The sequence below is a fragment of the Microcoleus sp. B5-D4 genome (genome assembly GCF_036705145.1).
In the GTDB taxonomy this organism is placed as follows: Bacteria; Cyanobacteriota; Cyanobacteriia; order Cyanobacteriales; family Microcoleaceae; genus Microcoleus.
In genome coordinates, this window is sequence record NZ_JAUBTV010000003.1 from 35,226 (window position 1) to 150,568 (window position 115,343).

General features: G+C 44.5%; 98 protein-coding genes and 2 pseudogenes (1 of these 100 only partly in view). 53 read left to right on the top strand and 47 right to left on the bottom strand.

Annotated elements, in window-relative coordinates; genetic code table 11:
- Positions 1-401: 401 nt before the first annotated feature.
- Positions 402-791, bottom strand: coding sequence for a type II toxin-antitoxin system death-on-curing family toxin (locus tag QUB10_RS02095; protein ID WP_333199066.1), 390 nt, complete (start codon positions 789-791; stop codon positions 402-404).
- The gene (locus QUB10_RS02100; RefSeq protein ID WP_333199067.1) at positions 791-988 is read right to left on the bottom strand and encodes a DNA-binding protein; all 198 of its coding nucleotides are present in this window, start codon (positions 986-988) and stop codon (positions 791-793) included. The genes QUB10_RS02095 and QUB10_RS02100 overlap by 1 nt, the downstream gene beginning before the upstream one ends.
- Between QUB10_RS02100 and QUB10_RS02105 the strand changes: the two genes are divergently transcribed.
- From QUB10_RS02105 to QUB10_RS02115, 3 genes are read left to right on the top strand one after another with little or no spacing between them, the layout of a single operon-like run.
- Entirely contained in the window at positions 983-1,123 is a 141-nt protein-coding gene (locus QUB10_RS02105; protein WP_333199070.1) for a hypothetical protein, read from the top strand. The two genes, QUB10_RS02100 and QUB10_RS02105, sit on opposite strands and share 6 nt — an antisense overlap.
- 31 nt (positions 1,124-1,154) lie before the next feature.
- Positions 1,155-1,454: a type II toxin-antitoxin system HigB family toxin gene (locus QUB10_RS02110; protein ID WP_333199072.1), complete on the top strand. Its 300-nt coding sequence runs from the start codon at positions 1,155-1,157 to the stop codon at positions 1,452-1,454.
- On the top strand, positions 1,438-1,842 hold the full coding sequence (locus QUB10_RS02115) for a transcriptional regulator (RefSeq protein WP_333199075.1): 405 nt from the start codon (positions 1,438-1,440) through the stop codon (positions 1,840-1,842). Before QUB10_RS02110 ends, QUB10_RS02115 begins: the two co-directional genes overlap by 17 nt.
- Positions 1,843-1,948: 106 nt before the next feature.
- On the opposite strand, the gene QUB10_RS02120 is transcribed toward QUB10_RS02115, so the two are convergent.
- The 5 genes from QUB10_RS02120 to QUB10_RS02140 form a co-directional block, all read right to left on the bottom strand.
- The gene (locus QUB10_RS02120) at positions 1,949-2,497 is read right to left on the bottom strand and encodes a hypothetical protein (RefSeq protein ID WP_333199077.1); all 549 of its coding nucleotides are present in this window, start codon (positions 2,495-2,497) and stop codon (positions 1,949-1,951) included.
- A gap of 111 nt (positions 2,498-2,608) precedes the next feature.
- Positions 2,609-2,962, bottom strand: coding sequence for a hypothetical protein (locus QUB10_RS02125; protein WP_333199080.1), 354 nt, complete (start codon positions 2,960-2,962; stop codon positions 2,609-2,611).
- A gap of 235 nt (positions 2,963-3,197) precedes the next feature.
- Positions 3,198-3,659 carry an Imm30 family immunity protein gene (locus tag QUB10_RS02130; RefSeq protein ID WP_333199083.1) on the bottom strand — a complete coding sequence of 154 codons (462 nt, stop codon included), beginning with the start codon at positions 3,657-3,659 and terminating at the stop codon, positions 3,198-3,200.
- Between the two features lie 24 nt (positions 3,660-3,683).
- Positions 3,684-4,073, bottom strand: coding sequence for a hypothetical protein (locus QUB10_RS02135; RefSeq protein ID WP_333199086.1), 390 nt, complete (start codon positions 4,071-4,073; stop codon positions 3,684-3,686).
- 152 nt (positions 4,074-4,225) lie between these two features.
- Positions 4,226-6,859: a calcium-binding protein gene (locus QUB10_RS02140; protein WP_333199088.1), complete on the bottom strand. Its 2,634-nt coding sequence runs from the start codon at positions 6,857-6,859 to the stop codon at positions 4,226-4,228.
- 534 nt (positions 6,860-7,393) lie between these two features.
- Here QUB10_RS02140 and QUB10_RS02145 point away from each other — a divergent pair.
- The 9 genes from QUB10_RS02145 (at position 7,394) to QUB10_RS02185 (ending at position 13,156) form a co-directional block, all read left to right on the top strand.
- Complete coding sequence (locus QUB10_RS02145) at positions 7,394-7,882, top strand: helix-turn-helix domain-containing protein (protein ID WP_333199090.1); 489 nt, start codon at positions 7,394-7,396, stop codon at positions 7,880-7,882.
- A gap of 338 nt (positions 7,883-8,220) precedes the next feature.
- The gene (locus QUB10_RS02150; protein WP_333199092.1) at positions 8,221-8,478 is read left to right on the top strand and encodes a type II toxin-antitoxin system ParD family antitoxin; all 258 of its coding nucleotides are present in this window, start codon (positions 8,221-8,223) and stop codon (positions 8,476-8,478) included.
- 6 nt (positions 8,479-8,484) lie between these two features.
- Positions 8,485-8,775, top strand: a complete 291-nt coding sequence (locus QUB10_RS02155; protein ID WP_333199094.1) for a type II toxin-antitoxin system RelE/ParE family toxin — start codon at positions 8,485-8,487, stop codon at positions 8,773-8,775.
- Between the two features lie 24 nt (positions 8,776-8,799).
- Complete coding sequence (locus QUB10_RS02160; protein ID WP_333199096.1) at positions 8,800-8,982, top strand: hypothetical protein; 183 nt, start codon at positions 8,800-8,802, stop codon at positions 8,980-8,982.
- Between the two features lie 58 nt (positions 8,983-9,040).
- The gene (locus QUB10_RS02165; protein ID WP_333199098.1) at positions 9,041-9,400 is read left to right on the top strand and encodes a hypothetical protein; all 360 of its coding nucleotides are present in this window, start codon (positions 9,041-9,043) and stop codon (positions 9,398-9,400) included.
- Entirely contained in the window at positions 9,397-9,825 is a 429-nt protein-coding gene (locus QUB10_RS02170; protein WP_333199100.1) for an HNH endonuclease signature motif containing protein, read from the top strand. The genes QUB10_RS02165 and QUB10_RS02170 overlap by 4 nt, the downstream gene beginning before the upstream one ends.
- A gap of 73 nt (positions 9,826-9,898) precedes the next feature.
- A complete protein-coding gene (locus QUB10_RS02175) occupies positions 9,899-10,183 on the top strand; it encodes a hypothetical protein (protein ID WP_333199102.1) in 285 nt (94 codons plus the stop codon).
- Positions 10,184-10,672: 489 nt separating this feature from the next.
- A complete protein-coding gene (locus tag QUB10_RS02180; RefSeq protein WP_333199104.1) occupies positions 10,673-11,611 on the top strand; it encodes a UDP-glucuronic acid decarboxylase family protein in 939 nt (312 codons plus the stop codon).
- A gap of 156 nt (positions 11,612-11,767) precedes the next feature.
- Entirely contained in the window at positions 11,768-13,156 is a 1,389-nt protein-coding gene (locus QUB10_RS02185; protein WP_333199107.1) for a UDP-glucose/GDP-mannose dehydrogenase family protein, read from the top strand.
- Between the two features lie 248 nt (positions 13,157-13,404).
- On the opposite strand, the gene QUB10_RS02190 is transcribed toward QUB10_RS02185, so the two are convergent.
- Positions 13,405-13,875, bottom strand: a complete 471-nt coding sequence (locus tag QUB10_RS02190) for a hypothetical protein (protein ID WP_333199109.1) — start codon at positions 13,873-13,875, stop codon at positions 13,405-13,407.
- Between the two features lie 290 nt (positions 13,876-14,165).
- Here QUB10_RS02190 and QUB10_RS02195 point away from each other — a divergent pair, with 290 nt between their 5' ends.
- The 3 genes from QUB10_RS02195 (at position 14,166) to ppk1 (ending at position 20,345) form a co-directional block, all read left to right on the top strand.
- The gene (locus QUB10_RS02195) at positions 14,166-14,384 is read left to right on the top strand and encodes a helix-turn-helix domain-containing protein (RefSeq protein ID WP_006632503.1); all 219 of its coding nucleotides are present in this window, start codon (positions 14,166-14,168) and stop codon (positions 14,382-14,384) included.
- A gap of 159 nt (positions 14,385-14,543) precedes the next feature.
- Complete coding sequence (locus tag QUB10_RS02200) at positions 14,544-18,014, top strand: NACHT C-terminal alpha/beta 1 domain-containing protein (RefSeq protein WP_333199111.1); 3,471 nt, start codon at positions 14,544-14,546, stop codon at positions 18,012-18,014.
- A gap of 147 nt (positions 18,015-18,161) precedes the next feature.
- Positions 18,162-20,345 carry a polyphosphate kinase 1 gene (gene ppk1 / locus QUB10_RS02205; protein ID WP_333199113.1) on the top strand — a complete coding sequence of 728 codons (2,184 nt, stop codon included), beginning with the start codon at positions 18,162-18,164 and terminating at the stop codon, positions 20,343-20,345.
- Positions 20,346-20,690: 345 nt separating this feature from the next.
- Here ppk1 and QUB10_RS02210 read toward each other — a convergent pair whose 3' ends face one another.
- On the bottom strand, positions 20,691-20,861 hold the full coding sequence (locus tag QUB10_RS02210) for a hypothetical protein (RefSeq protein WP_333199116.1): 171 nt from the start codon (positions 20,859-20,861) through the stop codon (positions 20,691-20,693).
- A gap of 202 nt (positions 20,862-21,063) precedes the next feature.
- The gene (locus tag QUB10_RS02215; protein WP_333154785.1) at positions 21,064-21,564 is read right to left on the bottom strand and encodes a hypothetical protein; all 501 of its coding nucleotides are present in this window, start codon (positions 21,562-21,564) and stop codon (positions 21,064-21,066) included.
- A gap of 80 nt (positions 21,565-21,644) precedes the next feature.
- Between QUB10_RS02215 and QUB10_RS02220 the strand changes: the two genes are divergently transcribed.
- A complete protein-coding gene (locus tag QUB10_RS02220) occupies positions 21,645-22,196 on the top strand; it encodes a DUF2854 domain-containing protein (protein WP_333199119.1) in 552 nt (183 codons plus the stop codon).
- Positions 22,197-22,728: 532 nt separating this feature from the next.
- Here QUB10_RS02220 and QUB10_RS02225 read toward each other — a convergent pair.
- The 3 genes from QUB10_RS02225 to QUB10_RS02235 all read right to left on the bottom strand — a co-directional run bounded on the left by QUB10_RS02225 (position 22,729) and on the right by QUB10_RS02235 (position 25,252).
- The gene (locus tag QUB10_RS02225; RefSeq protein WP_333199121.1) at positions 22,729-23,073 is read right to left on the bottom strand and encodes a DUF779 domain-containing protein; all 345 of its coding nucleotides are present in this window, start codon (positions 23,071-23,073) and stop codon (positions 22,729-22,731) included.
- Positions 23,074-23,239: 166 nt separating this feature from the next.
- On the bottom strand, positions 23,240-24,760 hold the full coding sequence (gene exaC / locus QUB10_RS02230; RefSeq protein ID WP_333199123.1) for an acetaldehyde dehydrogenase ExaC: 1,521 nt from the start codon (positions 24,758-24,760) through the stop codon (positions 23,240-23,242).
- Positions 24,761-25,015: 255 nt separating this feature from the next.
- Complete coding sequence (locus QUB10_RS02235; protein ID WP_333199124.1) at positions 25,016-25,252, bottom strand: hypothetical protein; 237 nt, start codon at positions 25,250-25,252, stop codon at positions 25,016-25,018.
- Positions 25,253-26,021: 769 nt separating this feature from the next.
- Between QUB10_RS02235 and QUB10_RS02245 the strand changes: the two genes are divergently transcribed.
- The 6 genes and pseudogenes from QUB10_RS02245 (at position 26,022) to QUB10_RS02270 (ending at position 33,395) form a co-directional block, all read left to right on the top strand.
- Positions 26,022-28,280 carry a heavy metal translocating P-type ATPase gene (locus QUB10_RS02245; RefSeq protein WP_333199126.1) on the top strand — a complete coding sequence of 753 codons (2,259 nt, stop codon included), beginning with the start codon at positions 26,022-26,024 and terminating at the stop codon, positions 28,278-28,280.
- Positions 28,281-28,539: 259 nt separating this feature from the next.
- Positions 28,540-29,514: a cupredoxin domain-containing protein gene (locus QUB10_RS02250; protein ID WP_333199128.1), complete on the top strand. Its 975-nt coding sequence runs from the start codon at positions 28,540-28,542 to the stop codon at positions 29,512-29,514.
- Positions 29,515-29,692: 178 nt separating this feature from the next.
- Positions 29,693-30,106, top strand: a complete 414-nt coding sequence (locus tag QUB10_RS02255; RefSeq protein ID WP_333199130.1) for a heavy metal-responsive transcriptional regulator — start codon at positions 29,693-29,695, stop codon at positions 30,104-30,106.
- Between the two features lie 315 nt (positions 30,107-30,421).
- The gene (locus tag QUB10_RS02260) at positions 30,422-31,321 is read left to right on the top strand and encodes a hypothetical protein (RefSeq protein WP_333199132.1); all 900 of its coding nucleotides are present in this window, start codon (positions 30,422-30,424) and stop codon (positions 31,319-31,321) included.
- A 165-nt stretch (positions 31,322-31,486) separates the two neighbouring features.
- The gene (locus QUB10_RS02265; RefSeq protein ID WP_333199133.1) at positions 31,487-32,107 is read left to right on the top strand and encodes a phytochelatin synthase family protein; all 621 of its coding nucleotides are present in this window, start codon (positions 31,487-31,489) and stop codon (positions 32,105-32,107) included.
- Between the two features lie 86 nt (positions 32,108-32,193).
- Positions 32,194-33,395, top strand: a pseudogene (locus tag QUB10_RS02270) (ISAs1 family transposase).
- A gap of 179 nt (positions 33,396-33,574) precedes the next feature.
- Here QUB10_RS02270 and QUB10_RS02275 read toward each other — a convergent pair.
- Positions 33,575-33,697, bottom strand: a complete 123-nt coding sequence (locus tag QUB10_RS02275; protein ID WP_333199136.1) for a lysozyme inhibitor LprI family protein — start codon at positions 33,695-33,697, stop codon at positions 33,575-33,577.
- Positions 33,698-33,785: 88 nt separating this feature from the next.
- Positions 33,786-34,193, bottom strand: a pseudogene (tnpA, locus tag QUB10_RS02280) (IS200/IS605 family transposase).
- Between the two features lie 79 nt (positions 34,194-34,272).
- On the opposite strand from tnpA, the gene QUB10_RS02285 reads away from it, so the two are divergent.
- Positions 34,273-35,550, top strand: coding sequence for a transposase (locus QUB10_RS02285; protein WP_333199139.1), 1,278 nt, complete (start codon positions 34,273-34,275; stop codon positions 35,548-35,550).
- Positions 35,551-35,561: 11 nt separating this feature from the next.
- Here the strand turns inward: QUB10_RS02285 and QUB10_RS02290 are convergent, their stop codons facing one another.
- Positions 35,562-35,753, bottom strand: a complete 192-nt coding sequence (locus QUB10_RS02290) for a hypothetical protein (RefSeq protein ID WP_333199142.1) — start codon at positions 35,751-35,753, stop codon at positions 35,562-35,564.
- Between the two features lie 17 nt (positions 35,754-35,770).
- Positions 35,771-36,085 (bottom strand): DUF2499 domain-containing protein, encoded by a 315-nt coding sequence (locus QUB10_RS02295; RefSeq protein ID WP_242715849.1) that lies wholly within the window; start codon positions 36,083-36,085, stop codon positions 35,771-35,773.
- 399 nt (positions 36,086-36,484) lie between these two features.
- Here QUB10_RS02295 and csaB point away from each other — a divergent pair, with 399 nt between their 5' ends.
- The 4 genes from csaB to QUB10_RS02315 all read left to right on the top strand — a co-directional run bounded on the left by csaB (position 36,485) and on the right by QUB10_RS02315 (position 39,263).
- Positions 36,485-37,522, top strand: coding sequence for a polysaccharide pyruvyl transferase CsaB (gene csaB, locus QUB10_RS02300; protein ID WP_333199144.1), 1,038 nt, complete (start codon positions 36,485-36,487; stop codon positions 37,520-37,522).
- Positions 37,523-37,544: 22 nt separating this feature from the next.
- Positions 37,545-38,255: a Uma2 family endonuclease gene (locus tag QUB10_RS02305; protein ID WP_333199147.1), complete on the top strand. Its 711-nt coding sequence runs from the start codon at positions 37,545-37,547 to the stop codon at positions 38,253-38,255.
- 159 nt (positions 38,256-38,414) lie between these two features.
- Complete coding sequence (gene trmB, locus QUB10_RS02310; RefSeq protein WP_333199149.1) at positions 38,415-39,047, top strand: tRNA (guanosine(46)-N7)-methyltransferase TrmB; 633 nt, start codon at positions 38,415-38,417, stop codon at positions 39,045-39,047.
- Between the two features lie 75 nt (positions 39,048-39,122).
- Positions 39,123-39,263, top strand: coding sequence for a hypothetical protein (locus tag QUB10_RS02315; RefSeq protein ID WP_333199151.1), 141 nt, complete (start codon positions 39,123-39,125; stop codon positions 39,261-39,263).
- 1 nt (position 39,264) lies between these two features.
- Here the strand turns inward: QUB10_RS02315 and QUB10_RS02320 are convergent, their stop codons facing one another.
- Positions 39,265-40,779 (bottom strand): phospholipid carrier-dependent glycosyltransferase, encoded by a 1,515-nt coding sequence (locus tag QUB10_RS02320; RefSeq protein WP_333199152.1) that lies wholly within the window; start codon positions 40,777-40,779, stop codon positions 39,265-39,267.
- A 308-nt stretch (positions 40,780-41,087) separates the two neighbouring features.
- Between QUB10_RS02320 and QUB10_RS02325 the strand changes: the two genes are divergently transcribed.
- Positions 41,088-44,648, top strand: a complete 3,561-nt coding sequence (locus QUB10_RS02325) for a CHAT domain-containing protein (protein WP_333199154.1) — start codon at positions 41,088-41,090, stop codon at positions 44,646-44,648.
- Between the two features lie 121 nt (positions 44,649-44,769).
- Here the strand turns inward: QUB10_RS02325 and QUB10_RS02330 are convergent, their stop codons facing one another.
- The 3 genes from QUB10_RS02330 to acsF all read right to left on the bottom strand — a co-directional run bounded on the left by QUB10_RS02330 (position 44,770) and on the right by acsF (position 48,284).
- Positions 44,770-46,149 carry a site-specific DNA-methyltransferase gene (locus QUB10_RS02330; protein WP_333199157.1) on the bottom strand — a complete coding sequence of 460 codons (1,380 nt, stop codon included), beginning with the start codon at positions 46,147-46,149 and terminating at the stop codon, positions 44,770-44,772.
- 14 nt (positions 46,150-46,163) lie between these two features.
- A complete protein-coding gene (locus QUB10_RS02335) occupies positions 46,164-47,045 on the bottom strand; it encodes a hypothetical protein (RefSeq protein WP_333199159.1) in 882 nt (293 codons plus the stop codon).
- Between the two features lie 162 nt (positions 47,046-47,207).
- Positions 47,208-48,284 carry a magnesium-protoporphyrin IX monomethyl ester (oxidative) cyclase gene (gene acsF / locus QUB10_RS02340; protein ID WP_333199376.1) on the bottom strand — a complete coding sequence of 359 codons (1,077 nt, stop codon included), beginning with the start codon at positions 48,282-48,284 and terminating at the stop codon, positions 47,208-47,210.
- A 403-nt stretch (positions 48,285-48,687) separates the two neighbouring features.
- On the opposite strand from acsF, the gene QUB10_RS02345 reads away from it, so the two are divergent.
- Together QUB10_RS02345 and rpmF are read left to right on the top strand one after the other, a co-directional pair.
- Positions 48,688-49,164, top strand: a complete 477-nt coding sequence (locus tag QUB10_RS02345) for a TM2 domain-containing protein (RefSeq protein WP_333199162.1) — start codon at positions 48,688-48,690, stop codon at positions 49,162-49,164.
- Positions 49,165-49,340: 176 nt separating this feature from the next.
- Positions 49,341-49,514, top strand: a complete 174-nt coding sequence (rpmF, locus tag QUB10_RS02350; RefSeq protein WP_006632406.1) for a 50S ribosomal protein L32 — start codon at positions 49,341-49,343, stop codon at positions 49,512-49,514.
- A 42-nt stretch (positions 49,515-49,556) separates the two neighbouring features.
- Here the strand turns inward: rpmF and queA are convergent, their stop codons facing one another.
- Positions 49,557-50,696 (bottom strand): tRNA preQ1(34) S-adenosylmethionine ribosyltransferase-isomerase QueA, encoded by a 1,140-nt coding sequence (gene queA, locus QUB10_RS02355; RefSeq protein WP_333199165.1) that lies wholly within the window; start codon positions 50,694-50,696, stop codon positions 49,557-49,559.
- A 157-nt stretch (positions 50,697-50,853) separates the two neighbouring features.
- Here queA and QUB10_RS02360 point away from each other — a divergent pair, with 157 nt between their 5' ends.
- Complete coding sequence (locus tag QUB10_RS02360) at positions 50,854-51,243, top strand: hypothetical protein (protein WP_333057186.1); 390 nt, start codon at positions 50,854-50,856, stop codon at positions 51,241-51,243.
- Between the two features lie 198 nt (positions 51,244-51,441).
- Here the strand turns inward: QUB10_RS02360 and QUB10_RS02365 are convergent, their stop codons facing one another.
- Positions 51,442-52,071 carry a YraN family protein gene (locus QUB10_RS02365; protein WP_333199168.1) on the bottom strand — a complete coding sequence of 210 codons (630 nt, stop codon included), beginning with the start codon at positions 52,069-52,071 and terminating at the stop codon, positions 51,442-51,444.
- A gap of 14 nt (positions 52,072-52,085) precedes the next feature.
- On the opposite strand from QUB10_RS02365, the gene QUB10_RS02370 reads away from it, so the two are divergent.
- Both QUB10_RS02370 and QUB10_RS02375 read left to right on the top strand, forming a co-directional pair.
- Positions 52,086-52,601 carry a pentapeptide repeat-containing protein gene (locus tag QUB10_RS02370; RefSeq protein WP_333199170.1) on the top strand — a complete coding sequence of 172 codons (516 nt, stop codon included), beginning with the start codon at positions 52,086-52,088 and terminating at the stop codon, positions 52,599-52,601.
- A 298-nt stretch (positions 52,602-52,899) separates the two neighbouring features.
- Entirely contained in the window at positions 52,900-53,904 is a 1,005-nt protein-coding gene (locus tag QUB10_RS02375; protein WP_333199172.1) for a DMT family transporter, read from the top strand.
- Between the two features lie 6 nt (positions 53,905-53,910).
- Here the strand turns inward: QUB10_RS02375 and QUB10_RS02380 are convergent, their stop codons facing one another.
- Positions 53,911-54,081, bottom strand: a complete 171-nt coding sequence (locus QUB10_RS02380) for a hypothetical protein (protein WP_333199175.1) — start codon at positions 54,079-54,081, stop codon at positions 53,911-53,913.
- Here QUB10_RS02380 and QUB10_RS34180 point away from each other — a divergent pair.
- Positions 54,010-54,444 carry an SET domain-containing protein-lysine N-methyltransferase gene (locus QUB10_RS34180; RefSeq protein WP_445300821.1) on the top strand — a complete coding sequence of 145 codons (435 nt, stop codon included), beginning with the start codon at positions 54,010-54,012 and terminating at the stop codon, positions 54,442-54,444. The genes QUB10_RS02380 and QUB10_RS34180 overlap by 72 nt on opposite strands.
- 18 nt (positions 54,445-54,462) lie before the next feature.
- On the opposite strand, the gene QUB10_RS02385 is transcribed toward QUB10_RS34180, so the two are convergent.
- Positions 54,463-54,765, bottom strand: coding sequence for a hypothetical protein (locus QUB10_RS02385; protein ID WP_333199178.1), 303 nt, complete (start codon positions 54,763-54,765; stop codon positions 54,463-54,465).
- 90 nt (positions 54,766-54,855) lie between these two features.
- A complete protein-coding gene (dnaG, locus tag QUB10_RS02390) occupies positions 54,856-56,883 on the bottom strand; it encodes a DNA primase (RefSeq protein WP_333199180.1) in 2,028 nt (675 codons plus the stop codon).
- Between the two features lie 261 nt (positions 56,884-57,144).
- On the opposite strand from dnaG, the gene QUB10_RS02395 reads away from it, so the two are divergent.
- The 3 genes from QUB10_RS02395 to QUB10_RS02405 all read left to right on the top strand — a co-directional run bounded on the left by QUB10_RS02395 (position 57,145) and on the right by QUB10_RS02405 (position 61,428).
- Positions 57,145-58,080 (top strand): NAD-dependent epimerase/dehydratase family protein, encoded by a 936-nt coding sequence (locus QUB10_RS02395; RefSeq protein WP_333199182.1) that lies wholly within the window; start codon positions 57,145-57,147, stop codon positions 58,078-58,080.
- A 159-nt stretch (positions 58,081-58,239) separates the two neighbouring features.
- The gene (locus tag QUB10_RS02400) at positions 58,240-59,172 is read left to right on the top strand and encodes an Rpn family recombination-promoting nuclease/putative transposase (protein ID WP_333199184.1); all 933 of its coding nucleotides are present in this window, start codon (positions 58,240-58,242) and stop codon (positions 59,170-59,172) included.
- Between the two features lie 18 nt (positions 59,173-59,190).
- Positions 59,191-61,428 (top strand): tetratricopeptide repeat protein, encoded by a 2,238-nt coding sequence (locus QUB10_RS02405; RefSeq protein WP_333199187.1) that lies wholly within the window; start codon positions 59,191-59,193, stop codon positions 61,426-61,428.
- A gap of 67 nt (positions 61,429-61,495) precedes the next feature.
- Here QUB10_RS02405 and QUB10_RS02410 read toward each other — a convergent pair whose 3' ends face one another.
- Together QUB10_RS02410 and QUB10_RS02415 are read right to left on the bottom strand one after the other, a co-directional pair.
- The gene (locus tag QUB10_RS02410) at positions 61,496-62,233 is read right to left on the bottom strand and encodes a hypothetical protein (protein WP_333199190.1); all 738 of its coding nucleotides are present in this window, start codon (positions 62,231-62,233) and stop codon (positions 61,496-61,498) included.
- Positions 62,230-62,556 (bottom strand): MgPME-cyclase complex family protein, encoded by a 327-nt coding sequence (locus QUB10_RS02415; RefSeq protein WP_333121453.1) that lies wholly within the window; start codon positions 62,554-62,556, stop codon positions 62,230-62,232. The genes QUB10_RS02410 and QUB10_RS02415 overlap by 4 nt, the downstream gene beginning before the upstream one ends.
- A 285-nt stretch (positions 62,557-62,841) precedes the next feature.
- On the opposite strand from QUB10_RS02415, the gene QUB10_RS02420 reads away from it, so the two are divergent.
- Entirely contained in the window at positions 62,842-63,462 is a 621-nt protein-coding gene (locus QUB10_RS02420; RefSeq protein WP_333154641.1) for a hypothetical protein, read from the top strand.
- Between the two features lie 7 nt (positions 63,463-63,469).
- Here QUB10_RS02420 and QUB10_RS02425 read toward each other — a convergent pair whose 3' ends face one another.
- Positions 63,470-64,900, bottom strand: coding sequence for a hypothetical protein (locus tag QUB10_RS02425; protein ID WP_333199193.1), 1,431 nt, complete (start codon positions 64,898-64,900; stop codon positions 63,470-63,472).
- Positions 64,897-65,361 (bottom strand): hypothetical protein, encoded by a 465-nt coding sequence (locus QUB10_RS02430; RefSeq protein ID WP_333199197.1) that lies wholly within the window; start codon positions 65,359-65,361, stop codon positions 64,897-64,899. Before QUB10_RS02430 ends, QUB10_RS02425 begins: the two co-directional genes overlap by 4 nt.
- A 144-nt stretch (positions 65,362-65,505) precedes the next feature.
- On the opposite strand from QUB10_RS02430, the gene QUB10_RS02435 reads away from it, so the two are divergent.
- Entirely contained in the window at positions 65,506-70,347 is a 4,842-nt protein-coding gene (locus QUB10_RS02435) for an nSTAND1 domain-containing NTPase (protein WP_333199199.1), read from the top strand.
- 198 nt (positions 70,348-70,545) lie between these two features.
- The gene (locus QUB10_RS02440) at positions 70,546-71,745 is read left to right on the top strand and encodes a glycosyltransferase (RefSeq protein WP_333199202.1); all 1,200 of its coding nucleotides are present in this window, start codon (positions 70,546-70,548) and stop codon (positions 71,743-71,745) included.
- A gap of 364 nt (positions 71,746-72,109) precedes the next feature.
- Here the strand turns inward: QUB10_RS02440 and QUB10_RS02445 are convergent, their stop codons facing one another.
- From QUB10_RS02445 to QUB10_RS02455, 3 genes are all read right to left on the bottom strand, one after another.
- Positions 72,110-73,018 (bottom strand): MoxR family ATPase, encoded by a 909-nt coding sequence (locus QUB10_RS02445; RefSeq protein ID WP_333154646.1) that lies wholly within the window; start codon positions 73,016-73,018, stop codon positions 72,110-72,112.
- Between the two features lie 178 nt (positions 73,019-73,196).
- The gene (locus tag QUB10_RS02450) at positions 73,197-74,411 is read right to left on the bottom strand and encodes a bifunctional riboflavin kinase/FAD synthetase (protein WP_333154647.1); all 1,215 of its coding nucleotides are present in this window, start codon (positions 74,409-74,411) and stop codon (positions 73,197-73,199) included.
- 242 nt (positions 74,412-74,653) lie between these two features.
- Positions 74,654-75,556: an MBL fold metallo-hydrolase gene (locus tag QUB10_RS02455; RefSeq protein WP_333154648.1), complete on the bottom strand. Its 903-nt coding sequence runs from the start codon at positions 75,554-75,556 to the stop codon at positions 74,654-74,656.
- A 917-nt stretch (positions 75,557-76,473) separates the two neighbouring features.
- Here QUB10_RS02455 and QUB10_RS02460 point away from each other — a divergent pair.
- Positions 76,474-77,427 (top strand): hypothetical protein, encoded by a 954-nt coding sequence (locus tag QUB10_RS02460; protein WP_333154649.1) that lies wholly within the window; start codon positions 76,474-76,476, stop codon positions 77,425-77,427.
- Here QUB10_RS02460 and QUB10_RS02465 read toward each other — a convergent pair.
- Positions 77,395-78,009 carry a hypothetical protein gene (locus QUB10_RS02465; protein ID WP_333199205.1) on the bottom strand — a complete coding sequence of 205 codons (615 nt, stop codon included), beginning with the start codon at positions 78,007-78,009 and terminating at the stop codon, positions 77,395-77,397. The two genes, QUB10_RS02460 and QUB10_RS02465, sit on opposite strands and share 33 nt — an antisense overlap.
- Before the next feature lie 529 nt (positions 78,010-78,538).
- On the opposite strand from QUB10_RS02465, the gene QUB10_RS02470 reads away from it, so the two are divergent.
- The gene (locus QUB10_RS02470) at positions 78,539-79,444 is read left to right on the top strand and encodes an alpha/beta hydrolase (RefSeq protein ID WP_333199207.1); all 906 of its coding nucleotides are present in this window, start codon (positions 78,539-78,541) and stop codon (positions 79,442-79,444) included.
- A gap of 153 nt (positions 79,445-79,597) precedes the next feature.
- Here the strand turns inward: QUB10_RS02470 and QUB10_RS02475 are convergent, their stop codons facing one another.
- Entirely contained in the window at positions 79,598-80,122 is a 525-nt protein-coding gene (locus QUB10_RS02475; RefSeq protein WP_333154652.1) for a DUF4330 domain-containing protein, read from the bottom strand.
- Positions 80,123-80,495: 373 nt separating this feature from the next.
- On the opposite strand from QUB10_RS02475, the gene QUB10_RS02480 reads away from it, so the two are divergent.
- A complete protein-coding gene (locus QUB10_RS02480; protein WP_333199210.1) occupies positions 80,496-81,347 on the top strand; it encodes a M48 family metallopeptidase in 852 nt (283 codons plus the stop codon).
- Positions 81,348-81,663: 316 nt separating this feature from the next.
- Here QUB10_RS02480 and QUB10_RS02485 read toward each other — a convergent pair whose 3' ends face one another.
- The 6 genes from QUB10_RS02485 to rfbF all read right to left on the bottom strand — a co-directional run bounded on the left by QUB10_RS02485 (position 81,664) and on the right by rfbF (position 88,690).
- Positions 81,664-82,434 carry a metallophosphoesterase family protein gene (locus tag QUB10_RS02485; protein ID WP_333199212.1) on the bottom strand — a complete coding sequence of 257 codons (771 nt, stop codon included), beginning with the start codon at positions 82,432-82,434 and terminating at the stop codon, positions 81,664-81,666.
- A gap of 329 nt (positions 82,435-82,763) precedes the next feature.
- Positions 82,764-83,510 carry a DUF1995 family protein gene (locus QUB10_RS02490; protein WP_333199215.1) on the bottom strand — a complete coding sequence of 249 codons (747 nt, stop codon included), beginning with the start codon at positions 83,508-83,510 and terminating at the stop codon, positions 82,764-82,766.
- A gap of 109 nt (positions 83,511-83,619) precedes the next feature.
- A complete protein-coding gene (locus QUB10_RS02495) occupies positions 83,620-84,351 on the bottom strand; it encodes a cyclase family protein (protein WP_333199218.1) in 732 nt (243 codons plus the stop codon).
- 66 nt (positions 84,352-84,417) lie between these two features.
- Positions 84,418-86,535 (bottom strand): tetratricopeptide repeat protein, encoded by a 2,118-nt coding sequence (locus QUB10_RS02500; RefSeq protein ID WP_333199220.1) that lies wholly within the window; start codon positions 86,533-86,535, stop codon positions 84,418-84,420.
- 125 nt (positions 86,536-86,660) lie between these two features.
- Positions 86,661-87,728, bottom strand: a complete 1,068-nt coding sequence (locus QUB10_RS02505) for an acyl-CoA dehydrogenase family protein (protein ID WP_333199222.1) — start codon at positions 87,726-87,728, stop codon at positions 86,661-86,663.
- Positions 87,729-87,913: 185 nt separating this feature from the next.
- Positions 87,914-88,690: a glucose-1-phosphate cytidylyltransferase gene (gene rfbF / locus QUB10_RS02510; protein WP_333154658.1), complete on the bottom strand. Its 777-nt coding sequence runs from the start codon at positions 88,688-88,690 to the stop codon at positions 87,914-87,916.
- A gap of 417 nt (positions 88,691-89,107) precedes the next feature.
- On the opposite strand from rfbF, the gene QUB10_RS02515 reads away from it, so the two are divergent.
- Together QUB10_RS02515 and QUB10_RS02520 are read left to right on the top strand one after the other, a co-directional pair.
- Entirely contained in the window at positions 89,108-89,647 is a 540-nt protein-coding gene (locus tag QUB10_RS02515) for an RNase A-like domain-containing protein (protein WP_333199224.1), read from the top strand.
- Entirely contained in the window at positions 89,644-89,943 is a 300-nt protein-coding gene (locus QUB10_RS02520; protein WP_333199226.1) for a contact-dependent growth inhibition system immunity protein, read from the top strand. Before QUB10_RS02515 ends, QUB10_RS02520 begins: the two co-directional genes overlap by 4 nt.
- Before the next feature lie 125 nt (positions 89,944-90,068).
- Here QUB10_RS02520 and QUB10_RS02525 read toward each other — a convergent pair whose 3' ends face one another.
- The 3 genes from QUB10_RS02525 to QUB10_RS02535 form a co-directional block, all read right to left on the bottom strand.
- Positions 90,069-91,397, bottom strand: coding sequence for a GH39 family glycosyl hydrolase (locus QUB10_RS02525; RefSeq protein ID WP_333199228.1), 1,329 nt, complete (start codon positions 91,395-91,397; stop codon positions 90,069-90,071).
- 73 nt (positions 91,398-91,470) lie between these two features.
- Positions 91,471-94,977: a glycosyltransferase gene (locus QUB10_RS02530; protein WP_333199230.1), complete on the bottom strand. Its 3,507-nt coding sequence runs from the start codon at positions 94,975-94,977 to the stop codon at positions 91,471-91,473.
- Between the two features lie 150 nt (positions 94,978-95,127).
- Positions 95,128-97,695 carry a glycosyltransferase gene (locus tag QUB10_RS02535; RefSeq protein WP_333199232.1) on the bottom strand — a complete coding sequence of 856 codons (2,568 nt, stop codon included), beginning with the start codon at positions 97,693-97,695 and terminating at the stop codon, positions 95,128-95,130.
- A 160-nt stretch (positions 97,696-97,855) separates the two neighbouring features.
- Between QUB10_RS02535 and QUB10_RS02540 the strand changes: the two genes are divergently transcribed.
- The 3 genes from QUB10_RS02540 (at position 97,856) to QUB10_RS02550 (ending at position 107,252) form a co-directional block, all read left to right on the top strand.
- Positions 97,856-100,174, top strand: coding sequence for a tetratricopeptide repeat protein (locus tag QUB10_RS02540; RefSeq protein ID WP_333199235.1), 2,319 nt, complete (start codon positions 97,856-97,858; stop codon positions 100,172-100,174).
- A 183-nt stretch (positions 100,175-100,357) separates the two neighbouring features.
- On the top strand, positions 100,358-101,650 hold the full coding sequence (locus tag QUB10_RS02545; protein WP_333199237.1) for an ATP-binding protein: 1,293 nt from the start codon (positions 100,358-100,360) through the stop codon (positions 101,648-101,650).
- Positions 101,651-102,056: 406 nt separating this feature from the next.
- Positions 102,057-107,252, top strand: a complete 5,196-nt coding sequence (locus tag QUB10_RS02550; RefSeq protein WP_333199239.1) for a PAS domain S-box protein — start codon at positions 102,057-102,059, stop codon at positions 107,250-107,252.
- A gap of 249 nt (positions 107,253-107,501) precedes the next feature.
- On the opposite strand, the gene QUB10_RS02555 is transcribed toward QUB10_RS02550, so the two are convergent.
- The gene (locus tag QUB10_RS02555; RefSeq protein ID WP_333199242.1) at positions 107,502-108,065 is read right to left on the bottom strand and encodes a Uma2 family endonuclease; all 564 of its coding nucleotides are present in this window, start codon (positions 108,063-108,065) and stop codon (positions 107,502-107,504) included.
- A 208-nt stretch (positions 108,066-108,273) separates the two neighbouring features.
- Here QUB10_RS02555 and QUB10_RS02560 point away from each other — a divergent pair, with 208 nt between their 5' ends.
- Complete coding sequence (locus QUB10_RS02560) at positions 108,274-109,659, top strand: lipid-A-disaccharide synthase-related protein (RefSeq protein ID WP_333199243.1); 1,386 nt, start codon at positions 108,274-108,276, stop codon at positions 109,657-109,659.
- 351 nt (positions 109,660-110,010) lie between these two features.
- Here QUB10_RS02560 and QUB10_RS02565 read toward each other — a convergent pair whose 3' ends face one another.
- Positions 110,011-110,802, bottom strand: coding sequence for a 2-phosphosulfolactate phosphatase family protein (locus QUB10_RS02565; RefSeq protein ID WP_333199245.1), 792 nt, complete (start codon positions 110,800-110,802; stop codon positions 110,011-110,013).
- Between the two features lie 89 nt (positions 110,803-110,891).
- Between QUB10_RS02565 and QUB10_RS02570 the strand changes: the two genes are divergently transcribed.
- Entirely contained in the window at positions 110,892-111,785 is an 894-nt protein-coding gene (locus QUB10_RS02570) for an EI24 domain-containing protein (protein WP_333199248.1), read from the top strand.
- A 3-nt stretch (positions 111,786-111,788) separates the two neighbouring features.
- On the opposite strand, the gene QUB10_RS02575 is transcribed toward QUB10_RS02570, so the two are convergent.
- Positions 111,789-112,043: a hypothetical protein gene (locus QUB10_RS02575; RefSeq protein WP_333058797.1), complete on the bottom strand. Its 255-nt coding sequence runs from the start codon at positions 112,041-112,043 to the stop codon at positions 111,789-111,791.
- A 307-nt stretch (positions 112,044-112,350) separates the two neighbouring features.
- On the opposite strand from QUB10_RS02575, the gene QUB10_RS02580 reads away from it, so the two are divergent.
- From QUB10_RS02580 to QUB10_RS02590, 3 genes are all read left to right on the top strand, one after another.
- Positions 112,351-113,856 carry an MBOAT family O-acyltransferase gene (locus tag QUB10_RS02580; RefSeq protein ID WP_333199250.1) on the top strand — a complete coding sequence of 502 codons (1,506 nt, stop codon included), beginning with the start codon at positions 112,351-112,353 and terminating at the stop codon, positions 113,854-113,856.
- A gap of 10 nt (positions 113,857-113,866) precedes the next feature.
- A complete protein-coding gene (locus tag QUB10_RS02585; RefSeq protein WP_333199252.1) occupies positions 113,867-114,820 on the top strand; it encodes a hypothetical protein in 954 nt (317 codons plus the stop codon).
- A 171-nt stretch (positions 114,821-114,991) separates the two neighbouring features.
- On the top strand, positions 114,992-115,343 hold the 5' end (the start) of the coding sequence (locus tag QUB10_RS02590) for a DUF7873 family protein (RefSeq protein ID WP_333058793.1). Its footprint extends 380 nt past the window's final position; only the first 352 of its 732 coding nucleotides appear in the window; the start codon lies at positions 114,992-114,994; its stop codon lies off the right edge, out of view.

A 115,343-nucleotide genomic window follows, 5' to 3' on the forward strand; every position in this document is an offset into this window, starting at 1 on the left:
GTCTGTTTTTTGTAGTTGTTTGCAGTCATCTAGAACAGGCAAGATGCCTGTTCCACAAAGAGTCAGTTTGATTGTGGCATTTTGTCAGGAACAGGCAAGATGCCTGTTCCACAAAGAGTCTGTTTTTTGTAGTTGTTTGCAGTCATCTAGAACAGGCAAGATGCCTGTTCCACAAAGAGTCAGTTTGATTGTGGGATGGGCATCTTGCCCGTCCCTGTGGGGGTCCAGAAACTTTTTTTCGGAGTGCGTCTAGGACTGTTTAAATCCCGACAAATACAAAGAGTTAGGGAAGTTAGATTAAGAGCGATTCCCTACGGGATAACTACGCTTCACGCACTTTTGGGGATTAAGGGCGATCGCACTGTGGCATAATAAAGTTTACTTTTCAGAGCCAGAATTTATCAAATAGAATTAGGAACAATATGACAGCGCAGCCACTCAGTAAATTCATCGCGGGCGAGATCGCTTGATGTGACTTGTAATATAATTTGTTCTTGCTCTTCCACAGGTGCAGAAATCTCAAAGCCATTCAAAACTAGAAAGACTTCCATTGCTGCGTGACCGATGCGTTTGTTACCATCTAAGAAAGGATGATTTTTAATCAACGCAAATCCAAGGGCTGAAGCTTTTTCCACGATAGTTGGGTAAAGTTCCTCCCCGCCAAACGTCATGCGCGGCTGAGCTAAAGCTGACTCTAAGGCTCCTAAATTAGCGAGGCCAAAGGCTCCGCCAGACTGCTCGATAATGCGCCGATAAAGTTCTAAGATTTCTGTTAAAGTTAGATAGCGCATTACGCGAGCTTTTGGTAAAGTTCAGCATTCTTTTTGAGGACGTATTCCATAGCATTTTGGAAGGATGTTTCTGGTGGTGCGAGCAAGTTTTCAGCACCCGCAAGGAGTAATGCTTCTAGGGAAACGCCGAGGCGGTTGGCGGTTTCTTGGAGCTTGTGCAGGCGATCGTCTGGAATTGTGATGGTAATGGTTTGCATTCTGTTTGTGGCTGTGACGATACTCTGAGTGTAGCACGTCAACTGTCTGAGCAGGAGTTAGGGTTTTTGAAAGAGCGATCGCACTTTTGGACAGGTCGGGCGATCGTCCTTGACCAAAAAAATTGGTTGAGCTAAACTAAAATTTAGTTTAAATTGCGTATAGTAGATGCACATAATCAGCTACAAACGGGTGCGTGAATACAGCGAAACTCATGCTGATTGCGGGGAAGCTTTGGATAACTGGTTTAAAATTGCTAGCAAGGCTAAATGGTCTAATTTAATTGAGGTACAATCTGTTTTTCCTAAAGCCGAAGCTGTTGGAGGGTTTACAGTTTTTAATATCAAAGGTAATAATTATCGATTAATAGTTAGTATTGATTATGAAAGCCAATTAATTTCTATCAAATATATTCTCACCCATGCTGAGTATGATAAGGAGAAATGGAAAAATGACCCTTACTTTTAATCCAGATAAATACAAAGAGTTATTGTCTCTGTATCAGCCTAAAATAATTAGAAATGAAGCGGATAATGAGAAGGCTCTGGCTATGGTGGAAGAGTTAATGCACCGGGGCGATCGCACTCCAGAAGAAGATGAGTTATATGAATTGCTGATTGCATTGATTGAAAAGTTTGAGCAAGAATTCTATGCACCAGGAACCACAGCAACGCCTCATTCAATACTGCTGTTTTTGATGGAACAAAGAGAGTTACAACCTGCTGATTTGGTAGGAGTCATTGGATCTGAAAAAAGAGTGTATGAAGTGGTTAATGGCGATCGAGATATTGGTAAAGAGTTGGCCTTGATTCTGGGGAGTTTTTTTCATGTAGAGCCGAGTTTGTTTTGTAATTAAGGGAAGTGAGATTAAGGGCGATTCCCTACGCGATAGCTACGCTCGCGCGCACTTTTGGAGATTAAGGGCGATCGTACTTTTGGAGATTAAGGGCGATCGTACTTAATTAACAAATAGCCGAAGCAGGCGCAATTTCGCCGAGTGGCATCAGGAATTCTTGCTTTTCTTCGCGGGTGATATAGCCGCCATTTAGAGCCATTTCTATGAGTTGTTCGACAAATCCCTTTAACTCTGTTATAACTTGAGTTTTATTCAGTTCAAAGTGTTGATTTCTGGATTTTAGGGTAAACTGGTTTGGAGATAAATATCCAAATTCTTTGAAATTACAGCTAATTTTATCGTTGGTTAATGGCTGCAATTCAAGAGTAAGGCACACACTTTCAACAAATTCTATTTTGATAGGTTTCCCTTGGGATAACTCACTCAGTTTTTTGGGGAGTTCATCTTCTAGGAGCATACAGATATCGGGGTCTAAAAAAACTTTTAGTTTTTCTTCACCGATTTCTATGGATACTGGGCGATCGCATTCAAAGCAAAATAGTTTCAGACCTAATTCAAAATGCGAAAGTTCTCCTAATGAGTCATCGGGTGCGTCAGCATATTGTTCGCAATTAGGTTTTTCTAACTGGATTGTAAAATTGATATAGTTATTCATTTTCATCGCTCCTATCTAATGAGGACAGCGTAGCATCATTGAGAACAGGATAAGCAGATTTGAATGTTCCATCTGGTTTCCTTTTAATAAAAGCATGGGTAACATTTTCAATTATTTTCCCATCGGATAGTGAACTTTCCCAATAGAACGCTTAAAATTTATAATGTAACAACCGGGATATTTCGGTGTCACTTGTTCAGCTTTTACCCAGTCTCGATCGTTTAGCCACTGGCCTTGAGGCTGATTTTTAGATGCAGCCCTGCCTCTAAAATTAAGGGGTTTCAGTTTTGGGCCATGATGGCGATCGATATGATCGTAGGCTTTGATGGATTTTGGATTATGCCACTGAGGTTCTACTCCACTGCCTGTCCAGTCACAACCACTTCCTACTTCAATCGTTTGGTCTATTATATCCTGTTCTATAACTTCTGGAGTGTCTTCAGAAGTATCTCTGCCATTATTCAAAATAATTGGTTTAGTCCTAGATGGTATTTGATTGATGATTATACCATTAACTAATTTTAGGAGGGCGATCGCACTTTTGGACAGGTCGGGCGATCGCTCATCCTGAGAGCGGCTTGCATCTTATTTGATAGGTTTAATTTCGGCTATTGGCCGATCGTCTTGCAAGAGTACCAAGATATTCCCATCTTGGATGAGTTTAAGAAAGCTCGACAGATCCCTCTGAATTTCATCAATATTAATTCGCAGTTGCGCTGGAAATAACTGACTCAGCATGGGAAGATAAAGGAGGGGATTCATTAGCAGCTATTTCGCGCAGCAAATGCGTACCTAAATTCCGATTTTGAGAATCGGTAGAATGTAACATCTGGCTATATAAATTCCGGGCTAAATCCTGATTGAGGATTCCATAAATTAGAATCATTGTCCATTCTTTAGCATTAACAATCATCCGGTCTATGCTATCAATAAAAGCCTGCAACTGGTCTTTGAGTTCAAAAGACTCCAGAAAATGAATCAGACCATACATGACTTCATGTTGTTCGCATCTGTCATCTAAAACCAGATATAGTTCTGGCAAATATTCGCTGTTAAGATGTAGGGCAAGTTCGGCTAAAGCGTATTCAAAACTCATCACTTCCTCATCAGAGCGCATAAATTTATTAGCATTTAATGTTTCTATTAATTGAGTAACGTTCATCTTATTTCTCCCACTTTATCAAAATTACCCGACCATGCCAGTTTGTTTTTGTTTGATGACTTGTTGTAAATTCCGCCTAATTTGTGGTGTATACAGCCGATCTTGGCGATAAATCGATCGCACATCCCACACCGCACGAGCTAGAGCTTGCCGGGGTGATAGACTAAAGTCTGGTCTTTGTCCATAGGATTGTGTACGCCGATGACGACCACCCCTTCCCGGATATGGCTGTTCCATCAAGATAGCAATACCCTTGTTTCTAGTGTAACCAGAGATTCCTATTTGTTTCATATAAGCATCGGATGGAATATGGTGGGGTGTAAGGTTGTCTCCGGTGCGGCGACTTTTGTTCAAGTCGCCAAACTGTCCGACTGTGGTTTCACCTGCAAGTAATCTAGGTATGTTATTTGTCACTTATATTTTTGAGGATGCCTTTTATTTTATACTAAAAAATAGTTCGCTATTTTAATTAAATCATGGAAGATTACTTTTGGTGAATGGGAAGCGATCGCACTTTTGGACATTAAGGGCGATCGCTTTAATTCTAAACTTGTCTGACGACTAGACTAGAGGATCGTAAAATTCGCGGCAGTCAGAGGTTGGTCGTGGAAGACTCGGATTTTATTCCCAGCACTGATAGTGATGTCAGAAAACAGCCCTCCACCAGTAACCTGGGCATTAAAGAAGGTTCCAGGACGAGGGACTAAAACATCAGCTCCACTGCTAAAACCTAAACCAGCCGCTAGCTGAATTTTGTCGTCAGCCACTACAAAATCATTGATTTGATCTTGACCATTTGCTGCTCCAAAGAAAAACGTATCCTGACCTCCACCACCATAGAGCAGGTCATTCCCAGCACCTCCAATCAGGCTATCATTGCCAGCGACACCGTAAATGCGATCATTACCGCCTAAACCGTTGAGAGTATCAGGCAAATCTGTGCCAATGACGTTATCATCTCCCTCAGTTGCAGCGGTTGGCGTTGAATCTTGAACAGTAAATCCGTCAAATGTGTAGCCAATATCCGCCAACAGTGACAAGTCAACTTTAGTGGGGATTGATAACCCTGCACCGCCACCGTCACCCAAAAGAGAGGGCAATCCACCACTGCTCACAATACTTCTTAAATGAGATAAGTCAGGAGCGGGTTGAAGAGGCATAGGATTCCCCCCATTAGCAGCCCTGGCGTTGGGGCCGTCAAAAGAGCTTCCATTTATTCGCGCACTGAAAGCTGGTGCTCCATTAGTAAACCCGAGTGCGTGTTGTAACTCGTGCGCGGCACTAATGAAAAGGCTGTTAACACCACCGAAAGCATTAGGAGTGCCAGGTTCGCTCGGAGTGTCAGTAAAGTCAAATGGCGTTGAATCGACCAAATAGGAGATATTAGTATCGAAAGCAATACTCGCTACAAAAGGTTCGTAATTTACTCCGTCGATTCGATCGCGGAAAGCTTTTGGATCGGAATACCCGTAAGTTATCCCCGCAGCATTGATAGGACCAGCGCCTACAAAGATCAGGAGATCGTCAATTTCCCGATCTAAAACCACAGTCTCTATCTCTTGTGTAGAAGGATTCTGCACTGAAAGTTTAGTGCCAAGGGGAATGTTTTCAAATTCATCTTGAATGACAGATTCCCAGTAGGTAGCTGCGGATTCCAAAACAGCTTGACGGTTGGGGTTATTCTTGAAAAACCCAGTCGTATCAAACCGATAGTCGAATTCAATGTTAAAAGTGCTCACAAAAGAAGGGGCACTGGCGCGACCTTCAACTTTACCTACAGTTTCGTAGTGTTCCAAAGCATTTTTTACGCTCCTAGTAGAAATAGCCTTGGTTGCATCGTAATTCATCATTAGATAGAATTTTTCATCAAACGCTGTCGGTTTTACACGTGCAGGTGTCGGAGTCGTCACAGGTGTCGGAGTCGTCACAGGTGTCGGAGTCGTCACAGGCGTCGGAGTCGTCACAGGCGTCGGAGTCGTCACAGGCGTCGGAGTCGTCACAGGCGTCGGCGTCGTCACAGGCGTCGGAGTCGTCGTCACAGGCGTCGGCGTCGTCACAGGCGTCGGCGTCGTCACAGGCGTCGGAGTCGTCACAGGCGTCGGAGTTGTCACAGGCGTCGGCGTTGTCACCGCAGGTGTCGGAGTCGTCACAGGCGTCGGAGTCGTCACCGCAGGCGTCGGAGTTGTCACAGGCGTCGGCGTTGTCACCGCAGGCGTCGGAGTCGTCACCGCAGGCGTCGGCGTTGTCACCGCAGGTGTCGGCGTTGTCACCGCAGGTGTCGGCGCAGGCGTCGGACTCGTCACAGGCGTCGGAGTCGTCACAGGCGTCGGCGCAGGCGTCGGAGTCGTCACAGGCGTCGGCGCAGGCGTCGTTGCACTTGGGGTGATTGAAGGCTTCGGCTCCGGTGTCGGAGTCGTCACAGGTGTCGGCGCAGGCGTCGGAGTCGTCACAGGTGTCGGTGCAGGTGTCGGTGCAGGTGTCGGTGCAGGTGTCGGTGCAGGCGTCGGTGCAGGCGTCGGAGTCGGCAAAGGCGCAGGCGTCAGACTCACAATCCCGTTAGAATCAGCAATAGTCAATCTGGCGTCACCCTCCAAAACGGCCAAATATTGCCTTGTTAAGTCATCCTGAATAATTGTGTAGCCAGCATTAACCCCTGTGCCCACATAAATCTTGAGGTCATCAAAGGCAAGATCGTTCCTTAACTGAATTACATCCTCACCCTCTGTATAATCAACAATGAAATCGGCATCCGAAAGCTCAGTACCCCCAGTATTTTTACCAATAAAAAAAGTGTCGTTACCATTCCCCCCAGTTAATGTATCTGCTCCCTTATCTCCATAGAGAATGTCATTCCCGAAGTTGCCAAACAAGCTGTCATTACCTTTACCACCGTAAACTGTATCGTTATCTATTCCGCCATTAACTGTATCCTCGTCTTCGTTGCCGTATATCAAGTTATCTCCAGCATTAGCAAACAGCCGATCGTCACCTTTGCCACCGTAGACGCTATCATTACCTTTGCCACCGTAGACGGTATCATTACCTTCATTACCGTATAGCTTGTCATCTCCTTGCTTGCCGTAGATTAAGTCGTCTCCATCACGGCCCAACACTAAGTCAGAGCCTTGTTGTCCAAATATTAAATCTGCATCGGGGGTGCCATTGAGAGTATCGTCAGCCAACGTTCCATTAATGTTCATGTTGCAATCTCAGTGTGAATACTAGATTTATCCCTATTCGAGCTACAAGTCTTTCTCCATTTCTGAAAAAATGACTTGCTAGCCTGTATTTTTAGATCCTGCGATCGCCCTAAATTTATGCGAAGTCAGGTATTTGCTATGTAAGCAAAACTCTTGCATAGCAAAGCTTTCGTCGCGAGCGCACTCACAAAGAACTCAGTCCGCAGAAGGCGCATGGCTGCCTCCCATTTATTTATCAGGGGCAAATCCAGAAAATTATGCAAAAACCCAGAAAATAAATTAAAAAAATTACTGGCAGTGGCCGAAACTAGAGTCAAAGTGAGAAATTTACCAAAGTTCAGCCTTACTCCCCAGTCATGTCGCTAACTGTAGTCAGTGACGGCTAAAAAGCCCTCCCACAAAACTTTTGACTTGTAAATTGCATTACTTACGCTTCGGCATTCACTTATCATACAGTAGCTGAGCCTGGTAATAACCTGACATATATCAGGAATTATGTTAGGATTACATCAGGAATGTTTAACCATGTAACCGATGGCACTCACCAACGAGCAATTTAACCAAGCAGCAAACCACTGGGACTTAGAAACCCTCTACACAGACCTAGCCTCGGCAAAGGGAAAGCGCCTAACCCCTATGGAGAAGCTACACTTACGTGGATTACTGTGCTGTTTCAGCCCCACCGAAATCGCCGAAAAACTCCAAAAAACCCCCAAGGGAGTTGAAACTGACCTCTGTGCTACTCTGTACAAATATGTCAAAAGCCTTGTAAGTAAATCCACTGACAAAATAGATAACTGGAGAAATATTGCTGAATGGCTTGAGGATGCTGGATATAAAACTAAGCCACCTGCTAAATTACCTATTCAAAACGGTTTATCTGAAAATAGTAAAGTTAATGTAACTAATATAAGTTTTGAGAACAATCAAATAAAAATTGGTGTATACCTACAAATAACTGTACCGCTACCTTCAGAATTGTCAATACAAAATCTAGACATCAACGATAACAACTCAAACTAAAATTTTGCCGCTATTCAACTGATTGGTAGGGTGTAGCGACTAAAATCAGGAAGCGCGATCGCACCTTTACCCGATCGCGCGGGACGATCGCACACTGCATTTCTCACAAAAGGGCGATCGCGCTTCTATTGTGCTATGATTCGATCGGAGCATCAGTGACTAAAAACAATAGCAAGAATTACCATTCAAATTCGCGACGAACTAGCGATTGCGATCGATAAATAGTAGTAGGTATTGCTAGTGCAACGTAACGCATCAGTCATAGATTAGAATAGAATAGAGACAAACGTGCAATCCCCCCGAAGTGCAATAAAACAATAGCCAGCCGATCTTTACCTATGAGTATCACCCTCACCCCCGAACAAGAACAACTCATCCAAGCCCAACTCGCTAGCGGGCGCTATACCAACGTTACCGAAATCATTGCTGACGCGCTACGGCTGCTGGAAAAACGCGATCGATACAATCGCTGGGTAGAAGAAGTTTGCGCCAAAATCGACATCGCCGCCACACAACTCGATCGCGGTGAAGGGGTGGATGGTGAAACGGCGATCGCTCAAATTAGAGCCAAATTTCACAAAGCTCGATCGGTATAATCCCTGATGAGCCAATATATCATCTCACCTGAAGCGATTCGCGACCTTGACGAAATCGCAGACTATTTCGTCGCACGCAACGTTGAAGCAGGCGAACGATTCATCGATGAATTCACTAAAAAATGCCGCTACTTGACACAATTTCCTCTGATGGGACGCACTTATAGTCAACTTCGCCCCTACTTGCGCGGTATTCCTGTGCAAAACTACATTATCTTTTACCGCATCGCGAACGATGGAATTGAAATTATGAGAATTATCACAGGCGATCGGGATTTAGAAGCTTTTTTTGAATAGAATGGAGCATAGGTTAGGAATCAAATGACTGAAGAAGAACTCCTTAAGTTATATGAAAAAATTGATGCAGGTGTGACAGTAGTAATTGCCGAAGCATATGAAAAACACTGCAGACTAGGACAATCAATTAGTATCTGGCTTGATGGTAAAATCGTGACTATAACTGCTGCTGAGATTCCACCGCTATCCAATAACGACACTATATAATTATAATTCCCGTCGTCTATTGTGCTACCATTCAATGAGAGCGTCAGTGAGTAAAAAAATGGCAACAATTACCCTTCAAATTCCCGACGAACTAGCACTGCGGCTAGATACTCTCAAAGATGAGTTACCACAGATTTTGATGCTGGGATTGAGGGAAGTCGAAGCCAATCCTTCAAGCGGATTTTCGGGGCTAACGAAGATATTAGAATTTATAGCAAGTTTACCCTCGCCACAAGAAATATTAGCCCTGCGTTTATCCGACGATCTTCAAGCTGAAATCGATACTTTATTAGAGAAAAATCGCACAGAAGGACTCACGCCGATGGAGCAGCGTTTGTGGCAGCAATACGAATTTGTCGAACATTTAGTACGCATTGCCAAAGCGCAAGCCCTGCTGAAACTGAGCGAGGCTGCATGAGTAAAACCTACGTTTCAGCTAGTCTGCGACGAATGGTATGCGATCGCGCCAACGGATACTGCGAATATTGTTTAATCCCAGAAACACTCGCCCTCTCGTCTCATCAAATAGACCATATCATTGCAGAGAAACACAGTGGCGAAACAGTAGAAAATAATCTGGCTTTGTCTTGCTCAATTTGTAACAAAAATAAAGGCAGCGACATTGCCTCGATCGATCCAGAAACAGATGAAGTGGTTCGACTTTACAACCCTCGAAAAGATAGCTGGGAAGACCATTTTAAACTTCAAACTGAAAGTGGTACAATCCAACCTCTAACTGCGATCGGTCGAGTCACTGTGCGTTTATTGCAGGTTAATCGTGCAGAATATCTGGCCGAACGTAAGCTATCGATCAAAATTCGCTCGTTAAAAAAACCAGATTAATCGATCGTGTTCAAGCCACACCATAATTCGTATACGGATGCTTAATAGTATGAGTAAAATTTGAAGCGCAATTATGCCAAATATTTACATTATTGGCGGCCCTAACGGTTCAGGTAAAACTACAGTTTCCCTGAGATTATTACCCTATTTTTTAGAATATTTTGAATATGTAAATGCAGATTCGAGCGCGGCTGGAATTTCCCTATTCAATCCAGAGTCAGTCGCCATCCTCGCAGCACGCTTAATCATACAAAGACTGGGAACTTTATCAGACTCTGGCACCGATTTCGCCTTCGAGACAACTTTAGCCGATCGTAACTTTGGTCGATTATTGAGAAATTGTAAAAATAAAAGCTAGACAATCAACCTGATTTAGTTCTGGTTGCAATCTCCACAAATCCCGATTGAACGGGTGCAACCCAGGGTTGAAAGTGGCAGACATTCTCTTCCCGAAATCGACATAATTTCTCTCATATTGCTTTTCAGATAAATCGACCCCGGTTTTTTCAAATAAGCCCGTGAAGCGCAGCTATCCCCTAGGGCATCGCCCAACCTCAGACAGAAGTCATCAAATAACCAATAACCAGTAACAAATAACAGAACTAATGTCAAGAGTGTTTTTTCGGAAATATTGAAACTTCACTAAAAATTGCTAGCTGACATTTGCGAATTATAGCACTTTGTTCAAAGTATTGGCAAATGCTAAGTTAATTAAAGATTTGATGAAAGAGACGCAGAAGTGTTTACATCGTCGATCGCAATTTTGTTATTCTATTAGTAAGTTTCATTCGATCGACTGAATTTTTGTACCCCAGTCCTCCCCCTAAACAGAACGGCAGTTTCCACAATGAGAATTTTAGTCACAGGCGGTGCGGGTTTCCTCGGTTCCCACCTAATCGATCGCTTAATGGCCCAAGGACAGGAGGTAGTCTGCCTGGATAATTTTTACACCGGGACTAAACGCAATATCCTCAAATGGCTGGACAACCCGTATTTTGAGCTGATCCGCCACGACATCACGGAACCGATTCGGTTAGAGGTAGATCAGATTTACCATCTGGCTTGTCCCGCTTCCCCAATACACTATCAGTACAACCCTGTCAAGACCATTAAAACAAATGTCATCGGCACGATGAATATGTTGGGATTGGCCAAACGGGTAAAAGCAAGATTCTTTCTCGCTTCGACTTCCGAAGTGTACGGAGATCCTGACGTACATCCACAAACAGAAGATTATCGCGGCAACGTTAATTGTATCGGAATTCGGAGCTGTTATGATGAAGGCAAGCGAGTAGCTGAAACCCTATCTTTTGACTACCACCGTCAAAATGGGGTAGACATTCGAGTTGTACGAATCTTCAATACCTATGGCCCGCGGATGTTGGAAAATGACGGCAGAGTAGTGAGCAATTTTATTGCTCAAGCTTTGCGAAACGAACCGCTGACTGTATACGGCGACGGTTCCCAAACGCGGAGTTTCTGCTACGTTTCGGATTTGGTGGAAGGATTCATTCGTTTGATGAATAGCGACCAAATCGGGCCGATGAATTTGGGTAATCCCGGCGAATACACTATATTGGAACTGGCACAAAAAATTCAAAATACGATTAATCCAGGGGCAGAAATTATCTTTAAACCGCTGCCGGAAGACGATCCCAAACAGCGACAACCGGATATTACTCGTGCTAAAAATTGGTTGGGGTGGGAGCCAACTGTGCCGCTGGATCAAGGTTTAGAGTTGACTATAAAGGATTTTCGCGATCGCATTGAGGGAAACCAAAAGTAGAGACGGCCGATGGGTAGGGGCAAACCCCCCGTGGTTGCCCTCTAGGGGTAGGCACGGGGGCGCTACCCCTACAAGATATTTTTCCTTCTTCCTTCTTCGTTTTTCCTTCTTCCTTCGTTTTCATCGGATTTATTTACTAACTTTGAGGAGATTTCTATGCAGGTTTGCGTCATCGGTACAGGATACGTTGGTTTAGTCACCGGCACTTGTTTGGCCCACATCGGCCACCACGTGATTTGCGTAGACAACAACGAAGAAAAAGTTAAATTAATGAAGTCGGGACAGTCGCCTATTTTTGAACCTGGACTGTCTGAATTAATGTCCTCTGCATCTGCGTCTGGCAATCTAGAATTTACTTCGGATTTAGCAGCAGGAGTGTCTCACGGGGATATTTTGTTTATTGCGGTGGGGACGCCTCCTTTGCCTACTGGGGAAAGCGATACTCGCTACGTGGAAGCGGTTGCTCGTGGAATTGGAGCTCACCTCGACGGCGATTACAAAGTAATCGTAAACAAATCGACAGTGCCCATCGGTTCGGGAGATTGGGTGCGGAGGATTGTCCTCGACGGCTTAGCAGAACGTCAAAAACCTCACAGCGGTGACGGGGTTACTGGTGAGGAAGTAGCAGCAAAAAAAGGTGTTCAATTTGATGTGGTTAGCAACCCGGAGTTTTTGCGGGAGGGCTGTGCTGTTTTCGATACTTTTAATCCCGATCGCATTGTTCTCGGTAGCAACTCTCGGCGGGCTATGGATATGATGCTACAGTTATATCGGCCGATTGTCGATCGCAAGTTTGCAGAAAATCAGTCTTTGCCGGAAGTTCCTGTGGTGATGACTGATATCAGTTCAGCGGAGATGATTAAGTACGCAGCTAATGCTTTTTTGGCTACGAAGATCAGCTTTATTAATGAAGTTGCTAACATTTGCGATCGTGTCGGCGCAGATGTTACTCAAGTTGCCCGAGGTATCGGTTTAGATTCACGGATTGGCAACAAGTTTCTGCAAGCTGGCATTGGTTGGGGCGGTTCTTGTTTCCCCAAAGATGTCTCAGCTTTAGTTCACACTGCTGAGGATTACGGCTACGAGGCACATTTGCTGAAAGCGGCGGTGGAAGTTAACGAACGCCAGCGGTTGATTGCTATTGAAAAGTTGCAGCACGTTTTGAAGATTCTCAAAGGTAAAACCGTCGGACTTTTGGGTTTAACTTTCAAGCCGGATACTGACGATTTGCGAGATGCTCCAGCGCTGAATTTAATCGAGAATTTGAATCGATTGGGAGCGAAAGTTAAAGCTTACGATCCGATTGTTTCTCAAACTGGGATGCGTCACGGTTTGTCGGGAGTTTTGGTAGAAACCGATCCGGAAAGACTGGCAGACGGTTGCGATGCTTTGGTGTTGGTGACTGACTGGGAACAGTTTCGCAATTTAGATTACGAGAAAATGGCGAAGTTGATGAATCATCCCGTGATGATTGACGGCCGCAATTTCTTAGACAAGAAGGCTTTAGAAGCGGCTGGTTTCCAATATGTGGGGATTGGCAGATAAAGGGTGAGTTTTGATCAGAACCTCTATAGCAATCCTCGCATCATTTGTGCATTTCTTACGGACTCCCCTTGATAAGGGGAGGGTTGGGGTAAGGTAAAAAGTTTACGAATCCTGCAAGGATTGCTATATCTCGTAGGGTGCGCCGCAGCGCACCTTACAAACGATCATTTCTAAGCCGTAAGATGCGCCGAAACACACCTTACATTTGCTGGCTACCAACAATTGCAGGTTGAGCCGCTGCGCGTGCTTTAAAAATTCTCCATCAATGTTTTTTCTTGAGCGTAAACATCTCGTAGCTGTTGCAGCGCTGAGGCAGAAATTACCGATTTAACTGTAGCGACTAATTTACCCCACTCAAGTAAGCTGTCAACTGAAACAGCCGCTTTGAAGTTATACGTATAGAATTTAGTCCAAAATTCTGGTGCTTGTGTCCGTTTCCAGCGTTTGTACCATCCCACAAAATCTTGAGCACAGGGCGGTTTTACTTCTAAGATTGGGGGGAAATCGGCGTAGCTGACAAATCGACTCAGGCCTTTGGCATGAACGTACACCACGTTGTGGCAGCATTCGATCCGGTATATCTGTTCGGGTGATATGTTGAACAGGAGTGCGACTGTTTCTTCGGTGACAAATCTCGATCGCGGATTGACTCGAGACGATTTGTGAATAATTTTTGAGGCGCCGATCGTTGACGATCTTAACTGATTTTCTGATATCATTGTAGTTGCATCTGGTGGTGGTAGCTAAATCTATCTCTGCTAGTGCGATAGACAGAAATTATCGGTCGGGATTAATTATAACGGGCGATCGTCTTTAGTTTCGTTGACTCCGCCGCAAAACGGAGACAAGCCCCGACTTCTGCCATGAGAGGCGCAAAATTTTCGACCAACGTTCAAGCTCCCAGATTCATCTTTAGAGTCAATCTAAAATCTAAAATCTAAAATCGAATGGCCGGGGCGATCGCTTTTTGATATATTATACTAAATCCAAAATTTTGTAAATAGTGAATATGAGCAAAGGCTTAGTCAGATTGCGGGTTCGAGAGTTGGCTGCCGAGAAGGGATGGACGCTCAAGGAAGTTGCGGAGCGATCGGGCGTGGGCTACAGTACCATTAGCAATTATGCCCGTTCTCAGGGTATGGCAATGGTTGACTTTGCAGCAGTCCACAAGTTGGCTCGAACTTTTGATGTGATGATTGAGGATTTCGTGGTAATCCTCGAAAAATAGTTGAAGGTTTTGCTTAAATTCTAATGTGTGTGCGATCGACTTTTGATGTGACGATCGAAGTTTTGATGTAATGATTTCAGCAATTGTCGATCGCAACCAAACTCGATCGCCTATCATTAAAGTAACCCGCTTGGAGCCTGAAATTAGGAGAACCGTGAAATGCTAGAAGCTGCTATATTGGCAGGTCTTCTGAAGGTCGCTTTCGATGGGATAGTGGGCGCTCAAGCCAATGATGCACTCAAGCACCTCTGTTTGAAGGTAGTAAATAAGCTATCACGAAACGGTAAAATTGTCAATCACGATTTAGAAAAAGCGCTGAAACGTTCTTTCCTGAAAGCTCAGCAACAAATCGCCTCAGAATGTTATAAAGAATTGGTTGAGCCGTCTCGCAGGGCTTCTAGAGGTATAGTTATTTACTTGCCTCAAGACCGTCCTTATTTAGAATGGCTAGATAAGAAGAATAAGCAGTTAGAATCAGAATTAAAGCAGGTTAACAAAGAAACAGCCCCTTCTGGTATTCCAATAGAAGGTTTAGATGAGATAGAATTGCTGCTAAGTTCCCGCCACGACTTAAGCCCAAATAGATTTCAAGAAGTTGAAAATAAACTGCTGCAAATTGCCCTAAAAGATTGTGATGTCACACTTTATCAAGCTAAATTAAAGGAAAATTTGTTTAGCTTAGTATCTGCCTACTTTGCCGAGGAAATCAAGGACAATGAAAAGGTGTTCCCGATTTTTACAGCGCAAAGTTTAACACGAAATGATACCCAAACCGCCGAAACTCACGCTTTGATGGAACAGCTAAAGGCTTTGCTTGAGGAGATAGTTGAAAACAGCCGCCTTGCTTACCGGCCCATTGACTGGCAAGCTATTTGCCAGCAGATATTAGAGGAGAAAGAACAGCAGCGGCTTAGTAGCAATCAGCTAACTTTTGGCAACCATCAAATAGATGATGTTTATGTGCCGCTGGGATTGGTGGAACTGCAGAAAGTGACTCAGCGAGGCGAGGATGTTGCGGCTGAGGAAGGTTCGGATTTGTACCGGGAAAAGGAAGTTACCCAAAAATTTGAACACAGCGAGTTTCTTGAGCAAGTTATCCAGCAAGGAAGTAGCCCGAAAAGCAATGGTAAACGATTAGGAATTATTGGGGAACCGGGGGCGGGAAAAACAACGCTGTTGCGGCAGATTGCGAATTGGGTAGCGGCGGGCATTTCCGAGGCGATTGTAATTTGGGTATCCTTGGCGGATTTGCAGGGGAAGGAATTAGAAACCTATTTATTTGATAATTGGCTGTTGGCGGCTATTAAGAGAATTGGGAAGGCTGAGGCGACGGCGGAAATTAAGGATGATTTTTTAGCACAGTTTAATGCTGAGCGCGTGTGGTTGGTGTTGGATGGGGCGGATGAGATGGCGGTGGGGGATGGCAATCCTTTGGCGGAAATTGAGCGGCAAATTAGAACCGGCGGCTGTATTCAAAAGGCGCGAATTGTGCTAAGTTGTCGGCAGAATATCTGGGATGCGATCGGCTCTGCGTTGGATACTTTTGATACTTATCGCACTCTGGAGTTTTCCTATCCCGAACAAGTGGAAATGTTTATCGATAAATGGTTTGGAACCCCCCCTAACCCCCCCTTGGTAAGGGGGGGGACAAGAGAAGATGGGGAAAGTATTGATCGGTTTGGAACCCCCCCTAACCCCCCCTTGGTAAGGGGGGGGACAAGAGAAGATGGGGAGCAGACAAGAGAAGATGAAACTCTTGCTCCCCCCTTACCAAGGGGGGCTGGGGGGGTTCTTTCTCAACAGCTACGGGAAGCCGGAGAAACTCTTACTCCCCCCTTAGCAAGGGGGGCTGGGGGGGTGCTTTCTCAACAGCTACGCGAAGCATTAGCAGCACCGGGGAAAGAGCGAATTCGAGATTTAGTGAAAAATCCCCTGAGATGTTCGTTATTGTGCGGCACTTGGCAGTCGTTGGATGGGGATTTGCCGGATACTAAGGCTAAGCTTTATCGGCGGTTTGTGACTACTTTGTATCAGTGGAAAAAACCGCGCTTAAATTGGATTCAGCAGCAGGATTTGAATGCGGCTTTGGGGAAATTGGCACTTTCTGGGATGTTAAATGAAACTGCGCGGTTTCAGTTGCGAGAAAGTGTGGGATATCGGGTGATGGGTGCATCGCAGTTTGAGTTAGCTTGTCGTTTGGGTTGGCTGAATTTAGTGGCGAGGGATGCGGAGACGCTGGAGGGGATTTATGCTTTTTACCATCCGACGTTTCAGGAATATTTTGCGGCGTTGGCGGTTGAGGATTGGCACTTTTTCTTGAATCATATTCCTGAAAATCCGCAACATCCTGATGCTAGGTATCGCATTTTTGAGAAGCAGTGGAAGGAGGTTATTTTGCTGTGGTTGGGGCGTGAGGAGGTAGGGAAGGAGGAGAAGGAAGCGTTTATTAATGCGTTGGTTGAGTTTGATGATGGGTGTGATAATTTTTATGGATATCGTGCGTATTTTCTAGCGGCTGCGGGGATTGCTGAGTTTAAAGATAGTAGTCTTGCTGATGAGATTGTGTCGCAGATTGTTAATTGGGGATTTGGTTATTTTAATGAGGAAAAACAGGAGTGGCGGACATTTATCGAGCCACTTGCACCGGGTTCAAGGGAAATACTGAAAGAGACCGATCGAGAAAGGGCTATCTCAGCTTTAGTCAAGTTAATATGTATTTCTCAGATTGATGAAGATACCCGGAGGCAAGTGGCCGAAAATTTAGGGTTAGGGGAAATAGACAAAGATAACCGAGTTGCAATATCCGCTTTAGTTGAGTTAATGGGTACTTCTCTGGATAAAAATACTGGGAGGAGAGTGGCAGATAGCTTAGGTAACCCAGGCAAAGATAACTTAGTTGCGCTCGCCGCTTTAAAAGATAAGTTAGTTGTTGGGCTGGCCGCTTTAAAAAATACAGTGGTTCCCGCTTTAATCGAGTTTAACCCCAATCCAGGTGATGAAGATACCCGCTGGCGAGCGGTAGAAATCTTCGCAGAAACAGGCAAAAATAACTCACTGACTGCCTCCAGTATAGCCAAGTTACTCCTCTACAAATTAATCTTGGAAGATGCCCAAAATATGACTTACCCAGACTTTTATCAAGCATGGCACACTCAACCCACCAATTCCCCAATACCCGATCGCAACCACCGACAAAATACAGATATCCCCACACTCCTCAAACAACTCCAACCCACCGATAAAACCTGGGTCGTTCCCCTCAACATTCGCGCCCTAGAAGGCGAAACCGATACAAGCGCGATCGCCCAAGAAATCTGTACCCAACTATATCAAGCAATCTTCCCCGCAGATACAGACATTCCCGCAATTCGCAACGCCCCCGAATTCAAACGATTAATTCCGCAACTCAAAAATCGGCTGCAAAAACAGCACATCGCCTTAATTTTGCACTCCTGTCCCTGCGAAGATGCGCTTTCGTCTTTCTGCCGCAAACTCACCGACGCTCAAATGGGAATTCATATCGCCTGGATTACCGATACACCGCTGGAATTGCCCTTAACAGGTTTTCCGCCAAATCAAGAGGACTTGCCGAATGCGGTGCAAAATTGGATTGGGGAGATTGGTTCGTGATCCAGGCGCCGGACACGGCAATGCCGTTTCCCGAAAGGTATCACAAAAACGCGCGATCGACCAAAAGCAGATGCGAACCAATCCTTTAACCTACAATACTATTTCTAGAGATGCCATCACCGAGCCTCCCAAAGACTCCCTCAAACCATGCCCAAGCCAAAAAAGACCCCCGCCAAAACCTACACTGAAATCAACCTCAGCGACCCCCAATACTACTTCAACCGAGAACAAAGCTGGCTAGAATTCAACAACCGCGTGCTCCACGAAGCCCTCGACCCCCGCACGCCCCTCCTAGAAAGGCTCAAATTTCTCGCTATTTTTAGCTCCAACCTAGACGAATATTTTATGGTGCGCGTCGGCGCCCTCAAACAACAAGTACACGCAAAAGTCAGCAAATTAACCTCCGACGGCCGCACTCCCCAACAACAGCTAGATGCCTTGAACAAGCGGCTTTTGCCGATGGTTACTCAGCAGCACTCGTATTTTGAGCAAACCCTGCGGCCGAAACTAGCAGCAAGCGAAATCTACATTCTCGACTACATTGACCTCAATCAAGAACAGCGCAATTACTTGCACCGCTACTTCAAAGAACAAGTATTTCCCGTACTCACTCCCCTAGCAGTTGACCCCAGCCACCCATTCCCCTACCTTTCAAACCTCAGCCTCAATTTAGCAGTAGTAGTCAGGGACCCCGACACGCGGGAAGAATTGTTTGCCCGCGTCAAAGTACCGCAGGTTTTACCGAGGTTTGTGCCGCTACCGGGGGATTTGCAGTGGCAGCAGAGGGGCAAATCTCCGGTTTGGACTGGCGTGCCCCTAGAACAGGTGATTGCCCACAATTTAGAAGCTTTGTTTCCGGGGATGGACGTTGAGGAATATCACCCGTTCCGCATTACTCGCAATTCCGATTTGACGGTGGAGGAAGATGAGGCGGAGGATTTGCTGCTGGCAATAGAACAAGAACTCCGCAAGCGCCGGTTTGGAGGTTCTGCGGTGCGGATGGAAATTCAAGCGATTATGCCCCCTGCGCTGCGAGATATGCTGATGGAGGAGCTGGAGCTCGGTGAGCAAGATGTTTACGTCGTAGAGGGGCTGCTAGGCCTCAAGGATTTGATGTCTTTTGTGGGGCTGCCGGTGCCGGAACTGAAAGACCCGCCTTGGACTCCGGTTGTGCCACCACGCTTGCGGAACTGGGAATCGGCAAGGATTTTAGACAAATCGAGGTTGGATGCTGAGGAGGGCGAGGATATTTTCACCGCCATCCGCCAGGGGGATTTGATGCTACACCATCCTTATCACTCGTTTGCGGCGACGGTACAGCGGTTTATTACTGAGGCGGCGCACGATCGCTCCGTGTTAGCGATTAAGATGACTTTATACCGCACTTCTGGAGATTCGCCGATCGTCAGCGCCTTAATTGAAGCAGCAGAAAACGGCAAGCAGGTAGCCGTTTTAGTAGAGCTCAAAGCTAGGTTCGACGAAGAAAATAATATTAATTGGGCTCGCAAGTTAGAACAAGCGGGAGTCCACGTAGTTTACGGTTTGGTGGGACTCAAAACCCACACCAAAATTGTGATGGTAGTGCGTCGCGAGGACGATTACATCCGCCGCTATGTCCACATCGGCACCGGCAATTACAATCCCAAAACAGCCGGACTCTATACGGATGTGGGTTTGTTGAGTTGTCGCGAGGATTTGGGATCGGATTTGACGGATTTGTTTAATTATTTGACGGGTTATTCGCGACAGGTATCTTATCGCAAATTATTGGTGGCACCGGTCAATATGCGCGATCGATTTTTAGCTTTAATCCGCCGCGAGGCAGAATTCTGCCGCTTGCAGGCTGAAGGTGGCACCGGTAGCTGTGGCCGCATTGTCGCTAAAATGAATGCTTTAGTTGACCCTCAAATCATTGTTGCTTTGTACGAAGCTTCGCAAGCGGGAGTTAAAATTGATTTGATTATTCGGGGGATTTGCTGTTTGCGTCCCGGCGTTGAGGGTGTTAGCGAAAATATCAGAGTTATCAGTATTATCGGCCGCTTTTTAGAGCATTCTCGGATGTTTTATTTTTTCAACGGTGGCGACGAAGAGGTGTATATTGGTTCTGCTGACTGGATGCAGCGCAATCTCACAAGACGGGTTGAGGCCATAGTTCAAGTGGAAGACCCGACAATTGCTAAGGAATTGCAAGAAATTTTGGGTGTAATGCTGGCTGACAACCGCCAAGCTTGGGATTTGCAGCCCTCCGGACACTACTCTCAGCGGCGGCCGCCTGCTAATTGCCCGGAGGTGAGCTCTCAGCAAATTTTGATGGATATGGTTTTGAATTAATCATTAGTCATTAGTCATTAGTCATTAGTCATTAGTCATTAGTTGTCAGTTGTCAGTTGTCAGTTGTCAGTTGTCAAATTTGCAGTTAGCAGTGGTCGGTTCTTGTTAGCTATTAAGCTGTACTGCATTTAATTTTAACTTTTTGGGCGGGTTCTCCGGCCCACCCCACAAGATTTTTAGTAACATAACTATCCAAATTAAATGCGCGACAACTAATGACAACTACTGACTAATGACTAATGACTAATGACTAATGACTACTGACTAATGACTACTGACTAATGACTACTGACTACTGACTACTGACTACTGACTACTGACTACTGACTACTGACTACTGACTACTTAACTGTTAAAAGTACGCTTGAATTCTTCTAAGAGATCGTCAATTTCTTCGATCGCCTGACTCACATCTATTCTCATGGCTCCCAAGTCCGATCGATCTAACAGCCGCACGAGGGATTCCCGCTTGCTCTCGATCTGTGCTACGCGCTCTTTGATTGTTTGTGCATCCATTGTTTTTTTCCTTTGCTACTATTAACAAAAATATTTGACATTCCCCCCTGCGAACAGACGGGGATTCTTAATTCACCGACATACCTTTTTGGGCAAATCCTTCACTGTTTATATATGGGAAGTGATGAACCTGCTCAGGGTTTTTGGGTCTGTGTTATAGTTTGATTGTACATCAAAAGTGCAGCCCAACTTCAGCCACATTTTAGCGCAAAAAAGGCGGACGTTTGGTATCTGCGGGTTTATTTTTAATCATTCCAGCTAAAAATCGCTTCAGGGCCTTCTCCCGGTTTTTCATAAAAGCAGCCCAAAATCCCGGTTGATATTCATCCATTGTCTTGGCTAGGGCCCAGACATCGATCGCTAAGATATTATAAAGCCTTTCATCTTCGCGCTTGAGCGAGTTAATCTGCTCCAGAACCGCCTTGTTTGCTCCAGCAGTTTGTTTGTCTTCGTCTTTAATCATGTCCGAAAAATGGTTGAAAGGGCAAGAGTGTCGATCGCGATCGCCACTCTGTATACTTTGATGATACTGCCGATCTCGATTGCCTTCTGGAACCAAAGCCCCGCAATTAACACGGATATTTACCGATGGCGCGCCCGGACGAGTCCGGCTGGATAAGCTTCTGAAGCTAGAGACAAGACTGTGGATGCACACCGCTCCCGCGCTCATAGATGCTAGCAGTTTTTGCAGGTCTTTTGGCAAAAAAACTAAATTTATTCAAGACTTTTTGACAGATAATAATTAAAGTATATTATTTCTGTCCGACTACTTACCTCACTAATATGTTACGTAAAATTTCTTTAGCAAACCTAGCCTTAGTTGTTGGCGGTATTATAGCAGCAGTCGGGTTTGGAGCCTACTTCACAGACAGACCTACCCTGAACCTAGCCGGGTTTTTTTATGGAATTCCGCTGTTGCTGGGAGGTTTGGCTCTCAAAGCCGCCGAACTCGAACCAGTGGAGTTCACCGAACCTACCTCTGCTGAAGTTCTCCTCTTGCGAGAAAGTCAGGCCACAGATACTCAAAACCAAGTCCGCAAAGATATCACTCGATTTCGCTACGGCCAACCCGCGCACTTAGATGATGCTTTGGAGCGCTTGGGCCTGGCCCCGACAGACGAGGAACGGCCGCTTCTGCAAGGGTTGCGGGAAGTTGATGTTGATGGTGCTTATGGGTTAATTTTAGAGTTTTATTCACCGCTAATGCCGATCGACTTATGGGAAGAAAAGCAAGACAAAATAGCTACTTTTTTTGGGCCAGGTTTGCGCGCACAAGTGACTCAAAAGGCTGGTGACAAAATAGAATTGGCTTTAATTAAAAATACTCAAGCTTAAAGTAGTCTTAAGTTTTGAGTTCGTGAATTTTGAAGTCGCCCCTTAATAATTAATCCTGCATCAGGTCAGATACTGATAATAGCAGCAGGTTTCAAGCTGTCGCTATTATCAGCAAAATCTCAATCCGCAATTGAGCGATCGCGCAAATTAGATTTTCCTTAATTACAATAGTGCTTGAGAAGCGATCGGCAATCTTAAATCAGGAGAAGCACAAATGGTTTCGTCCCAAAGCAGGATAGGTATTATCGGCGCAGGAACATCAGGAGCTTATCTGGCAATTTTGCTGATTCAACAAGGGTTTGATTTTTGGCAACTAAACTCAAATAATGGCTGAAACTTTTGTCCAGTAAGTATTCTAAAATAAGATGCTTTGGCCCTCGTCAGAAAATTGGTCATCGTTAGCCCACGCGAGAAACTTAGATAAAAACTTAAATAAAATAGGTTTTTTCGCTCCCCTGAAAGAAACCGGGTTGCAGGCTTAAGCAAATTCATGTTTTTAGAGAAACTGGAGGCAAGTTAAGGATAAACAGAGTTAATCAGCCTTAACAAACAAGCGAGAACGAGTAATAAAACGCTCTCCATCCTGCCCTTCCAGGGAAAAATCGCTGCCTCCTGGCCCCGATGCCACGTCTATAATTAACTGCGTGTGCTGCCAATATTTGTATTGCTGCGCTGCAATATAAAAGGGACAACCGCCTATTTCGCCCAGCAATACGTCACCATCACCGATTATCAATTCGCCATCGGGAAAGCACATGGGGGAACTACCGTCGCAGCAGCCGCCGGATTGGTGAAACATCAATTCTCCGTGTTGAGTTTTGAGATGATTGATTAATTTTAAAGCGGCTTCTGTTGCGGTGACTTTTGCAGTTTCCATTGCAGTCTGTTTGTGTAGCAATTTTATTTAGTTTATGAATGAGATTTTTTTAATGAACCGCAGAGGGCGCAGAGGACGCAGAGAAAGAGAGGAAAGAGAGAAAGAAGGAGTTGACGAATCCTTGAAGTGTGTCTTTTTTCTTTCTTCCTTCCCAATGACTAAAACCTTAGAAAAAACCTAAAGCTTTGGGGCTGTAGCTGACCAACAAATTCTTGGTTTGCTGGTAGTGATCTAACATCATTTTGTGATTTTCGCGACCGATTCCAGATGATTTGTAGCCGCCGAATGCTGCGTGGGCCGGATATAGGTGATAGCAGTTTGTCCACACGCGGCCTGCTTGAACGGCGCGGCCCATGCGGTAGGCGGTGTTGATGTCGCGAGTCCAAACTCCGGCACCTAAACCGTAGAGAGTGTCGTTGGCAATTTCTAATGCTTCGGCTTCGTCTTTGAAGGTGGTGACTGCTAATACGGGGCCGAAGATTTCTTCTTGGAAAATTCGCATTTTGTTGTTTCCTTTGAAGACTGTCGGCTGGAAATAATAGCCGTCTTGCAAGTCGCCGGATAAGATGTTTCTTTCGCCACCAATCAGGCATTCTGCGCCTTCGGCGTGACCGATTTTGACGTATTCGGCGATTTTTTCCATCTGGTTGACGGAGACTTGGGCGCCGAGGGCGGTTGTCGGATCTAAGGGGTTGTCTTGTTTGATTTGACGGATGCGATCGATCGCCCTTTCCATGAATCGATCGTAGATTGACTCCTGAATTAAGGCGCGGGAGGGACAGGTGCACACTTCGCCCTGATTAAAGGCAAACATGACTAATCCTTCGACTGCTTTGTCGAGGAATTCGTCGTCTTGGGCGCAGATATCTTCAAAAAAAATGTTGGGGGATTTGCCGCCTAATTCTAGGGTGACGGGGATGACGTTTTGGGAGGCGTATTGCATGATTAGCCTGCCGGTGGTGGTTTCGCCGGTGAAGGCGACTTTGGCAATCCGGGGACTGGTGGCGAGGGTTTTGCCGATTTCGGCGCCGGGCCCGTTAATGACGTTGATTACGCCGTCTGGTACTAAGTCGGCGATGATTTCCATCAGTACCAAGATTGAGGCGGGGGTGGGGCCTGCTGGTTTGAGCACGACGCAGTTGCCGGCGGCGAGGGCTGGGGCGAGTTTCCAGGCAGCCATTAATATCGGGAAGTTCCACGGGATGATTTGTCCGATGACGCCTAGGGGTTCGTGGAAGTGGTAGGCGACTGTTGTTCCGTCGAGTTCGCCGATCGAGCCTTCTTGAGCTCGGATGCAGCTTGCGAAGTAGCGGAAATGGTCGATCGCCAGTGGTATGTCTGCGAGGCGGGTTTCGCGAATTGGTTTACCGTTGTCCCAGGTTTCGGCGATGGCGAGGCGATCGAGGTTTTCTTCGATGCGATCGGCTATTTTGTGTAAAACCCGCGCCCTATCGGCTGGGGAAGTCTTACCCCACTTGTCTTTCGCGGCGTGGGCGGCATCTAGTGCCAATTCTACATCCTCGGCGCTCGATCGGGGGATTTGACAAATTGATTTGCCTGTAATTGGAGACAGGTTTTCCGAGTATTTCCCTTTCACCGGTGGCACCCACTTGCCGCCGATAAAGTTGTCGTAGCGAGTTTGAAAAATCGACTGACTGCCGGATTGAACAGGTGCTGCTACTACCATTTTATTACCTGATTAAAATTTGTTTTCGCGGACGCTTAAAATCTCTTGCATATCAACTATCGTCTATTTTCCTGAACTTCGGTCAGTTCATATACAAATTTTTACATTCTTCCAATATTTTGCAGTCCCTGTAGGGGCGGGTTCACAAACAATCCCCGTCTAAAACCAACCATCTCAAAAACCCGCCCCCACCCAACGGTAAATACTATTAATTAACTGTGCCGCAGCGGAAGCTCTATCCGAAATTTAGTACCTTTACCAGGTTGCTAAAAACACTTTATCTCTCCTTTTTTCTGCTCTACAATTATCCGATAGCTGAGAGGAATTATTGACGACATGGCTGGTTCTGGCAACCAACAAGGGAGCCGAAACTGGCGCTGTGATATCTTTGCTAATTGCCCTGTCGTTATCAGCCACCTCAATATAAATCCCCTGAGTATCAACCACCTGAGTTCCCACCCAAATCACCAGTTTAAATTTGATTGATTGCAACTCTTACAACTGTTGAGCTGACTCTTTTAAAGCATCGGTCGTGTGATTGATAATATTCAGAAAAGCTTGATTGAGTAGACCTGCATCACACTCAATCTGTGGCAAATTGCCGACTTGTTTCATCAGCTTGATGTCTCGCCTTCCCTCGCCAGCCGTGTTGCAACAACAAAAGAGTATTTTCTAAACCGTCAGAAATATCGCATAACTGCCAGCCCGATCGCCCTTTCCATGAATCGACGATCGTAGATTGACTCCTGAATTAAGCCCTAGGAGGGACGGGTGCACACTTCAGCTTGATTGAAGGGAAGCATGACTCCCTGCGTGCGATCGTCCCAATCTAGGATACAACGGCTTTGAAAACACGCCCTAGGGATTCAAGAGACAGCGGATCATGGTGTCCTGGGTGTTGACTTCTCCTTTTTAGAGGTTCTCAAAAATTTCTTTTCATTCCCCCTTGACACTCCAGTGGACTGGATACTGCAAGATAGGATTAACCCCTCAAAGGAAAGGAGAAATACAACCACAACACTACAGCTAAAAGTCTCTAACATGGCGTGTTCAGCTTGCGGTGAAACCATTACCAAAGCCATCAACACAGTAGATGCCGCCGCAAATGTTCAGAGACATCCCAAGACCAAACTGGTCAATATCTAAACTCAAGCATCTGAAGCCACCATTACAGAGGAAATTACAGCGGCAGGTTATTCCGTTACCTGTCACTAAAGATTTCTCAGACCCATTTTAAGGATGAAAAATAAGGAGGTTTTGTATGGAAAACGCCACTCTGAAACTGCGGGGCATGAGTTGTGCCTCCTGTGCCAATACAATCGAAGATGCAATTAGTTCTGTTCCGGGTGTGGAGGCCTGTAACGTCAACTTTGGCACTGAACAAGCGACAGTCATCTATGACCCGCAACAAACCAATTTAGGTATCATTCAGGATGCAGTTGATGCAGCCGGATATGTTGCTAAACCGCTGAAAGCAGAAGATTTATCTACAAATAATGATGCCGAACAGCAGGAAAGACTTGCAGAAACTCAACAGTTACTCCAAAAACTTTGGTTTGGTGGCATAGTCAGCGCCATTCTATTAATTGGTTCTCTGCCAATGATGACAGGATTATCAATTCCTTTCATCCCGACATGGTTGCACAATTCCTGGCTGCAATTAATATTAACCTCACCCGTGCAACTTTGGTGTGGTCGTGCCTTTTATATTAATGCTTGGAAAGCTCTCAAGCGTCATGCAGCCACGATGGATACTTTAGTCACAGTGGGTACGGGTGCTGCATATTTCTACTCCATCTTTGCCACCCTATTTCCGACATTTTTTACCACTCAGCGGTTAACAGCCGATGTTTATTACGAAGCATCGGCGGTGATTATTACCCTGATTTTGTTGGGACGGCTACTAGAGAATCGCGCTAAAGGACAAACCTCAGAGGCGATGCGTAAACTGATGGGATTACAAGCAAAAACTGCCCGTGTAATTCGCAACGACCAAGAGATAGATATTCCCATCTCTGAAGTTATTTTAGAGGAAATAATCTTGGTGCGTCCTGGTGAAAAAATCCCGGTAGACGGCGAGATTGTTGATGGCTCCTCAACGATAGATGAAGCAATGGTGACAGGCGAAAGTTTACCTGTGAAAAAGCAAGTCGGTGATGAAGTGATTGGAGCTACTATTAATAAAACAGGTAGCTTTAAATTCCGGGCCACGCGAGTTGGTAAAGACACGTTTTTAGCACAAATTGTGCAGTTAGTCCAGCAAGCACAAGGCTCTAAAGCACCGATTCAACGATTAGCAGATCAAGTGACCGGATGGTTTGTGCCTGTGGTCGTTACCATTGCGATCGCCACCTTTATCCTCTGGTACAACCTCATGGGTAATGCCACGATGGCGTTAATTACCACCGTCGGTGTCTTGATTATCGCTTGTCCTTGTGCGTTGGGTTTAGCAACACCAACTTCTATCATGGTGGGTACTGGTAAAGGAGCAGAAAATGGCATTTTAATTAAAGGTGCAGAAAGCTTGGAATTAGCCCATAAATTGCAGGCTATCGTTCTTGACAAAACAGGCACTATTACCCAAGGAAAGCCAACTGTTACCCATTTTTTAACAGTCAATGGTACAGCCCACAGCAATGAGTTAAAACTTTTGCAGTTAGCCGCATCAGTTGAGCGAAATTCTGAACATCCTTTAGCCGAAGCCGTTGTGCAATATGCTAAATCTCAAGGCGTTGAGGTAACAGAGGCTCAGGAATTTGAGGCGATCGCAGGTAGTGGTGTACAAGCCTATGTTTCCCATCAATGGGTACAAATTGGTACGCATCGTTGGATGACAGAATTGGGAATTGATACCAAAGCTTTACAACAAGATTGGGAGCGCTTGGAATATCTCGGTAAAACCGTAGTTTGGCTGGCAATTGATGGCAACATAGAAGGAATTATCGCTATCTCGGATGCAGTCAAACCCTCTTCTGCTAATGCAATTCGCACTTTACAAAAGATGGGGTTAGAAGTGGTAATGCTAACAGGTGATAACCGTCGCACGGCGGAAGTCATAGCGCGGGAAGTCGGCATCAAACGAGTTATTGCAGAAGTTCGTCCCGATCAAAAAGCCGCTCAAATCGAAAATCTTCAGGCAGAGGGAAAAATTGTCGCAATGGTGGGGGATGGAATCAATGATGCACCTGCACTTGCTCAAGCTGACGTAGGCATGGCAATTGGCACAGGAACAGATGTCGCGATCGCAGCTAGCGATATCACTCTAATTTCTGGTGACTTACAAGGCATTGTTACTGCCATTCAACTGTCTCGCGCTACGATGCAAAACATCAAACAAAATCTGTTTTTTGCCTTTGTTTACAATGTGGCCGGCATTCCCATCGCTGCCGGAATTCTTTTCCCGGTGTTTGGATGGCTTCTCAGTCCAATTATTGCCGGAGCAGCAATGGCTTTTAGTTCCGTTTCTGTAGTAACAAATGCGTTGCGTCTCCGTAACTTTAGCCCAAAAACTGTTAGCTAATTTGATTCTTGCTTAAGAGGAAATAATGATGAACAACCAACTGACATTTCTAGGAACATTAGCAGGATTTGGATTTCTGCTTGGGGTAATTTCCGGTTCAATTTTTGGAGTGTTAACCTAGCCTATTTTTGCACTCTGATGAATGAAACATCGAACGATAGCGCGGGTTTAGTCAATCACGAAGGAAATTTACTAAATATCTTTGTTCAAAACCCGCTGTTACTCCCATAATCTTTTGTATTTATTAGGAGGTTTTCCAATGATCGGCAGAACAAGAATTATCGGTACTATTGCTAGTCTCGGTGTTGTAGTAGGAATGTTATCTGGTGAAGGAATAGCGCAAAATACCCATGAAACACACCCAACTCAAACACAGCAAAAAAGTCAGTTTCAGCGCATTGAACAACCCTTAAGTAACAAGATTTTAGTTACTCTGGCTGGAATCGGATTAATTAGTTTAGAACTTTGGTGGTTTCTCCTTAGCAAACCCAAATCTCAGAAAGCAGTTACAGCCAGTGGAGGAATTCAAGAAGTAACCATCACCGTTGATGGTGGCTATGAACCCAGCCGCCTTGTGGTGCAAGCGGGACAACCCGTGCGTCTTAACTTTCACCGCCAAGATCCTAGCAGTTGTTTGGAACAAGTCTTAATTCCCGATTTTCATATTGCAGCCGATTTGCATCTGAATCAAGTAACCTCTGTTGAATTCACACCTAAAAAAGCTGGCAGTTATGTCTTTAGCTGTGGCATGAATATGTTTCGAGGCGAAATTATCGCCGAAGACCAACAACTTGAATCAACGGGGTTAAATGAGCCTCAAACACTAACAGAATCGCAGTTCAATTCATCCCTGTCAACACATCCGCATGAAACAAAAATCGAACCTGAAGCGATGCAAATCAATCCACCTGTTGACCAGGGAATCCAGAAAGTAACTATCGTTGTTAACAAAGGCTACACGCCTAATCATCTGGTAGTTAAAGCAGGTAAACCCGTTCAACTCCACTTTTTACGCGAAACTTCCAGTGGTTGTTTAGCGAGAGTGCTGATTCCCGATTTTAACATTGCTACCGATTTGTCTTTGAATCAAGTAACAACCATTGAATTGACTCCCGAAGAGGTGGGAGAACACACTTTTAGTTGTGGCATGAATATGTTTCGCGGTATCATAGAAGTGCAAGCCGCTAATGTCTCTGACCCGGATGACATGGCTGCTCAAGCCTTAAATAACTGACCATCAACCAAGGGCGATCGCTCGAATGGCTTGTCCGAACGCCTACTGCTACCGAAAGTCGAGACATTCAGGCGATCGCCACTCAGTCATTCAAAAAAATGTCTAGCCCCTCTTGACTCTCCATCCCACTGGATAGTTTATCATAAGCTGAGAGTTGGATTCAGTAGAGGAAATCAGTATGTTAGTCCAAGAAAAGCAAAAACTCATTGGTTTAGTTGCGAAGGAAAGCGGCGTACCGATCAAAACCATTCGCTACTATGAGGAACTCGGTTTAATCAAGGCATCAGGCAGAACCGAAGGGAAATATAGATTATTTAATTCTGATATTTTGAATCGGCTAAGCTTTATTAAACGCGCCCAAACTTTGGGATTAACTTTAGCCGAGATTCAAGAATTATTGACGGTTCACGATGGGGGAGAGTTGCCTTGTGAACACATCAAAGTCCAGTTGCAAGATAAACTGATCGGTATCGATCTACAAATTCAGCAACTACTTATCCTCAAACTAGAGTTGGAAGGATTACTTTCAGGTTCGCCCAGCTTACTAGAAAAGGTTGATTCCATCATTTGTCCTCTGATTCAAAAACATTAGACTCTTCGACAATTGAATTATTTTAAGCAGTCTGTCAACGGAGGTTATAGAAGTTGACAGACTGTTTTTAACCAAAAAAATGAGATAGCTTTTATCGGGTCTAGGTAATTAGGTTATCATTAATTGCTGAAACCATTGTTGGGCTTGCTCTTCACCTTCTGCGATAAAAAATTTTGGGATTTTTATAATTTACCTCTTGACTCTCCAGTTGAATGGAGAATTTAAGATATTTTTAGTTGAAGTTCAATTAGTGATATTTGACATTCGTTAGTACAGTTACCTTACTTGTTTAGCCAGTTTTTAGGAGGAAGTCGAATGAACCGTTTTAACACTTTCAACACTGCGATTGCTGTTGTAACTACTTTCTTAATTGCCCAAAGTTGCTCGTTATCTACTAAAACCAGTCCAACAGCAGTAGAGGCTGTAACTAATCACCAAGAAGAACATGAAATGAAAGACACAAATCACCGACATGATGCACATTCAATAAATCACGCCAGTCATATAAACCAGAGTTTATTTGCCAAAGCAGAACTTACCACCCCAGGAAATATTGCTCCCAATACTGATGTGCCTCTAACAATTAACATTCAAGACTCAACGGGTAAGGCAATTAAAAATTTTGACATATTTCAAGAAAAACTCATGCACTTAATTATGGTGAGTGATGACCTTCACTTTTTCTCTCATCTTCACCCAAACTACAAAAATAATGGGCGCTTTGAAATTAAAGCTCAGTTTCCCAAAGCCGGAAATTATACCTTTTTCAGTGACTACAAACCGTCAGGAAAGTCCGAACAAATTTCTGTGCTTAAAGTTCAGGTTCCGGGAAATACTCTATCTCCCTCAGAAATAAACCTGAGTCACACCAAAACATTAGCCCATACTAAAGTTGACTTAATCCTCTCTTCTGATACAAAAGTCAAGGCAGGTGAGGAAGTAACAGTCATGTTTCACCTAGAAGATACTACGAATAATCAGCCTGTAACCGATTTACAACCTTACTTAGGAGAAGCAGGGCATTTGGTCATTTTACGTCAATCTCCGGTTCTCACAGAAGCGAATTACATTCATGCTCATGCCCTGAAAGGAACCCCTCCTGGGAAAATTCATTTTATGACTCGGTTTCCGCAACCAGGAATGTACAAACTTTGGGGGCAGTTCCAGCGCAATGGTGAAGTTGTGACGGCAGATTTTTGGGTGAATGTTATCTAATAACAATGGTCACGTTGTTTAAGTCTGCACCCCGAAAGTCAAACCTTCGGAGCCTTTTATTGCTAAAATTGAAAAAAATAGTAAATAAGTGCATTCATCATTATCAAGGTGACGATCTTGCATAATATTTATTAGCACCATAAGCAATCAGGGTTAAAACACTCAATGTCTGCTCAAGGGTTTTATCGTCGTTCACTTCCCGATTCTGCTATTGCCTTTTCCTCGGTAGAGGGAAAGCAAATATTTCGAGAAGCGTTGGCATTGGGAGGTATGGAAGGGTATTTTGCTCTAGCGGAACAGTTTCATACTCAAGCAGAACCCGCTTTTTGTGGATTGGGTAGTTTAGTTGTTGTTCTTAATGCCTTATCCATCGATCCGGGCCGCATTTGGAAAGGGGTGTGGAGATGGTATGGAGAGGAATTTTTAGACTGTTGCTTACCTCTTTCAGTCATTAAAGAAAACGGTATCACCTTTGATGAGTTTGTCTGTATAGCACGTTGCAACGGTGCTGTTGTAAAACCTAACCGTTACCACCAAAGCAGCTTGGAAAACTTTCGGCAAGCAGTTGAAAAGGTGACTACGGCGTCAGGTGATATTCATCTAGTTGTTTCCTATAGCCGAAAGGTATTGCGACAAACGGGTGATGGTCACTTTTCACCAATTGGTGGCTATCATCCACAGCGGGATCTAGTTCTTCTGCTGGATGTTGCCCGTTTCAAATATCCACCTCACTGGGTTTCTCTGCCTTTGTTATGGCAAGCATTTAAACCTGTCGATCCAGGGTAAACGCATCTTAACTTGAACCCAAAATATGCTACAGTTAAATCCGACTAAATTTCAATGTAGTTTATGGTAGTTTATTGGTGCTATCAATGGCAAGAGGTTTTAGTAAAGCTGTAACTTCGCAACAAAAACAAAAAGATTCATTGCCTTCCATGAATCTTTTAAATACCAGTTTTTTAGAGCATTTTGCCAACTTGAAAGACCCAAGAAGAGAAAGAAGTAAAGAACACTTACTTAAAGATATTAGATCGATTGCGATTCTAGCTGTCCTCAGCGGTGCCGACGGATGGGTGGCAATAGAAGCCTATGGTAACGCCAAACATGAATGGTTGAAAAGCTTTCTAGAATTACCGAATGGTATACCATCTCATGACACATTTAGTCGGGTATTTGCCCGAATTGAACCACAACAGTTTAAAGAATGTTTTTTGAGTTGGGTAAATGCGATAGTCGGGGAATTAGAACTAAACGTGATTGCCATTGATGGCAAAACGATGAAACAATCTTATGACCGAAATGACCAGCGAAAAGCGCTATATATAGTTACTGCTTGGTCTTCATCTCATCAATTAGTTTTAGGGCAAAAAAAAGTCGATAAAAACTCTAACGAGCTGACAGCAATTCCGGCATTAATAGAAATGTTATAAATTGCTGGAAGTGTAATAACCATCGATGCTATGGGATGTCAAAAAGACATAACATCTCTGATTATCAAGAAAAAAGGAGATTATGTTTTAGCCTTAAAAGGCAATCAAAAACTACTCTATAAAGCCGTAAAAGAGTGGTTTGAAGTAGCTAAAAAAGCCGATTATTTAGACAAAAAGTATGATTATTATGAACGAGTAGAATCCGGACATCATCGAGTGGAAAAAAGACAAGTCTGGACTGTGGATGTATCCGAGTTACCCCCTCTGCATAATCAAGAATTATGGACGGGATTAAAAACAGTTGTGATGATACTTAGTGAACGACGATTGTGGAATAAAACCACCACGGAAGCTCGTTTTTACGCTTAGTAGTTTAAGCAGTAATGCTGAGAGAATTGCTGGGGCGATCCGCAGTCATTGGGGCATTAAAAATAGCTTACATTGGACGCTTGATGTTACATTTTGTGAAGATGAAAGCCGGATTCGGAAACAGAACTCTCCCGAAAATTTTGCACTTCTACGTCGGCTAGCAATAAATTTACTGAAACAAGAAAAAACTTCCGGCACAAAGTATAAAAATGAAGCGATATCGAGCGGCAATGGACAATAATTATTTAGTTAAAATTTTAAACTCGGCCAGTTAATGCTCGAAATCTAATACCTATCTAAGAAGAAAGATTATCCGGCTTTAAGAAGTTTAGAAAATCTTAAGGTTCTGATGTAATCTGCTTAAGTGGGGTTAAAATTAATGATTTTAAGAAGGTGTTTTAAGTTATTTAGTAATGCACAAATTCAGGCTTTTGTCAAATTAATTTAGATGCGTTTACCCTGGAATCCTTACCAATCTCTGCTTTTGTCTACTGCTGATTTTTGCTTGCAGTTGGTGATAGACTTGATTGAGCTTTTTGTCTGGCACCTCAAACTCTTGACTGGAACAGACATTCATAAAAATTCATAGGGGATGCGGGAAACGAGCGTGGCTTTAGCCCGCTCGTGGGAAGCGGCTCGGGGGACTTCAGTCAAGAGTGTCTTTCTTAGTTAGCAGAATGGTGTGGATCTTCTATATATTTCTTAACAACTTCACTGCTAATATTGCCTGCGGTACTAACAAAATAGCTGCTCGTCCATAAAGACGGCAGTTTTTTTAATTCTGGAAATTCAGCTCTCAAATGATGGCTAGAACGTCCTTTGAATGCCTTAATTACTAGCGCAGGGGTGTCCATCGGCTTAACCGCTACAAATAGGTGTACGTGATCTGGTGCCACTTCCAAAGCTAGAATATCCCAATTTTTCTCAATTGCGAGTGCTAAGAATATTTATCGAAGTCTAGTTGCTACGTTACCGACTAGAACTTTTTTTCGTCGCTTGGGGATGAACACGAAATGGTAGTTGAGCAGGAACTTGACGTGGTTGTGGGTTTGATATTCTGGAAGGGGCAACATAAAGTTTTGTTGTTATGAGTTGACTTGTCCACTATAATCCCCTAAACTACATAAATCAATTTATTTTCAGGAAAAAGAGGTGGCTAGAATCAAAAAAACAATGGGAGTGCAGCAGGTATTGCTGTCTCCCACCAAAGAAGTTGAAGCCGTGTTGCAGTATCTCTGTCGGCAGTCTGGAAAGCTATACAATAGCGCCGTATATTTCGCTCGCCAGACATTTTTTAAAACTGGAAAACTGCTGACAGGAAAATTTGACTTGTCTTTGGAACCGTCAATTTCTAAGTCGATGGTTGCTAAGTCGTTGCCTTCAACACCCATGCAGCAAACTCTGATGTCAGTGACGGAGGCATTTAAAAGCTTCAAGGAATTGAAAAACTTGTACCTTCAAGGTAATTTACACTTTAAACCTAAACCGCCGAACTACCTAACGGGGTCTAAACTGTTTAAAGTAGCTTACCCAAATTCTGGAGGATTAAAGCCAGCCATTGTCGGTAATCAGTTGCGATTTTCTTTGGGCTTAACAATTCGGCGCTGGTTTGGGATTTCAGAATTTCTTCTACCTATGCCGTCAAACATTGATTGCTCAAAGGTTAAAGAGTTCACGATTCTCCAGAAAAACGGTGCTTTCTACTTGGAAGTGTCTTACGAAGTAGAATGCCAGCAGCATGATTTAGATCGTAGTCAAGCATTATCAATTGATTTGGGGACTGCCGACAATTTGGCAGCTTGTGTTGACACGCTGGGAAATTCTTTCTTGATTGACGCTCGCGCTATGAAGGCGATGAATCAACTCTGGAACAAAAAAGTAGCAACCAGGAAAGAAGGGAAGCCCACAGGCTATTGGGATAGCTGGTTAGACCGCGCAACCCGCAAGCGCAATCATCAAATGCGCGATGGTGTCAACAAAGTTGCAAAGTTAATCGTTGATCATTGTTTGAAACACGGTATTGGTAATCTAGTAATTGGATGGAACCAAGGGTTTAAATACAATGTTGATATGGGCCAACTGAGCAATCAAAAGTTTGTTCAGATGCCTTTAGGTAAATTAAAAGAGCGCTTAAAGCAACTTGGTAATTTGCACGGCATTAGGTTCACTGAAACAGAAGAAGCATACAGTTCCAAGGCTAGCTTTCTTGATGGAGATTCCCTACCCAGATACGGTGAAAAACCGCTTGGGTGGAAAGCATCTGGAAGGCGAATTAAACGTGGATTGTATCGTTCTGCTGACGGGACTGTAGTTAACGCGGATCTTCACGGTGCCGCCAATATTCAAAGAAAAGTAGCCAGTAAGTTAGGTGTAAAACTTGACCGACTGAGTAGACGGTGTTTGGCTACCGTAGCGAGAATCAGACTTTAGTAATAATCAAGTTATTCTGTCAGCAGAATGTCAGCGGCTTCAGCCCGCTTGAGTGTCAAATCTAGCGTGGTTTGAGGATTTTTGCAGTTAGGTTGTTGGGCGACTTGTACGGGAATGTTGCTGGCTTTGCTGGGAAGCAAAAACCCGGCTGTCAACAAAAGCAAACTGGCCGCCAATTTTACGCAAATAGTGCTATTTTTCAATTAGTTTCTCCCTTTTTTTAATCTTTAATTTTCTCTGCTGGCTGAGCCGATCGCCAAATCCACCAAGCCGCCGCCCACAAAGTAAAATTGCCGAAGAGAGTCATCGCCGCTTGCAGGGTAACGATCCATTCTAGGGCTGGGGAGTTGTCAAAATAGTGCCACGTACAGGCACACATAGCGCTGACAAGAGCGGGCAGCATTCCGGCGGAAAGGGCCCACCAAGCTCGGTTTTGAGTGACTTCGCCGTAAGTCCAAATTAACCAGATGGCGGCAATCCACTCGACGACGCTAGAGACGTGAATAATCCAGGTGGGAATTGACAAAGCGTGCATTTTTTGTATTGTGAACGAAGATGAAAGATTTATCGATCGGGACTTACGCAACTGTCATATAAAGTATGATGAGTCAGTCGATTTTAGATTTTAGATTTTAGATTTTAGATTTACTCCACAGATGAATCTTGGAGCTTGAGCTTTGGTCTAAAATTTTAGGAGCATCCACGACTTAAGTCGGGGCTTGTACCTGTTTTTGGGCTGGTCATACAATTTTAGATTAGCGATTCGAGATTTTATTAGATTTGCGATTTGAGCTGACTGATGACGTAAAGCCTTGAAGCTTGCTGACAGTAGCATTTTTTTGGTAGTAAAATCAAATCTCAAATATCAAAAGAATCTAAAATCTAAAATCTAAAATAGTTAGATCCTCCATCACAAACAAAGAAAAGAGTAGAAATGCGAGCAATTTTGTGCGGCTATTACGGTAAAGGCAACGGCGGCGACGAGGCGCTGTTGGCATCGCTACTGCAAATGTTACCAGATGGCGTGACGCCGATCGTCCTGTCTGGCAATCCTGTCGAGACAAATCAGCGGTACGGGGTAGCTGCGCGCGATCGCATGAATGCGTTCCAAGTTCTCGAAGCACTCCGCACCTCCGACGCCCTAATCTGGGGCGGCGGTAGTTTAATCCAAGACGCTACTAGCATTGCGAGCCCTTTCTATTATGGGGGTTTGATGGGGTTAGCGCAGCGGATGGGCTTAAAAACTGTTGCCTGGGCCCAGGGAATTGGGCCTTTGAAGCGCGAAATGACTCGCAAGTTATCTCAGCGCTGTTTTGCTGGATGCACCGCCGTCAGCGTGCGGGATAAAGGTTCAGCTACTTTACTTGCGGATTGGCAAATTCCCTTTACTTTAGCGCCCGATCCTGTGTGGGCTTTGGAGAATTCTCCCGTGTCGGGTTTGTGGGATTTACCTGCGCCCAGAGTTGCTGTTTGTTTGCGTTCTCATTATACACTAACTCCCGCGCGTTTGTCAATCTTAACTCAAGCTTTAGTTGACTTTCAAAAAGCAACTCGCACCTTAATTTTGCTGCTGCCTTTTCAAGCGTCTCACGACTTAGAAATTGCCCAACATTTGCACGAAGCCCTGCCAAAAAGGAGCCGCATCCTCAGTTTAGACGATCCGAGAAAATTGAAAGGAGTATTCCGGGGAGTCGAAATGGCGATCGGGATGCGCTACCACAGTTTAATTATGGCAGCATCGGAAGAATGCCGCTGTTTTGCCCTCAGCTACGATCCGAAAGTCAGCCAGTTAATGGAAGAGCTAGAAATGCCGGGATACTTATTATCAGAATTGCCAGACGATCCTTATTTAATCAGCAAAACCTGGATCGAACACTATGCCAACGGCGACGCATTATCGCCAGAAAGGATAAAATTTATTGTAGGGCGATCGCTCTTTCACCGCGAAGTATTGCAAACTGCACTCCAGTAATCTCATTTAGAGGTGAAATACAATGACAATCAGTACAGCCGAATTAAAAATTACCTGGGAAAAATTGCCAGACGACTTCATTTTAGACGAGGAACCTGTGGAAAATATCGACCAACCCTTGCTAGCCGCCGCCTTGCGCGAAATCCTAGAAATCGCAGGGCTAATTTTAACAGGAATATTAGTTGCCCCAAACATGGGAATTTGCGCTACATTAAACGGCAAGCTAGTTATCAAAGCTCCAGATTGGTTTTATGCCCGCAACGTCCAGCCGCTTTCTAGTCCAGAAATTCGCCGCAGTTACACCCCCAACTTAGAAGGAGAAGTCCCGGCGATTGTGATGGAATTTTTGTCAGCTAGTCCCAACGATGAATATTCGATAAAACCAACTTATCCGCCGGGAAAATGGTTTTTTTACGAGCAAGTATTGCGAGTGCCAAGCTATGCACTTTTTGAACCAGCCGCCGGAGTTATCGAAGTCTATCAGTTGAATTCATCAGGAAGATATCAAGTACAGCAGCCGGATTCAAACAATCGTTATTGGATTGGAGGAGTGGGGTTATTTTTGGGTGTTTGGCAGGGAACCAAGGCCGAAAGAACCGGATATTGGTTGCGGTGGTGGGATGAGAGCGGAGAGATGTTATTGTGGGGAGCAGAAATGGTAGAAAGGGAACGGCAGCGGGCCGATCGACTAGCTGCACAATTAAGAGCAGCAGGCATGGAACCAGAGGCCTAGTGCAATAATGAGCAATTTAAAATTGTCCCTTTGCAATTTAAGATTGCTCATTAATTAAAAAGTATTGAACAACATCGCAAAAATCAATATTTATCTGCGTTAATCCACGTTAATCAGCCTTCCTCAGCGGTTAAAAAATACATTCAGGAGACAGCAAAATTGGCAAGAGTAAGAGTGCGGGAACACGTCAATCCCCTATCAATTAGATATCAAGCATCTGCAAGTCCCCCGGATTGGACTAAAATCTATGCCGACTTAAATTTACCGCTGCATTTAGATATTGGCTGCGGCAGAGGACGGTTTTTGTGGCACATGGCGCAAATCCAAACAGACTGGAATTTTTTAGGATTAGAAATTCGGGAACCTCTAGTAGAGGAGGCGAATCTTTGGCGGGACGAAAAAGGCTTGACAAATTTGCATTATTTGTTTTGCAATGCGAATAGTTCCCTGAAGCCCATTTTAGAAACTTTTCCCGCTGGCACTTTGCAGCAAGTTAGCATTCAATTTCCCGATCCGTGGTTCAAGAAAAAGCACCACAAACGGCGCGTGGTGCAGCAGGAATTAGTGAATGAATTGGCAACTTATCTCGCAGTTGGCGGTGAAGTTTTCATTCAATCTGATATTGAGGAAGTAGAAAGGGAAATGTGCGATCGCTTTTCATCTCACCCTAGTTTTAAACGTCAAAATGGGGGCGAATGGTTAGCCGAAAATCCCCTACCTGTGGCTACTGAAAGAGAAATTGCTACTCTGAAACGGGGTGAACCAGTTTATCGAGCACTCTATCAAAAATAATGCTTGCTTTCGCTAACTCACCTTTGTCATAAATGTTATAACTTACATCTTGTACCTTGGTTAGGAACAGGCAAGATGCCTGTTCCACAAAACTTAATTTTCTTGTGGAACGGGCATCTTGCACCTTTGTTAGGAACAGGCAAGATGCCTGTTCCACAAAACTTAATTTTCTTGTGGAACGGGCATCTTGCCCGTTCACAAAGGAATTATTTCTAACTTAAACCCAAGATGGCAGCCACATCCTAATTTTCCATTCCATTTGCGACAAAGGCAGTCCCAAATAGATAGGCATCCAGAAAATAAAAGCACCCAAAACCAGAAAAATAATTGTTACCCCCATTCCTCGGAGTCGAGTTTGAGGGCTGTGCAGCCACCTGTCAACCCACCAAGCAAGTGCTAAAGCTGCAAACACAGAACAGCCCATATAATGGTACAAAAATATGCAGCGAGTCACCTTCACCCAAGGCAGCAAATTAGCGGCCCAATTAACTATTAAATATAACCCCAGCCACATTTCAGCAGTCGGCGGAAACAAAATCGGCCGCTGCTGTTCTATCGTGTCAACAGAAGCCTCGCTGCGCGTTTGCAGCCACACCAAAATCCGGTGAACTAAAACTCCTATTACTAGCAGTAAAGCTAAGGTTGACAGCCACCAAAGAAAGGGATTTCCCATTGCGTGAACGTCAAAAATTGCCTGAGTTGCACCTTCAGGTAAAGGTGGCAAAACCGGATCTGGTTGGGCATTGCTGCTAGCAGTTTTGTAGAAGTAAACTATGGGGCGCAGCATCAAAGGCCAACTGTACCACGTGGAACAGTAAGGATGTACATCAGGCCCGCTTTTAATCCGCTGGTGATAAGTCAAAATTTCCGTTTGCATCTGCCAGAAATTGGGAGTTGGATTAAAGTGCAGGTGAGGAATCCAAGAGATGCTATAAACTAAAATAGGAATAATAGCTAGACTTAAGCAGAGTTCTATAAAATTGAGTTTAGTCAGTTTTTGTACGGGACTTTCGGCAGGAATTAGAGGTGAATCTACCTCGCGGCTTTGTTCTTCATTTCCTCTGTTACCCTGGATAAAACGAACTGTCCAAGCACAGATTAAAATTAGATAAGTACCGAAAAGAAACCATAATCCGTTCCATTTGATAGCCGCAGATGCGCCGAAACCTATTCCGGCAATAACCAGCCAAAGCCAGCGCTTTTTGCCTTCTGCTTCTACGGATTTTAAAATAAATAACTGACCTAAAATTCCAAACAAAACTAGATAAATGTTGTTCAGCGCGTAGCGAGACTCAACTAAAAACAAACCGTCGCAGGCAATCAATAAAGCAGCAAGAAAAGCAAAGGTGCGGCGGGGAACTAGCTGATAAGCTAGTGCTCCCACAACTAGGGGAATAAAGGAACCTGTGAGAGCATTCAGCCAGCGGTAATCCCAAGGGGAAAGCAGGGAGCCAGCCATACTGTTGACGGCTGTTTTGCCGAAGGGAAGGTGAGTGCCGATCGCAATTCCGATCGCAATTATGTACTGGCTTAGAGGCGGGTGAGCGTTGAAAAACGGAGTTTTGGTGAGATAATCGTTGGCAAATTTAGCGTAATAAACCTCGTCAAATACTAAAGTGTTAAATCGCTCTAGTTCCCAAAAGCGTAGACTTAAGGAAAAGAGGAAGACACCGAGCATTGCTAGGGAAAAAATAACATTCGATTGGTTTAATTGTTTTTTCTTGATTTTCATAAAACAGCAGCCAATAATAGATACTAAATTTGAGGGCGATCGCTAATTAAAAATTCTTCACTTGAGAGTAACGTAAAATAGGACTTGTGCAGAAACCGAATTTTTCATGAGGAACCGGGTTTTTGGGAAACACCCGGTTTCTTAAACCCGGCTTCTAATAATCCTTGGAGAGTGCAGCGAGAACCAGGAGGGACTATTGTTTCACCAAATGCTCCCGATCTAATTGGCAAGCAGGAAGGAAAAGGGTGCATCACAAGGTGCGATAGATTATGATAGCAGCTAATTAGGTCTTTTTTGAGCGAGTGCTTATGAATCCCATACTTTCGATTTGGGGGCGTTGGGGGTTAGCTGTAGGTGCGACTATCCTGATGGGATCTGCCGCCGCGCCAAATCCCCAGACATTTGAAAGTTTTGCTGATTTCTGTACCAACAAAGAGAATTTGACCCCTGAAACCAGACATACGGTGGAGGTGTTGCTATCAAAAGCAAAAACACAAGAGTGCGATCGCGCTCAAACAGCACTGACTAATCTCACAGAACTTTCCCTGATTCGCAATCAAATAGTCGATATCAAACCATTATCAAAATTCACCAATCTGAGAGAGCTCAACCTCAGTACAAATCAAATAACAGATGTGCAACCCTTATCGGGACTGACTAATCTGAGATCTCTCGTCCTCACTTCAAATCAAATCTCAGACGTGAAACCATTATCGGGACTGACTAATCTCACACTACTTTACCTAGCTGACAATCAAATAGTCGATATCAAACCATTATCAAAATTCACCAATCTGAGAATGCTCAACCTCAGTGTAAATCAAATAACAGATGTGCAACCCTTATCGGGACTGACTAATCTGAGATCCCTCGTCCTCAAATTCAATCAAATCTCAGACGTGAAACCATTATCGGGACTGACTAATCTGACAGAGCTTTTCCTCGAAGCTAATCAAATCGTAGATGTAAAACCTTTAGCGGGATTGACTAATCTAACAGGGCTGTCCCTCGCATCTAATCAAATTGTAGATGTGACACCTTTATCGACAATGACGGAGTTGAATTTTCTTTATTTGAGTGGCAATAAAATTGCAGATGTGAAACCATTATCGGGATTTGCCAATCTGATACTGCTTTTCCTCGAATCCAATCAAATCGCAGATATCAAACCTTTAGCGGGATTGACAAATCTGACCGCCCTACACCTCAGTAGAAATCAAATCGCAGATATCAAACCTTTAGCGGGATTGGTATATCTGACCACCCTCGATGTCAGTAGGAATCAAATCCCGGATGGAGAAGCCGATCGATTAATTGAGAAAAACAAACAACGATTAAATCAAAAAACAGATGAAGCCGAGCGATTGCTTCAGGAAGCTAAGCGACTATTGGCTCAGGAAACAGCAGCATCTTACCAGGAGGCATTGCAAAAGTTTGATGCAGCGCGTTCGCTTTATCAAATGCTTAGAAATCGGGGCAAGGAAGCTGAGACGCTGAATATAATGGGCTTGATTAGTAATAGATTAGGAGAAAGACAGCAAGCCCTGAACTACTACAAGCAAGCCCTTTCTGGGTCTCAGACTGTAGGCGATCGCCAGATGCAAGCCCTCATCCTCAACAATATCGGCGCCTTCTACTATGCTTTGGGAGAGAAACAGCAAGCCATCGACTACTATAACCAAGTCCTTTCCTTAATTCGGGAAATGGGCGATCGCCCTGAAGCAAGTATCAACCTCAGCAACATCTCGAACCTACCCGCAAACAGCGACAAATCTTTGGTCAATCGCACTGCGGAAGCCACCACACTCAACAACATCGGCTTAGCCTACAACGATTTGGGAGAAAAACAGAAAGCAAAAGAGTATCTTAACCAAGCCCTTCCCTTATTCCGGGCTATGGGCGATCGGACTAAGGAAGCCACTATCCTCAACAATATTGGCATAGTCTACTATGATTTGGGAGAAAAACAAACAGCCCTCGACTACTACAAACAAGCCCTCGATTTGAGACAAAAAGCGGGCGATAGGCGTGGAGAAGCCAACAGCCTCAACAATGTAGGTAATACTTACTCAGAATTGGGAAAACTGGAGAAAGCAGAAGAATATTTCAACCAAGCCCTGCCGCTGTTTCGCACTGTGGGCGATCGTCCTGGGGAAGCCCTCACCCTCTACAATAGGGCTATTCTCAAAGGCGATCGAGGCAATTTAATCGCAGCCCTCACTGACATTGAAAGCTCCATCAAAATCATCGAAAACCTCCGCACCAAAATTACCAACCACGAACTCCGTATCTCATACTTTGCCACGGTACAACACTATTACCAGTTATACATTGATCTGTTAATGGAACTGCACAAAACCAATCCCAACTCTGGTTACGATCGCAAAGCCTTAGAAGCCAGCGAAAGTTCCCGTGCCCGCAGCCTCCTAGAACTTCTTCAAGAAGCAAACGCCGATATTCGCCAAGGTGTAGCCCCGGAATTATTGCAGCAAGAACGCAATTTACAACAGCAACTCGATGCCTTAGAAACACGCCGAATCGAAACTCTAAGCCGCCCCAATCATACCCCCGCAGAGAAAGTAGAATTAGACCAAAAACGGCAAACTTTACTAGGACAATATCAGGACATTCAAGCCCAAATCCGCTCCACCAGTCCCCGGTACGCCACTCTCACCCAACCGCAACCTTTAACGCTGGCACAGATTCAACAACAAATCCTCGATGACAATACCATTTTACTCCAGTATTCTTTAGGGAAACATCGTAGCTATCTCTGGGCTGTGACTAAAACCAGTATCACCAGTTATGAATTGCCCAAACAGGTTGACATCGAAAAAGTCGCCCGCAATTTCCGCAATGCTGTGACTAACCCGCGCTACCGAAACATTCCCGATCGAGTTGCTGAAGCTAACAACACGCTTAGTCAAATTATTTTACAACCTGTAGCAGCACAACTCGGTCAAAAACGCCTCCTGATAGTTGGCGATGGCATTCTCAATTACCTCCCCTTTGCCGCCCTCTCGCTCCCCGAAACACCCGGTAAAAATCGGAATTCGCCTTTAATTGTAGACCATGAAATTGTGCTGCTGCCTTCCGCTTCCACCTTGGGAATCTTAAGACAAAACTACAATGACAGACAACCCCCAACTCGGACTTTAGCAATGCTCGCCGATCCAGTTTTTAGCGGTGACGATGAACGAGTCAGAACCCAGTCTAATAGCGGCAATCCCCAAGCAATAGAATCAGTAAATCTCGGTTTAAGCCGCTCTAGCCGCGCCAATAACATACAGTTGAGCCGTTTAAAATTTACACGCCAAGAAGCTCAAATCATTCAAGCATTAGTACCAGCCAATTCTCGCACCGCATCTTTGGATTTTGCAGCCAGCCGCGCCGCAGCAACCAGTCAGAACTTAAGCCAATATAAAATCATTCATTTTGCAACTCATGGTTTAGCGAATAGCACTAACCCGGAACTATCGGGAATCATCTTGTCACTGGTAGATGAAAAGGGCAATCCCTTAAACGGATTCCTGAGACTTACTGATATTTTCAATCTCAAATTAGCAGCCGATTTAGTAGTGTTAAGTGCCTGTCAAACCGGAATGGGGCAGATCGTTCAAGGCGAGGGGATGGTAGGATTAACGCGGGGATTTATGTATGCAGGGGCTCAGCGAGTTGTGGTGAGTTTGTGGAATGTGGATGATGAAGGAACGGCTACGTTAATGTCGAGTTTCTATCAGGGAATGCTGCAAAAAGGGTTAACGCCAGCGGCGGCTTTAAGGGCGGCACAACTGGAAATGTTGAAGCAGGAAGAGTGGCGTTCTCCTTATTATTGGGCGGCTTTTACTCTTCAGGGGGAATGGCGATAAATTTTAGGGAAAACAGTTATGATATCAAGTTTAATTAATTGCTGATAAATCTTATATGGTAATTGTCTAGCAAATTTTTGCGATGTGGCAGAATGCTTTTTGTGATTTTTTTTGTACGCTGCTACTGCCATTCTATCCATTGCCTCACAATATTTTTTAGTTCCCCAGCAAACGAATCAGTTGCATAAAGATCAAAGTTATTAATCATCTCGCTTTTTTCTAAGGGAGACTCAGCTTGAAATATAGATTCATCTAAGTTAAAAAGCGATAATTGGCGAGACTCGTCATCCGATGGATTCTGGTGTAGGGATGTTTGCTGGCTGACAAAATCGCCCATCCGTTCGCAACCCTTAGCAAAACGGCGCAAAGTAGTTGCGATCGCCTCAGAACTATTATCAATTCCTATCCATCTCCTCCCAAACTCCGAAGCAACACTCAAAGTCGTACCCGAACCGGCAAAGCAATCGAACACTAAATCATCAGGATTTGATGAAGCTCGAATAATTCTACTAACTAGATCACGGTTTTTCTCAGTTGGATAACCTGTAATTTTAATATTCTGATTGTGAGCATCGCGAAACTCTAGCCAAATATCTTGTACGGGAATCCCGCTACTGCTATCCAAATATATCTTGCGACGGGGATTTCCTGTTGCAGACCAATATATTTCCCCTCTAGCATCCATTTCATCTAGTGTTTGAGGTGGAAATTGCCAATGCTTTCCTGGTGGCGGATTCATCCCTCGCCAAGACTTTCCAGTTTCGCCATTTCGCACTCCAGGCGCATGAATCGGAACCTTTTTATATCGCCGTCCAGTTTCCTTTTCAATGTATTCATATTCTTTGTTGGCGCGCTTATCTGTCCATTCTTCAACAGGACGATTCCAGACATAAGTATCTGATTTACTATAAAACAGGATAAAATCTGAAACATTGCCGTAAGTCTTTTTTGTGTAGTTCTTTGGATTACATTTTTTGCGAGTAATCCAATTTCTAAAATTGCGTTGACCAAAAATTTCATCCATAATCACCTTGATATAAAATGCCATTTTATCATCAAGATGGACATAGATTGAGCCGTCATCAGCTAATAAGTCTCTCAATAGTATCAACCTCTGACGAATAAATTCAATATAGCTGTTCCCTCCTAATAAGTCAGAATAAGCCTCAGTCTGAGAACGCGATTGAAACACACTTTTAGTTGCAAAAGGCGGATCTATATAAATTAATCTTACTTTACCTTTTACGGAACTATCTTTAAGTAAAGATGCTAAGATTGGTAAATTATCACCATAGTAAAGACGGTTTTCATTTGCCAGACTTAGCTGGTCATTGCTAGACCACAGTTTTACACATTCAGCTTGATGAGTGTCTAAAACTTCACTTGCCGGCACTTTTCCTGGATATGAAAAGCACGCATCCAAGGTATTGTTTAATTGGCTTTCACTAAAATTAGATGCAGCTTGACCCTGCGATTGTTTTTTTGAAATACCAGTAGCCATTGTCACTCCTATTTTCAAGAACGCAGCCATTCCACTGTAATCCGATGGGGAACCATACGCAGTGTCAATACTATAATCTTATCTGGCCAGCTATTTTCAATATTGGCGTAGTCGTCCCACATCGAGCCGAGTAAGAGACCGGGCCCATCATTCAGAAAAATTACTTTAGTTCTTAAGTTATGATTTTGTGTATAACTGAGGATTTCATCAGCGCAACTACGATAACCACCTGTTCGATCGTCTTCTTGTGCACCGCCTCTATCAGAATCATATCTTGCCAATCCTATTGCGAGCAAGTCATTTTCATTAATATCGTAAATCACAAAATCAACAGGACGTTTCGGGTTGGGATAGTTGACGAAGACATTTCCCATCAGGATATCTTTTCCAGCTCGCTCTGGCCCTCTGATTGCCAAGTAGGGAAAGTGTAAGCGGAATAAGGAGAAAAATCTTTCAGTTAGGTCGTATCCTTTTTTTCCGCGACTTTTGTATTCCCACAATAGAGCCGACATTGCCTCATCGGGAATTGGACGAGTCATATAAGCAGCTTGAACTTCTTGAACAGACCTAAAACGTGCTCCGAACTGATTGCAAATTTCCGTTGCCTTTTTTTTCCTTCTGAGCATTTCCACGGGAAGCTCAGGGCTGACATACTTGCGAAACACGCTAAAAAGTTGAACTCGCATCCATGTGCTGGGAACCTCTGAAATCTGTATAAATAGACGCACTGATGATTCAGAAGTCCTGAGTAATTGCCCAAACATTACTAAAACTGGTTCGTAAAGTTGGCAAGCCTCCTGCAATATATCGGGATAGTATTCTCCGGCAGTCAAGGTGATCCAGTTGTGTCCATCTGCTTTGTAGTCTGCAAAAGAGTTGCGTCTTCCCGAACTCATATCACTCATTCCTCATCTCACAATTAACTCCTTCATAAAGTTCCTTAATTGAATTTGAAACCCGATCGCACGCCGCCAATGAAAACTAATCTAACATCATACCAAAAAAAAGCGGTTCTGCTTGTCGCAGAACCGCCGTCACAGAGGATGAAAAATCAAAACTTAACGCACAACGCCCTGTACTGAAGGTGATTCAATTGTTTTCATGAAGTACAGCTTCACTAATTGCCAGCCGTTCGACAGATACAAAGGCAATTTTTGGAAGAACTGCAAGAATTTCGGAGTATTAGAAGCAACAATTGCTGTCAACTGCTGATTGTTCTTGAGGCAAATATCCAGCCGTTCATAAAATTCTGGATTGTTCACGTCCAGCATCACGGGGAATACGCGGCCTGCTGTTTCGTTGGTCTTTTTAATCACTTCAATGTCGTATTCGCGAGCATCAAGTCCGAGCGATCGATAAAAACCGGCGCGCTGGATATCATTGAGATACATTGTCGCGAACACTGACAGCAAGAAGAAACGGCACCAAAGCTTAGCGCGCCAATCATTCAACATCTGAGGCTGAGCTCTCATCACCGCATCAAAGAAATCTCCGTGGCGGTTTTCATCCTGGCACCAATTTTCAAAGAATCGGAAAATCGGATAAATCTGGTCTTCAGGATGGGCTTTTAAGTGCTGATAAATCGTGATATAGCGCCAATAACCGATCTTTTCCGACAAGTAAGTCGCGTAGAAAATAAACTTCGGCTTAAAGAATGTGTAACTGCGGCTCTTTGTCAAGAAACCCAAATCCAGGGACAAATTAAAGTCCGAGAGAGCTTTGTTGAGGAATCCGGCGTGCCGCGCTTCGTCCCGCGACATCAGCAAGAAACCTTCGGCCAGCACTGGATTTTTGTCCTTGAGCTTGCGTGCCAATTCTTTGTAGAGCAAGAAGCCAGAAAACTCAGCGGTGCAAGAGCGTTCCAGGAATTCAATGAACAACTGGCGCTTTTCGCCGTCGATGTGTTCCCAAGATTGATCGAACTCGGCATCACGCACGAAGTGGTTGCGGTTGTAGTCAACGCGGAACTCTTGGATAATTGCTTCTAGTTCGGCTTCATTTACCGAGATGTCCATTTTGGCCATCTCGTCAAAGTCGGTTGTGTAAAATCTCGGCGTGAGAATAGTTTCTTTGGCTGGGGCTTTCACTCCCGGCCGCAGTTCTTCAAAAGTGGGTTTTTTGAGGGAATCTACCATATTTTTATTGGATTTCTGCTTATAACTACTCGCTTGTTTCCATTGTCGGGTACTGCGGACGATCGCGATCGTGTATGTCCGGCCAGCGCTGGCGGCGCGCTTGGTTTGGCGCTCCGTGTGGAATCTAAGTCTAAGCTGCTGTAATTTCCACGCCCTCCAGTTTACCAAGCTCTCGCCCGCGCAAATATGTTGCTGGCGTTAAGAATTGCTACGCAAAATTACTCACTGGGCATGGGGCATGGGGCATGGGGCATGGGGCATGGGGAATTGGTAGTAAATAAACAATAACTTCGGACTATGCACAAATATCTGCTGGTGTCAAACTGTTCAAAGACCAGATAGAAAGTACAAAATGTATACAGGGACTCCAATTCTTAGAATAATCAGGCAGGACGGTCAGAAAATGAGCAATTTAGGTGTTAGTTACCTTTTATGGGCAGCTTGTTTTTTCGGCCCCTTCGGACTCCACCGCCTCTACAACGGCAAGATTGGTAGTGGTTTGCTGTGGCTGTTTACCTTTGGTTTGTTTGGGTTTGGGCAATTGTTTGACTTGCTGCTGCTGCCGAACATGGTGGATGAACACAACGCCAGTCTCAGGGGCAAACTCGGCGTATCTCGCGAAGGTATACCGCTATATCCCAGCAACGGGGCGATCGCCGCGACATATCCCAAGCAAACTCCAGACCAGTTAGGGGTTAAACTCCTGAAGGCAGCTTATACCAAGAACGGAAGATTATCTGTCACCCAAGGGGTGATGGCAACCGGCGCTACTTTTGCCGAAGTGGAAGAGGCTTTCACGGCACTGCTCAAAACGGATTATGTGAGTATCGAGAACGATGCGGTAACTGGCGTCGTGATCTACCACTTTCACGAACTTTAGCTGCTGCGGGTGCGTGATCTAGGGGATTTTGTCTATTTTTCCAGAAGCTAATCGCTGACGCACCCTACTACTTGATATTGGTTGGTGAGCAGTTATTGCCGTTTTTTGAGTAAGCATTGCCGACAAAATCGGCTAGAATGTTTGTTTGTCTATATAAGCAGAAAGTATTTAGCGTCATGGCAGTCCCTAAGAAGAAAACCTCCAAATCCAAGAAGAATATGCGTAAGGCCACATGGAAGCGCAAAGCTGTAGTGGCAGCTCAGAAAGCTCTGTCTCTGGGCAAATCTGTTCTGACTGGACGTTCCAACAGCTTCGTGTATCCTGGCAATGAAGAAGAGGAGGAAGAATAGAAACGGAATACCGGGCATGGGGCGAACCCGATGCCCGATCGATCAATCCTTTTTTGCTGTGGGTAAAATCAGCATGGCATCGCCAAAGGAATAAAAGCGGTACTGATGCTCGATCGCTTCTCGGTACAAATCCAACAGCCGAGGCCTTCCAATCATCGCACTCACCATCATCATCAAAGTAGAGCGGGGCAAGTGAAAATTGGTAATCATCCCCTCTACAACCCGCCACTTGTAACCAGGGTAGATAAACAAATCGGTCGGGCCACAAAAAGGTTGCAAGGAAAAATCGCCACTCGCGGCGGCGGCTCCCTCTAAAGCTCGGACTGCTGTGGTACCCACGGCAATGATCCGCCCGCCTCTGGCTTTAGTTTCCCGGATTTTCTCAACGGTGGCGGCGGGTACTTCCACCCATTCGCCGTGCATTTTGTGAGCCGTCACGTCTGCCACCTCCACCGGGCGAAACGTCCCTACTCCGACGTGTAAGGTGACAAAAGTTTTTTCGATTCCCCGCTGTTCCAAGCGGCTGAACAATTCTTCGGTGAAGTGCAGGCCTGCTGTGGGGGCAGCCACCGCCCCAAGCCGATCGGCATAAACAGTCTGGTACTGTTCCGCTGAAGCTTGGGAATGGTCGATGTAGGGCGGCAAGGGTACGTGGCCGTATTCGTCCAAAAACTTCACCAGATTCTCATCTGTGGGGATGTCAAACTCCAACAGCCGTCCTCCTGTTGCGTCGTCCCTCTCTATAACTGTTGCAGTCAATCGACGACGATCGGGGATCGTGGCATCGGTTCGGCAACAGCAAGGAGCTGTGGTAGAGTTCTCATCGGCAGGGGCGATGGGATCAAACTCAATTTGCGATCCCAACTTTAAGCGTTTCCCCGGTTTAACCAAAGCCAGCCAACAGTTGTGCTGCCGTTCTTCCATCAACAATATCTCCACAGCCGGGCCGTTGGGTTTGTGCCCGTAGAGCCTCGCGGGTAGCACGCGGGTGTTGTTGAGTACCAGCAAGTCGCCTGGTTCCAGCAAATCTGGCAAATCCCGGAAAATCCGGTGTTGCTGGGTGCTGGGAGAATCTACAGCCAGCAAGCGAGAACTGTCCCTCGGCACTACGGGATTTTGGGCAATGCGCGAGGGCGGAAGTTCGTAGTCATAGCCGTCCAAAGACCAGTCCATCTCTGTCATCGAGTGAATTCCTGTGCGATCGATCTGTCAACTGGGTAACAAATTGGGTAAAAACCCCCATTCAAAGTCGGGTGCTTTTCCCCTTGTGGTGGCGGGTAGAGTCCGCGACGATAGAGGTATAGCATCAGCTTTGCTCATAAGGCTCATAAGGATCGTTATGGAATACCTCTACTACATCGCCAATACTAGCCTTACTCTGAGAGTCGTGGATTACCTACGCACGGCTCATCATCTTCCCTTGCAATTTATCACTGTTATTCACCAAATTGACGGCTGGGTGGTAAAGGTGAAAATGAGCCAATACTTAACTCCCGAAATGCACGGGGATTTTCGGGCTTTTATGAACGAACTCGGGATTCCTTACGATCCTGAAATTCGCTTGCAAATGGCGCTTTGGAGTTTGGAAACCGGACAATCGCCACTGAGCGTGATGCGCCGCTACCAGGTGGCAGTGGTTTGTCACGGCTGCCCTGACCGCAAAGAAATTGAAGCGTTTCGCCAGCAGTTTGTCAAGGGTCTGGGATATTGCCCGGAAACTCTGGCCTAGATTGCTACGCATATACATTAACTGTGATGACAGAACAGGAGAGGGAGAGAAGGGGAAAGCGGGAGAAGATTTAACGCTTTTTTCAGCTCCGTTAAAGCTCAAGACAGAAATGCGCCACAGCCTAGGCAAGTTAACAATTAAAAATGACCTAGGGGCATTGGTTTGAGATTTTACCCTCTAAATTTTAATTATATATTTTTAAATGCTAAAAGCCGAGCGAATGTATTCTTGCAGGGTGAGTCGGTAGTTACCTGCAACGGCGGATTGAGAATGCGCTGCAGTTAATGGTGGTAATATTTGCTTAGTGTTTTGTTGTAAAGGTTCGCACCTGACTAAAGCGACATCAAAGCGACAATAATTATTGGCTAAATCTGCATGAGTGCTTAAAAATATTTCGGCTGTTTGCCAAAGTTTGGCTTGTTTTGTGGTATTAATAGCCAACATTCCACCCGCATCCCAATTTCCCCGGCGGCGAGTTTTCACCTCTACAAATGCTAATGTTTGGGAATGGGGAATGGGGAATGGGGAATGGGGAATGGGGAATGGGGAATTTTCGTTACCTCTGTTGATTTCGCTTTCTTCATCTCTTCCGAGTGCGATGATGTCAATCTCTCCCCAGCGACAGTGCCACTGGCGGTGCAAAATTTCCCAGCCTTGCTGCTGCAACCACTCGGCGACTAAGTTTTCTCCCAATGTGCCGATATCCCTAGAGTTTGGGGATTGGGGGGAATTGGAGTCAGCGGTGGCGAGCGGGCGATTCCCTACGGGATAGCTACGCTTGACGCGCTTTCTGGTAGAATTCAATTCTGAACTGTCACGACTGCCCATTAGCTTGAACTTGTATGATGATTTCTCGAATTCGCCAACATATTTATACTTTCTTGCTGAGTTTTGTTATTTTAGCAGTAATTGCCGCTGGGGCGATCGGCATTAATCCCGCACCTGCTTTCGCTTTGGATCACGACAAAGAAATCCTAGTCGGCGCTGATTTTAGTGGACAAGTTCTGACTGACGACAGTTTTAATAAAGCTAATCTTCGCAACAGCAATTTTACTAATGCAGATTTGCGGGGTGTCAGCTTTTTTGCTGCCAATATGGAAGAGGCAAATTTTGAAGGCGCTAATTTCACGGGTGCTACTTTAGATTTAGCTCGCATGATGAAAGCAAATTTAACTAATGCTATCCTTGAGGGTGCTTTCGCTTATAATACCAGACTCGAAGGAGCGGTCATTGACGGTGCTGATTTTACAGAGACACTGCTGCGAGACGATATGATAGAAAAACTTTGTAAAGTGGCAAAAGGTACTAATCCGGTGACGGGTAGAGATACTCGCGAAACTCTTTTTTGCGATTATTAAAAGGCTAATTAAACAAAACTTACCCCGCGGGCGGGGTAAGTTTCATGTAAACTCTGTGGCAGTAGGGCGATCGGGCTTGAGCCACTGCCCGGTACATGACTGCAATATCAGCGGAACCCCCAGGAAATCGAAGATTTTATGCTGTAAACGAGTCGGCGTCGTCAGGTCGAAACTAACTGCAACACCCGCTAGTTTAGGCTGAATTCGACTTTAAAATATTGATATTTCTTACTCTAGTCAACCTCTTTACGGTTAACTAACTGAATTTAGTTACATTGCTAATCGATTAGGCTACTCAATGACTACAGAATTAAATATTGGTTCTCAAAGATCGCCAAACACTCTCCATGCTTGGGGTATAGCAGTGTTGATCCTTGTCACCCTAATCTGGGGTACAAGCTATCCGGTTATCAAGGGAGCTCTCAGCAGTCTTTCTCCTTCTGCAATATTTGCAACCCGCTACGTAATAGCAGCGTTGCCGTTTACCCCCTATTTGCGCTTCCTGAATTTTTCCCTGCTACGGGATGGAGTCTTCTTATCACTCATACTGTTTCCTGCATCAGTCCTCCAAACCCTTGCCCTTGAGACGACTTCTGCCGATCGTGCTGCATTCATTGCCAGTTTCAACGTCATCCTAGTTCCTCTGCTAGGGCAACTGCTAGGTAGGCAGGTGTTCCCAAAAACTTTCCTCGCCGCAGGAATTGCCATCTTTGGCATTGGAGTGATGTGTTGGGAGAGTGAACAGCTAGTGCTCGGCGATCTGTTGATCTTGGGCAACGCCTTCCTCTACTCGATCTACACTCTTAAGCTTGAGTCCACCACGTTGCGGCACCCCATTTTGCCACTCGCTGCGATCCAGCTTTGGGTGATAACAATATTTTCTGTAATCTGGGCCGCTCCCGATCTGCTTACACAACAGGAAGCAATTGGCGCGAATCTTGGTATTCTTTTATATATTGGCTTATTTGATACTGCTGCTACGATTGTGCTTCAAGTATTGGCCCAACGATGGGTTAACGCTTACCAGACGGCGCTAATTTATACGCTAGATCCGATTTTCGCAGCGATTTTCTCGTTTCTACTACTAGGAGAGAAACTTGGAATACGCGGTGTGATTGGCGCAGCTCTTGTAGTGGTGGCAATGGTTTTTGGTCAAAGCAAATCTCAGGACACTGATCACAATGGCGAAATCCAGGTTAACGAGTCGATTGTCGCAGCGCTGTCAGATTCGGATACTGAGCCCATTAACGCTCCCGTGTCGCTTCCGAGCCCTAACCTCGTGGAATTAGAATTAGATTTGTAATTTGTATTAAGAGTGAGGAAAATGGGTTTCGATAATTTCATCCAGCAAACAGAGAAAGGTAGAGGCGTTTTTGCCAGCCGAGGCTTCCGTAAAGGTGAGACCGTGGTGGTTGGACGGCGAGTCGATATCTTGCCCGAAAGAACTACTCACTCGATTCAGATGGACTTGGACCTGCATATAGAAATAGATGAACCGGGAGTATTGATTAATCATTCTTGTAGCCCAAACACAGGGGTTCGGAATAATCAATTCGGAGCATACGATTTCGTGGCATTGGTTGATATTCCTTCGGGAAGCGAGATTACATGGGATTACTCTACAACAGAGTACAGTTTCATTGACATTCCCAAATGTTGTTGTGGCTCCACCGAATGTCGATCGAAGCTCCTTGGATATAAATTTCTCCCTGACGAAATCAGGAAAACGTATGGTGAGTTTATCGCCGATTACCTCAGAGTAACGCCACCTGAAACGGAACTTCTCCCGCGTCCTCTTAAAGTTCCTAGTATTCCCCCCATCAGTAGGGCGATCGGGCTTTAGCCCCCGCCGGATACATGACTAGAATGTCAGCGAAACCGCCAGCAAATCGAAGGCTTTCTGCTGTAAAGGAGTTGCCGTCGTCAGGTCGAAACTAACTGAAACACGCGCTAGTTTAGGCTGCACTCGATTTTTAGCGATCGCCGATAAATTAGTCACTAACGTCCCAAAACTTTGAATGGGAAACTTCTCCAAAGTACGCTTTGTTGAAGCTTTCCGTTTCGCCGGAGTGGCAGACAAAACCTGGACAACCACCAAACCAGACTCCCAAGGATCTAACCACTCGTCATCCTCGAACAACAACGGTGCTAATGGCGATCGCATATCCCATCTAAGTTTGCTTCCATTTCCATCTTCTGGCTGTTTCGTTGGTAGCTGATTTTGGTTCGTAGTAGGGACTAAAGTCCTGAAATTCTAGAAATTTCCCCCCCAAGGTACGGAGGTTAAATCGTAAAAATTAACTTGACGCAGCCGCTCTAATTCCTTGAGCCATTCTTGTTCGGCACAGAATAGTTGGTGATATTCTATAGCCTCTTCGCCACTGCTAGCTGCCTTGGCTTTTTCCCACATATTGAGTGCAATTCGGCGGCGCTTCATGCTGATAATTTGCTCGATACAGGCGAGGGCCGATCTAATTACTAGAGGTGCACGATAAACGTTTCTTTCTGAGAACTCATTTAAGTGAAATAAATGCGATATTTGATTTAGTTGATTGGGATATTCAATGAAGCTATCTTGCAATTTCAATATTAACTCTGAAGGCGCTACTTGTAAAGACATTTTGTGCAATATTTCAGCATTCACAATCTGGTGCCACAAAAATCTGTGGTGAGAAAGGCTAAACTGCACGTCTCTAGCTTCTATTGCCTCTCTGACATCTTGGCGATATTCGGGACAGTGCAAATAAATCTGCAATAATTGCGCTTCTGCTTCTTCTAAAAGACTGCGGGCTACGGCAGATAAGCTTGATTTTGAGCTTTTGTTTTCGCCGCTTGCACGCTGCTTTTTATATTGTTTGTTCGGCTTCAGCTTGTTTCTAATTAACAGGGGCATTGTTAAAGATTCGTCTTGACTCTGCCGCTTTGCCCAATCGCTGACTACTTGATTGAGCAAGTTTTCAGCAATCATCTTTGTGAGTCTAAAATCTCCTTTACTGAGAATTTCGGCGCACTTTTGCAGGTAATGTGCTAGCTGATTGTCGTCAGTGATATTGGTTAATAAATTAATAATTTTTTTGGTGACTTGCTGGGAAGTATCGGCTTGCTTCAAATCTTGATTTACGAGCATTTGTTGCAGTTGCCAGTCGAGCCACAACGGAGCATTTTCCAGCAATTCTCGATATTGTTCTGGGGAGTAGGTTTTGAGATATTCGTCGGCATCTTTGCCGTCGGGAATATTGAGCACCCGCAGTTGGACTTCTCCTTGATAAGCGAGTTTTTCTATTTCTCCAATCGCGCGTTCTGCTGCTTGAGTTCCTGCTTTGTCGGCGTCGAAGTTGAGGATAATTTGTTTGGAGTCCGTGTACCGCAATAACTGCCGCACTTGGTTTAAACTTAAGGCTGTGCCGAGGGAAGCGACGGCGTTGGAGATGCCGGCGGCCTGAAGTGCGATCGCATCAAAGTACCCCTCTACAACCACTGCGCGATCGGCTTTGCTAATGGCTGTTTTCGCCGTATCTAAGGCGAATAAAGTTTTGCCTTTATCGAAGAGTTCTGTTTCGGGAGAATTGAGGTATTTCGGCTGTTCGTCGCCGAGAGCTCTGCCGCCGAAACCGATGACTCTGCCTTGGGTATCGCGAATGGGAATCATAATGCGATTGCGGAAGCGATCGTAATAACCGCTGCCGCCATTTTTTCGGGGTACAATTAATCCAGCTTGTTCTACTAATTGCGCCGGATAGTTTTTCTGTTCTACTAAATAACTGTAAAGTGCTTCCCAACCTTGGGGTGCATAACCTAATTGAAATTGTTGGATAGTTTCTTCGCTTAGCTGGCGCTCTGATTTGAGATATGCTAAGGGTTCTTCTCCTTGGGTTTGTCGCAAAGCGTGTTCGTAAAAGTTGGCTGTTAGTGCTGAGATTTCATAGAGTTGTTCCCGCAGAGAAATTTGCCGCTGCAATTCTTGTCGGTGTTCTGGTTCGACTGTTTTGACCGGGACTTGATAATTTTTAGCTAATTCTAATACTACTTCGCTGAAAGGGCGTTTCTCCAATTCCATGAGGAACTTAAAAGCATTGCCGCCTGCACCGCAGCCGAAACAATAATACATTTGTTTGCCGGGACTGACAGTAAAGCTGGGAGATTTTTCGTCGTGAAAGGGACACAAACCTACGAATTCTTTCCCGCGTTTCCGCAAGACGACGCGACCGGAAATAACGTCTACTATGTCGGCTCTTTGTTTTACTTCTTCGATTGTTTCTGGATGCAGCCGGGGAACTTGCATAGGGCTATTTTAGGCAAATTGAAATTATTGGAGAAGGAAAGCACTACACGGATGAGGACACGGATACACGGATGAATTATCTAGTCTGAGTGATTTCTCATGAGATTCAAAATCCCAGCCCCCTTAAAAAGGTGAAATAATCATTGTCAAAGTCACCCTTTTTAAGGGGGATTTAGGGGGATCTCCGGGGATAGAAAACACGCCCTAGGGCATAACTTTATTGTAAGATATTTACACTAACTGTAAGGAGCATCGAAAATAATGCGAATTTTAATGATGGGCGGTACTCGGTTTATCGGGGTTTATCTTACTAAGATTTTAGCAGCACAAGGACATGAAGTGGTGTTGTTTAACCGGGGCAACAAGCCTGTACCGGTTTCGGGCGTGAAACAGATTCAGGGCGATCGCACAAATGTTGAACAATTGCACGACAAGTTATCGACGGTCGAGTTTGACGCGGTTTTTGACAACAACGGCCGTGAACTCAGCGATACAAAGCCTTTAGCTGAAATATTTAAAGGGCGGGTGCAGCACTTTGTTTACATGAGCTCTGCGGGGGTTTATTTGAAATCGGATCAAATGCCTCATATTGAAGGGGACGCTACCGATCCTAAAAGCCGACATTTGGGTAAATGCGAAACCGAAACTTACTTGGCAGAGTCCGGTTTGCCTTGGACTTCGATTCGCCCGACTTACATTTACGGCCCTCAAAATTATAACGATTTAGAGGCTTGGTTTTTCGATCGCATTGTGCGCGATCGACCGATTCCGATTCCCGGTAACGGAATGCACTTCACGCAGTTGGGGCACTGTCAGGATTTGGCTAAAGCAATGGCGGCGGTTTTGGGCAACTCTAGGGCGATCGGGCAAATTTACAACGTTTCGGGCGATCGATTTGTCACCTTTGACGGTTTAGCCCGCGCCTGCATTCAAGCGGCCGGCAAATCCCCTGATGCTATTAAGATTGTACACTACGATCCGAAACAATTTGACTTCGGCAAAAAGAAAGCTTTTCCAATGAGATTGCAGCACTTTTTCGCTTCAGTTAATAAAGCTGTCACCGATCTTAACTGGCAGCCGGAATTTGACTTAGTTTCGGGATTAAAAGATTCTTTTCAGAATGATTATGTAGTTTCGGGGCGGGACAAAGCTGAGATAGATTTTTCAGTCGATGACGAGATTTTGAAAGCCGTTTAAAGTTAAGTTATAGTGGGAGCATCTTAATGTCCGAAAAAATCTAGAACCCCACCCTAACCCTCCCCTTAGTAAGGGGAGGGAACAAGAAAGAAAGCAAACAGACTGTCACAGTAAGGTTGGCAGCCGTGTTAAGTACAAATGTCGAAGGAGAAAAATAACATGAGATTTATCAATCCCAAAATTGATTTTGCCTTCAAAAAAATATTTGGCTCCGCCCAGAGTACCGACATTCTGATTAGTTTTTTGAATGCCCTACTCTATGAAGGGCGATCGATAATTGAAAGTTTAGAAATCCTTGACCCTTATCTTGGCCCTCAAATAGCGGGAGTAAAAAACAGCTACTTAGATGTCAAAGCGCTACTTAATGACGGCACATATGTGATTATCGAAATGCAAGTTTTGAAGGTACAGGCTTTTGGCAAGCGAGTTTTGTACAATGCAGCAAAAACCTATGCACTCCAATTAACAAGGGGAGAACTATACAAGCAACTGCGACCTGTGATTGCTTTGACTATCACTGATTTTGAAATGTTTCGTGGCGAGCAAGATGTGATTTCGCATTTTGTCTTCAAAGAAAGAACTCGCCTGTCTGATTATCTACAAAATGACATTGAGTTAGTATTTGTAGAGTTGCCAAAATTTAAGAAAGAATTGGATCGACTGGAAACTCTTACGGACAAGTGGATTTACTTTATCAAAACTACTGGCACTTTGGATGAAGTACCTCAAACAATGGTCACAGTCCCGGAAATTCAGAAAGCTTTTGAAATTGCCAATCAAGTTAGTTTGACACAGGAGGAATTTAACATATTACAACAGCAAGAGTTTTTTGCTCAAGATCAAGAGGGTTCAGTGGCTTTAGGTCGGGAAGAAGGCAGACAAGAAGGCAGACAAGAAGGCAGACAAGAAGGACAAGTAGGGTTAATTATGCGTTTGCTGAGTCGCTGTTTAGGTCAACTAGACCCCGACAGTCAAACCAAAGTTAGCAAATTGCCGATCGACAAATTAGAGAATCTTGCAGAAGCCATGTTAGATTTTTCTAATGCCGAAGATTTAACAGCTTGGTTGGAAGCTAATTCTCCAAAAGACTAGGAATATTAGGTAAATCTCATGCTTGGAATAACACTCGGCAATCGCTACAGTATTATCCGTCACTTGGGAGGCGGCGGATTTGCTCAAACTTATTTAGCTGAAGATAAGCAGCTACCTGGCAATCACCTCTGCGTCGTCAAGCAGCTTAAACCTCACGCAACTGATCCGGAAACTCTACAGGTAGCAAGACGTTTATTTGATACTGAAGCACAAGTTTTGTACAAGTTGGGAAATCACGATCGCATTCCCCGACTTTTTGCTTACTTTGAAGAAAATCAAGAATTTTATCTAGTTCAAGAATTTATAGAAGGCCACGATTTAAGTCAAGAAATTATACCCCCCCAAACCCCCCCTTACCAAGGGGGGGCTGGACTTGGCTCCCCCCCTTACCAAGGGGGGGCTGGACTTGGCTCCCCCCCTTACCAAGGGGGGGCTGGGGGGGGTTCCTCTTACCAAGGAGGGCCTGCGGGAGGTTCCCCTTACCAAGGAGGAACTGCGGGAGTCATGCAGGAAGATGCAGTCATTTGTATATTGCAAGAACTTCTAGAAATTTTAGACTTTGTACACCAGCAAAATGTGATTCACCGCGATGTCAATCCCCGCAATATCCTCCGCAGAGATAGAGACGGAAAATTAGTTTTAATTGACTTCGGCGCAGTCAAAGAAATTACTACTCAAATCACCAATCCTCAGCCCAAGAATAGCTTGAGTGTGAGCATCGGTACGCCCGGTTATATGCCCAGCGAACAAGCTCACGGCAACCCGAAACTCAGCAGCGATATCTATGCCGTCGGTGCGATCGCAATTCAGTTCCTCACTGGCATAAATCCTCACCAAATGCCAAAAAACCCCGATACAGAGGAAATTATTTGGCAGGACAAAACATCAGTCAGTCCTGAATTTGCGAAGATTTTAGATAAGATGGTAAAGTACGATTTTCGCCAACGTTATTCTAGTGCCGGCGAAACGCTGCAAGCTATTAAAGAATTGAAAAATTCTTTCAGCGGTACAGTTCCTGTATTGCCTCCGGTTGCTGCTGCGAAGGGGCCGCTCAAATCCCGAAAAAAACTGTATTTAAAAATATTGTCGATCGCCAGTTTAATTGGCATCAGTATTATAGCATCTATTTATGGTGTAAATACTTTTAATGCGGCCAATGCAACTGACCTGTACAACCGAGGTAATACTCTTTACAATTTAAGCCGATTTGAAGAAGCTCTGGCAGCTTACGAGCGAGCTATAAATCTCAGGCCGGACTACGCGGAAGTTTGGCAGGAAAAAGCCAAAACTTTATATGAATTGAAAAAATATCGAGAATCGCAGTCAGCTTATGATAAAGCCATAGAATTAAAGCCGGAATACTTGGAAGCTTGGACGGGACGCGGTTATGCTTTGGAGAAGTTGCAACAGTCTCAAGAGGCGATCGCATCTTTTGATAACGCTTTGAAAATCCAGCCCGACTATGCCGCAGCGTGGGAAGGCAGAGGCGATGTTCTCTTAGATTCGCAGCGGTACGAAGAAGCGATCGTCTCCTATGAAAAAGCTGTAAAATTTCAGCCCAATTTGTACGGTGCTTGGTACAATCGGGGACAAGCTCACCAAAAATTAAAACAGTACGATCGAGCCGTTGAATCATATCAAAAAGCAGTTGAAATCAAATTCGATAATTATGAAGCTTGGTACAATTTAGGCAATGTCTTCCTAGAAGTTAACAAAAACCAAGAAGCTTTTGAAGCCTACGAAAAAGCCGTGCGGTTTCAGCCCAAGTTTTATCAAGGCTGGTACAGTAAAGGCATCGCTTTGCTGAAAATGCGGAGGCATGAAGAAGCAGTAGAAGCTTATGAAAAAGCTGTCAAATTAAAACCTGATTATTATCAAGCATGGTACAATTTAGGTTGGTCATATCACGAATTACGCAGGTACGAACAAGCAATTGAGTGTTACAGCAGAGCCTTAGATTTAAACCCGAAAGAATATCAAGCGTGGTACAATAGAGGCAATGCTCAGTCCAATTTAAAGCGGTACGAAGATGCGCTAGTCTCTTACAATGAAGCCGTCTATGTCAAGCCTGACTACTCGGAAGCCTGGTACAGCCGAGGCAATGCACTGGTGGCAGTAAAAAGATACGAAGATGCGATCGCCTCCTATGACAAAGCAATTCGCTACAAACCCGATTACGGAGCGGCAATGGAAGCAAAAAAGCGGGCAGAAAGTCAGCTAGGAAGCAGCCCGCTAGAATCCGAACAACAACAATAATTGTTATTAGTTCCCTTAAGCGGACTTTGTTTGAAAAGAAGCAATTTGAATTGCCAAGTTTTATCTTTTAGCGAACAGCGGGAGCAATTACGGTAACTCGGCGGCTGTCTACTAACATCGGCCAAAAACCTCGATCGCTCAATGTTTTTACCGCAGCAGTAGCGGCGTTTTGATCCGTTGTATAAGCAACGAATAAAAAGGGACGCTGGCCGTAGGAAGCTAAGCCTACTTGCGTGCCTAATGCTTGCCTGACTTGGCCAGCTAATTCGGGTTGGTTGAAGTAATCGACTAACACTGCATAACCAGGGCCCAGGGGTTGGGGATTGAAGGCAAGATTGCCACTGGGAGAATTGGTGATTGGTTCAGAATCCGGCGCTGGCTGAGGGTTGTAGACTGGCAAATTTTGGGGTAGTGCCGCTGCGGGCGATCGTACTACGTAAGCTTGCAATCCGACAACATCTTCGATGTATTTAACCCAATCGCTGGCGATTTGCGAGTCGCGAAAGCCACCCACTCGCGTCACCGTGTCATTGATGTACTGACAAACTGTGTTGTTAGTATTTCCAGGGAATGAGCGTTTTGCTCTTTCTTGCTGTTCGGGTGTTGGGGTGACAATTAACAGTAGATATTCATCGGACTGGGGCGGTTGACAGCTCGACTGAGCTTTAACAGAACTCGATAAAACTGTCAAGACCAAAAGGGCGACCGAAGTAGCAGAAAATAGGGGTAGAGACAAAATTATTTTGTACAGTTTACCCCTAATTGTTGTTAGTTGTTGGGTCTGATATTTGGCTATTTTATTCATGCTGTCTGTAGGGATGCAAGGGCATCTGGAATAGTTGGTGATGGTGCTTGAAATTCACCTGTCAGTACATATTCTAATCGCAGTTTCAACCAGGTGATGAAGACTGGATCGGTAGAAATAATAGCGGCTGATGGCTGAGGGCATTTTGCTTTAACTTCTGCCATTGTCGGTGCTTCTAGGAAAGCGGGCTGTTTGACCAACCAGAAGTCTATTTGTTTTTCTTGTTCGTTGTAGTTGCGAGTTCTTTCTTTAAACACTTCATCTAGGGCTTCTTCTTCTAACAAAAAGCGTTGGCTGGCTAAAACGTAGTAGTAGGTTTGCATTTTTCTCGGTTGTTAGGGGTTGACGATTAGCGGTTAATGCCGCCTGTACCGACCAGTTTTGCTGGTCAGGGGCGGGTTTGCCGAGTTGCGGTCGTTGGAGAGTTCTAGACTCTTGTGCCGTTTACTTTACCTTATTTGCTGTCATTTTGGGTAGGTGTAGAGCTACGTAAAGGATAAATGTTGCAAAATTTACCCAAATAGCCAGTTACTGCTGCAAAACCAGCGCTCTCCCCATGTTATATTTGTTAGTACCCACTTACTTAACTCAAACACAGTGAGGTAAATATGGCTTTTAGCAATTATAAAACGATCGGGGCAGTTATCAAAGAATTTCAGACAATTTATACTGAAGCTAATTTTGTGATTGAAATTGCTTTCAGTGTCCCTGACTACTTTCGCGAAGACTTGCAAATCATGATGATGGAAGGAGTAGTCGATAACTCAGAATTTGCAGTTTGCGAAAATTTGATTTATCCCGTGCTAAAAGAAGTTTGGAAGTGCTATCGCAGTAAATTTGTTTTGTGGAGCCATGAAGCTCTCAACTATGACACTAAGTTGTCAGGTTTTCCTGAGTATATTTTGGCAAAACGTTCTCCTCTCGGCAAAGTTGTGTTTGACAAACCGTATTTGCTTTTAGTTGAAGCTAAGCAAGATAAATTTGAAGAAGGCTGGGCGCAGTGTATAGCAGAAATGATTGCAGCCCAGCGACTTAACGATGAACTTCAAGTTATTATTTTGGGTATTGTGTCTAATGGCAAAACCTGGCAATTTGGCAAGCTAGAAGGAAATGTTTTTACCAGAAATATCAATTTTTACAGCATTCAGGAACTAGATCAACTTTTTGGTGCTGTTAATTACATCTTTCAACAGTGTGAATCGCAGCTAAATCAATTGGTAGCTGTTTGATTTGTTGTTACTTTTTCCGCCAAAGCTGTCCTAACCAAATTAGTATAGCAGTAAATAACCCAGCGGCGAGTGCGGCACTCAAGCTAAAGGTAATCTTAATGGCAAAAGGCAACCAAGCGCATGGAATATGTAGAGTAGAAAGCGCCAAATCGAGCGGGGGATTTAAGAAGTTGTCATTTGGCTCAGTCGGTATTTCGATTGAGGCGACGATGGAGCCCACTGCTAGTCCAGCACCAATAATCCCAACAGTGTTTTGGAAAGTGCGATCGCGCTCAGCTTGTTCTATCTCTGTAATTGCCCGACTTGAGTTGATTAAGTCTTGCAGTAATTGTGAGCCTAGACTGAAAGAAGCATAGTCTTTTTGCACTTGTAACTGGTATTTTTTCTCTACATCTTCGCTGAATTTTTCCAGGAATTTTAGATCGCAGGGGAGGATTTGAGCGATCGTGTTTTGTAAGTTTGGGGTTGGGATTTGATTTAGGCGATCGCCAATAGTACCGATCCGTCTACTATAGTTGATGGCGTTAATTTCAATAGTGCGAATTTGAGCATCTAGATAATGTAATTTTGTGGTATACTTAGGTAATAGATTTTGGGCATCAACAACGGTTTTGCGGAGTTTTTTGAGATTTTGACTGTAGATGTTTCCTACGAGTTGGTTAATATCTCTGAAATCTTTTTTTAGTTGTTGTTTCAGATAGCGACTTTGAGCATAAGCCCAGAAAACTTTATGGCGATAGCAAAATAAGGGCAGCAGTTTAGTGTTAAAATCTTCCCAAACTGTTTTGGCAGCATCACTGCTCGGCATTACGGCAATGATGAGATGGATATTCTCTTGTAGTTGTTGAATAGTGCGTGGTGTAGAATCCTGTGTTGACTCCTGCATCAGCAGTTGGTACCGTGAAAGCTCAAATATACTCCCTCCCAGAAAAGACCCTTTACCTGGGAAATCTCGTTCCCATTGCAAGCCGATATTTAAGGATTCACAGCATTTTTTAGCAACTTCTTCTGGACTAATGTTTTGGTTGTCCATCTCAGTTACAATCAGCCAGGTTTGCCCGATATTTGGGTCCTGATTATTTAGCTTTTCCTTGATTTTAGCTTGAAATTGGGCAAGACAACTGACTGGGTGAGGAGTCCTATCTTCCTTAAAAGAACAACCCAAAAGTAATCCATAGGTATCGTTCAAGCGGACGGGTAAATAATAGCCTTCAAATGGTTTGTCGCCGTCAGTAAAACCCTCAAACCTATTTGTCAGCAGTTCCAGGTATTCGGATTCAAAAACAGAATCGTTGCCAAATAGGGACGAGCGAATATTTGTCGGTAGTTTAGCCGCAAAACTTTTCTGATTTGCTGTTAAGGATTGGGCATCTTCACCCAATCCTTCCCGCAGGTCATAAAGAAACATAAATAAGTTAGGGTAGACGAGGTTTATCATTTATTGAAAGTTGTTTTAACGAAATCTTTGAGTTTTTCCAAAGGCAATTTTTTGCTGGCTTCTACTGGGTTCAAAGTTTTCAGAACTTCGGTACTCATGTTGAGAATTTCGTTACTTTGAGAGTCTTGAACTGGCTTGGGTTTACCAGCACGTTTTTCCAGTTTATTCCCAACTGTTAATATCTGTTCTAGTTCAGCTTCAGTGGGTAGTAGTCCAGAGGGTATTTTACCATCTACGGCTTCTACTAAAGCTATTGCCACTTGATATTGCTGATTTAAAGAATCATTCGCCTCAACCACCTTCCTCAATCCTTTTTCGATGGTATCCCAAGCTTTAGGATTAGCATCTAACTGTTTACCTACCTTATTTAGGGCCGCTTGTTCAGTCGGACTCAGGGGTTCATCTAAGTTGCTCAGAGCTATCAACAACGCTAGTAAAGTGGTGTCAATGGATGCAGTCATAAAAATATTTTGTGGATATTACCAGTATATACAGCAAGTCAAAATCGCTGTAATGTAGTCTACACAAAGAAAAACATTAAATCCGGAAGAAACTAATTTGCTTGTGTATAGTCAGAAAAGACACTACTGCATGAGTGGGTGAACATGACGAAGCGACAAGCCTTGGTAATTGGCATCAATGAATATCCATTTGGAGGCAATCTCCCTACAGCAGCACAGGATGCCGAGAAGATTGCCCAACTTTTAGAGAAATACGGTAGCTTTGAGGTGCATAGGCTTCCCAGTAAGGAAGATGTCCGGGAAGTAGATTCAGAGAAAAACTTGGATTTAAAAGAATTGGAGGATGCAATTACCCAGCTTTTTCAACCTAAAAGCGGTATAATTCCAGAAACGGCGCTGTTGTTTTTTGCAGGTCATGGTTGGCGAAGCGAGAAAGATGGACAACCTGAAGGCTTTTTAATGACCAGTGATGCTCTTTTTGAACATGACAGCGAAGATGGCCTGTTTTCACTGAAACGCTTACATCAAATATTAAAAGATAGTCTGGTGCGGCAGCAGATTGTGTGGTTGGATTGCTGTCATAGCGGAGAGTTATTCAATTTTATAGAGCAGAATTTAGCAGAATTTGAGCAACAGCGAGATTTCGATCGTTGTTTTATTGCTGCTTGTCGCGAATTTCAGGTAGCTTACGGAGGAGTGCTGACTCCTGCTTTGTTAAAAGCACTTGATCCGACTAACAAAGAAGAGAGCACGGTCACTAATCTATCATTAAAGCCATTATTGGAAGCAGCACTGCAAAATGCACCCCAGCACTCAGTTGTCAGGAATATAGGTAGTCAAATAATCCTTACATATAAAGGAGGAGTTCGAGGTAATATTTGTCCCTACAAAGGACTAGAATATTTTGATTTCAATCCCACCAATCCTCAAAAAGCTAACGATCACAGATATTTCTACGGACGCACACAACTAACAAATCAGCTTTTGGAGAAGGTAGGCTCTAGTAATTTTATCGCGGTACTGGGTGCATCTGGGAGTGGTAAATCTTCGGTTGTTAGGGCTGGGTTACTGTATCAGCTATATCTAGGTAATCAATCACCCCTAAAAAATAAGATACCAGGTAGCGACGGATGGACATTTTATCCGCCATTTACGCCTGGTACTGATCCGCTCGGAAATCTACAGGAAGTGCTGGGTATAAGCGTTAAAACAACCGATGATTTAGTGCTTTTTATCAAGCGTATTCCTAGTGAGCGAGTGGTGCTAGTAGTAGACCAATTTGAAGAAGTGTTTGCTCCTCCGAATCAAGAAAAAAGACAAAAATTTTTTGAATACTTAATGGGTGCAGTAGAACATTTAGGAAATAAACTCTGCTTGGTGTTGGTAATGCGGGATGATTTTCAACACAAGTGTGCCGAACAGGAGTATGCTGGATTAGCTAACAAAATTGACAATAATTTGGTGAGAGTTCAACGGATGAACCGCCCAGAGTTGCAAGAAGTTATCCTCAAACCTGCTGAGTTAGTGGAGTTAGAAATTGATGGAAATTTAGTCCAGCGGATGATTGCTGATGTAACAGATTCCCCAGGCGATTTAGCTTTGTTGCAGTACACACTGAATCAATTGTGGGAAAACAGTAGTTTTAATCTTTTGACAATTTCCGATTATAGCCGTTTGGGTGGAGTGCAAAAGGCACTGGGAAACCATGCTGATACAGTTTATAGTTCCCTTTTGCCAGAGGAACAGAAAGCGGCTAGGCGGATTTTTCAAGAATTAACTCGGTTGAGTGAAGATAAAAATACTCCGAATACTCGTCAGCAAGTTTGGCTAAAAGATTTAGTTAATTCTCAGCAGTCTGAAGAATTGATAAATAAGGTAGTGCAGTATTTGGCTGATGCGAAATTAGTTGTCACCAGTGAGCAAGAGTTAGAGGCACAGCGTGTAGCGGTAGTGAATATCGTCCATGAAACGCTGATTCGCAATTGGGGGTTGTTAGATGGTTGGCTGAAGGAATACGGAGAAGCGTTGATAATTAAACAGCCAATTGAAGATGCAGCTAAGGAATGGCGAGATAAAGGTAAGCAGCGAGAATCAGCTTATCTGCTGCAAGGCACAAAATTGGCAGTGGCAGAGGAATATATTAAGCGTTATTCTGATCTAGTGCCACTGTCTGGATCTACTCAGGAATTTGTTCAGAAAAGTATTAAAAATAGAAAAAAGAACCGTCGTAATTTAGCTCTTGCAGTTTCTGCGGTAGTTGTGGGACTGGCCGGATTAGCTGGCTGGGCTTTGATTGAAAATGCAGATGCTCAGATAAGAGCAGATAGTGCATCTTCAAAATCTCTTATTGATGCTGACAGAAAATTGGAAGGTTTGGTCGCAAGCTTGAGAGCAGCTAAACGCCTTAAAGAACCATTTGGAGGTATAGGTGCAAAAACTGATACTAGAATTGAAGCCATAACAGCCTTACAAAAGTCAGTTTATGGAATTGCAGAACTAAACCGCTTTGAAAGTGATACTGGTGAGGTTAAAGACGTAAGCATTAGTCCGGATGGTCAATTAATTGCTTCGGCTAGTAAAGGTGGTACTGTGAAAATTTGGGACAAAAATGGGAAATTAATAAGTACATGGTCAAGAAATCTTGCTGAGAATGAAACTAAAAGCATTTGGAGTCAAATTTCTAGTATTAATTTTAGTCCTGATAGTCAATTAATTGCTTTTGCCGATCACCAAAATATTCTACTGATGGATCGTAGTGGCAAAATCGTGAGAACTCTTAAATATCAAGAAGATGAGATGCCGCTATCGCTAGCAGAGTTCGGGATCGGTTCTGTCAGCTTTAGTCCTGATGGTCAGATGATTGCTTCTGGAGGTGGCGATGACGAAATTAGACTTCAAACACTAGAAGGTAAACTAATTGCTGTTCTTAAACATACCAATGATTCTGGCGACCCTAATATTATGAATATAAGTTTTAGCTCAGACAATCAGATGATTGCTTCAGCCGATATGGATGGTGAAATTAGGCTTTGGAGCCGTGATGGTAAATTGTTTAAAAAAATTAATCATAGTAATAAACCACCAGTCGATAGAAAAACAGTTTTTAGCGTAGCTTTTAGCCCAGATAGTCAAACATTTGTCTCTGCTGGTGACGACGGTATAGTAAGATTATGGAAAAAGAATGGTACATTAGTGACTAATTTTTCAGGACATAAAGACGGTGTAACAAGTGTTGCTTTTAGTGCAAATGGTAAATTAATTGCTACGGCAAGCAAAGATAATACTATTAAAATCTGGAAAATAAGTGGCAAATTATTAACTACAATTACGGGACATAGCGGTGCAATAAATAAAGTAAATTTTACTCCAGATGGGCAAAAACTTGTTACTGCCAGTGACGATGGTACTGTCAGAGTATGGCAGATATCTCCTATTGATATTTCCCGCTTAAAGGGGCATAGTAGTTCAGTGACAGACGTAGAATTTAGCCCTGATGGACAAATGATTGCTACAGCTAGTGAAGACAGAACCGTTAAACTCTGGAGTCGAGACGGTAGAATGTTCAAGACTCTGATTGGTCATAGTGATAAAGTCAACAGTGTCAGTTTTAGTCCTGACAATCAAATAATTGCTTCTGTTGACAATTTTGGTAAATTTTTCAGGCTTTGGAAGCGAAATGGTACGCCAATCAATTCCTATGCTGAAGATTCTACAAGTTCTTATAATACAATAAAATTTAGCCCTAAAGGTCAAATAATAGCTTCGACTGGTTGGTTTGGTATGGAACTTTGGGACTATCAAGGAAAGCTTATACGTACTATTCAAGATGTTGATGGTGCTTTTCATAGTGTAAGTTTTAGCCCTGATGGTCAAGTAATTGCTTCATATGTAACACCTAGGTCTCGAATGTATAACGAAGGCCCTTCTTTAAAGCTCTGGGAAATCAATGGTAAATTGTTGACTAAACTTCTTGGAAATAAAGCCAGTTTTAGACCTGACGGCAAAGAAATTGTCACCTCTGGTGAAGATGGAATTTTGAGAATTTATAAAAATAATGGCAGTTTAATTGCTAACTTAACTGGTGGACACAGTAAAAAAGTTACTGATCTCAGCTTTAGTCCAGATGGTCAGATGATTGCTTCAGCCAGTGAAGATGGGACAGTCAAACTTTGGAGTCACAATGGTACTTTGGTTGAAACACTTAATTTGACAGAAGCTATTAATAGCCTAAGTTTTAGTCCTGATGGAAAGGAATTGGCAACCGCAGTAAGTGATGGAACGGTTATTTTATGGAATTTGGATATAGAAGACTTACAAAAAAGAGGGTGTGCATGGGTTCGTGGCTATTTAGAGAATAATCAGAAAGTATCGAATGAAGACAGACATTTATGTGATGGCGTCCCCGATCCTAAATCAAAAACTGATAAAATAAGCTCCGAAAAAAAATCCTCAACACAAAATAAAGTAACTGGCAGTCCATTGGCACAAATAGAACTACCATCACAAGTTGGAGCAAACTACAGTCTGTTGAGAGATTTACTTGCAAAAAGGGAGTTGAAAGCAGCAGATCAAGAAACACTTAATATCATGAGATGGATTGCTTATCGCAACCAAAATGGCTTGACATGGGAAAAACGTTACGAAATACAGGGAGGAATAAATGAAAAATCTATTAAGGAATTTCCTTGCACTGAGCTTCAAACAATTAATAAACTTTGGCTGAAAGAGAGTAACGGACACTTTGGTTTTAGTATTCAGAAACAAACTTATGAAAAAGTTGGTCAAGACTTTGATAAGCTAAAAGTCAGTATAGGATGGTTCAGGGAGCAAGAAACATTTACAGAAGGACGACGGATTCCTTACTCTGAATACACTTTCAATCTTAATGCTCCAAAAGGACACCTTCCTGCCTCAGATCCAGCATTATCAGGTTCTGGTGCTGACTGGTCGGGTTTTATGGGGCGACTTAAACAATGTGGGCTGTAAATAATTCCTTCGCCTATTCATGCATAACAAATCGGAATAGCTTTCCTTCTCGTATTGATGGTAAATTTGAGAATACGATCGCCCTTTCCCAATCCCCATCCCATCAATTGCGATAGTGTCAACCTACGGTACTGTGAGATCGCCATATCCCCATGCTAAAATAAACTCAATAAATTGCAAAGCCTTTCCAGCCTGTTCATGAACATCGCTTATTTAGTTAACCTCTATCCCAAAGTCAGCCACAGCTTTGTCCGCAGAGAAGTTATAGCCGTTGAAAATTGCGGCCTGAAAGTCGCACGCTTTTCGATCCGATCCTGCGAGTCAGAACTCGTTGATGAAGCCGACAAACTAGAGCAAGAATTGACTAAAGTAATCTTAGGAGTTGGTGTACAGGGGTTAGCGTGGGGTTTGCTCCGCGTTGCCACAACTAGGCCCATTCGATTCATCGAAGCTGTGCGGTTAATGTTCAAAGTTGGCTGGCACTCGGAACGGGGGATTTTGCTGCATCTAGCTTATTTAGCAGAAGCTTGCATTCTTTTAAATTGGTTTGCAGAATCGGGTACAGCACACGTTCACGCTCACTTCGGGACAAATTCCACAACAGTCGCTATGCTGTGCCACGTGCTTGGCGGCCCGACTTACAGTTTCACTGTTCACGGCCCTGAAGAATTTGATAAAGCCACACTTCTTTCCTTAGACGAAAAAATTAAACGATCGACCTTTGTAGCAGCAGTTAGTTCCTTCGGTAAAAGTCAGCTTTTTCGGTGGTGCGATCGCACTTTTTGGTCAAAAATTCACGTCATACACTGCGGCGTAGATGCTGCATTTTTAACTGCACCCTACGTCCCCATACCCGCAGCACCCCGCTTAGCTTGCATTGGCCGGCTCAGCGAACAAAAAGGTCATTTATTATTGCTAGAAGCTGCTAGCAAGTTAGCAGTTCAAGGCTTAGAGTTTAAGTTGGTACTCGTAGGAGACGGGCCGCTGCGATCGGATATTGAACAGCAGATTCAGCAACTTGGTTTGCAAAACCATATAGAAATTACCGGTTGGGCCAGTGGCGATCGAGTTCAGCAAGAGATTTTAGCTTCACGGGCAATGGTATTGCCTAGTTTTGCTGAAGGTTTGCCCGTCGTAATTATGGAAGCCCTCGCTCTCAATCGGCCCGTAATTAGCACCTATGTTGCTGGCATCCCGGAACTCGTAGAACCCGGTGTTTGCGGTTGGTTAGTTCCTCCCGGTTCCGCCGAAGCATTAGCCGTAGCGATGCGCGCGGTATTGGAAGCACCTCTAGAAAAGCTAGAACAAATGGGAAAAACAGGAGCAGAGAGAGTTGCTCAACAACACAATGTCGATTTAGAGGCAAAGAAATTAGTGGCGCTGTTTGAGAGTGCTTGAGAATGGTGCAAAACCTATGGATTAACTGACATTTTGCACCATTATTAATAAGTCTTTCAAGGGTGGGCAGGATGCCCAACCCCTACTCCCCACAGGAAAATTAATTGTTTGTGGAACAGGCCGGAAAGCCTGTTCCTTGAATTAAGCTGTAATTGTTTGTGGAACAGGCCGGAAAGCCTGTTTCTTGAATTAAGCTGTAATTCTTTATTGTTTGTGGAACAGGCCGGAAAGCCTGTTCCTTTAATTAAGCTGTAATTGTTTGTGGAACAGGCCGGAAAGCCTGTTCCTTTAATTAAGCTGTAATTGTTTGTGGAACAGACATCTTGCCTGTTCCTTTAATTAAAGCAACCTACTTACAAACTTTTTAAGGAATAGGAACTGATCGCAACAACTTGTCAACAATCGTCTTAGCCCTCCTTCCGCCCGCCGGAATCAACCTGTGAGAAAGTACGTGCGGTGCCAAATATTTCACATCATCAGGAGTCCCATAATCCCGGCCCTCCATAAACGCCAAAGCCTGCAACGCCCGGTGCAAAGCCACCGCACCCCGGGGACTCACCCCCAGAGTAATCTCCTCATCTTCCCGCGTCGATCGCACCAAATCTACAATATACTGTTTCAAAGAGCCTTCCACCTTCACACCAGCGCACAAACGGCGCAATTCCTGCACCTCTTCCAAAGAAATACAAGGCTGCAAATCTTCAACAGCAAAACTATCAGAAAGCCGTTCCAACATTTGCAACTCTTCCAACGCAGCGGGATAGCCCAAAGTCAAAGACAAAGTAAACCGATCCATCTGGGCTTCCGGTAGCGGAAAAGTGCCTTGATATTCGATCGGGTTCTGAGTCGCAATCACAAAAAACGGCGTCGGAACATTTCGAGAAACTCCATCTACTGTCACCTGCTTTTCTTCCATCACTTCCAGCAAAGCTGACTGAGTTCGTGGCGTCGCCCGATTGATTTCATCGGCAAGCAAAACATTAGCAAAAACTGGTCCCGGCAAAAACTCAAACTCTCCGCTGCGCGGATTCCAAATATTAGTACCGGTGATATCCGTCGGTAACAAATCGGGAGTGCACTGAATCCGCTGAAACTTGCCATCAATAGATCGCGCCAAAGACTTCGCCAGCAGCGTTTTTCCCACACCCGGCACGTCTTCCAGCAGCGCGTGACCGCCCGAAAGCACGGCTACCAGCACCAAGCGAATAGCATCGCCTTTGCCAACAATAGTTTTGCCTAGATTTTGTTTCAGTCGCTCAATATGTTGTCTCATATCCCTGATTTCTAATTGTTAATTGCGAATTGCTAATTGCTAATTGTTGAAAAGATATCAAGATTGCCAAATTCTTGACTCTTTGCCTTGCGGACTTCGTATTTGTACAACTAGAATTTAGTTTGACTCATCTTGCACCATTTTTAAAAGCGATCGCCTGTTCTAGATCACATAATTATTAGACTTTAGCAGTTAAGAGGCTTCTAGCAATATCACAATCTGCCTGAATTTGAGTTTTGAGAGCATCCAGAGAAGCGAATTTTTGTTCTGGTCGCAAAAACTCTACCAAACTCGCACTCAAGGTTTGACCATACAAATCCCCAGACCAATCTAACAGGTGAACTTCCACAGTGGGTTGCAGACCGTCTACCGTCGGGCGGCAGCCAACATTCATCACCCCATTGACAAAAGATAAATTTGATGCTATGCCGGGGATTACAGATTTGGGGTTTTCCCGCTGATAGGAAGAACTTTCCTCTTTCATCTTTTCCCCTCCATGCTTCACCGAGACTCGCACCGCGTACACGCCAAAACGTGGCAAAAATTTTTCCGGCGGCAGTTCGATATTAGCAGTAGGAAATCCGATCGTCCTACCCAGCCGCTGTCCCCCAACCACAGTCCCGACTAAACTGTAAGGTCGCCCCAGCAACTGATTCGCTCTTGTGAGGTCGCCGGATGCCAGACCTTCGCGGATTGCAGAACTGCTGATCCGATCGCCCTCACCGCAATTATGCAGCGGTACAAGAGCAACATCAATACCGTAACCAGAGGCGATCGACTGCAAATCCACAGCCGTCCCTGCGCGTCCCCGTCCAAACCGAAAATCAACCCCCACACTAATTCGACTCGCTTTTAGTTGTCGCACCAAAATTTCCTCGACAAACTCACAAGCAGTCAAAGCGGCCAATTCTCGATCGAACGGCAGCAGCACAAGTTGCTCGACGCCCATGGCTGCGAGCAATTCTACCTTTTCTGCCAGAGGCGTCAGCAGTTTTTTCGGTTGACCCGTAAAAAATTCTTGCGGGTGCGGATCGAATGTCACCACAGTGCTATAAAGCCGATCGACCCCATCAGAATCTATCCCAGAGAGGCTGTTGCCCTCTGCCCTAGGGCCTATCAAACCATCGAAATTCTGGCTGCTGTCGGCTCGATCGGGCGGTGCTGCTGAGTCATTTTCGCAGGTCGCCGGATGTTCTGTTTCCAAATTTTGATCCTTGCCAGCGTTGGAGAGCAAGTTTTGCCCCGACGCAATCACCGTCGCAGAATTTTGCCCAGGCGATCGATGTAAAATTGGCTGCACGACTTGTCGATGCCCTAGGTGCAAACCATCAAAGTTTCCCAAGGCAACAGAAGTTGGAGTCAGAGCAGCGGTACAAGAAGAAGTTACCCACACGCTTAAAATTTTGACATACTTAGCCAGATTGCGATCGCCAGTCGATGTTAGATTTTAGATTTTAGATTTTAGATTTTAGATTTGACTCCACAGATAAATCTGGAAGGTTGAACTTTGGTCTAAACTTTTTGGTTTTCCACGACTTAAGCCGGGGGCTTGTATCCGTCTTTGAGGTCAGCCCTAACTTAAATTTGAGATTTCCGACCTCAAGATTTCAGAACCATCTGGCAATGTCACATCCCTCAGACAGGCACTTGAGGCGCTTGCACCGACGCTTCAGACAAATCGTTATCAGGAGGCAGCAATTGTAACGACAAACCTTCCCGCGCCATCAAACTATTCGGGAACCTTTGAGCCACTTCTTCTCCCACCCTGTCTAAAAACTCGTCATTGTGCAGCGGGTCGTGGTGAAAAATCACCAACTTTTTGACATTAGCAGCCTTTGCCACCTTCACCGCTTCCTGCCAAGTCGAATGTCCCCAGCCGACCTTGCTGCTTTTCTCCGCATAATACTCCTCATCGGTATAAGTAGCGTCGTAAATCAGCACATCAGCATTTTGAGCTAAATACAGCACATTTTCGTCTAAACGATCGGGAAAATGTTCGGTATCAGTCACGTAAGCAGCCGAATACCCCCGCCAGTTTACGCGGTAGCCTATAGCTTCGCCCGGATGGTTCAGCAAAGCAGTTTCCACCTTAATCTCTCCGAGTTCCAGCGGTTTGCCCACTTCTATATCGTTAAATTTCAGGTCTGCCCCCATAATTTGCAGGGGTACCGGAAAATTGGGGTGCAGCATCTGGTCGTGGAGGCGCTGCTGGATAGTAGCCTTATTAGGAGCAATAGCCCCATAGATGTGAAAGCAGTTCCCAGGAATAAAAGCTGGGACAAAAAATGGGAATCCTTGAATGTGATCCCAGTGAGAGTGAGTAAAAAACATATGAGCTTTTACGGGCATCTGGGACAGGAGAGTTTGTCCCAAAACCCGCAATCCAGTACCGCCATCGAAAATTAGGCGACTGTCACCCACTCGCATTTCTACACAGGGCGTGTTGCCCCCGTAACGTACTGTTTCTGCCCCGGGAGACGCTATGCTACCTCTAACGCCCCAGAAGTGAACCGTGAATTGGCTTTGCATACTAGACATGGGTTTTCTTGCAAGATTGTTCCGGCGAGTTATCGGTAAGGTGTTTACATATTACTAAGGGCTTTACCATCAAACCCAAGTTCTTTGACGGTCGAGTTCCCCACTTGTTGGAAGTGCCAAGAGTCTCGCTCATCGCGAGAATGCAAAACTGTTGGGCTTGACAACTGAGCAATAAATTACAAGGTAGACTAATCAAGTCTCGATCGTAACTATTCTTTTCCTCTCTTCACTAGCCTAACCTCCGCAGACACACTTTGGGGCAGCAGTTCTGTCTGAGTTTGGTCAAAAGCCGCTGTTTGTTCCAGCCTCCGCAATTGCCGAACCGGATTGCGCGGTCGGTTGCTTGCCTTGCTGCTTTACCGGTTTGAACCCGGATGATGGGCTTCCTCAACTCCCATTAATTCAAAAATCTTAGCAGTTTAGGAATGCTCCTGCTAATTATCCAACAATACTTGTCTGTGTCTGGATTCTCTGCCCGCCCGGAGGCTGCGGTGCCCTAACCTAGCGGTCAAGCTGAACCCAGCCTCATCTGACACCGGGTAGCAGCGAGAGTCCGGGCCTGCGGGCAAAAGGCTAAATTTTCGTCGTGCATTTCTTGGCGGACGAATTGAATCACTTAAAATTCCCCTATTTTCGGAAATTAAAAAATTTCGCTTTTTGGCTATCATGCCAACTCCGATCGCCATTCTGTCTCAAGAGCGATGCAGAAATATTCCCTGTTAACCTGTGGTGCTTTTCTCAACAATCTTCAATTGCTCTATTTTTGGTAAGGATTTCTCGGAATTCGGCGCATTTGCGGTACTCGCCACGGGTTTGAATTTCCGGTATCATAGAAGCTTAGAGTCTTGTTTGTCGAGAATCTAAATCAGTGCTAAAAAAGCCTGGATAACTTTAAGTTATTTTTCAAAAAAGTCAGTATGAATCAAGTTAAAAAAACTACAACCAAGCGGAATAGATCGCCGGTGAAAGTGTCCGATCGCACTTTGCAACTCGAATCGCTCTCCTTGAGCGAATTGTCCTTGGAAATGACTCAGGGCCAAGCTTTGAGAGAATTGAGTTCGGACGATCGCCCGCCGGCAACCCCAACAGTCACAGGCCGGACTGCCGAAACAAGGCGTCGGAGGATATATGGCAAGAGCGATCAGGCCCGATCGCCTGTGGTTTCTACTGCGTTTCTCAAGTGGCTGCTAGAGAGTTTGACTCGATCAAAAGGTTGGCTGGCAGTTGTCACCCTCGCAGCAGTTTGGGGGTGGTGGAATAGTGAGTTACTGTTTTCCACAGGCCTGGGGATAGCAGCGATGATGCTGGTTTACCGAGGGCAGTCGTGGGACTGGCAATTGCTGCGAGCAAAAGGCGAGCAATTTTGGGAGGGCCCGAACCGTCGGTTCGTTTTAGCCGTCGGCACCGGCGGCATTGCTACCTTGGGCGCTTACATGAGTTTGGCGATTTGGGCGGACTCTGAGAGCCACTGGATGGCTTTGAGCCTAATTTTGCAAAATTTGGGTACGATCGCGATTCCCTGGCTGTTGCTGCGGCAAGGGTTGAGTCTGGGGGCCGCAAAAGATGAAGTGGCGCTCGATCGCATCTTGGCGGATTTGACTGATGCTGACCCCGTGAAGCGTTTGATTGCTGTGCGGCAAATGACCGATTTGGTGAATCAGGGTGGGTTTGGCCCTGTGAGCTCTGTCAAAAGTTCGTTAGCGAAGCCCTCGCAGAGGATCGCCCGTTCCCGCGCTGCCGAGTGCTTTCGCCTGATGCTGAGTCGGGAACCAGAAGCTTTAGTCCGCAATGCCCTTCTCGAAGGTTTGCAGACTTGGGACGCTACTTATGGCATTGCTTTAAAATCCAAAAGTCAAGTCATCGACTATTAGCTGACCATCAAAAGCGTAAAAAGTAATTTTATGAATATTCGGAGCTTTTACGCGTAGGGGAGCCCTAGGGTCGATCGGAGAATTAGACCCCACTAGATTGGGCGCCGGCATTTCATCCTGAACAATTGGGTTGCCGTCAATGTCACACGCAGATAAAACAGTTCGCCGCGAACTGGTGACAAGTCCTGACACCCAGCGAACTGGATACTTAAAAGTTACTTCTATCAGTCCGCTTTTGGGGGCCCCCATTAACACTGTTGCCCCAGAACCAGTGAAAAATGATGGGTTTGAAGGTTGGATGGCGACAGCATTGCTAAAAGTCACCCCCCAATGTGCAAACTGGTGTTCTACTACTTCAAAGCATTTCAAGTCTTCTAAAGCTACGCGGACGATCGCAGGTACCGTGGCGCGCGATCGCACCTCTGACCCTGCGCCTGAGCGTTCTGGAGTGGCGACAACAGACTTTTTGCCGTTTAAATCCATGCTTCGATAGGCTGTATCAAATTCTGCAAACCCGTCTGATTGAAGACTTTTCGCATCAACCATAAAACCCTCGCGATCCCTTTTTCTGAGCAGTTGCATTTTAGTAAACCTCCCTGAGATTAGTTGTTTCTTGTGTTTTGGAATTGATAACGGCGAGGCCCGTGATTGCCAAACCTGCAATTAGGAATCGAAACCCCATCGCCCGCCCTCCAACAAAGACTTTCGACCTCAAAAGCCACTGCTCCGCAAAATATCGTGATTAATGATTCGTGATTGGCGAGCCTCCGCCAACCTCCCGCCTGCCTGAAAGCGAGTTCTAATACTCCTCCTTTCCGAGCGCCTGCTTTCGGGGTTGGCGAACCGACTCTATTTTGTTGAGGGGTCTTACCCATCATTTTGCTATTATCTCCGATCGGCGGTAGTTTGCAAGGGTAAGGATAACTACACAGCCGAATTGCCCAAATCGCAAAACTTACTTGCTGTCTGTAGTTTCACGCTTCACCTGTACTAAAATAGATTTAAATCATTACTCAATCTTTACAAAAACGCCACCAGCTTTGCAAGTTTTTTAAACAAAGACGGGGCGACGGAAAAGAATCTAAAATATAACAGCGATTAAGGTTAGTTTATGCTTGTACCCCTCGGCTTCGGTCAGCGATCAATAGTTACTTCTCTCGGCAGAATGGTTTACTACACTGCTGAAAAAATGCCTTGGATGGGGTTGCCGACCTCAACTTCGGAAAATAAGCCGAACTTAGTATTTTTTCACGGTTTTGGTGGCGGGTCGAGTGCCTACGAATGGTCGAAAGTTTATCCGGCTTTTGCGACAGAATATCGAATTTTAGCACCGGATTTAATCGGTTGGGGGCGATCGGAACATCCGGCAAGAAATTATCAGGTTGAAGATTATATCACAACGTTGATCGAATTTCTAGAAAAAACTTGCGGCACTCCGACAGAGGTGATTGCTTCTTCGCTAACAGGGGCGATCGCGATTCGAGCGGCGATCGCACGGCCGGATCTCTTCAAATCCCTAATTTTGACCATACCCAGCGGTTTGTCGGACTTCGGACAAGATTACGGCAGCAGTTTCTTCGCTAAGCTAGTCAACACGCCGATTTTAGATCGCTTGCTCTACAGTACCGGAATCGCCACAGACGGCGGCATCCGTAGCTTCCTAGAACAACGCCAATTTGCCGATTCGCGTCGCGTTTACCAAGAAATTGTTGATGCTTACCTCCAATCTGCTTTGGAACCCAATGCAGAATATGCCGCCCTGTCTTTTGTGCGGGGAGATTTGTGCTTTGATTTGTCGCTGTACATCACTCAGCTAACAACGCCGACAGCGATTATTTGGGGAGAAAAATCGCAGTTTACCGGGCCCGATATCGGCCAGCGGTTGGCAAACCTCAACCCCGAAGCAATCAAAGTTTTTCAACCTCTCGAAAACGTAGGTTTGACTCCGCAGTTAGAACTTCCCGCTGTCACGATTGGCTTAATTCGGCAATATTTAAAGTTGCTTTCGGAAGGGTGAAGAAGTTCGGCAACGGATTTTGTAACGGATGTAACGGATGTAACGGATGTAACGGATGTAAAGGATAGAAGGAAGAAGGAATATGAATTCCCTCTTCCTCATTAGCAATGACTAATGACTACTGACTACTGACTAATGACTACTGACTACTGACTATTCTTTTACTCGCACGTCGATGACGCTGGCGTTGAAAATGTACTTGTTGCCTTCAAGCTCTAGCGTAGTGCCAATTTTGACTTTCGTATTACCTAAAACCGGGCCATTTTCAGTAAGTTGACCTTTTCCCTCTAAGGTAAACATCATATTTTTGCTGAATGCTTCTTCTTCTCTGGGATCGGGGAGAGCTTTCAGAGTGCCGTTGGGCTGAGGAACTGCTAGGGTTCTGGTGAGAGTTTTGGCAGATTTAATGGTAATCTGACCGGAGGGTTGATTGCGGATCACCACATTGATTTTATCACCTGGTTTGAACAAGTCTTGAACGTTTGTTCCTTTGAGACCGATCGCAATTGCATCAATCTCTACAGGTTTGATACTGGTGCCGACTTGGGCGACGGAACCGCCAGAAGTGCCGGGAAAGAAAAAGATTCCGACTGCAACTAGCAGTACGATTAGAGCCGCACCTACGTCTAGGATGCTGAGTTTGCCGAACAGTCGGCCTTGAGAATCCAAAATTTTCATAAATCGCCTATTATACTGATAGCGACAGGAGTATGTTTACAAGCTCAGGACTTACACAGACATCGATGAAAAACAGATGCTGCTATTGCTGAGCTACCGCTGGCAATGACATACTTTATTGATGCGTAAGTCCTGAAGCTAAAAGATATTACCACAACGATCGCCCAAAATCCGCATGACTGGGGCACTTAAGCCAGAAGGCAGTTGACGGCGGTTGGTTAGCCTGGGGGTCGATCGCCCAGAAGCTGGTGGCGCGGTTAAAAATTGACAAAAAGCTAGAATAGCAACTAAGCAGCCTCAAATTACGTCTGCCTATTGAGTGACTTTTCGAGTTTTTCCTCAAATTTTATCTAACTTCTCCCACGTATCAATCATGTTAAAAAGTTTTTGGTTGACTTGCCGGCGTACTTGTGGCCGGGGGATTTATCTGTTTCTGTCCCTGATTGTGGCTGCGGGTATCTGGGTGGTTTCCCCGGAACCGACTCAAGCATTTTCTTTGCCCGAACTGATTTTTCGAGGCATTCAAGTTATTCAATTGTCGAATATGTCCGATCGCCAAGAGGTGACTATTGGCCGACAAATTAATCAGCAGTTAACGAACAGCGAGTTTAAGATTGACCGCGATCGGGACACTACAGAATATATCAACCGCATCGGTCAACGACTCGCTCAAGAAAGCACTCGCCCAAATATTCCTTATACTTTTCAAGTGATTGACGACGACACGATTAATGCTTTTGCAACTATGGGCGGTTTTGTTTATGTGAATAAAGGTTTGATGACGGCGGCGGACAATGAGGCAGAATTGGCAAGTGTGATCGCCCACGAAATCGCTCACATTAATGCTCGCCACGCGATTAAACAAATGCGTCAAATGGCCATAGCTTCAGGCGTAGCTTCGGCCACTGGGCTTGATCGATCTCAGGCGGTTCAGATTGGGGTGGAATTGGCTTTGCGCCGTCCCCACAGTCGCCAAGCTGAGTATGAAGCCGATCAGTTGGGATTGCAAACTATGGGGCGAGCGGGCTACGCTCAATCTGGGATGGTTGATTTTATGAAAAAGTTGCTCAACAAGCCTTCTCCTCCTAGCATTTTAAGCACTCACCCGGCAACTGGCGATCGAATTGCTGCTATCTCGCAGGCTATAGATCCGGAGCTTGCTAGCGGTGAAGGTTTGGATAATGAGGATTACAGGCTAGAAATCCGCAGACTTTTAGGTTCGTAGCAATTCTCAATCTGTCAGGGGCTCTATTGTTTTCTCTTCTATTTTCTTCTCTTTTCTTACTTCGCGCTCTTCGCGCCTTCGCGGTTCGTTAAAAAACAAATCCAGTTATATCATGTCCCATGGATTAACCATAATAGCCCGGTCGGGGCGGGTTTTTGAGATTGTCAATTATTGGCACGTATTGTTGGTGAACCCGCCCCTACAAAAATCGCGGTTCCTCCACCGGACATGATATTACTAGGGTACGTCAGAAGCAGGTTAATTTCGATTTAATTGATCAAACTTAAACTGACATACCCTAAAACTACAAATTGATTTAACACTGCTGTTGAACAATAGAATCGATCGCAGCTTGGGGGGGTGCAATCGGCTGCGGCTTCAATTGCCGGACAACTTCGTCAAACGGCAAAATTCGGACTTGATTGTTAAATACATTTACTTGATAAACTCTGCGGTAGCTGAGGTCAAATCCTGTCAGCCAGCCGCTTTTGGGATGATAAGCACCCGTGTCAATATCCAACCACCCTTCGCCCCTGACTAATTCGCCCGGTCTGACGCCATGAAAGGTAAAGGTGATCGTGTGACCGGTGATAATTAATTTATTGGGAAAATAGGGTTTCGACATGGTGTGAAATTCCCTGCGAATCCAACAGAGTTGTTCGATCGACTGTTCATCGATCGACAGATGGGGGTCAACGCCGGCGTGAACCAGCCAGATGTCCCCTAAGTCCAGGTGCGTGGGGAGCGATCGCAGCCACTCTAAGTGTTTATACGGCATCATCCCTGTATCTCTGTAGCTCGCTACTGTCGCATCGCCACCACTGTAGAGCCAAGATTGCCACGCTCGCATATCCATCGGCGTTCCCGACAAAGCCTCCAGCATCAGTTGTTCGTGGTTGCCCAACAGAGTTTGGTAGGGGCTTTGCTGCACAAAATCTAATACCTGAGCGCTTTTGGGGCCACGATCGATTAAGTCTCCCAAAAAATAGACGCGATCGTTCGAGCTGGGGGCAAGTGCCTCTAGCAGGGTCATTAAGCCGTCGTAATGCCCGTGTACGTCCCCGATAACAATGCGCCGGTGCTCCATTGTGTTTATCCGCTTCCCTGACTCAAAAGCCCCATCTCTAGCTTATAGCATCTGATTTTGCTGTTATGTGCCTCCCCTCTTTTACGGTGGAGGGGTGTCACCCATTATAGTGCTTTTTATAAAGATTCTGTAAAGCTCACCAGTACCTGTTTGCGTAGCTACTGGTAGAAACACAGGCAAGCTGTTAATTGTGCTTCTGCAACTGCTGTTACTGAGGCAAAGCTTTGAGTTATTTCACGCTTTAGGGTGCATCAGCGATTAGCCGACGGATTAAGTCGAAAATAATCCTAGCTGACACACCGTAAAATACGATCGAGCCTTAACGATTGTCACTGAGTCAAAGCTTTGAGGAATGTCTGGAGTTCTGCCAAAAAACCTTTCTTTTTTAGAGGTTTTGCAGGTGCGGTGGAGTCAGGATCGGCGCTTGGGAGAGAAGCGGCTAAAATCCGCTCTAAATCGTCTCCGACTGGTTTTTGGGCGGTTTCAGAAATTAGTTTGTATTCGTCGTTTGTTTCCAGCCACACTTGCCAGGATTGGGGGTAGCAGCGGAATAAAGCAGCAGTGTCTAGGGGTCTGATATAGTAGCAGGATTCAATTTTGCTGAGGAATCGATCGCGCAATTGGCGGCCCGCATAGCCTATACCTATGGTGGCAACATCTTCGAGGCGCGGGTTGAGTAGAATTACTGGGCGACCGGCCGCAGCTATATAAATTTTTTCGACTTGGGCAACTTCTACTGCTGCTGGATTGATCAAAAGGAAAAGTTGATCTTCCGGTGCTATTTTATCTTCAACAGGGGTGCGACTGCTACCCAAATCAGTGACTTTAAACGGTGTTTCTCCCCAGTCGCGGCGCGCGAGGGCTGCCGCACCGGTGTCGGGAAAAAAGACTTTTACTCCGGGGTAGATTTCCTCAAATTCTGGGAGGAATTGTAGGGTGATAGACTGTGCTTGTAGGGCGATTTCTGGAAATACTAATTCGACTTGCAGTAGAGTTTTGCCGTCCGAGAGGGCAGCGGCGGTGGCAATGCGGGATTGGGCGATCGCGTCGTTGAGATCCTTGGGCAGTTCTGTCATTAATCTAATTGTTTTTACTCTACTTCTCTCAATCCAATTTTACCTGAGATATTGCACCATTCTCAATTACCTGTTCTTGAGCAGGGCGCAAGATGTAAGTTTTACCGCATCAAGCAACAAAAGCTAACACCGACACGGGCGAACCGGAACCTCCCAAAAGGCGCAATATTCCGATAACTAAAGTGATGTCAGCCGCAGGTAACAAGTCGAGATTTGCTAGATTTTCCAGCACTATTCGTTGCTTTTCCAATACCAATGTGTTAACCGCAAAACTTTCATCTCGCCCGGTATCTACTCCGTGAGTGTCGGTTCCAACTCCCGCGATAGAGCGTTCTTCTAGCAAAAATTGAGTTGCTGCTTTGCCAAATCCGGGAAAGTGGAAAATTCCGCGATCGTCTCGGTTGAAAAATGCTTTCTCGTCATCCCATTTTTCTTGCCAGCCAGTATACAATAAAACTAGATTTCCAGGTTCTATAAGTTTGTGCTGCCGTTCCCAAGTCAATATATCATCAATTGTTAAAGTGTAGTCGGGATTGGCAAGACTTTGCTCTCGGATGTCGATCGCAATTGCCGGCACAACGAGTGACTGCGGGGAATAATTATCAATGCTGGCGCCTTCTGCATAAAAGCTGTTGGGTGCGTTAATGTGAGTGCCGCTGTGTTCGCCCATCGAAAATTTTCGCAGGAAATACCCGTCTGTTTCTATTTGAGATACTGTGGCAATTTCGGTCGCTGGATCTCCGGGCCAAATGGGAATATTTGGGTGAATTGAATGGGTTAAGTCTACAATTTTGCGGTAGGCGATCGTTTTTAATTTATTTGACTTAAAGTTGTTTGTCATCTCTCTAAAAAGTTGCGTTATTTTGCTGGGAGTAGGGTAAGTCATTCGATATCCCATATCGCCCGTCTATCTTGGCGAAAGTGCTTTAACAATCTTCACTACTTCATCATAAACCGCCGACCAATGGCAGTCATGAGCCCTATTAGGGAAGCCAACCATATGCTCCTTAGAAACCAATCTGGCAGGTATAATATTTTCTCGAACCAGCGGAGACGACCAGTGTTCTTGAACCCAATCCACACCGTGAACACCAGGCTGTGCATGGACTACACCAGGCTTATTAGCAATCCATTGTACTATTGCGATTCCAGAACCGGAGGGTATGCAGTATAAATCTACTTCATTAATAAAAACTACCTTTTCATAATTAGTGCTGCCAATTAGAGAGTATATTGGAATATTAAAAGGCAAAAGAGTAAGAATTTCATTCAGAATATCCTTTTCCGCTACAATCATCGACTCCGCTAAAGGGTATTCTACTTCGTGGCGCCCCCAGCCATCAAAAACTACTCCCAAATTAGGAAAGTCCTTCGCTAGTTCTTTGATTATATTACTATTTCCCTCCACCTGAGATACCCAAGTTCTACTACTTCTAATTTGGATACACAAAAGAGGGAAATGTTTTTTAGCATTTTCTACTTGTTCTAAAAATTCTGGATTTTCAGTACACTTTTTTAGAGAAAAGTGAGTGACGCGATCCGCTAACTCTTGACTCATAAATAAGTCACTGACTTGAACAGCAAAATAGTTATTCTCTAATATAGTTTGAAATAGCTCGTCATTATTAGCTAATTGACTAATTTTATGGCTGGGTATTTCAGGGAAAACACCGCCGACATTAAAAAACTGTTTATCCCCCACTAAAAATCTTTCTATTTTCTCTAAAAGATTGTTGTGCTGAAGATAGAGAATACCTGATAAATCATTCCAGTAGTAGTGACCAAAATTTTTATTAAATCCTATATCAAATACGAGTTTTTTAGTAATTTCGGTTTGTATATACAATTTAGTCTTTGGATAACTACTAATTAGATTACTTTTTAACATATTGATAATTCTGTGGATTGTTTCATTAGGTAGCCACCGGTGAGGAGTATATTTTATAATTAGTTCTTTTCCTGGTAGATAAATATACATTTTTCCGCGACAAGTATTACCAATTGCTAAGTAAAATATTTCCTGGCTAACAAAGCGGTAAAAGTGTATTGATACACCGGATTCACAATAAATATAAAATGATTGATTAGACCTGAGAATTTTACCGCTAAAAGGGCAGACTGAGTAAATATAACCTGTTTCTACTATCGCCTTGCTACAAGCATAGTTTTTATAAGGTTCCAATACTTCAGAGACTGTTTCGACAAATTTTCTAGAAAGTTTTAGTTTCGGTGTAGAAACGAAAGTATTAATATAAATTTCTTCTAAACTAAGATTATCTTTTTTTATTATTTGTAAATTAGCCCATGATATGCCATAATTAGTGAGAAAAAATTTGTCAGATTCCTTTAAATTATTCATATCAATAATTTTATAGTGGCTGTTTTTATCAAAATAGGATTCTGCTTCAGCTTTTGTGGGAATTGGCTCAGAGATATCATCAATTTTTCCTAAATGATTTAAGTTTTTCCACAAAATATCATAAATTTCTCCTGTTTCAGGGAATTTTTCTTGTTCACCCTTATTATTAACTTCCTGGTTATGACTAAATTGCGGGGCTTTCTGGAAACAAGCGATCGCTTCATCCATTAAATCTCTTTCTGCCAAATACAGACTAAAATCATAATAGACCATCGCCTGATGAGGCTCGGGCTTCAATACATAATCAAAACAAGCAATAACTCGCTCGATTCCTGCTTGCTTAACTAAAACCACTCCCCAACTAGGGTTTAACTCAATGGCACGATAATAAGCTAAATTAGCTGGCTCGATCTGTCCAGTTTTTAATAAGACTTGGGCCATATAATAATAGGAACCTGCCCTATCTGGATTAATATCTATCGCCTGTTGAAAAGAGGATATCGCCTCCTCAAAGCGCCCTAATTTGGTCAAAGCCTCTCCTAAATTATGGTGAGAACAATAAAAGTTAGGGTTTGCTTCTATGGCTTGATAGTAATAAGCGATGGCTTCCAATAATTTTCCTTTCTGTTTCAATTGGTTAGCAGTTTGAAAATAGGTATTAGTCATGGTGTGGGTTATTGGATATTTGCGAAATGAACTTAATTTATCAGTATTTGATGCACTCAAAGTTAGGGTCGGTTGCTCTAATTGTGATTGGGATTGTTTCAGTTTTAAGGGCGCTCGCTCCACAACTACAACCTTGCGATCAACCGATCGACCGTAGCTTCCATCACATCCTTTGTTTGCCCGGAAACAGTATACACCAAAGCTTCTCGATAAACTCTCCCGGCCGGGTGAACAATACCGTTAGCAGCACCGCTAGAAACTGCAACAGCAGCGTGCCCGCAACGCACCGCTAAATCAATAGCTTGAGCGCGCAGCGCTAATTGTTGTGCTTTCGAGCTATGTTGAGATTGTGGGAAATTCTGTTTTAGCCGATCGAGCTTTTGCTCTAGTTTTTGGCAAGCCGCCGTTATAAAAGGTGAATTCTTAGCAGCCCCGGCGGCTGCAATTACATCCAATCCTGCTCGAATACAGCCAAAAGTAGCCGGAACAAAATTCAGTATATTTTTGCTGTCGTTTTCCGAAATCCAGCCGACAGGTTTAATTGAAATTATTTCCGATTCATGCAGCAACCAATTATCGAGAGTGGCTGTCACAGTATTAGTCGAGTTCATGGCGATTAATTGCATGATTTCGCTACAAGCTATTTTACCATATTCGCCTTCAATATTGGCAAAAGGCACTAAACCAAAAACAGCGCGTTTGTCAGGAAGCACCGCCGCTACAATAAACTTTTGAAACAAGCCAAAACCTGTTACCCAAGGAACTTTTCCTGACAATAAATAGCCCGCTTTTGTGGGAGTTGCGGTGACGGCCGGATTGCCCGATCGCCTCAAATGCGAAAACCCAATACCCAAGCGTAACTCTTTTTGGGCGATCGCGGGCAAGTATCTGCTTTTTAGCAGTTCATTGTCGCTGTTGGCAAGCATTGCAGTGGCGCTGTGGTGCTGAGTTTGCAGGAAAGACAAAGCGCCGGAATATCGAGCCGTCAATTCCTGATATTGGTAAAAAATCTCCGGTGCAATTTCGGCACCGCCCCATTTTTGGGGAACTCGCAATGCTAAGAGCGATCGATTTTCTAATCCAGCAACTGCTGTTTTTAGGGCTTCCGAGTCGCTGTCGATAATTTCTGCGTGGGGTGAAACGCACTTTTGCAGGTAAGTTTCTGTGCTGTTTAGAATATCTTGAAGATCCATGTTTTATAATTATTTTATAGCAGAGGTAGGGACGCGGCACTGCCGTGTCCCTACTTATTTCCTCACATTGTGCACCCTTATCAAGAACAGGCAAGATGCCTGTTCCACAAGAAATAAATTCTATCTCTTGTGGAACGGGCATCTTGCCTGTTCATAAAAGGCTGACTGAGAATGCCAAAACTAACTCATTGCCACACTTTCCAAGGAGCCTTCCCTTCATCCCAAAGTTCGTTTAAATACTTGTATTCTCGAAAAGTATCCATCGCAAAGAAGAAGCCCTCATGACGGTAAGCCATCAACTGTCCGTCTGCCGCTAAACGCTGCATCGGCTCCTGTTCTAAAACACAATCATCTTCCCCCAAATACTCAAATACCCGGCGGTTAAATATCATATATCCAACACTAATCCAGCCGTCGATTTGAGGTTTCTCAGTAAATTGTACTACACGGCTATCGCTGTCTACCTCCAAAATCCCAAAGCGAGAAATCGGACGAAATGTGGTGACAGTTGCCAGCTTACCATGAGATTTGTGGAAATCGACTAAAGCCTCAATGTTGACATCAGCTACTCCATCGCCGTATGTCACCATGAAATTCTCGCGATCGATATATTTTTCGATCCGTTTTACCCGCCCCCCTGTCATGCTTGCCGCGCCAGTTTCAGCTAGTGTCACCTTAAAATCTTGTTCGAGATGTTCCTCGTGATAAGTGATGGTATTTTGCCGTCCCAGACAGATAGTAAAGTCATTGTTCATGGCTTCATAATTAAGGAAATATTCTTTAATCATGTTGCCGCGATAGCCCAAGCACACAATAAAGTTTTGGAAACCGAAGTGTGCATAGATCTTCATGATGTGCCAAATAATCGGATGTCCCCCCACATCAACTAAGGGTTTGGGACGAAATTCTGTTTCTTCTCTGAGACGAGTACCGAGACCGCCGGCTAGGATAACTACTTGCATTTTTTCAATTTTTTAAAGATCGGGACTTACGCATCAAAACCCAAGAAACCTGGTTTTTGGCCGTTTCTGCCGGTGTAACGAAGTATTTCGCAAAAAAACCCGGTTTCTGACCACCCGTGCGTCCAGGACTAAAGATAATCAATTAATGTATCATCAATCATTAGTGATTTTTTCAAAGAATTATTAACATTTTCTCATAGTGAGTGAAGCTTTGTAAACCACAGACATCACGAACTACTATGAATAATCGTAGGGTGCGCCTCGGCGCACCGTGTATTTATGAATAATCGTAGGGTGCGCCTCGGCGCACCGTCTATTAAAATGCAGCGCGCAATTTCTAACTTACGAATGGTAGATTAGGAAATAGACAAAAAAAGCCAACACCTCTACTAAATATAAGAAATAGATTCAACAGCAATGAAAAATCAACTCGATCGCCTAAAAAAGTTTTTAGGTATCCTCTGTACGATCGCCTCAATAATTATATTATTCCAATCGGCTATACCTGGTGTTTACGCCACGGTTGTTGCACCGAAAATCTCAACCATACCACAAACCACCATAGCTTTTGTGCCCAACATACCGGGCAGCGGATTAGACTTTCACGAAGCAGCAGGAGGACACACTTTAGAGAGACACGTTGGCAAAACCGAAGCACAACTAGCACAGCGACTCGCAAGCGAAACGAGAATTTCTGCCGCATCTTCCTTTACTAACCGTTCCGTCGCCGAAGCGGCTATTGCAGAAGCAATGAACAGAAATCAAAGTGCGATCGACTCTTGGGTGAAAAGTCGAGGTAATCGTTATACGATCGACTACAACGCCAACAGAATCATTGGCATTACTCTGCGTCGCCGCGCATCCAAAGCAACTTCGACAACTAGCCTGAGAATCGTCCTCCAGCGCAGCGCCCAATTACCTCCCGGATACTTTATTCTCACAGCCTATCCCCAATGATCGATCAATTTCCTCATTTAACCCAATTTTTCAGTTCCTACTTTCACCAAGACTGGCCGTTAGAAGCTGACACTCCCAGCGATGTAGTGAACAACTACCGCACCAGCGAACCGCCCGCAAGTGTTGAAGCTGCATCGCAAGAGCTCAGCAAACTGCTAGAAATGCCGATCGCCCCAGCCGATTTAGAAGCATTCATCCTCGATGAATTAGGGTGTTACTACGACCCACAATCCGAAAATCAAACACTCCGAGAGTGGTTGGAATCGGTGCAAAAATCTTTGAATAATCCCAGCTAAACTCTACTGACATCAGGTACCGCGCGATCGATAAACCCGTAGGGGCGGGTTCACCACTAGCCTCAAAAAGTACAGATAGGTTAAATAAACCCGCCCCCACCCCGCGATTTCTCTTCAAATCAAGCTCACTTGCTAACCGTCAATAAGTAGCCTTCGTGGACGTTGAAATTAGGGATAACATAAGCCAAGCTGCCACTACCCACCGAAAAACTTTCTTCTTTAACAGTGACAAGCTTTGGCACGGCTCCTTCTTGATTGTTGGGAATTTTTTCTAATTTTAGATTGATTTTCTGACCTCTTTGAATACCTAGCTGCTCCAAATTGCCGAGGGTTAATGTTACCGTTGTTGCTGAGGAAAAATTGGGATCGAAATAACCTAAAAGTATCTGTGCTTTACCTTCAGGATTTGACTTGCTGGCTAAAGCGACAAGGCGATTGTTATTTGACCAACTCCGCACCCGCGAATTAACTCCGTCAGCATAAGCTTTGTAAGTCCACCAAGCAGCTCTCGGCTCAAAAGTATTAGGCGTGACCATCCCACTCAGCGTATTGTTGAAGCAATTGCTAACTTTATTTGGCCCTTGAGTATCCCAACAAGCTCTGCAAGCACCGTCAGCTTTTGCATACTCTAAGTTATACAAATAACCTAAGATTTCCCCCGGCTGGTACTGCGCTAAGTTCCCGACTATTTCGTTGACGTAAATTTTTTGCAATTTCAGTTCCTTGTAAGAGGGACTTTGCTGAAAATTGCGTTTAGCATCAATTACATGGTCGTCAACAAATAAGATCATGGTATCGTTGAGTTCGTGCCAAGCTAAGAAATTTACTTCCAGTTTGTTCGCTTTGCAGTAATCCAAAAAAGCGGCGATATATCCTTTGTTGTAGTTGGTAATGCTCGGCCCGCCAATCATTGCTGACGGCCCCAACTCTTCCCGCAAAATTTTGTAAGCCCTTTTGTAGGTTTCAAAGAATTGTTCTCTGCTTCCATTCCAAAACGGATTTTTTAAATCTGGCTCATTCCATACATCCCAAATTATTTTTTTGCCTTTATTTTGCTGAGCTAACTCTCGGATGAATGCTTCCCATGCGGGGTAGTTTTGATAGGGCCAGCCATTGGGATTGCTACCGTAGCCCCACAAGTCGCTGACTAGTAACTGAAACTCGGCTCCGCTGGCGATTACTCGATCGTAAATATCGAGTCTCCCCACCCGCCAAAGTTTGGGCTGCAAGGGTTTTATCGAGCTATCCGGGGGCTTTGCGGCATCGATTCCGTGCAGGATGCCACTCATGGAAATTGTACCGGTGGCTGGCTGTCCAAAATCTACTGTAACGTTCGATCGCAGTTGGGCGATCGCTCTTGGCTGTCCCAAATAGGCTATTAACAGAACAGTGACAATAGCTAAACAAATTGGCAGCAGTTTATTAATACGTGGGAACTTGAATGTAAATTGCATATCTTTGGTGTGGTTAATGTTTTGTGGAACGGGCCGGAGAACCCGTTCCTAAGAATGCTGCAAGAACTCAGTTTTAACGAACCGATGAAAACACTTCAAAACCCTGTATTGATTGTATCACTTGTTGCCACGATCGGGAGTTGATCAGCTCGTTGGTATCGAACGGAACTCCTTTTTGCACAGCGAAAATACCAAAATTTTTCACCCAATCAAAGATACTTTCTGTGGTAAAATAAGGTGTGCAGGCCCAAGCAGATTGCAAATTATTCACCATCTCGGACATATCTCCTCGATCGTAAGCGTCCCAAGCTTTCCACACTAAATAATAGTATTTCAGCAGGCTATCGACTTGCTGTACCTGCTTTTTGAGTTTCGGACTGATAGAGAAACTGTCGCTCTCATCGTCACTTTCAAGTGCTTGTTCAATTAATTCTATATATTCCCGCAGCATCCGTTCTTCTTTGAATAGTTCTTGGGCTCGCGCTTTGCACGCTTGTCCTGCACCTCGGCGCAATTCGGGATTTTCTGCCCATATTTCCACCGTTTCTACTAACTCTTTTACTGTTCCTTCTGGGTCGATTGTAGGATCGGGGAGCAACTTTCCTGTATCTCCCAATTCTTCAGGAATCCCGCTGACTGCAGTGGCAATTACGGGCAATCCTTTCGCCATTGCTTCCATAATTGCTAGCGGCATTCCTTCTGCTTGGGAAGATAAAATAAAGATGTCGCTGGCATCGAGCCAATCGGCAATATCCCAGCGCTGTCCTAAGAATTTAACCTGTTCTTCTACTCCCAATTTGCTCACAGTTGCTCTTAATTCAGGTTCCAGATTGTCGTGAGTTGTAGACCCTGGCCCAGCCCAAACAAAGTAAATTTGGGGCCAAATTGGACGATTTTTCAATTGGGCGATCGCCTGCAATTGATACTGATATCCTTTAATTGGAGTCAATCTCGCCGCCGTAAAACAAACAACAGCATTTTCGGGGATTCCTTGTTCTTGACGCAGGCGTTGGCGAGTGGAAAGATTCGGCGGTTTAAAATAACTGTTCGGTCTCCCATAATAAATAACTTTGCCTCGTTTTAGAGGCACTTTAAAAATTCTTTTGAACAAGTTTAAATTTTCCTGGGACACTGCTACTACTGCTTTGGCTAAATCGTACTGATAGGAGACAGCCTCAAAATAGGGAATTTGATCGCCCCGATCGAAAGTTTCATAATTCCGGCCGATATAACCGAGAGTAACTATGTACGGTATGTCCTGCTTAATAGCAACTTGTTTAGCCGCAAAATTTGCCATCGGTGAGCCATCGCTAAATATAATTAAATCCGGTTGAGCCCGGGCATAAACTTTTTCAGCATCTCCTAAATTGTACGAAACTCGCAAAAACTCTTTAATCGTGTCAAAGTCCAGCCAAATATGTTCTATACCTAGCTGCTTTTGTTCGGCAATTAAAGGGTTAAAACTTTTAGTTTGAACACTAATAATTTGGTAGCCGTCGGCTGCTAATTTACACATCAGCGAGTGGTTAAACTGAGCCAAACCTCCCACTCCGTGGTCTTCGGCGAACAGGAGTATGCGGGCTTTTTGCGGTTGCTCAATCGAAATATCTGCAGGTTGAAATTGAGGAGTCTTGTTAGCAGCAACCACTACGACATGTTGCCATTCTTTTAAATTTGTTAAGGCATAAGTATCAAATTCGATACCGTATTCTTGCGAAACACTCCTAAAAGTTTCTAACCATTTAAATACTGTTTCCGTACCTGTAAAAGGAGTGTAATGAAGAGATTTCTCCAAACACTCGACCATCTCTGCCAAATATCCATCACGGTACATCCGCCACGCTACCCATACTAAACACCTGTAACGTTCCGCGCGTTTCAAGTCGCGGAGGTACTGAGGTAAGTCTAGCCGCGCGAAAAATTGCTCCATCACAATTTCCATATTTTTCATTACTTTGGATCCGCTGGACATGAGATTACTGTCGTGCTGGCGATAGCAGGTTAATATCTCTTTTAACCAAACTGACTTGCAGCCTTTTAAAGCTAAACGTAGGACAAAATCTAAATCTTCGGTTGGCGGCAAGCGATGATCGAAACCCCCCAAGCGTTCCCACCACTCTCGCCGCAGCATCAGGGCGCTGGAACGGACTGATTTGTACAAAACTAAGCTTTGTAAATTTAAGTAGGGTGCTTCTTCCCAAGGCTTTACTCCATAGATGCCTTCGTCCTTTTTGTCAACTATCAGCCAACCTGTCTGCACCAAATCTAATGTGGGGTCAACGTCAAAGCAAGCAATTTGTTTTTCGAGTTTTTCTGGGAGGAAGAAGTCGTCGCTGTCGAGAAAAGCTAAAAATTCGCCTTTGGCTAGTTCGCAGCCCCGATTCCGAGCTATTGCTGCCCCTTGATTTTCTTGATAAACGTACTGAATGAAATCGCCGTAAGGCTCTAAGATTTGGCGAGTGTTGTCGGTCGAGCCGTCATCTACGACAATAATTTCCCAGTCTTGGTAAGTTTGGTCTATCACACTTTCTACTGCTCTAATTATATAGCAATCGCAGTTATATGTCGGGATAATTACGCTGACTCGTGCTGCTTTTTGGGGAATTATATTAGAAATTAAGTCTTGCCATTCTGGTAAGTTTCTTAATGATTGCATAGTTAGGGGAAATCCGTAAGCTTTAGCAATAGCACCCAGACGATTTATCCAATCTCTTACGGTTTTTTTAGCAGAGTAAGGAGTATAAGCGAAAGATTTTTGGTAATACTCAACCGCTGACGCCGGATAGCCGGTATAGTACAAGTGCCATGCCATCCATGTCAGTGCTTCGTAGAAAGCAGGATTTTCTAAGTCGCGGATGTGCTGTGGCAAATCGGGTTTATTGAATAAGTTTTGTTTTAATTTAATAAACAGATTTGCTTGTTCGATCGATTTTTTAATTGACACATTTTTGTCATGCTGGCGATAACATACGGTCACCTGGGGTAGCCAAGCAGATTCGCAACCTAACAATGCTAAACGCAATACTAAATCGGCATCATCTACGGAATTAAACTCTGAGTTAAATCCCCCTACCTTTTCTAACCACTTTCGCCAAAACATCATGGCGCTAGGAAGTACGGGCATCTGTACTATCCATGTTTTCAAGTTTAATGTTGGGAAATCTTCCCAACATTTGATATCAGAAATTGTCTCTCCTTGCTCGTTCACTAAACGCCAGCCGCTATTGACAATTCCTAGTGATGGCTGAGCGTCAAATAACGCAACTTGTCCAGCTAACTTATCGGACAAGAAAAAGTCATCTTGATCTAAAAAAGCAATTAATTCACATCGGGATTCCTGAATTCCTCGGTTGCGGGCGGCAGCTACTCCTTGGTTTTCCTGATAAACATAGCGAATTTTGTCAAAATAAGGCTGCAATGCTTGGCGGGTGTCGTCGGTTGAGCCATCGTCTACGACGATAATTTCCCAGTTTTTATAGGTTTGGCTGATGACGCTTTCTACCGCTTGCGCGATGTAGCGATCGCCATTATATGCTGGAATAATTACACTTACTCGCGGTGTCGGATTTGCTATTGACATGAGTTTTATCGGTGATAAGGAAGGGTTCGGCAACTGATTATGAAACGGATGTAACGGAGGTAACGGAGGTAAGGCAGAAGGCAGAAGGCAGAAGACAGATGCAATTCTACTGCTGACAGCCATCTGAATTTGAAATGTAAATCTGGTCTTTTAGCGTGCATAAAATACAGATTCAATACCCTGTACTTCCTCGACTAATTGTTGCCATTCGGGTGAATTAGTTAGAGAATATGTATCTAAATAATGCCCTTTAGCTGACGAAAAATTACCAAAAAATTCTATCCAGTTTAACAGCGTTTCTGTACTCAAAAAAGGCGTACACTGCAAAGATTCTTGAAGCCACTTCTGCATCCCGATGAGATCTTCTTGACAGTAAGCGTGCCACCCCTTCCACACTAAAAAGCTGTAGCGCACCCGGCTTTCTACCTTCGCCATCCACTCCTGCACCTGTTTTTGAGTAACAAATTGATCTTTTTCGCGATCGGAAAGTAAAGCTTTTTCGATCGCCTCAACAGACTCTGCGAGCATCCGCTCCTCTTTGAACATTTTCTCGGCCCGCTGCTTGCAAGCTTGACCGATTTGGCGGCGCAATTCTGGATTCAGCGCCCAAGCTTCTACAGTTTCCGCCAATTCCCTCGCTGTGCCTTCGGGATCGGTATTCGGATCGGGCAACAACTTCCCAGTATCGCCGAGTCCTTCTGGAATCCCGCCCGCTGCCGAAGCAACTACGGGCAATCCTTTAGCCATCGCTTCCATGACTGCAAAAGAAGGTGCTGCATCGCCGAGAGATGTCAAAATGAATATGTCGCTAGCATCCAGTAAATCTAGGATATCCCAGCGCTGTCCGATCAACTTCACGCGATCGCTCACTCCTAACTCTCTAACAGCTTCCCTCAATTCTCTTTCTAGATCCCTATAGCTTCCCTCGCCATTTCCCGCCCAGACAAAATAAAGTTTAGACCACACCGGAGACTGCTTCAACTGTTTGATTGCTTCGATCTGATATCGATGCCCTTTAACGGGTGCCAATCGAGCAGATGTGAAACAGACAATCGCATCTTCAGGAATTTCTAACTCTTGCCGCAGGCGTTGGCGAGCCGAAGGATTAGGAGGTGCAAAATATTCAGGAGAGCGCCCCAAGTAAATCACTTGTCCTCGCTCTTTTGGCAACTTGAAATGTTGGCACAATAAATTCAAATGTTCGTAAGCCAAAACAATCACGGCTCTAGCTTGCAGGCACTGATACAGCACTCCCTCTCGATAAGGCACTACATCCCCGTAGGCAAAATTTGCGTGATCTGGCATGACTAACCCGATTAACATCATGTATGGTATTCCCATCTGAATAACTACCTGTTTAACTGCAAAATTGGAATAGGGCCAGCCATCGCTAAAAATAATCAGATCGGGTTTATTAGTAGAAAAAATCTCTTGTCCATCCTCAGTATTTCTTAATACCCGCGCTAAATCTCTATGGCTGCTAAAATCGAGCCACAAGTGTTCTATACCTAACTCTCGTTCTCGCTCAAGCAAGGGGCTAGAATGTTTGGTTTGCACGCAAGTGACTCGATAGCCCAACAAGGCTAACTGACAGAGAATAGCATGGTTGTACTGCGCTAATCCTCCCACGCCCGGATCGTCGGCGTTGTAGAGTAAAATGTGCGTTTCCCTACGGGATAGCTTCGCTTCACGTGGTTTTGAAGGTGTGGAAATAGAACTCTGTTGGGATTGGGGCGGATTAGTCATAACCATCAAAATTATATCTTGCCATTCCCCTAACTGACTCAGGGAATAACCGTCAAAATTGTCACCGTATTCTTCAGAAAGGCTATGAAAAGTTTCCAGCCAATTCAAGACTGTTTCCGTGGGCGAAAAAGGGGTATATTGCAATGACTTTTCCAAACACGGGGCCATCTCTGCTAGATGACCGCCGCGATACATCCGCCATGCCATCCACACCAAGCATTGATAGCGTTCCTGGTTTTTTAACTGGCGGATTGACTGAGGCACATCAAGTCTAGCAAAGAATTTTTCCATCAGAATTTCTGTATTCTTCATTAGCGGAAAACCGCTTGACATGAGATTGGTATCGTGCTGGCGATAACAGGTAAGTGTCTCTTCTAACCAAACTGCTTTGCACCCCTTTAAAGCTAAACGCAAGGCAAAGTCTAAATCTTCCGTAGGCGGAAGCCCCGCATCGAAACCGCCCAAGTATTCCCACCACTTACGCCGCAGTAGCATGGCACTTGGGCGCACACATTTATATAGAATAAAGCTTTCTAAATCTAATTTAGACGCTTGCTGCCAAGGCTTGACGGCAGAAATCTCTCGCCCGGTTTCATCGACCATGAGCCAACCTGTTTGCACCATATCTAATGTGGGGTCAGCGTCAAAGCAAGCTACCTGTTTCTCTAGCTTGGATGGTAGGAAATAGTCATCCGCATCTAGAAAAGCTAAAAACTCGCCTTTGGCTAGCTGGCAAGCACGATTACGAGCTATTGCTGCTCCTTGATTTTCCTGGTATATGTAGCGAATTCTGTCAAAATAAGGCTGCAATACTTGCTGCGTGCGATCGGTAGAACCATCGTCTACAACTATAATCTCCAAATTAGTAAAAGTTTGACCTAGGGCGCTCTCCACCGCTTGTACGATGTAGCGAGATCCATTATATACAGGTATAATTACGCTGATTAGCGGTGTTGGATTGACTGTTGACATTATTTAGCTCGCTGTTAACCTATTACTCTCTAGTTTATATTAATCTCACGGACATTCAGCACTATTCTCAGCTCGCTAGCTCTACTTACAGAAACTTGAAGTTTGGCAAATTGTAGCATATAATCTTACAGGTAATGATTACTCAAAAGGAAAAGAAAAAATGAATTCAGAAACAGCGCAGGTGAATTTTCAGCAACAGGCAGAACTTTATTTAGCTACAGGCAACTTCGATCGGGCGATCGCACTTTGCCAACAAGTTTTGGCATCTGAACCCAACTCTGCAGAGACTTGCAAGACCTTGGGGAAGGCGCTGCAAGCTCAGGGTAAACTAGAAGACGCAAGGTATTGGTATAAAGTTGCGATCGCCCTGCAACCCGATTTTGCCGAAGCTTTTGCTAACCTCGGCACTCTCTGCGCTACTTTGGAACAGTGGCAAGAGGCGATCGCCTGTTACCAAAAAGCCATCTCCATCCAACCGGACTTTGCAGGATTTTACCGTAATTTGAGCCGGATATTTACCCAACTCGGTCAAGCTGAAGAAGCAGCAGACTGTTGGTATCAAGCACTCATCTTGGAGCCAATAGAAATATCGGAAGAATATCTAGATTTGGGTAATAGATTGCTTGCACAAAATAAGCCCGAAAAAGCGCTAGTTTGTTACCATCGCACCATTTTTTTAAACCCTAGTTTTTGCGAAGCTTATTGCAAAATAGCCGAAGCTGCTAGCGAGCTGAAACAGTGGGACGAAGCTATTGTTCACTACCGCAAAGCTATTCAACTCCAGCCGGAGATTTCGGATTTTTATTACAAATTAGGCAATGTTTTGCAAGCTAAGGAACTCTGGCGCGAAGCGGAGGCTGCCTACCGAAAAAGTATTGATTTAAATCCCAATTCTTTTTTGTCATACTACAACTTAGGCAGCGTGCTGCTCAATTTAGAAAAATGGCAAGAAGCTGCGATCGCCTACCGCACGGCTGTTGAAATCAACCCGGATTATTCTTGGTCTTACTACAGCATCGGTGCAGCTTGCGATCGATTAGAAGAATGGTCTGAATCCGCCGCAGCTTACCAGCGCGCTACTGAAGTAGACCCGAATTTTTTCGCAGCTTTTCACCAGTTAGGAGATGCTCTTTTTAAACTCGACAAGTGGTCAGAAGCTGAGGCTGCATACGAACGGGCGATCGCACTAAATGCGGATTTATTTTGGTCTCATTATAATTTAGCTTTGACTTTAGTTAAACTTCACAAGTTTGCCGAAGCAACACTCGCTTATCGGCGGGCGATCGCACTCAATCCAGAATTCTCTTGGACTTACCACAATTTAGGAGAAGCGCTGTTGAAAACTCAACAGTGGAAAGCCGCAGCTACCGCTTATCAACGTGCTATTGAACTTAATCCCCGTATTTCTTGGTCTTATTACAATTTAGGCGATGCTTTGAGTGAAAATCACGCATGGAACGATGCTGTTTCCGCCTACCTTTGTGCGCTTCAAATCGAGCCGTCTCTACCGGGAATTTACATAAAGTTAGGTGAGGCTCTAATTAAAAGAACTCCGGTAGATTCAGATGTAGCAACTAGCTACTATCACCACGAAATGCAGCCGCAGCACGCTCCTGAATTTTACTGCGAAATAGCCCAAAAGTTTGCGGAGAGCGATCGGCTTAACGAAGCCATAATATTGTACTTGATGGCATTAGAAATTAGACCAAAAGATCCTCAAATATCCCAAAAATTAGAGGATCTTTTAGAAAAACAGCGTCAAACAGGGGAATCTACTCTATTATTAGAGTTAGAAGCTAAGGATATTCGCGATCGTTACATTGCCCGAGTCGCCAAAGGCAAGACTTTTGCAGAAGTCGGTGGCTTGTGGGGAACTGTCAGCGAAAAAGTATCTGTAGCTAGCAAATACGGTGCAGTTTGTCTGACAATGATTGATGCCATGCCGGCATCCATGCACTGGTGGCAAGATTTTCACCATCGCATGACAAGTTTAAATATTGCTAATTATCACTGTATCAATCAAGATATCACTCAGATTCAGCTTGCCGACATTGGCGAGCCTTACGATGTAGTTCACTGTGCAGGAGTGTTGTACCATCACCCGCATCCGTTACAGATTTTAGTTGCCTTGCGTCAGATAACTCGCGAGCATTTAGTTTTCACTTCAGCTATTACTCAAGAAGTGATAGAAAATGAGTTGGGACGCTATGAAATTCCAGCTTCGGGAGTAATGTTTATTCCCGCTTTGGACGACGCAGAACGAGCTATTTTAACAGCATACTGGCAGCAATACCTCAACAACAACCCACTTATAGGGATAACTGAAAAAGCAGTTTTTGACATCAACGACTTTGCGCCGTGGTGGTGGCTACCTACAGCTACTGCTTTAGAAGCTATGTGCAAAGTCGCGGGATTTAACGTTTTAGACAAAGGATTGACTTGGGACAATAATGCTTTGACTCTGCTGCTGGGGATTTGAGGGTTTGTAAACGAATAATAACAGGACTTGCTTGTGCACAAACGGCTAAACACCCGGTTTATGAGCGGATTCCTCGTTTTCTTTCCCCAATATTCCTACTAGAAACCGGGTGTTTTTCGTAAGTCCTAAATAAAATAGCTGCAAACATTTTTTGTGAAGAAAACAGGAACTGGGAAATAATCAATGAACAATCAGCAATTAGAGACGCCGTTAGGAAACATTTTAGTAGTAGACGATACCGCAGAAAACCTGCGTCTGTTGTCTACGATGTTGACTCAGAGGGGATACACACCGCGCTGCGTGATTAACGGAAAAATGGCTCTGAGAGCCTGCAATTCTAATCCACCCGATTTGATTTTGCTCGACATAATGATGCCAGAAATGAACGGCTACGAAGTCTGTCAGCACTTGAAATTAGAAGCGAAAACTCGCGAAATTCCGGTAATATTTATCAGCGCTAAAGATGAAGTATTCGACAAAGTAAACGCATTTGCTGTGGGAGCTGTTGACTATATCAGCAAGCCTTTTCAGTTTGAAGAAGTGCTTGCCCGCATCGAAAGTCACCTCAGCCTGCGGAATTTACAAAAGCAGCTAAAAGAACAAAATATGCTGCTGCAAGAAGAAATCACGAGCCGCTTAGCAGTCGAAAAAACTCTTCAGGAAAAAAACCAAATCTTGCAACAAGAAATCAGCACCCGTCGCGCTGTTGAAAAAGCTCTGCAAGAGCAAAATTTGGTACTCCAACAAGAGATATCGCACCGCCAGCGCGCCGAATCTGCTCTCTTAAAATCTAACCAAGAATTGGCGCGTTCAAATGCAGAACTAGAACAATTTGCTTATGTGGCTTCTCACGACTTGCAAGCGCCTTTAGCAACCATTGCCAGTTACGCTCAACTTTTAGAAAAACGCTACAAAGACCAACTCGACAGCCAAGGTAGTAAGTTTATCGGTAATATCGTTCAGGGCTGCACCAGAATGCAAACTTTAATTGACGATTTACTCGAATATTCGCGCGTGGGCCGGAGTCGGAAACCTTTTCAACTGACAGATTGCAATCATGCAGTCGAGCAAGCACTCGCGAACCTGCAAGGGGCGCTCCACGAGACTAAAGCCGTTGTCACCTACAGCGAATTACCCGCGGTAATGGGGGATATTTCTCAACTCGTGCAGCTATTTCAAAATTTAGTCAGCAATGCGATTAAATATCGCCACGATGCACCGCCTGTGGTTCATATTACCGCTTGCAAACAGGAGAAAAAGTGGTTAATTTCTGTCTCAGATAATGGAATTGGGATTGCTCCCCAGCATCAAAAACGCATCTTTCAAATTTTCCAGCGCTTGCACACTCAAAGAGAATATTCGGGGACAGGTATTGGTTTAGCAATTTGTCAAAAAATTGTGGAACTTCACGGCGGATGTATCTGGGTGGAATCGGAACCGGAGCAAGGTTCAACTTTTCACTTTACTCTCGCTTAGTCGAGACATCCTGTCGGCAAAAGGTATGAGCTATAAGGTAGGTAAACTTAATTACTTTCTATATTTTAAGTCAGAGAATAGAAAGTACGCTCTACAAGTTAACACCATTTTTTATGGCAAAGAAAATAAGTAAAAAATTGGTAATTATGGTGAAATTTTGGCTGAGAATTTAGGCTATATTTGGATTCTTTTTTTAACTGGTATAAATTGCTATTTAGAAGGAAAAACGTTTGGCGTTGACAGTATACTTAGTGCGTGATACAATAATAAGTAGACAAAATTTTTGTACTTTTTGATCGCACCGCAATCTTAGGATCGATATATGTGTACGGGCAATTGAATAACTGCCCTGAAAATAAAAGGTAAAATTCAAGGTTGTTTACCATTTTTTTGATAAATAAATATTATGAAAGCAGTTTTTAACTTAGCTTTGCCTCCTATCTGCTTTAAAGTTCTGTTAGTAGAAGACAACCCTCATGAAGCTGAGCTGATTGAAGATTTGCTGTCAGAAATTGGCGGCGCGCAGCGTATAGTGCTGACGAAAGTAGAGCGCCTTAGCGAAGCGCAGCAGCGATTGAATCAAGAAACTTTTGACATAATTTTATTAGACCTTTCACTGCCAGATAGTCTGGGAATCGAGACGGTGGCTCGGGTACAAGAGTACGGGGTAAATGTGCCGATCGTAGTTCTGACCGCCCAAAACGACGAAGAACTTGCCCTGCGGTTGATTTCGGTCGGCGTACAGGATTATTTGGTAAAAAGAAAAATCGACAGCGAACTGTTAATTCGATCGCTCCGTTACGCCATAGAACGCCAGAACAGTCAAGATGCTTTGCGAAAAAGTGAAGAAAAATATCGATCGGTGGTGGAAAATTCCCTGATCGGCATTGCCATCATCGCTCCAATTATTGACAGCGAAATTCCTCTAAATTGCCACTGGATAGAAGTTAACGATGCCCTGTGCAATTTGCTGGGGTATGAGCGCTACGAACTCGTGCAAAAGAATTGGCTAGAGTTGACTCATCCAGAGGATTTGGAGGCTAATTGTGAAAATTTTTCTCAGATGTTAGCAGGTAGGCTCGACGGTTACATCTCAGACAAAAGGTGGCTCAGAAAAAATGGCGAAATAGTTCATACGCGAGTTTCCCGGCGCTGCATCCGCCGCATGGACGGGTCTATCGACCGGATAATCGAAGTAGTGTTGGACGTGAGCGATCGCTACCGCTACGAAGCCAAACTGAAAGCGTCAGAAGAATTTTTAAACCACACCATAAATGCTACGCCCGACCCAATTTTTGTCAAAGACGAGCAACACCGCTGGATGATATTAAATGATGCTTTTTGTCAGTTGGTCGGCAAATCGCGGCAAGAACTGATCGGCAAATCAGATTATGACTTTTTTCCCCAATCAGAAGCTGCTGTTTTTTGGACAAAAGATGAAGAAGTATTGACAACGGGTATCTGCTGGGAAACCGAAGAACAATTCACAGACTCGGCCGGGAAAGAACACATAATTTCTACCAAAAAAAGCGTCTTCCAAATAGCAGACGGCAGTAAAGTAATAGTGGGTACAATTAGAGATTTTACCGAATACAGACAACAACAAAAAGCCCTGGAACAAAGCGAAGCTCGCTTTCAAAAATTGGTAGCTAACCTGCCGGGAACAATTTATCAATTACGAAGGTCAGCCACTGGAAAAATGTCTTTCCCCTACATCTCTTCAGGCAGCCGGCAACTCTACGAATTAGAGGCCGAAGCCATAGAGGAAAATGCGGAACTAATTTCCAATGGAATTCACCCAGACGACCTCTTAGATTTAAAAGCATCGATGGCAATTTCAGCTACTACGCTGGAACCTTGGCAGCAGCAGTGGCGACAGACTTTGCCATCTGGAAAAGTTAAGTGGCTGCAAGGAGCTGCGAGACCAGAAAGGCTCAATAATGAGAGCAAATCTGGCAGCGAAGGCGATATTCTCTGGGACGGTTTAGTGATGGATATCACTGAATTAAAGCAGGCCCAAACAGAGCGCGATCGTTTTTTTACCATCTCCTTAGACTTGCTTTGCATTGTAGGTTTTGACGGCCATTTTAAACGTTTAAACCCAGCTTGGTCAACAGCTTTAGGCTACAGTATTAGTGAATTGTTTGCCAAGCCAATGATCGAATTTGTTCATCCAGACGATCGAAAAGCCACCGCAGCCGAAGGAGCAAAACTAATAGCGGGTACGTCCAGTATCTCCTTTGAAAACCGCTACATCTGCAAAGACGGTTCTTACAAATGCTTCCTGTGGACGGCATCGCCATTTAGCGAAGAAGGTTTAATCTACTCAGTCGGTCACGACATTACCTCTCGTAAACAAGCAGAGTCTCAACTCCAGCGACAAGCAGTAGCAATGGCCGCTGCTTATGACGGCATCGCTATTTTTAATAATAATAAAGAATGTATTTATTCCAACGACGCTTATCTCAAAATGTACGGCTTGGCTAGCCCTAGCGAAATGTATGGGAAGAAATGGAAAATGCTCTACAGCAAAGCAGAAAATATATTTTTTGAATTACAAATAATGCCGATGCTTCTGCAAAAAGGGTACTGCAATATAGAAGCAATCGGTCAGCGCCGTGACGGTACTAAGTTCCCTCAAGAATTGTCGCTGACAATGCTTGTCGGTGGCGAAATCATTTCTATAGTCCGCGATATAACTAATAGAAAACAGGTAGAATCAGCCCTGCGATCGAGCCAGCGCCGGTACCAAACTTTAGCAGAAGCATCGCCAGTTTGCATATTTCACACCGACACCTTGGGAAATTGCCTTTATGTGAATCAACGGTGGAGCGAAATTACGGGATTAAATGCAGAATTAGCAGCAGAAATTGGCTGGATGAATGCCATACATCCCGACGATGTTGATCGGGTGAAAAATGAATGGCATCGAGCAATTATTGAGAAAATTCCTTTTAAATCAGAATACCGCTTTCAGCGTCCAGACGGTCGTGTAATTTGGGTGATAGGTCAGGCAATTGCAGAAATCGGAGACAAGCAGGAAATTAAAGGCTATATCGGCACTATTACTGATATTAGCGATCGCAAACAAGCAGAATTAGATTTGCTGCGAGTTACTCAAGCGGTGGAAAGCACCAGCGATGCGATCGGCATTGCTGACTTGACAGGGCGATCGCTCTACCACAATCAAGCCTTTGTTCAACAGTACGGCTACACTGCAGAAGAACTAAACACAGCAGGCGGATTAACAGCACTTTACCCCCAAACTAAAGTGCTGCTAGAAATGTTTAAAACGATCCGTCAAGGCAAATCTTGGCAAGGCGAACTCAAAATCAACAGTAAAAACAACGAACTGGTAACAACTTTATTTCGCGCCGACGGCATTAAAGATGAAACTGGTCATTTAATCGGGTTAGTGGGAGTAATTACCGACATCACCGAACGCAAACAAGCGGAGATGATCCTGCAGCAGCAATTAAGGCGAGAACGGCTAGTAGTTGCCATGCTCGATCGCATTCGCTCTTCCCTAAACTTAGAAGAAGTCCTGACAACTGCTGTCGAAGAAGTGCGGCAATTTTTGCAAACAGACCGCACAGTTATTTACCGCTTTAATCCCGACTGGAGCGGTCGGGTAGTTGTCGAATCCGTAGCCAAAGATAGAATTTCGCTGTTAAATCTTAATAATGTTGATGGCTGTTTTAGAGAAAAATTTGTTGATTTTTATCAGCAAGGCTGTATTAGATCAATGGCAGATATTTACCGGGAAAATTTGACGGAATGCCACATGAAATTTCTCGAAGGAATTGAAGTAAAAGCTAACTTAATAGTGCCGATTTTACAAGCACGAGAAAGCATTTCCCAAGTCCAACCGACGGCAGAAAATCAGCTCTGGGGACTGCTGATCGCCCAGGATTGCAGCGGCCCCCGTCCCTGGGATTCCTCAGAAATAGAATCCCTCCGGCAATTGTGCGTGCAATTGGCGATCGCGATCCAGCAATCGACGCTATTTCAACAAGCACAAACCGAAATTGTCGATCGCAAACTTGCAGAATCTGCCCTCCAACAAGCTGCATTAGCCGCAGAAAGCGCCAACCGCGCCAAAAGCGAATTTCTTGCCAACATGAGCCACGAACTACGCACGCCTTTAAACGGCGTTTTAGGTTACGCTCAAATCCTCAAAACCGACAAAGACTTAAGCTCAGATCAGCAAGAAAGTCTCAGCAATATTCAACAGTGCGGTCAACACCTGCTGATGTTAATCGACGATGTTTTAGATCTTTCCAAAATTGAAGCTAGAAAAATGGAACTCTACCCGGAAGAGTTAAATTTTATAAATTTTATCAAAAACATTGCCGATCTCTTTCAGATGCGGGCCTCTCAAAAAGAAATTTTATTTAATTACGAACAAGTCTCTCCCCTGCCTAGCCGTGTTCGTGTCGATCCAAAAAGATTGCGCCAAATTCTCATAAATTTACTCAGCAATGCCGTTAAATTTACTAACAGTGGCGGTGTGACTTTCAAAGTCGGCTATGTCGGCACAGAGGCCTGGAGTCGAGGGCAAGGAGAAAATTATGAGTTCTCGACTTTGAGTTCGGAACTGAAAGAAAATTATATGCGCTTCGCCCACAATGCGATCGCAGCCAAACACGCTTTAAAAATCCGCTTTCAAGTCGAGGATACTGGCACGGGCATAGACCAAAGCAAGTTAGAAGAAATATTTTTGCCTTTCCACCAAGTAGGAGGCAATACATTTGTTGAAGGTACAGGTCTCGGACTCTCGATCAGCCAGAAATTAGCGAAACTAATGGGTGCCGAAATTCGCGTCCACAGCACTTTGGGAAAAGGCAGCACTTTTTGGGTAGATTTAGAATTACCAGCAGCTAAACGGTACTTGGAGGTGTCTCCTTTGCAGGAAAAACGCTGGCTTGTCGGTTTTATCGGCAACAAGCGGAAAGTGCTAATCGTGGATGACAATCAACTGGATCGCGATTTGTTGTGCAGGCTGCTGCGGCGTTTGGGATTTGAGGTTGCAGAGGCCCAAAACGGGCAAGAATGCCTCTGGAAAATAGTTGAATTTCAACCGGATGTGATTTTAATGGACTTGCGGATGCCTGTAATGGATGGCTTAGAAACTGCAAGAAAACTGCGGCAGTTGCCGGAAGTAAAAGATGTTGTGTTAATCGCTATGTCAGCTAGCGTTTTCGAGGCTACGCAGCAAGATAGCATCCTCGCAGGGTACGATGCTTTTCTTCCCAAACCGATCGAAGCAAACCACTTTTTGGAACAGTTGCGAGTGCGTTTGGGACTAGAATGGATTTATGGGGAATCTTCGGAAAACAAAAAGCGCAAAACTCCCAGTTTGTCACCAGCCTCTGATTTTCCTGCTTATTCTTCTCTGTTACCTGCGGCTTCTGAGTCAGTAGCAAAACTTTTGAAACTCGCAGCTATGGGTGACATTGAAGAAATTTTTGAGGAGAGTGCTAAGCTGGAGAGTTTAGAACCTAATTTAGTGCCGTTGGTCTCGAAGCTGCGCCAACTTGCTAAGGGATTTCAGCTCAAACACATTCGGACTACTTTAAACCAATATATCGATGGTCAGTAGTCAGTAGTCAGTGGTCAGTAGTCAATCGATTTTAGATTTTAGATTTTAGATTTTAGATTAAAGAATTGAAGTATTGACTCCACGGATAAATTCGGGGGCCAAGTTTCTCGGATACAGGTTTTTTATTTCTGGGTCCTGAGTCTGCGAAGGAATGAATCCGGGGGCTTGTATCCTGGATGCTTTCGGTCAGTAGTCAGTAGTCAGTGGTCAGTAGTGATATCATGTGCGGTCGCTCGATCGGACATGATATCACTCTAATAGCCAACCAAATAATTCTCCTACTGTCAGTTGCAATTCTCTGGCAAAAGATGGCATGGGCACTAACTGTTCCGGTTCGTCAAACACCTCCGTTGATTGAGTCGGCAGATATACAAACACCGATCGCTCCTCTGGATCGATTAACCAACCCATTTGAGTTCCGTGTTTGAGACAATGTAAAATATTTTTAGTAACTTTAGTTTGGCTTTGGTCGGGGGAGAGGATTTCAATTGTCCAATCCGGGGCGATCGCAAACACATTTGCCACACCACCATTTTCTTTACGGGGAATGCGTTCCCAAGTGAATACAGTCACGTCTGGAACGATCGCTCGACCGCCAAAAATGCACCGTAGTTCTGGAAATGCTCGCGCCACCTTTTGAGGTTTAAGAGCAGTATTAGCAGCGCCTGTCAACTCGCCTTGAATGACACTATGTTCTCCTTGAGCCATTGGTTTTTGAATGATTTCACCGTCAATGTACTCGCTGGCTGGTTTGGTTTCTGGCAACTTCAGAAACTCTTGGAGTGTCAAAGATTTTGGCAGGGTTTGTACCATCCAATTTTACCTATAAAATAGGAGTTTAATCTGCTATTTTACCAAAAAGTCCCCGACTCGCACGGGTCTACTTACTTCATTTTTTCCGCTATATAGTAGTTCTCAAGCGTGGTGAGGTATGCCCAATGCCCCATGCCCCATGCCCCATGCCCCATGCCCGATGCCCAATGCCCGATAATATGAGAGACAGTTTTTGAGAGAGTTGGGATTGAAATTACTTTGCCTCAGTAACGGCCACGGAGAAGACGCGATCGCCCTTCGCATCTTGCAGGAACTGCAACAGCACCCGCATCCGCCAGAATTAGCCGTGTTTCCGCTAGTGGGTGAAGGGCAAGCTTTCGCTCAACTAGAAAACGCCCGCATCATCGGCCCGGTGCAGCGGATGCCTTCGGGCGGCTTTATTTACATGGACGGGAGGGAATTTTTGCGCGATGTCAAAGGCGGCCTGCTGCAGTTGACCATCGCTCAGTTTAAAGCCATCCGCGCTTGGGTGCGAAGCCAACAACAGTCTGGGAATCAAGACGGCGTTATTTTAGCCTGCGGGGATATTGTACCGCTGCTGTTTGCTTGGCTCAGCGGCGCGCCCTATGCCTTTGTCGGTACTGCCAAGTCCGAGTATTATTTGCGGGACGAGGACGGGCCTCTGGCTCGCAAATCCAGGGTAAGCGGTGGGTGGAATTGGTCGCGATCGGTTTATTTGCCTTGGGAGCGTTGGTTGATGACTCGATCGCGCTGTCGAGCCATTTTTGCCAGGGACGCGCTAACCGCCGAGACTTTACAAAAGCTGGGAATTCCCGCTTACAATCTCGGAAACCCGATGATGGACGGACTCGAACCGGAAAGCCCCGCCGGTTTTTACGGCCCTGACGCAGAGTTTCGGGAAATGGAGCGATCGCTCATCATCACCTTACTCCCCGGTTCTAGAGCGCCGGAAGCCTATGCTAATTGGCTGCTAATAGTAGAGGCTGTAGCCGGAATTTTATCGCTGTTTGCCGATCGCAAATTGTTATTTTTTGGAGCCATTTCTCCTGAGTTAAATTTAGAAGCTTTGCGACCTAGTTTAGAATTTTTCGGCTGGCGACAAGACGGCGAAACTAGAACGCAGCGGCGAGAAGGAAGTATTTTGCTACCTCCTGTTTCAAGCGCTCAAGAAATTCAAAAAGAATCTCCTAATTTGCTATTGCCCTTGACATTTGTGCAGAGAAACGCCACGATGATTTTAACTCAGCAAAGTTTTAACGATTGTTTGTACGAAGCCGATTTAGCAATAGCAATGGCCGGAACGGCTACAGAACAATTTGTAGGTTTAGGAAAACCGGCGATCGCCATTCCCGGAAACGGCCCGCAATTTACTCCCGCCTTTGCAGAAGCTCAAAGTCGCCTGTTAGGCCCGTCATTAATTTTAGTCAAACATCCCGCTGAAGTTGCCGGCGCCGTGCAGTCTTTGCTCCGCGACCCCGACAGGTTGCAGCTAATCGCTGAAAATGGCTGGCGGCGAATGGGAGAACCCGGTGCAGCAGCCAGAATTGCCGAGTGTTTAATTCAGCGGTTCGGCGGTGAATTCAGCAATTCTCAATTGCCTGCAATACACTAGGGACAAAACAATGTTTTGTCCCTACCGAGTATATTTAATTCTACTTTCTCTTAAAAAAATCTTGTTCGCTAATATCATGTCCGAGCGATCGCCCATAATACAATTGCCGGGGCGGGTTTTTGAGATTGTCCGTTTTTGGCAAATATTATTGGCTCACGGGCCCCTACAGGAATCCGGGTAATCGACCGGACATGATATAACTACTAACTTCCGTTGTCTGTAGTGAGGAATGCAAGTCCTCTGATTTTTATGAGGACTTGCATTCCGATGCTGCCAACCAATTTTATTTTGGTTGTTCGAGTAGGGTGTGCTCGGCCGCGCACCTTACTAATACACCACTGGCAGAAAAATTTAATTCGCCGTTTTTTCCGAAGATGGAACCCAGAAATTAGCTTGAGGAATTTTAAAATCAGACTTAACCAAAACTCCCGGTTCTCGCTGCATCGGCAGCACATCTAAAGTATCCGTTTGCGCGCAATATTTTAAATCTTCAATAACACCTAAACCGAGGAGGCGCTGGCCGTGGCTGGCTCTTTCCAACAATTCGTGTAACCTATCTTGCCAGTGCAAATAAAGAGCAATAGCCCCAAATACTTCATCGTTACCAGCAAAATCGCTTGCAGGAATACCGCTTTCTGCCAGGAGACTTTGGGCGATCGCACCAGCACAAACCGTATCTTCCAACGAATAACTTCCTTCCCAACCCGAACCCACAATCCAAATAGTTTCCGGCTGTTTACTTAACAAAAACTGCACCACAGATTTGCGGTTAATCAAAGCCGCCGTTAACACAGTTGCAGCAGCTTGCACTCGTTCCAGAGCGCGAGTACCGTTAGTTGTGCTGATAAAAATTCGCTTCCCACTCACCTTTTCTGGCGTGCAGTCGAGGGGAGAATTCCCCATGTCAAATCCGTCAACTTTGCCGCCGCCGCGCTCTCCGGCGCGAATCCGCTTATCTGCGGGCCATTTTTCGCTCTCGGCCATTAGCTTATCTAAGTCGCTGAAAACTTGGACAGCTTCCGCCCCATTATTCAGGGCCGTTGCCATTGTCGTAGTCGCCCGCAGCACATCAACTGCGATCGCGCAAGCCGGCATTTTGTCGGCTGGCGTAAGTTCCGGGGTATGGTAAATAAAAAGCTTCACTTTTGGGCAACCTGCGATAAATCCTCATCAGTCATAATAATGGAAAATGGATGATAGAAAATAGAGTCGAGTCCTCAAAAGCAGAAAATATGTCAAAACAGTTAAATTCAAACCCCGCCCACGCCGCCATTACCGCACCAATTGGACTCCTGGCAGGTTTCACCTATCCTTTGCGAGCTTTCACGCTGATTTTGCAAACTCCCAAGCTGTGGACTTATGTATTAGTTCCCGTGGTGCTAAATTTTATAATTGGTATTGGTCTTTATTTAAGCTTGCTATTTCCCAGTTTGGCTGGGATAGATGTTTTAGTTGCCGATTTGTCCGTCCGATTTAATGCTCTAATTGCGAGTTTTCCAGCTTGGCTGAGCTTTCTCGGTGTGTTAACAGTTGCTTTCGGCTGGCTGCTGCGCTTACTCCTAGTGTCAGGACTTTTGCTGATAATTGGATTTTTGTTAGTGCAGTTTGGTGTGATTTTAGGTTCGCCGTGGTACGGCAAACTTTCCGAACAATTGGAACTGCTGCGGAACGGTCAATTGCCCGCAGAAGCACCAATGAATTTGGCGAGTAGTTTTGGGGATATTCAAAGGGCGATCGCCTTTGAACTGCGAAAACTACAAATTTTGTTGAGCGTCGGTATACCCCTGCTGCTGCTAAATTTTATCCCTGGTGTCGGCTCTATTCTTAGCAGTTTGGGTGGCGTAGCTTTGGGCGCGACTATTGTCTGTTTGGACTTTTTAGATGCACCTTTGGAGAGGCGGAGGCGACCTTTTCAGGAGAAGTTGGAGATCATTTGGGCTAGTTTGCCGGCCAGCGGGAGTTTTGGTTTGGTTTGTTTGGGTTTGGTGAGCATTCCGCTGTTGAATCTGTTGGCGATTCCGCTGTGCGTGACGGCGGGAACTTTGTTTTTTTGCGATCGCATTTGGCCGGCCCGCTTTGCCCCAGAAGAAACTCATAGCGATCGAGAAACTAACATTACCAATTAAAAACTAGGGAGATGCTTCTTCCTTCGGCTGACTCTGGGAGTTAAGACCCAAAAACGGGCTTAAAAACAGCCAGCTAATGAAGAAAAATGATGCTGTAAATAGCTGGACAATATCAATCGCCGACAAATATCCGTCAGATAATAGTGCAATAGTTCTATCTGTCAGCCCGAATATCCAAGAGAGAATCCCAAACAGCCAAATGCCTTTTTGGAGCATGGGCAAAAATGCTGAAACTTCGGAGTTTTGCTGCTTGTTCATTGATTTAGCCCTTGTTTGCGAAAAGTCTGATTAACGGGGGCACCCCAAGGGCTTAAGGATTTTTGGTGTCTCCTCGGATTCCCTTTGTTATCTATATGTTAAGAAATGTTTCCCGATCTGACAACGCGCCCTGAGAGGGATTTCCGCATCTATCTCAAGAGGTAGTCGCAGCGCTAACAAAGAGTGATATTTGCTACACTTTGGTAGGATGCGCGATCGCGATCGGGTTCTGGGCCACTCTTGCCATGAGTCCCAGGCGCTTGATATAGTGGGTCACAGGCTACGTAAAAGAGCGAAATCACAAATTATGTTATTTAACAGTATTGAATTTTTAGTATTTTTTGCGATTGTTTTCGCCATATATTATTTTCCTCCGTTGCAAAAAGTGCAGGTTCCCATCCTGATAATTGCCAGCTTTATTTTTTACAGTTGGAGCGCCCCCGCACTGTTGCTGATCCTGCTACTTTCCATTATTATCAACGCTACAGTCAGCTTTCAAGTTGCCCGGATTTCTGACAAGAAACAGCGATTTTTTTGGGCATTATCGGGAGTCGTTCTCAATGTATTAATTTTGAGCTTGTTTAAATACGCTGGTTTGCTAACTAACTTTGTTACCGATGTTTTTAATATTGCTCGCTCCGAAGGCAGCATTGCTTATTTATTCTTAAAATTGCCTCTGCCTATAGGCATTTCTTTCTACACATTTGAAGGCATAAGTTTAATCGTAGACGTACTGACTCAAAAAAACAAAAGCGAAACAGAATCAAACGCTTACGTCTCGCCCAACTTTAGCCAACACCTGCTAAATACTTCATTTTTTATTAGCTTTTTCCCCAATTTACTGTCAGGCCCGATTTTAAAATCCAAGACTTTTTATCCCCAGATTGTTCCTAAATACTTAAAAGACATTCCTTGGAATTTCATTTTTCGCTCGCTCGTTGTCGGCTACTTCCTAAAAATGGTCATCGCCGACAACTTAAAAGACTATACCTTCTGGATCAGCTTTCCCTACTACCAAGGATTTGGAACTCTTACCAACCTGACACTGCTGTTTGGCTACTCAATACAAATTTTCGCCGATTTTGCCGGTTACTCCTTAATTGCGATCGGTTTTGCAGCCGCTTTGGGCTACAAAATTCCAGACAACTTCGACTTTCCCTACATCTCTCGTTCCCTCTCCGAATTCTGGAGAAGGTGGCACATTTCTCTCTCAACTTGGCTCCGAGATTATCTATACTTTCCCCTCGGCGGAAACCGCAAAGGAAAAATCCGAACTTATGTTAACTTAATGACAGTAATGACATTAGGAGGATTATGGCATGGGGCTGCTTGGAGTTATGCAGTTTGGGGAATTTATCACGGCTTGGGTTTAGCAGTAGAACGCTTTTTTGGCTTCGACAAATCTAAAAACAAATCGCAAGAACCAAATCAAGCCAAAACCAAACCAATCTGGCAGCAATTATTATTGGACAGCCTTAGCGTTTTAGGAATTTTCTCTTTTGTTTCCGTGGGCTGGCTGCTTTTCAAACTGCCTCGATTTGAAGAAGCGGTTGACTTCGCAGTTACTTTATTTCGCAACTATAAAGTCAAGCCCGGTTGGAGTCACATTATTCCGACGCTAATTTTTTCGCTACCAGTAGTGATTTATCACCTTCCCCATTTTCCCACTTGGCAAAATCGCATGAAACAGGATTCAAATAAAAACGGTCAAAAAGTCTGGAGCCTTTATCAAGATTTAGCTTTAGGAATTATGCTAGCAATGATCTTCCTCAACAGTGGTAGCTCGAAACAATTTATTTATTTCCAATTCTAGAAGGTGTTCTATGTTTGTCAAATTCCAGTTGCGACCGATTTTGCGCCCGCTACTAATTTTTCTGTTTCTCATGAGTTTTTATCAAGTGCTCGTCAGCGGCGGAGTTTTGCGTGCTTCCGACGGAGTTAGCCTGCTTCAAAATAATATTGTTAAAACTCAAAGGTATGTATATCAGGATAATTCCGATCTAAAAATGGTAATGGTAGGTAGTTCGCTAGCTGCAAACCTTAATATTAAAGACATTGGAGAGGGCGTAAAGAGCATAGCTTTGGGGGGAGGAGCGAGCCAAACAGGTTTAGAAATAGTTAAAAGAAGTCAAAGCAAGCCTCCTATTGTTTTGGTAGAAATTAACGATACTATTGTTCGCAAAATAGATACAGAATTAATTGATTCTTTGTATAATCCTATTTTTTATTGGTTACGCCAGTATCTACCGATGATGAGAGAGGAATACCGTCCGATTAGCATTTGTGTGGATTTTTTTAAAAGTCGATCGAAGCAGAATCAAAAAATGACGCGAGAGGCTCTAGACAGATTAGAAGGTCGAAATCTTACTCCTGAATTATCGCAAAAAGCTATCCAAACGATAGTTGATATTCAAAGTCAACCTTTGTCTGAAAAAGATGCCGAAGCTATAAAAAAAGAAGCTGATTTTATTAAAAGTCAAATCGCCGAAATTAACAAGAATAGCGGGGCAAAAGTAGTTTTATTTGACATACCGCAAGAGTCGCGAGTTAACGCTGCAATCAGGATAAAACAAGTCCAAGAATTGGTTAAAAAGCTGTTTCCGTCCGATCGTTTTGAGTGGCTGCCACCCCCGAAAGAGCGAGAATGGCGTACCAATGACGGGGTTCACTTGATCCGCAGCGACGCTAGAGATTTTGCCGAGTTTTTGAGAGATAAATTGCTGAGTACGGTAGCGGCGGGCTCTCTTGGCACCGCGCCTGGAAAAGAAAGCTTGTAATTTATTTTGAAGTGTATTATACTACATAATGAGCAAGTTTGGTTAAAGAACGATCGTGAGGTTTGTACTGAGGAGGGAGAGTTATCAAAGCCCTAAAAGCCACAGGACAGACAATTTGATGATCAGTATTAACCCGGCTTGATATGAGTTCAGCGTCAATAAAATCGAACAATGGCACGCTTAAATCAGATTATTGCGATCGAAAAAGGCATCAAAAGCCGCTCGGTTCAAGAACTGGCAGAAGCTCAAAAAGCACTCCAGAAGCCCGCTGTGCTTTCTGGAATCTCCCGTACTTACCGCCCCAAAGACGAAGAAGGCGAACAACTGCCGCCAGAGTCCAAAAAAGTTGAAGTCAAAGCAGAAGAGATTATCCGCAAAACGACTGAAGTTTTGACCAAACTCTTCGACGTAACCGCAACCAAAGATTGGACAAATTGTAGGGCCCGCGCGGACGTAACTGTAGACGGAAACGTGCTTTTGAGCCAAGTTCCCGTCAGCTATTTGCTATTCATTGAAAAACAGT

What these genes read in the sequence shown, in the direction of transcription:
- QUB10_RS02095 (WP_333199066.1), bottom strand. Translation starts at nt 791, where the DNA reads ATGCGCTATCTAACTTTAACAGAAATCTTAGAACTTTATCGGCGCATT.
- QUB10_RS02100 (WP_333199067.1), bottom strand. Translation starts at nt 988, where the DNA reads ATGCAAACCATTACCATCACAATTCCAGACGATCGCCTGCACAAGCTC.
- QUB10_RS02110 (WP_333199072.1), top strand. Translation starts at nt 1,155, where the DNA reads ATGCACATAATCAGCTACAAACGGGTGCGTGAATACAGCGAAACTCAT.
- QUB10_RS02115 (WP_333199075.1), top strand. Translation starts at nt 1,438, where the DNA reads ATGACCCTTACTTTTAATCCAGATAAATACAAAGAGTTATTGTCTCTG.
- QUB10_RS02120 (WP_333199077.1), bottom strand. Translation starts at nt 2,497, where the DNA reads ATGAATAACTATATCAATTTTACAATCCAGTTAGAAAAACCTAATTGC.
- QUB10_RS02130 (WP_333199083.1), bottom strand. Translation starts at nt 3,659, where the DNA reads ATGAACGTTACTCAATTAATAGAAACATTAAATGCTAATAAATTTATG.
- QUB10_RS02140 (WP_333199088.1), bottom strand. Translation starts at nt 6,859, where the DNA reads ATGAACATTAATGGAACGTTGGCTGACGATACTCTCAATGGCACCCCC.
- QUB10_RS02145 (WP_333199090.1), top strand. Translation starts at nt 7,394, where the DNA reads ATGGCACTCACCAACGAGCAATTTAACCAAGCAGCAAACCACTGGGAC.
- QUB10_RS02150 (WP_333199092.1), top strand. Translation starts at nt 8,221, where the DNA reads ATGAGTATCACCCTCACCCCCGAACAAGAACAACTCATCCAAGCCCAA.
- QUB10_RS02155 (WP_333199094.1), top strand. Translation starts at nt 8,485, where the DNA reads ATGAGCCAATATATCATCTCACCTGAAGCGATTCGCGACCTTGACGAA.
- QUB10_RS02160 (WP_333199096.1), top strand. Translation starts at nt 8,800, where the DNA reads ATGACTGAAGAAGAACTCCTTAAGTTATATGAAAAAATTGATGCAGGT.
- QUB10_RS02165 (WP_333199098.1), top strand. Translation starts at nt 9,041, where the DNA reads ATGGCAACAATTACCCTTCAAATTCCCGACGAACTAGCACTGCGGCTA.
- QUB10_RS02170 (WP_333199100.1), top strand. Translation starts at nt 9,397, where the DNA reads ATGAGTAAAACCTACGTTTCAGCTAGTCTGCGACGAATGGTATGCGAT.
- QUB10_RS02175 (WP_333199102.1), top strand. Translation starts at nt 9,899, where the DNA reads ATGCCAAATATTTACATTATTGGCGGCCCTAACGGTTCAGGTAAAACT.
- QUB10_RS02180 (WP_333199104.1), top strand. Translation starts at nt 10,673, where the DNA reads ATGAGAATTTTAGTCACAGGCGGTGCGGGTTTCCTCGGTTCCCACCTA.
- QUB10_RS02185 (WP_333199107.1), top strand. Translation starts at nt 11,768, where the DNA reads ATGCAGGTTTGCGTCATCGGTACAGGATACGTTGGTTTAGTCACCGGC.
- QUB10_RS02190 (WP_333199109.1), bottom strand. Translation starts at nt 13,875, where the DNA reads ATGATATCAGAAAATCAGTTAAGATCGTCAACGATCGGCGCCTCAAAA.
- QUB10_RS02195 (WP_006632503.1), top strand. Translation starts at nt 14,166, where the DNA reads ATGAGCAAAGGCTTAGTCAGATTGCGGGTTCGAGAGTTGGCTGCCGAG.
- QUB10_RS02200 (WP_333199111.1), top strand. Translation starts at nt 14,544, where the DNA reads ATGCTAGAAGCTGCTATATTGGCAGGTCTTCTGAAGGTCGCTTTCGAT.
- ppk1 (WP_333199113.1), top strand. Translation starts at nt 18,162, where the DNA reads ATGCCCAAGCCAAAAAAGACCCCCGCCAAAACCTACACTGAAATCAAC.
- QUB10_RS02210 (WP_333199116.1), bottom strand. Translation starts at nt 20,861, where the DNA reads ATGGATGCACAAACAATCAAAGAGCGCGTAGCACAGATCGAGAGCAAG.
- QUB10_RS02220 (WP_333199119.1), top strand. Translation starts at nt 21,645, where the DNA reads ATGTTACGTAAAATTTCTTTAGCAAACCTAGCCTTAGTTGTTGGCGGT.
- QUB10_RS02225 (WP_333199121.1), bottom strand. Translation starts at nt 23,073, where the DNA reads ATGGAAACTGCAAAAGTCACCGCAACAGAAGCCGCTTTAAAATTAATC.
- exaC (WP_333199123.1), bottom strand. Translation starts at nt 24,760, where the DNA reads ATGGTAGTAGCAGCACCTGTTCAATCCGGCAGTCAGTCGATTTTTCAA.
- QUB10_RS02245 (WP_333199126.1), top strand. Translation starts at nt 26,022, where the DNA reads ATGGAAAACGCCACTCTGAAACTGCGGGGCATGAGTTGTGCCTCCTGT.
- QUB10_RS02250 (WP_333199128.1), top strand. Translation starts at nt 28,540, where the DNA reads ATGATCGGCAGAACAAGAATTATCGGTACTATTGCTAGTCTCGGTGTT.
- QUB10_RS02255 (WP_333199130.1), top strand. Translation starts at nt 29,693, where the DNA reads ATGTTAGTCCAAGAAAAGCAAAAACTCATTGGTTTAGTTGCGAAGGAA.
- QUB10_RS02260 (WP_333199132.1), top strand. Translation starts at nt 30,422, where the DNA reads ATGAACCGTTTTAACACTTTCAACACTGCGATTGCTGTTGTAACTACT.
- QUB10_RS02265 (WP_333199133.1), top strand. Translation starts at nt 31,487, where the DNA reads ATGTCTGCTCAAGGGTTTTATCGTCGTTCACTTCCCGATTCTGCTATT.
- QUB10_RS02275 (WP_333199136.1), bottom strand. Translation starts at nt 33,697, where the DNA reads ATGAATGTCTGTTCCAGTCAAGAGTTTGAGGTGCCAGACAAAAAGCTC.
- QUB10_RS02295 (WP_242715849.1), bottom strand. Translation starts at nt 36,085, where the DNA reads ATGCACGCTTTGTCAATTCCCACCTGGATTATTCACGTCTCTAGCGTC.
- csaB (WP_333199144.1), top strand. Translation starts at nt 36,485, where the DNA reads ATGCGAGCAATTTTGTGCGGCTATTACGGTAAAGGCAACGGCGGCGAC.
- QUB10_RS02305 (WP_333199147.1), top strand. Translation starts at nt 37,545, where the DNA reads ATGACAATCAGTACAGCCGAATTAAAAATTACCTGGGAAAAATTGCCA.
- QUB10_RS02315 (WP_333199151.1), top strand. Translation starts at nt 39,123, where the DNA reads ATGCCTGTTCCACAAAACTTAATTTTCTTGTGGAACGGGCATCTTGCA.
- QUB10_RS02320 (WP_333199152.1), bottom strand. Translation starts at nt 40,779, where the DNA reads ATGAAAATCAAGAAAAAACAATTAAACCAATCGAATGTTATTTTTTCC.
- QUB10_RS02325 (WP_333199154.1), top strand. Translation starts at nt 41,088, where the DNA reads ATGAATCCCATACTTTCGATTTGGGGGCGTTGGGGGTTAGCTGTAGGT.
- QUB10_RS02330 (WP_333199157.1), bottom strand. Translation starts at nt 46,149, where the DNA reads ATGGCTACTGGTATTTCAAAAAAACAATCGCAGGGTCAAGCTGCATCT.
- QUB10_RS02335 (WP_333199159.1), bottom strand. Translation starts at nt 47,045, where the DNA reads ATGAGTTCGGGAAGACGCAACTCTTTTGCAGACTACAAAGCAGATGGA.
- acsF (WP_333199376.1), bottom strand. Translation starts at nt 48,284, where the DNA reads ATGGTAGATTCCCTCAAAAAACCCACTTTTGAAGAACTGCGGCCGGGA.
- QUB10_RS02345 (WP_333199162.1), top strand. Translation starts at nt 48,688, where the DNA reads ATGAGCAATTTAGGTGTTAGTTACCTTTTATGGGCAGCTTGTTTTTTC.
- rpmF (WP_006632406.1), top strand. Translation starts at nt 49,341, where the DNA reads ATGGCAGTCCCTAAGAAGAAAACCTCCAAATCCAAGAAGAATATGCGT.
- queA (WP_333199165.1), bottom strand. Translation starts at nt 50,696, where the DNA reads ATGACAGAGATGGACTGGTCTTTGGACGGCTATGACTACGAACTTCCG.
- QUB10_RS02360 (WP_333057186.1), top strand. Translation starts at nt 50,854, where the DNA reads ATGGAATACCTCTACTACATCGCCAATACTAGCCTTACTCTGAGAGTC.
- QUB10_RS02365 (WP_333199168.1), bottom strand. Translation starts at nt 52,071, where the DNA reads ATGGGCAGTCGTGACAGTTCAGAATTGAATTCTACCAGAAAGCGCGTC.
- QUB10_RS02370 (WP_333199170.1), top strand. Translation starts at nt 52,086, where the DNA reads ATGATGATTTCTCGAATTCGCCAACATATTTATACTTTCTTGCTGAGT.
- QUB10_RS02375 (WP_333199172.1), top strand. Translation starts at nt 52,900, where the DNA reads ATGACTACAGAATTAAATATTGGTTCTCAAAGATCGCCAAACACTCTC.
- QUB10_RS02380 (WP_333199175.1), bottom strand. Translation starts at nt 54,081, where the DNA reads ATGCAGGTCCAAGTCCATCTGAATCGAGTGAGTAGTTCTTTCGGGCAA.
- QUB10_RS02385 (WP_333199178.1), bottom strand. Translation starts at nt 54,765, where the DNA reads ATGCGATCGCCATTAGCACCGTTGTTGTTCGAGGATGACGAGTGGTTA.
- dnaG (WP_333199180.1), bottom strand. Translation starts at nt 56,883, where the DNA reads ATGCAAGTTCCCCGGCTGCATCCAGAAACAATCGAAGAAGTAAAACAA.
- QUB10_RS02395 (WP_333199182.1), top strand. Translation starts at nt 57,145, where the DNA reads ATGCGAATTTTAATGATGGGCGGTACTCGGTTTATCGGGGTTTATCTT.
- QUB10_RS02400 (WP_333199184.1), top strand. Translation starts at nt 58,240, where the DNA reads ATGAGATTTATCAATCCCAAAATTGATTTTGCCTTCAAAAAAATATTT.
- QUB10_RS02405 (WP_333199187.1), top strand. Translation starts at nt 59,191, where the DNA reads ATGCTTGGAATAACACTCGGCAATCGCTACAGTATTATCCGTCACTTG.
- QUB10_RS02410 (WP_333199190.1), bottom strand. Translation starts at nt 62,233, where the DNA reads ATGAATAAAATAGCCAAATATCAGACCCAACAACTAACAACAATTAGG.
- QUB10_RS02415 (WP_333121453.1), bottom strand. Translation starts at nt 62,556, where the DNA reads ATGCAAACCTACTACTACGTTTTAGCCAGCCAACGCTTTTTGTTAGAA.
- QUB10_RS02420 (WP_333154641.1), top strand. Translation starts at nt 62,842, where the DNA reads ATGGCTTTTAGCAATTATAAAACGATCGGGGCAGTTATCAAAGAATTT.
- QUB10_RS02425 (WP_333199193.1), bottom strand. Translation starts at nt 64,900, where the DNA reads ATGATAAACCTCGTCTACCCTAACTTATTTATGTTTCTTTATGACCTG.
- QUB10_RS02430 (WP_333199197.1), bottom strand. Translation starts at nt 65,361, where the DNA reads ATGACTGCATCCATTGACACCACTTTACTAGCGTTGTTGATAGCTCTG.
- QUB10_RS02435 (WP_333199199.1), top strand. Translation starts at nt 65,506, where the DNA reads ATGACGAAGCGACAAGCCTTGGTAATTGGCATCAATGAATATCCATTT.
- QUB10_RS02440 (WP_333199202.1), top strand. Translation starts at nt 70,546, where the DNA reads ATGAACATCGCTTATTTAGTTAACCTCTATCCCAAAGTCAGCCACAGC.
- QUB10_RS02445 (WP_333154646.1), bottom strand. Translation starts at nt 73,018, where the DNA reads ATGAGACAACATATTGAGCGACTGAAACAAAATCTAGGCAAAACTATT.
- QUB10_RS02455 (WP_333154648.1), bottom strand. Translation starts at nt 75,556, where the DNA reads ATGTCTAGTATGCAAAGCCAATTCACGGTTCACTTCTGGGGCGTTAGA.
- QUB10_RS02460 (WP_333154649.1), top strand. Translation starts at nt 76,474, where the DNA reads ATGAATCAAGTTAAAAAAACTACAACCAAGCGGAATAGATCGCCGGTG.
- QUB10_RS02465 (WP_333199205.1), bottom strand. Translation starts at nt 78,009, where the DNA reads ATGCAACTGCTCAGAAAAAGGGATCGCGAGGGTTTTATGGTTGATGCG.
- QUB10_RS02470 (WP_333199207.1), top strand. Translation starts at nt 78,539, where the DNA reads ATGCTTGTACCCCTCGGCTTCGGTCAGCGATCAATAGTTACTTCTCTC.
- QUB10_RS02475 (WP_333154652.1), bottom strand. Translation starts at nt 80,122, where the DNA reads ATGAAAATTTTGGATTCTCAAGGCCGACTGTTCGGCAAACTCAGCATC.
- QUB10_RS02480 (WP_333199210.1), top strand. Translation starts at nt 80,496, where the DNA reads ATGTTAAAAAGTTTTTGGTTGACTTGCCGGCGTACTTGTGGCCGGGGG.
- QUB10_RS02485 (WP_333199212.1), bottom strand. Translation starts at nt 82,434, where the DNA reads ATGGAGCACCGGCGCATTGTTATCGGGGACGTACACGGGCATTACGAC.
- QUB10_RS02490 (WP_333199215.1), bottom strand. Translation starts at nt 83,510, where the DNA reads ATGACAGAACTGCCCAAGGATCTCAACGACGCGATCGCCCAATCCCGC.
- QUB10_RS02495 (WP_333199218.1), bottom strand. Translation starts at nt 84,351, where the DNA reads ATGACAAACAACTTTAAGTCAAATAAATTAAAAACGATCGCCTACCGC.
- QUB10_RS02500 (WP_333199220.1), bottom strand. Translation starts at nt 86,535, where the DNA reads ATGACTAATACCTATTTTCAAACTGCTAACCAATTGAAACAGAAAGGA.
- QUB10_RS02505 (WP_333199222.1), bottom strand. Translation starts at nt 87,728, where the DNA reads ATGGATCTTCAAGATATTCTAAACAGCACAGAAACTTACCTGCAAAAG.
- rfbF (WP_333154658.1), bottom strand. Translation starts at nt 88,690, where the DNA reads ATGCAAGTAGTTATCCTAGCCGGCGGTCTCGGTACTCGTCTCAGAGAA.
- QUB10_RS02515 (WP_333199224.1), top strand. Translation starts at nt 89,108, where the DNA reads ATGAAAAATCAACTCGATCGCCTAAAAAAGTTTTTAGGTATCCTCTGT.
- QUB10_RS02520 (WP_333199226.1), top strand. Translation starts at nt 89,644, where the DNA reads ATGATCGATCAATTTCCTCATTTAACCCAATTTTTCAGTTCCTACTTT.
- QUB10_RS02525 (WP_333199228.1), bottom strand. Translation starts at nt 91,397, where the DNA reads ATGCAATTTACATTCAAGTTCCCACGTATTAATAAACTGCTGCCAATT.
- QUB10_RS02530 (WP_333199230.1), bottom strand. Translation starts at nt 94,977, where the DNA reads ATGTCAATAGCAAATCCGACACCGCGAGTAAGTGTAATTATTCCAGCA.
- QUB10_RS02535 (WP_333199232.1), bottom strand. Translation starts at nt 97,695, where the DNA reads ATGTCAACAGTCAATCCAACACCGCTAATCAGCGTAATTATACCTGTA.
- QUB10_RS02540 (WP_333199235.1), top strand. Translation starts at nt 97,856, where the DNA reads ATGAATTCAGAAACAGCGCAGGTGAATTTTCAGCAACAGGCAGAACTT.
- QUB10_RS02545 (WP_333199237.1), top strand. Translation starts at nt 100,358, where the DNA reads ATGAACAATCAGCAATTAGAGACGCCGTTAGGAAACATTTTAGTAGTA.
- QUB10_RS02550 (WP_333199239.1), top strand. Translation starts at nt 102,057, where the DNA reads ATGAAAGCAGTTTTTAACTTAGCTTTGCCTCCTATCTGCTTTAAAGTT.
- QUB10_RS02555 (WP_333199242.1), bottom strand. Translation starts at nt 108,065, where the DNA reads ATGGTACAAACCCTGCCAAAATCTTTGACACTCCAAGAGTTTCTGAAG.
- QUB10_RS02570 (WP_333199248.1), top strand. Translation starts at nt 110,892, where the DNA reads ATGTCAAAACAGTTAAATTCAAACCCCGCCCACGCCGCCATTACCGCA.
- QUB10_RS02575 (WP_333058797.1), bottom strand. Translation starts at nt 112,043, where the DNA reads ATGAACAAGCAGCAAAACTCCGAAGTTTCAGCATTTTTGCCCATGCTC.
- QUB10_RS02580 (WP_333199250.1), top strand. Translation starts at nt 112,351, where the DNA reads ATGTTATTTAACAGTATTGAATTTTTAGTATTTTTTGCGATTGTTTTC.
- QUB10_RS02585 (WP_333199252.1), top strand. Translation starts at nt 113,867, where the DNA reads ATGTTTGTCAAATTCCAGTTGCGACCGATTTTGCGCCCGCTACTAATT.